The following is a 109,775-nucleotide window of genomic DNA, read 5'->3' as shown; positions in this document are numbered from 1 at the left end:
TAGCAGGCCGAGATGTTGAAGAAGCGCTCGCCGGAAGGCGCGGTGACGAAGGCCGCGTCCACGCTGAGCTCGTCCGCGGCATCGGCGCAGAAGTCATCGTAGAAACGCATCGCGTCCCGCGCGCGGGTGTAAGGGTGCAGCACGGAGCACACCAGCAGGTCCGGGCCCACCGGATGCAGCTGGTAGTGGAAAGCGGTGACGATGCCGAAGTTGCCGCCGCCACCGTGCAACCCCCAGAACAGGTCCTCGTTTTCCGTGGCGCTGGCCTGGAGCTGCCTGCCGTCGGCCAGCACGACCTCGGCGGCCAGGAGGTTGTCGCAGGCCAGGCCGTACTTGCGTCCGAGCTTGCCGAACCCGCCGCCCAGGGTCAGCCCGGCAATGCCGGTGTCGCTGTTGATCCCCATCGTGGTGGCCAGCCCATGGGCCTGCGTGGCGGCATCGAATTCGCCCAGGCTGAGGCCGGCTTCGGCCCGCGCCGTACGGCGGGCAGGATCGATGGCGACCTGCTTCATGCGGGACAGGTCGATCACGACGCCGTCGTCGCACACCGACAGGCCCGCCACGTTGTGCCCGCCGCTGCGGACGGCGACCAGGTGGTTGCCCGACCGCGCGAACTTCACGGCTTCCACGACGTCGCCGGCGTGGGCGCAATAGACGACCATGGCGGGCCGCTTGTCGACCGCGCCGTTCCAGACCTTCCGCGCTTCGTCGTAGCGGGCATCTCCCGGGACGATCACGTCACCGCGGAGCCGGCTCCGCAGCCGGGCGGCATCCGATGCTGATGGACCAGGGCTGTAGCGGTTGCCGGATTCCATGGTGTTCACTCCTGAAGCGAGCTGTCATCCTGTCCGGTCCCCGGCCGGGTGGCAAAATCAAAGAACTCAGTTTCAGGTGAGAAATACTCATCTCCCCCAATGAGAAAGCTGCCTCCACTGCGGTCGCTGCAAGCCTTCGAGGCGGCGGCCAGGCTCGGCAGCTTCAAGTCGGCAGCCGCCGAACTCCACGTGACGCCCACGGCCATCAGCCATCAGGTCCGGCTGCTGGAAAGGACGTATGGGCACCGCCTGTTCCAGCGCCGTCCCAAGCCGCTGGAGCTCACGGGCGCGGGCGCACGCCTGTATCCCGGGTTGCGCGACGGCTTCGACGCTCTCGCGAGCGCGGTCACCTCGATGGCCGGGGCCGCCCAGGCTGTTCCGCTGCGCGTGACCAGCCCCAACGCGTTCGCGAGCCGGTGGCTGGTTCCGCGCCTGTCGGATTGGCGGGAGCGCTACCCGGAGATCCCGCTGGAGATCATCGGAACGGATGCGGTGCTGGATCTCCGGTCCGGCGATGCCGACGTGGCGATCCGCTACGCGCGCACCATGCCGGCCGGGCGCGCCGTCCAGGAGATCTGCCGGGACACATTCTTCCCGGTGTGCAGCCCGGCGTTGCTGGCCAAGGATGGGCATCCCGTGGTGCGCGCCGAGGACCTGCTTCGGTTTCCGCTGATCCACTACGACTGGATGAACCGGGATCCGCAAGCGCCGACCTGGCGGCGATGGCTGGCGGCGGCCGGCCTGATCGATCCGGGCCTGCCGGCCACGGACAGGAGCTGGGCACTCAGCCTCAGCTTCAGGGAGGAGCCTCACGCCATCGATGCCGTGGTGGCGGGCCAAGGCATCGCCATCTGCAGCAGCGTGGTGGTGGGCCACGAGCTGAAATCCGGCGCGCTGGTGCAGGCGCACCCGCTATCGCTGCCGGGGTATGGCTTCTATCTGGTTGCGCTGGCCCAGCACGTCAGGCATGCGGACATCGAGGCTTTCGCGATCTGGATGAGGACACCAGGCTAGACAGCCAGGTCCTCGATGACGAAGTGCCGGTAGTGCACCGCGCACGACAGTTCGGCGTCCTTCAACGCATCCATCACCCGCTGGCACGCCTGCGGTCCCTTGGCCGGCACCAGCAGCGCATGGTGGCCCTGCCGCGCCAGCTCCGCGAAGTGCCGTGCCGTGTACTCCTCCGTGCCCACCGAAGGCAGCATCACGTCGTGGCCGTCGAACAGGTGGGCCAGGTCGTTCACGTCGCCCGGCGTCAGCAGCCGCACGTCGGCGTCGATGCCGGCTTGCGCCAGCAGTGCCGCCGCACGGTTCGCATGCTCGAGCGAGGGAAGCATCAGGAAACAGTGGCTGCTGGGAAAGAAACCGCCCAGGAACGAAACCATCCGCGGCTCTAGGTGAAAAGCTTGCATGTGGAAACCTCCGGACACCGAAGGTGCGCCGAGCGCGCAGGCGAGTCAACGGGGGAAGCATTGCCGTGGTAACTGGCGGTGACGATGGCTGGGCAGCCATCGCGGCCAACGCTACGGCAGCAGCAGCGGCGCCCACTCCGGTGGGGCGGGCGCCTCGATCGGCCTCATGCCCGGCAGTTCGACGCGCGCCGCGTGCAGCCACAGGCGCTGCGTGCCCAGCCACTGCGCCACCGCGCGGTTGTGCGCGCCCTTGCCGTGCGTGGTGTCGCCCACCAGCGGATGCGCGATGTGCTTGAAGTGCCGGCGGATCTGGTGGCGGCGGCCGGTCAGCGGCTCGGCTTCCACCAGCGCGTAGCGGCTGGTCGCGTGGCGCTGGTCGACGCTGAACGGCCACTCGAAGCAGCGCAGGCGCCGGTAGCGGGTGAGGGCCTCCACGCGCGGCTGGCCGGCGGAAGGCAGCTCAGGGTCGCGCGCGAGCGGGTAGTCGATCTCGCCGGCTTCCTCCGGCCAGCCGCGCACCAGCGCCAGATAGCGCTTGCGCACGGCGCCGGCCTCGAACGCCTGGCCCCATTCGCGCGCGGCCTCCTGCGTGCGCGCGAACAGCAGCACGCCGCTGGTGGCCTTGTCCAGGCGGTGCAGCGGGAACAGCTTCTGCCCGAGCTGCGCCTGCAGCAGGTCGAGTGCGGTGCGCTTCTCGTGCGCGTCGAGCGCGCTGGGATGCACCAGCAGGCCGGCCGGCTTGTCGATCGCGGCCAGGTTCGCGTCGAGGTGCAGGACGCGCAGTTCGTTCATCGCGCCAGCCAGTACCCGACGGCCGCGCAATGCAGAACGGCGGTGGCCCAGAACGCCGCGAGAAACCCAGGCTTGCTGGACTTGTGCCGCAGCACCTGCTGCGCGACCCAAGCGCCCGGCCAGCCGCCGGCCAGGCTCCAGAGATGCAGCGTGTTTTCGGGCGTGCGCCGGCGCCCCCGCTGGGCGGCGTGCTTGTCCTGCCGGTACGCGAAGAACGCGAGCAGGCTGACGCCGAAAGCGGCCGGCAGCACCCACCACGGCCACCGCTTCGTCACCACCGCCCACCCCAGCGCGGCGGCGTAAGCCAGCGTCAGCGGCAGCGCCAGCCACGCGCCGGAACCGATGCGGCGCCGCGCATGTCTGTTTCGCCCCTGTCTGCCCATGGGGCGATTTTCAGGGAACGCGGGCCGCGATTACTTCGGCTCGGGATCGCAGCCGATGCGCGGCCGCTGCTGAAGGAAATGGGGCTGGGCGGTCGGGGGCGACGGTGGACTTCGAAAGGCCGAGTGCGCTGTGGTGAACGCAGGTCAGAGCTTCGACGCCACCGCCTCCGCGGCCGCGATCAAATCCACGACGAACCTTTCGTCCACATCCAATACACCTTCATATTCCGCGAGATTGCGCATGCCATGCGCCTTGTCCAGAACACGCCAGATCTCCGCGCCCAATCCCAGTGTCAGCGGCAGCACCTGGAACACGATGTACCGCTGGTTGGACGGGCGGTAGCCTTTGCGTCGCAAGGCGGCCAGGCACAGCGCATGGGCGGCGTTGTAGGCCAGGTCGAAGCGGCTTTCGAGCGCCAGCGATGCATTGCCCGCGTCATGCAGCCGTGCCCGGCCTGTCCGGACCAGACCTTCGACCTCCTGCGCGTCCGGTGCTTCGGCGCGCAACGCCTTTCCAGGTCCTGCCAGGTTCGCCAGTTCATCATCCACGCAGTGCCTCCTCCGTTCCGATCAGCCACAGCTTGGGCTGCTTCAGCACTCTGGTGGCGAAAGCGTTTTTCTGCTGGCGCCGTTTGTGCCACTCCTCCGGCGTGTAGAGGGTGGGGTTGACCTTGCGGGCCAGCTGCTGCGCGGCGCCTTCCAGCGCGGCGAACGTCTCGCCGTAAGCGAGAGACGGACTGAGGATGAGGAGGTCGACGTCGCTGCCGGCGGTGTCCTCCTGCCGCGCGACCGAGCCGTAGACGAATGCGCAGGTGATCTGCCTGGCCAGCGGTGCCAGCGCGGCCCGCAACACGTCGACAGCCCCCGACGTCTTCAACACCAGCCCGCGCAGTTCGGTGAACACGGGCGCCTGGCTGTTGGCCTGGTAGTGCTTCTGGTTGCCCTGTGTCCAGGCATTCAGCAGGCCCGCGTCCGCCAGTGACGCCAGTTCCCGCTGCACGGCACCGCTCCCCGACTGCGCGAGCGCGACGACCTCGCTGAGGAAGAAGCTGCGGTCCGCGTTGCCGAACAGGATCGCGAGCACGCGCTGCCGTACTCGTGGAAACAGTGCGTCGGCCAGGCTGACGGGACTGGAGTTCATACCCAAATCGGGTTGGATGTTACCCAAAATGGGTTTTATCCTACCCAGATTGGGTTGACTGTCAAGACGACCCCAGGCCGCCCGTCATGCCGCCGACCGCATCGGCAGCGTGAACCGGCACCGCGGGTAGTCCGCGCAGCCCCAGAAAGGCTGGCCTTCCTTCTTGCGCGGGATGCGCTCGACCATCTTGATGCCGCAGCTGGCGCAGGTGGGGCGCCAGTACTCGCCTTCGTAAGCGTGGTCCAGCAGTGCGCGTTGCTGTTCGGGCGTGCGGGTGGCGATCAGCGCCAGCAGGCCGGCGCCGTCGAGCAGGTGGATGCCGTTCTCCGTCGCGAAGCGCCTGGCGTCTTCGGTGAAGGTGGACGTCGTCGCGTACGTGCCGCGCGCCACCTTGCGCGAAGCCATGACGCCGAAGAACTCGCGCATCTCCTTCACGCCCACCGGCTTGGCGTGCCAGTGCTTGCACTGCACCACCGCCACCGGGCCTTCGGCGTTGCGCGAATGCAGCCAGATGTCCACGCCGCCGTCGGCGCCGTGCGACTGGCTGCGCGGCTGGAAGCCGGCCTGCGCGAAGAGCTGGCCGCACAGCGATTCGAAGCGCCGCCATTCGATGTCGTCGAAGACTTGCGCGTTCCAGCTGCCCGCGGGCGGGCGGCGGCCGGTGCGCACGCGCTGTTCCAGCGAAGAGGGCATGGGCTCGGCGATGCTGCGGGCGAAGTCGGTGGAGTTGGGAAACCACTCGGGATCGGTTCGGCCCTTGGCCGGCGCGGCGCCGCGCGGCCGCAGAGTCCAGCCCAGGAAGGTGACCAGCGCGCCCACCGCCAGCAGGTAGGGCACCGGCATCCGAAAGCCGGCACTCGCGGCGCCCAGGGGTTTCGCCAGCATGAGCGACATCACCCAGAAGAGCGCGGCGACGCCCAGCAGCTTGACTCCCAACGCCAGCACCTGTCCCGACACGTGCCTGCTTCCCGGCTTCCGCGGCATCTTCGCGCCTCCTCCGAAGACGGCAGTCTAGGAGGCGCGCGCCGCCGCTCCAAGCGGCGCAAGGCAGTAGTGGGCCAGCCGCAACGCAGTAGTGCGTCAGTGCCTTAATCTCGCGGCATGCCGGAAGCTGCCTTCACCACGCCTGAGTACAAGCTCTTTCCCTCGCCGCGCAACCGGCACCGGGAAGTGTTCCTCCACGAAGTCTTCGTGGCGCACCCGTACGCCTTGATCGACCTGCCGAGTTTCGATTTCCAGGGTAAGTACAGCCTGTTCGCGGCGCACCGGCTCGCCGATGGCAAGAACGGGCAACTCGTGACGTTCGAGCTGGAAGCCGACGCGCGCAAGTTCGGCGAGAAGTTCATCCCGGACTGAACCGGCGTCCTCAGAACCGCTCGTTCCCCGCGAGGTAGCGCCACTGCCCCTGCGGCAGGCCGGCCAGCGGCACGCGGCCGATGCGCAGGCGCCTGAGCGCCGTCACCTGCAGCCCGACCTGCGAGCACATCCAGGGCACCCTGTCCGGCGGGATGCCCTTGACGGCAAACCGCAGGCGCGCCTCGCTCTGCCAGCTGACGCGTGCCGGCGGCAGGGCGCGGCCGGCATGCACCAGGCCTTCGCACAGGCGCTGCAGCCCGCCCGGCGCGATGGTGCCGGACACCTGCGCCAACAGTTCCTGCTCCAGCAGGTGGGCGTCCTCGCGCAGCTTGCGGACGATGCGCCCGTCCTGGCTGAAGACGCAGAGTCCCTCGGCCGCCGCCGGCAACTCCAGCAACGCCACAAGCCGGACGTGGTGACTCTTGAGCGGGCGCACGCCGGAGGCGTCGCCGGTCCAGTGTTGCGCGGCGCCCAACGAGGCCAGCGATCCGGCGATGTCCATTCCCGCCGGCTTGTGCAGCAGGAAAGTGGCCGGTGCCGGTGGCTGCAGGGTCGCGCGGGGATCGATGTCGATGCGTTCGCCGGCCACCCGGAACTGCGGCTCCAGCACCACCTGGCCGTCCACCCGCACCCAGCCTTCGGTGATGTACTGCTCCGCTTCGCGGCGCGAGCAGGGCACCCGCGCCGCGACCACTTTCGACAGGCGTGTCGGTTCTTCGGAAGGTTCGGGCACGGTCGGATTGTGCGGCTTGCAGGCGCGGCTACTTGCGGGTGCGCGTCTTGCGCGCCGCTTTGGCCTTCTCGCGCGGCAGCTGGTCGCGCGCCGTCTCCAGCCACTGCAGCGTCTCGGCGTAGGCGAGGAAATGGCGCAGGTAGTCGGTGGACAGTTCGCCCATCAGCGCGAGCGAACGCGCGACCAGGGCGTGCGAGTTCAGCGGGCCTGCGTTGGCGGGCGCGCGGGCGAGCGCATCGCGCAGGCGCTCCAGCGTGCGAGCGCTTTCCCAGGCCTGGCGGAAGCGGCGCGCGCTGGGCAGGGCGTGCGGGTCATCGCTCTCGCCGGTGTCTTGCGCCGGCCTTGCCGTGACCGAACGCAGGTAGGCATTCAGCTCGGCCAGGACTTCGTGTTGGTTGGACGATGCGGGTGCGGCAGGCGGAGTCTTCGGCTGCGCAGCGGCCCCTGCGAAAGCTTCCATCGCGGCTTGCAACTTGCGCTCGAGCAGCGCGCGCACGGGCTCGGGTTGATCGGCCATGCGATCCGCCAGCGATTCCATGAAGCGGAAGCGCACGGGGTCGGCGCGCCATTCGCCGCCGTCGCGCCAGGCGGCGAGTTGGTCGGGGAGGGGCTTCGACAAGCTCAGCCCGAACGGGAGGGGGGCGGGCCCGGATGGATGGGGGCTCACTTCTTCGCCGCCGTCAGCCGCGGCACCGGCGCCATTTCCACGCGGCGGTTCTGCGCGCGGCCTTCCTCGCTGGCGTTCGAGGCCACCGGCTGTTCCGGCCCGAAAGCCGCGGAGAACACCTGCGACGAGGGCATGCCTTCTTCCACCAGCGCGCGCGTCACGGTCAGCGCGCGCTGCGCCGACAGCTCCAGGTTGTCGGTGAACTGGCGGTTGTTCTCGCGCATGGGCCGGTCGTCGGTGAAGCCGCTGACCATCAGCAGTTCGTTGCGCTCGCCCAGGTACACGCGCAGCGGGTGCACCAGGCTCTTGAGCAACTGCCGGCCTTCGGGCCGCAGCTGGTCGCTGTTGACCGCGAACAGCACCTGCCCGCTGATGCCGATGCGCCCGTTGGCCACGGTGATGCGGCCCGAAGCCAGCGGCACGGCCAGCGCCTTCTCCAGCGCCATGCGGCGCTGCTCTTCCAGCCGGCGCTTCTCGATCTCGGACTGCAGGGTGGCCACCAGGTCCATCTGGCCGAGCAGCAGGCCCACCAGCACGAGCACGAAGGCGCCCACCAGTCCGGCCATCAGGTCCGCGAAGACCGTCCAGACCGGCGCCGTTTCCTGCGCGCCGGTGTCCAGCTCTTCCAGTTCCGTCATCACGCCACGCTCTCGGGCATCGGCGCGGGCTTGCCCTTGCCCTGCTGCAGCTGGCGCAGGCTGTCCATCAGCCCCTGCTGCGAAGCGATGGACAGGTCGATGACCTCGCGCGCCTGCGCCACGTAGTAGGCCAGCTGCTCGTCGCTGCGCGCGGTGCTCTTCTGCATCGTGGCTTCCACGCGCTGCAGCGTGTCGGTGAGCTTCTCGTGGCTGACCTGGAACAGGCGCACGCTTTCGCCGAACGAATCGGCCACGGCCGCCAGTTCGACGGCCGACGCGGTCGCTTGCGTGGACGCCTCGGCGGCCTGGGCTGCCTGCGCATCCAGCGCCTGCGTGAAGCGCTGCTGCGATTGCTCCAGCACCGACGTGGCCGACGCCACCATCGCCTCGATGGCCGTGCGCTGCTCGCCCGCGGCCTGCTCCAGCGAGCCGACCAGCGCGCCCAGCCGCTCCAGCAGCAGCGTGCGTTCCTGCAGCGCGAGGTTGTCGCGCTCGGTGACGCTGCTCATTTCTTCGCGCAACTGCGCGATGACGCCGGCCGCGGCCTGCGGCACTTCGCTGGCGGTGTGCAGCAGGCGCGTGATGGGCGCTTCCAGCGCGGCGCCCAGCGTGGCCAGGTGCTGCGCGACGGCGCCCTGCAGTTCCGAAAGACGCTGCACGGCCGCATCGCCGCGCTGGCTTTCTTCCTGGCGCAGCGAGCCCAGTTCCGAATGCCACAGCGCGGACAGTTCGCCCATGCGCTTGCGCTGCTCTTCCAGCCAGCGCGACTCGTTCTCGGCGCGCTCCCTGGCCTGCGTTTGCGCGATGTCGCCGATGCGCTGCTGCAAACGCTGCGATTCGCCCACCAGCTGCGCCATCGCCTGCTCGACGATGGGCTTCACGGTGTCGCCCGTGGCGCGCGCACTGGCGGCCAGGCTGTCGTTCAGGTGCGTGCCCACCTGGCGCGCCAGCTCGGTGTACGCGCCGGTCACTTCGCGCTGCAGTTGGGTGTGGCGTTCCAGCAGTTGCGCGTCCAGCTGCTCGCTGCGGCGCTCGATGCGGTCCATCACGCCCTGCAGCGCCAGCGCCACTTCGGGCAGCGTGCGGATCTGCGCCTGCATGGCGCGCAGCGTTTCCTGGCGGTGGTGCGCGAGGGAAAACGGCAGCAGCGCACCGGCGATGCGGCTGTCCAGCAGGCGCGCCGCGTCCACGCGTTCGCGCCGCGCGATGGTGGACATCAGCCCCAGCATCGCGGAAGCGGCCACGCCGGCGACCGAAGTGCCGAACGACAGGCCCAGGCCGCGGATCGGCTCGGCCAGCGCGGCGCGAATCGCCTGCAGGTCGGTGGAACCTTCCAGCGCGAACACCGCGCCCTTGAACGTCACCACCATGCCGAGGAAGGTGCCCAGCATGCCCAGCATCACCAGCAGGCCCACCAGGTAGGGCGTGAGCGAAGGGCCGGGCAGGGCGGCGCGCTCGCCTTCGATGCGCGCGCGCACAGTGGCGTGCAGCGGCGCGGGCACCTGCTCCAGCCATTCGGGCAGCGAAGCGGGCGTGGCGTTGACGTTGTCCAGCGCGGTGCGCAGCGTGCCGGTCGCCGCACGGAACTGGCGCAGCTCGTGCGCGCCGGCCAGGTACACGACCGCGATGACCACGGTCATCGCGAAAGCCAGCCAGCTGGTGCCGACGAAGCTGTAGCCCACCCACGCCAGCGCGAGCAGGCCGATGCAGAAGGCCAGGAAGAAAAAGCGTTTGGGATTCATGTCTCGAAGAGGGACGGCTGGCGCAGCGCTTCGGCCAGGCCTGTGACGGCTTCCAGCCGCAGGTCCAGTTCCGCCAGCAGCACCTGGCGCCAGTCGTCGGAGAAGGTGCGCAGCCAGCCGCCCGGCGCGCGCCAGCGCGCGGGGTCGTCGGGCTGGCCGGTGGCTTCGCAGGTGGCCCGGTGCGCGGCGCGCAGCGCCTTGTAGCGGCGTTCCAGGTGCGAAAGGGTCTGCGGCAGCAGCGCGGCTTCGCGGTCGGCCAGCAGCTGCTCGAAGGCGGCGTCCAGTGTGGCCAGCTGCCGCAGGCGCGGCGAAGCGCGCGAGACGGTTTGCCGCGCGTGGTCGCGCAGCGCGCCGCACATCTGGCCCATCTGCCGCTGCAGTTCGATGTGACGTTGCTGCCAGGGGCCGTAACCGTGGTCTTCGGTGTCACCCGGCTTGATGCCGGCCAGCGCGAGCGGATCCTTGGCGATGGCGCTGGCCAGCACGCCGCGCACGCGCTGCACGTCCCCGGTGAGGTCCGCCTTCGCGCCCGGCTTGCTACCGGCGGCCGGCGTGCCGACCGCCTGGTTCACCGCCTGCAGCTGGATGGCCTGCAGCGGCCCGACCCATGCGGCCAGGCGTTCGGCTACGCCAAGGCCGGGCTCCGCCTCGGTCGGTCCCCAGGGGGCCAGCCGGCGAACCAGGTTCGAAGAGCCGAAAGTGCTTTGCAAGGGAATGGATTCCAGTGGGCCGCCGCCGGGGGCGTACCTCAGGCGGGGGCCGTATTAGAAGCCATCCGGAGGGCTTGACGCCGGGCTGAAATCGGTGGTTGCACAACCGTGGCGCGGGCGTGCCCGGGATGTGCGGTTTTTCGCGGACGAGGCGGGAATGCGGGGTCCGCAACGCAGAGAACGCAGAGCGAGCGCAGAGGACGCAGAGAAGACCTTTTTTGATTTTTCCTCTGCGTTCTCTGCGCTCGCTCTGCGTTCTCTGCGCTGCGGACCCCGTATTCCTCAGGTCTTCAGCTTCCGCCCCAGCTGCTGCTCAACCGCTTCCACCTTGCTCTTCAGCCGCGATTCCGTCCCCGCGCGGTAGTCCATCTTCAGGTTCATGCCGATGCGCGGGCAGTCCTTCTCCAGCACCCGGAAGCAGTCGCCCACCACCTTCATCACCTCGTCGTAGCCGCCTTCCAGGATGGTGCCCATGGGCGTGAGCTGGTAATTCAGGCCGCTGCGGTCGATGACGTCCAGGATGCGGGCAACGTAAGGGGCGAGGCCCTGCCCACGGTCGGGCGGGTTCATGGCGAATTCGATCAGGACCATGATGGGAAGCATACGCGCTGACCTTGTCCGACAAGCGCAACCTTGCCGCGCTGACAGCGCGGGGCCGGGCCACCGCTCAGTATCGGCGGCTATGCCCACGCGCCCCATCGAAGATCACGCACTGCTGGGCGACGGCCGCACCGTGGCGCTGGTGGACCGCACCGGCGCCGTGGACTGGCTTTGCTGGCCGCGCGTGGACAGCGAAGCGGTGTTCTGCTCGCTGCTGGGCACCGAAGACCACGGCTTCTGGCGCCTGTCGCCGCTGGGCGATGGCGTGAGCATCTCGCGGCAGTACCGCGAAGGCACGCTGGTGCTGGAGACGCGCTTCGACACGCCCGAAGGCAGCATCGAGATCGTCGACGCGCTGCCCGTGGGCACCGACCGGCCGCACCTGGTGCGCCTGGTGCGCGGACTGGGCGGACGCGTCATGGTTCGCAGCGAATTCGTCGTGCGCCTGGCTTACGGCCTGACCGTGCCCTGGGTCACGCACCAGCAGAACCAGCTGTGCGCCACCGGCGGCGAGAACCGGCTGGTGCTGCGCACGCCCGTCACGCACGCGGGCCGCGATTTCCGCAGCTACGCCGACTTTGAAGTGGGCGAAGGCGACGAGGTGACGTTCGACCTGTGCCACGGCCTGTCGTACGAGGCCATGCCGGAAGCGCTGGACGTGCACCTTGCGCTGCAAACCACCACGGACTACTGGCGCGAGTGGATCGCCAAGGCGCAGGTGCAAGGCCCTTACGCGGCGATCGTGAAGCGCTCGCTGCTCACGCTGAAGGCGCTGACCAATTCGCAGACCGGCGGCATGGTGGCCGCGGCGACCACCTCGCTGCCCGAGCAGCCGGGCGGCACGCGCAACTGGGATTACCGCTACTGCTGGGTGCGCGACAGCACGCTGACGCTGCTGGCGCTGCTGCAGACCGGCTACGTGGACGAAGCGCGCGCGTGGCGCGACTGGCTGCTGCGCGCGTGCGCGGGCAGCCCGGCCGACATGCAGATCATGTACGGCGTGGGCGGCGAGCGGCTGCTGCCCGAGTGGGAAGCCGATTGGCTGCCCGGCCACGGCGGCGCGCGGCCGGTGCGTATCGGCAACCTGGCTTCGCGCCAGCGGCAGCTGGACATCTTCGGCGAGGTGGCCGACGTGATGTTCCAGAGCGTGGTGTACGGCCAGGTGCCCGACGCCGACGGCCTGCAGCGCGGCCTGTCGCTGATGAAGCACATCGCCCGCATCTGGCGCGAGCCCGACTACGGCATGTGGGAAGTGCGCGGCGAACCGCGCCACTTCACGCACAGCAAGGTGATGGCCTGGGTGGCCGTGGACCGCTTCGTGCGGCTGGTGGAGCAGCTGCGCGCCGACCGCGTTCAGCTCGACCCCTGGCGCGCGCTGCGGGCCGAGATGCACGACTGGATCTGCCGCGAGTGCCTGGACCCGCAAGGCGTGTACTTCGTGCAGCACCAGGGCGGCCGCGGCCTGGACGCCGCGCTGCTGATGCTGCCGCTGGTGGGTTTCCTGCCCGCGAGAGACCCGCGCATGGTGGCCACCGTGGCCGCGATCGAGAAGCACCTGCGGCAGGACGGCATGGTGTGCCGTTACGTCACCGATCCTTCATTGGACGGCCTGCCGCGCGGCGAGGGCGCTTTCGTCGCGTGCAGCTTCTGGCTGGTGGACAACATGGTGCTGCAGGGGCGCGTGGACGAAGCGCGTGCGCTGTACGAGCACCTGATCACGATGCGCAACGACGTGGGGCTGATGGCGGAGGAGTACGACCCGATGGCGCGCGTGATGCTGGGGAACTTCCCGCAGGCATTCAGCCACGTGGGGATCGTGAATTCGGCGTTGAACCTGCAGCGCGTGCAGGGGCCCGCCCGGGACCGGGCCGAGGGCAAGCCGGGCGGGTAGCGGCGGATCAGTCCGCGTCCTGTTCGTCCCCCAGCACCCGCACCTTCACGCTGCGCCCCTTCACCTTGCCCGCATTCAGCTTGAAAGCCACCTGTTTGGCGATGCCGCGCTCCACCGCGACGTAGGTGGAGAACTCGTTGACATCGATCTTGCCGACCTGCTCGCGCGTGTAGCCCAGGTCCTTGGTCAGCGCGCCCAGCACGTCGCCGGCGCGGATCTTTTCCTTGCGGCCGCCCTGCAGGTGCAGCGTGGCCATGGGCGGCACCAGCGGGCCGCCGCCGGCGTCCTTCAGTTCGGCCAGCGGGTGCCACACGCTTTCCTGCTTCTGCAGCAGTTCGATGCGGCCCACGGCGCCCATCTCGTCCAGGCTGGCCAGGTTGAGCGCCAGGCCGGCTTCGCCCGCGCGGCCGGTGCGGCCGATGCGGTGCACGTGCACTTCGGGGTCGGGCGTGACGTCGACGTTCAGCACGCAGGCCAGGCTGGCGATGTCCAGCCCGCGCGCGGCCACGTCGGTGGCCACCAGCACCGAGCAGCTGCGGTTGGCAAAGCGCACCAGCACCTGGTCGCGCTCGCGCTGTTCCAGCTCGCCGTACAGCGCCAGCGCCGAAATGCCCTGCGCCCGCAGCGCCGCGGCCACGTCGCGGCAGCGCGCCTTGGTGTTGCAGAACGCCAGCGTGCTGGCGGGGCGGAAGTGCGCCAGCAGGCGGCTGACGGCGGGCACGCGCTCCTTCTCGGTCACCTCGTACCAGCGCTGCTCGATGGCGGCGGCGTCGTGCTGCGCTTCCACCTTCACCGTGACCGGCTCGCGCAGGAAGCGCGCCGCCAGCTGCGCGATGCCTTCGGGGTACGTGGCCGAGAACAGCAGCGTCTGGCGCTGCGGCGGACAGCGGCCGGCGACCTTGGCGATGTCGTCGTGGAAGCCCATGTCCAGCATGCGGTCGGCTTCGTCCAGCACCAGCGTGTTGAGCGCGTCCAGCGGCAGGCTGCCGCGGTCCAGGTGGTCCAGCACGCGCCCCGGCGTGCCCACCACGATGTGCGCGCCGTGCTCCAGCGAAGCCAGCTGCCCGCGCAGCGGCACACCGCCGCACAGCGTGACCACCTTGATGTTGTCCTCGGCCCGCGCCAGCCGCCGCACCTCGGCCGTCACCTGGTCCGCCAGTTCACGCGTGGGGCACAGCACCAGCGACTGCACCGCGAAGCGGCGCGGGTTGAGGTTGGCCAGCAGCGTGAGCGCGAAGGCGGCCGTCTTGCCGCTGCCCGTCTTGGCCTGCGCGATGAGGTCCTTGCCCAGCAGCGCGGGCGGCAGCGCGGCCGCTTGGATGGCGGTCATCTCGGCATAGCCGAGACGGGTGAGGTTGGCGAGGGTTTGGGGGGAGAGGGGGAGGGTGGAGAAGGTGGTGGAGGCGGACATCGCACGGATTGTCCTCTGCGCCTCGCCCCGCGCATCCGCTTCGGTTGTCATCCCGGCGAACGCCGGGATCCACCCCCTGCACATGCCGCCAGCGCGCTGCCACGGGCGCGCCACCTCACTGCTTGTTCTTCAACTTCCCCTTCGGCATCACCGTCGTCACCGGCGGCATCGGCCGATCCGACCCGGTCGATTCCTTGGGCGGCGAAGTGTCCTTTTTGGGCTTCTTCGTCATCTTGTTGCTGCGTTGGTCGCGGTTGGCCATGGGGAGCTCCTCTGAAAGTATGGGTTTGGACTGTAGCGACGATTGAGCTATGAAGACCGGCTTCGTCCAGCCCAACCGGTCGCAGGACCCCTTTAGAGAAGCGTTCACGGCCAAAGCGTCAGTCGACAGCGTCATTGTTATTCGGTCGCTGCATCAGCCACGATTCTGCTCTAGTGCTGCATACCTTCAAACGCGAATCGCTATTTTGGCGCCGGCAAGGCTGGGCTTTGCGCCTTCAATCCGAGCTTCTGAAGCAGGCTTTCTGCTGGCATGACAGGCTCATCTTTGGCGCTGTCGTAGTAGCGAGTGGGATTTTCACCGAACGTCGTGATGGCATTATCAAGAAGCTTGTCCATCAGTGTCTTGCTCCCGCTCGACTCGATTTCCTGGCGGTAACTCTCGAAAGCGAGCGCGGTTGCCGACTTGTATTCGTAGTCGCTCACCATTCGGTTGAGCGCACTTAAACGTCTAGCAGACATCCAAGCGATCCATACGCCCGGAGCAGCTAGCACAAGTGTTCTGGCGCTTCTCAGCGCCCACTCGCTCAAATCCTTCGGCAAGCCGTGATAGACCTCTAGAAAGAGTCCGAGTAGTCCAATAAGTGCCAAATACAACAAGGCAGAATGGAACACCTTTTGTTCCGCGGCCCGTTGTGCAGCCGTTTCTTCGGCTTTCTCGAAGAATGCTCCCGATAGCCCCTGCCGACGCACATTCTTCAAAGCATCGCCTAAGGCTTGTTTGGCTTGATCGAGTTTAAGTAGCGACTCTCCGAGTTCGAGTTGAGTCTGAGCATGTTCTTTGACCGCCGCTTCTCTTGCGGCGATGGCGTCGGCAAGATGCTTCTGAATCTTAGCGAGAACTGTCGATGCGTCCTCCGCGCTTTTCTTGGAATTCTCTGCGGAAGTTCGGGACTCACTTACGAGTTCCTCAACTTCCTCTTTCTGAGCTTCTACTAATTCTTCAAGTTCGGTCTTGCGCGAAGCAAGCGCCTGCTCGAAGGCTTCTAAGTCATTCTCGGTCTTGGTAGTCGCGGCTTCGATCTGCTCACTAAGCTCCGCAGTCTGCTTCTCTACTGAGACCTTTTTCTTCTCGATCTCTTCCGCCTTCGCAGTAGCGTCGGCCGTGAGCCCTTTCAATGCTGCTGCTTGATCTCGAAGTTCGCGCGCATGCTCAGCTGCCGTCTGAATGACGGTCACGTCTTCAGCAAACTGCTCCTTCGCCGCCGCCGAAACAGCAACGGCTTCCTTCTCCGAGAATCGGCGAAGCTCATTCAGGCTGATGTCGATTTCATTGAGAAGCGAGAGAAATGACGTGTTCGCACAGATCCAAGCCAGACCGTTTCCATGAGAGTCCAAGCACCTTTTGAGCTGCGAGATTTGACCTCTGCAAATGGCAACCTCTGGCGCTAGGCTCTCACGTCGCCTTTTGCCCATGGAGCTCAGTCCATCCAGTGTTTTGCCCCAACGGTCGAATCTGCCAGTTATGTCAGCAAAAGATGCTGCCAGTCCGGAATATTGATTCAGGGCAGCTTCTTCTGGTGCCCTTGATTGCTTAACCGTATTCCAAGTTTGGCGCGCCGCGATGAGCGCCGTCTTCAAATCCTCCATTGCGCTGTCTCCTCCTCAAAGATTGTCTACATAGCGATTTCTCTGACTATTTTGCCCAACCGTCTTTAAGTCCGGCCACGCGATTGAAGATCCGGGAGGCACTTGGCAAATGCTCCTTCCGATCCGCCACAAAGTACCCATGCCGCTCAAACTGAAACTTCTCATCCGGCTTTGAGCTCGCCAGCGACGGCTCCAGATACGCCGTCACCACCTTCAGCGACTCCGGATTCAGTTCCTCCAGGAAGTCTTTCTCCCCCGTATCCGGCTGCGCCACCGAGAACAGCCGGTCATACAGCCGTACTTCCGCCTTCAATCCGTCGGCCACGCCCACCCAGGTGATGTTCCCCTTCACCTTGATCGCATCCGCGCCTGGCGTGCCACTCTTCGTGTCCGGCACCAGCTTCGCGCGCACCTGCGTGATCGCGCCGGAAGCATCGCGGTCGGCGCCGACGCACTCGATCACATGCCCGTACTTCAGGCGAACCTTGTTCCCGGGGAACAGGCGGAAGAAGCCCTTGGGCGGCGTCTCTTCGTAATCTGAACGCTCGATCCAGATCTCGCGCCCGAACTTGAACGACCGCCGGCCGCGCGACTCGTCGTGCGGGTGCACGGGCGCCGAGCACTCATCGAGCACGTCGTCGCCCCCCATCACCTCGCCCCAGTTCTCGATCACCAGCTTCACCGGGTCCAGCACCGCCATCGCGCGGGCGGCTTTGCCGTCCAGGTCGTCGCGCAGCGCGCCTTCCAGGATGCTGAAGTCGATCCACCCGTTGGCCTTGCTCACGCCGATGCGCTCGCTGAATAGCTGGATGCTTTCGGGCGTGTAGCCGCGCCGGCGCAGGCCCACGATGGTGGGCATGCGCGGGTCGTCCCAGCCGCTGACGTGGCCTTCGTCCACCAGCTGCTTCAGCTTGCGCTTGCTGGTGACCACGTAGGTGAGGTTCAGGCGCGCGAACTCGTACTGGCGCGGGTGCGGCGTGTTGATCAGGCCGCCTTCGCTCAATTTGTCCAGCAGCCAGTCGTAGAACGGCCGCTGGTCCTCGAATTCCAGCGTGCAGATGCTGTGGGTGATGTTCTCCAGCGCGTCCTCGATGGGATGCGCGTAGGTGTACATCGGGTAGATGCACCACTTGTTGCCGGTGTGGTGGTGCTCCGCGTGCTTGATGCGGTACAGGGCCGGGTCGCGCAGGTTGATGTTCGGGCTGGCCATGTCGATCTTGGCGCGCAGCACGGCGGCGCCGTCGGGCAGCTTGCCTTCCTTCATTTCGCGGAAGCGCCGCAGGTTCTCCTCGATGCTGCGGCTGCGGAAGGGGCTGTCCACGCCCGGGCGGCTGAAGTCGCCGCGGTTGGCGCGCATCTGCTCGGGCGACTGTTCGTCCACGTAGGCCAGGCCGGCTTCGATCAGGTATTCCGCCGCGCGGTACATGAAGTCGAAGTAGTCGCTGGCCTGGTACAGGTGGCGGGTGCCGTTGGCGTCCCAGCTGAACCCCAGCCACTGCACGGTGTCCTTGATGCCGTCGACGTACTCGGTCTCTTCCTTCTCGGGGTTGGTGTCGTCGAAGCGCAGGTGGCACACGCCGCCGTAGTCGCGCGCCAGGCCGAAGTTCAGGCAGATGCTCTTGGCGTGGCCCACGTGCAGGTAGCCGTTGGGCTCGGGCGGGAAACGGGTGCGGATGCGGGCAGGGTCCAGTGCCGCGGATTGGTGCGCCTTGGCGTCGGCGGGGTGGCCGGCCCAGTGCCGCTGCGCGTAAGTGCCCTGGTCCAGGTCGCGCTCGATGATCTGGCGCAGGAAATTGCTGGGCTTGACGCTGTCTTTCTCGGCGGGGGAGGTCATATTGAAAGGGATTCTAGGTGGCCCTCCGGGTTACCCCTGAGCCCCCCGGTTTACGTTCAGCAACGTTCTTGACCGTAGCGTCGTCGTCCGGAGCGGTCCGGCAGCGTTAAATACGCACGAGGACGGCCGTTCCCGCCGCCCCGCCCAACGAATCAGGAGATTTCAGATGCAGTTCAACCGTTCCCTGTTCGGCAAACTGGCCGCCGTCGCCGCGCTGGCGCTGGCCGCCGCCGGTTCCGCCCACGCGGGCGGTCATGTGTCGGTGGGCATCAACCTGGGCGGTCCCGGTTATGTTTCGGCGCCGCCGGTGGTGGTGGCCCAGCCGCAGCCGGTGTACGTGCAGCCGGCGCCTGTTTACTCGCAGCCGGTTTACGCGCAGCCCCAGGTGGTCTACACCCAGCCGCAAGTCGTCTACACGCAGCCGGTGTACCCGGCCGGCTACTACTACGCCCGTCCCGCCCCGGTGGTGGTGTTCGGCGCCAACTACGGTTATGGCTGGGGCCATGGCCACGGCCATCGCGGCCACTGGCGCTAAGCGCCTGACGGCGTAGCCCGGCGAGAGAGTTTCTCCAGGCTGCCCCCGGTGCCGAAAGGCCCGGGGGCTTTTTTCATTCGCCGCCGCCCTTGGTGCCGTCGTCGGGCGCTTCCGGCGGAAACGTCGGGTTCCACAGCTTCTGCATCTCGATCTGCGCCAGCAGGTGCGGGCGGATGCTTTCCAGGCCGTAGCCGCTGCGGCCGCGCCGCCCGGCCCAGGCGGCTGCCCGGCCGCCGGTGCGCTGCGCCTTGCGGCGCTCGCGGCCGTCCCAGCTGGGGCCGGTCTCTCGGTTGTGGTCGGAATCGTCGCGGGCCATCTCTTCTTGGGTTCCTCAAGTTCCCAAGTTAGTCGGTGCTGCGCATCCGGAATGCCCGAACGCTTCAAGAGCGCCGGTAGGAGGGAGATGACCCATGGCCGGGCTCCTACACCGCGCTGCCCGCGAGGAGGACAAACGGGTGAAAAGCGGCGGCACAAAAAAGAGCCCCCAAGCCTGGGGCTTGGGGGCAACATGCCAGTCGCGGGACGGAGGGCCGGACCAGCTCACCCCGGAGGAGGAGGGGACTCAGAGGAGTCGGGGTGATTGGCTGCTAGTAAACCGCACCCCCTCCTGCGAGCCTGTAGGACAGCGCCTCTTTTCCTGTCGGAGCGAGCCTCGACAGCACTGTGAAGGTGCATCGTTTCTGCAAACGAAAGCAGTGCACCGCCCGTGCGCGGATGGGCTCGGATGCCGCATGAAATCTCGACATCACGAAACGCGCCGCCGCGCTGCGCGAGGTGGGAGGTTTTCCTCCCTCGCCCTCCGGGGGGAGGGGGCAAGGCACGTCACATCGCCCTGAACAAATGCGCATACAGCCGGCTCACCGGCAGCTTCTCTTTCCGCCCGCGCACCTGCAGGTGCAGCTTCCCCGCCTCATCCCGCGTCACCGCCTCGATCGCCTCGGCGCGTACCACCGTGCCGCGGTGCACCTGCCAGAACTCGTCGGCATCCAGCTGCGGCAGCAGATCCTTCAGCGGCGTGCGGATCAGGTACTCGTGCCCGGTGGTCAGCACGCGCACGTACTTGTCCGCGGCTTCGAACACCAGCACCTCGGCGATGGGCACCATCTTCAGCGTGTTGCCCACGCCGGCCTGGATGACCTTCAGCGGCGCCGCGCTGCCACGCTGGCCGGCCAGCAGATGGCGCAGCTGTTCGACCGCGGTGTCGAGACCACCGCCCCCATTGCGCTGCGCCAGCGCCTCCTTCAGCTTCGCCACCGTCTTGGTCAGCCGCGCCGGCTGCACGGGCTTGAGCACGTAGTCCATCGCCTGCGCTTCGAAAGCCTCCACCGCGTACTGGTCGTACGCGGTGACGAACACCAGCGCGGGAAAGGGCTGGTCATCAGGCCACTCGTCGGCCAGTTGCGCGGCGGCTTCCAGCCCGCTGAGCCCCGGCATGCGGATGTCGAAGAACAGCACGGCGGGCCGGTGCTCCAGCGCTTCGCGGATGGCGGACTCGCCGTCGCCCGCGATGCCCACCACCTGCAGCTCGGGCCAGGCCTTGCGCAGCTCGGCCTGCAGCGCCTGCGCCAGCAGGTGCTCGTCCTCGGCGATCAGCGCGGTGGGGTTCAAGCGGTCCTCGCGGGGATGTGGATGGTGGCGCGCGTGCCCTTGGGCTGCGCGGCCGCCAGCTGCAGGCGAGCGGCGGCCCCATGCAGCGTGGCCAGGCGCTCGCGCACTTGCGTGAGCCCGAAGCCCGAACCCGGGGTCGTGCCGCCCGGCCCCACGCCCGTGTCGTCGACCGACAGCACCAGCTCGCCGTCTTCGCGTTTCGCGCAGATCGTCAGCCGCCCGCCGCCCACCTGCGGTTCCAGCCCGTGCTGGATGGCGTTCTCCACCAGCGGCTGCAGCAGCAGCGTGGGCACGGGGACCTGCGCGAGTTCCGGCGGCAATTGCAGCTCGTACGACAGCCGCGGCCCCATGCGGATGGCCATCAGTTCCAGGTAGTCGCGCAGGCGGTCGAATTCCGCCTGCAGCGGGTGCGTGGTGGCGCGCGAAGCGGACAGCGTGGCGCGCAGGTACGCGATCATGTGATCGAGCATCAGCTGCGCGCGCGAAGGGTCCACGCCGATCAGCGCGCGAAGGTTGGCCAGCGTGTTGAACAGCATGTGCGGTTCCAGCTGCGTTTCCAGCAGCTTGAGGCGCGCTTCGTCGGCGTGCCGCTGCGCCTCGGCCGCGCGGCGCTCGAAGTACTCGTTGCGGAAGCGGCTGTAGAACCAGTAGCTGCCCGCGATGCCCGCCATCAGCGTGATGAGCACCGAGTTGCGCAGGTCCTTCACGGGATCGCGCGGCAGCGTGCCCGGCGGGAACAGGCCCAGCGTGCGGCACGCGAAGTCGCCGATGGCGTTGCCCGCGAACCAGCCGGCCACGATGCCCACGGCCACCAGCAGGATGCCCTGGAAGCCCCGCGGCCAGCCCGTTTCGCGCGCGGAAGGGACGAGGTGCCGCCCGAAGTCGATGACGGCCCAGGTGGTCATGCCGATGGCCACCGAGTACGCGACCGGCGGCCCGTAAGGGCGCTCGGGTTCGAAGGCGTACTGGATGGTGGCGATGGCCAGCGTGAAGGCCGCCACCTGCAGGGCGTGCTGCAGCTTGGACAGGCCGTCGATCTTCATCGCGGGCCGCCGTGTTCGCGCTGGAGCCGCTCGCGCTCCTTGCGCACCAGGTGTTCGCGCAGCGCGCTGCCCTGGCCGATGACGAACACCGACAGGCCGTGCAGCGCGAGGCCCAGCCCCCAACCGAGCACCGGAAAGATGGACCACGGGCGGTTGCCCCAGCCGTAGCGCGACATCGCCAGCAGCGTGAGGTTCACCACCACGTACACGGCCGCGTGCAGGAACCAGCCCAGCTTGGCGCCGGCGCGCTTGCGGGCCAGGCGGTCGATTTCGTCGGGAGAGAGTGCGGGCATCGCGAAATTCTAGGGGGCCAGGCGGCGCTGGAAGAACGAAACGATGGCGCGGTCCACGGCGGGAACCGTGGCGCCGCGGTCGAAGCCGGGCGGGTCGCCCAGCAGCGCGAGCTCCTTCTCCGACAGCACGCGAGCGGGCGGCGGGGGCGACAGCAGGGCGCCATGGCCGCCATCGGGCAACGCGGCCACCAGCTCGCAGCGCGGTTGGCAGGCGGCGAGGATGCGGTCGCTGTGGAAACGCGGCGGCAGCCACGCGTCTTTCGCGGCGGTGACCAGGCCCAGCGGCACTGGCGGGTTGGCCAGCGATGGCGGATCGAAGTCCGCCGCGAAGGGCACGCCCGCCACGATGGCGGCGATGCGCGGGTCGGTGTGCGTGGCGCCCTCGGTGTCGCCGGCGAAGCGCGAGTGGATGACCGCCTTGGCGAAGAAGATCTTCACGTTGTCGAACCAGCTGCCGGTGCGGCGGGTGAGCAAGCCGACGCAGGCCGGGAAGTCGTCGGCGATGTCCTGCTCGCAGTGCGCGGCGAACGCCGCCGGCGAGGAGCGGCCGCCGGCGAGCGACAGCGCGGTGTGGCCGCCCGCCGACATGCCGTACATGCCCACCTTGTCCAGCGAGAGCAGGGGCGCCAGGCGCGCGTCGGCGGCGACGGCGTCGATGGCGCGCGAGACTTCCAGCGGACGGATCTTCCAGCTTTGCGGTCCGGGGTGGGACGGGTCGCTGGCGTTGTCGCCGCGGTGCTGCGGCATCGCGACGACGTAGCCCGCGTCCACCAGCGCATGCGCCAGGTCGGAGTGCACCCACGCATTGCCGCCGGAGCCGTGCGAGATGACCACCAGGCGGCCGTTGCCCTTCTGCAGCGGCGATTGCGGCGGCGCCAGCTTCAGCGTGAAGGGGCCGCGCTGCGTCTCCTCGTCCGGTGCGGCGGTGGGATAGAAGACCGTCACCGGTCCGTCGCCCGCCTGCCCCGGGAGCTGCATGACGCCCATGCCGGCCTGCGCGAAGGCCGCCGCGGCGGCCAGGATGGTGGCGATGAAGTAGCGCTTCATGGGGCTCACCACGGGTCGCGCTGCAGTTGCAGGCGGCTGCGTTCATGGTCCACCAGCTGGGCGTACACGCCGCCGCCGCCGGTGACGATGAACACCACGAAGCCGTGCACCAGCAGGCCCAGGCCCCAGCCCAGTGCCGGGTAGATGGCCCAGCCGCGGCCGGCGGCGAAAGCGATGCCGGCCAGCAGCAGGTTGACGCAGACGTACACCATCGCGTGCACGAGCCAGCCCAGCTTGGCGCCGGCGCGGCGGCGGGCAGTGCGTTCGAGGTCTTGCGAATCGTTCATGACGAGCTCCCAGGTTTTCAGTGCGGGTGGAAGGGGATCAGGCGGCGGCGCGGGCCGGCACCGGGGCGTTGAAAGCCAGGCGCCACAGGCGCGCGGCGCGGCCGGCGAACAGGCCGTTGAACACGCCGTAGACCAGCGCGATGGCGAGGCCGAAGCTGGTGTCCTGCGCAATCGGCGGCTGCAGCGCGAGTTCCACGCCGACCGACCACTTCACCAGGAAGATGCCGGCGATCATCAGCAAGGGCATGAAGCTGCCGGGCACGGCGTAGCTGCGGGTGGCGGCGTCGTAGGTGGCGTGGGAGCGGCCCATGCCGACCACGGCGGCGACGATCGCGGCCGTGGCGATCCACAGCCCGACGACCATCGCGCCGTGGGGCGCGTTGCCGAACGCGCTGAACATGCCCCAGGCGCCGAAGCCTGCCATCACGAAAGGCACGAGCGAGACGCGCAGCAGCGACATGGTGCGGCCGCGGACCTGGCTGAAGCCGAGCGCGAGCAGGCCGGCGAACAGGCCCCACACCCACGTCGGGGTGCTTTGCAGGATCCGGGGAAGGGCTTCGGGATGCTGGGTGACGAGCTGGATGAGCATGGCGATCTCCTTGGGTGAACGGTGGGGGACGGGATTCAGATCAGGCCGGCGCTGCTCCACAGCAGATGGCCGAGGTAGCGGCCGGGCAGCAGCGTGAAAACGCCGGCGACCAGGCACGCGCCGATGTAGAGCTTCTGCATCACGCTGCGGTGGACGGCGATGTTTCCGCGGGCCAGCGCGTAGAACGCGCCGAACAGGCCGATGAGCGTGACCGGCACCAGCAGGTGGATGGGCGTGTAGCCGGCCAGGTTGGGCATGTGGAAGTCGCGGATGAACAGGGCCGAGACGGCCGTGATGAGCATCAGCGTGACCCAGGCGTAGCCGAAGGCGCGGTGCAGCTTCGGGTGCTGCTGGCGGCCGCGGCGCGCCCACAGGGCGACGGGACCGGTGACGATGGCCGCGATGGCGGCGGTCATGTGGACGGCGATGACGGGTGTGAGCTGCATGGCGTACCTCGTTCTGCTTTCGATGGGGCGGACTTTGCCGCCGGCCCCCGCGCGGGGCGAGCGGCATGGGACGAAACGCGGGAAACGGGGAGCGAAATGCGGGCGGGCGGGGTGAAATGCGCGCCGCTGAAGCCGTCAGGGATAGCCCGCTCGGCCCGGTCTTGGTGCGTGCGGCACCATGGCGGCCGCAAAGGAGTCCCCATGCTGCACCCCCAGGCCCAGGCGCTGCTGCGCCTGATCGAGGAGAAGGGCATCCCGCCCACGCACACGCTGTCGCCCAGGGAAGCGCGCGAGTTCTACCGGGTGCGCCGCGCCGTCACGCAGCCCGAGCCGCCCGAAGTGACGCAGGTGAGCGAGCTGAAGGCTGGCGACATCCCGCTGCGCTACTACCGGCCGGCCGGCAGCGCGGCTGCGGATGTGTTGCCGGTGCTGGTGTATTACCACGGCGGCGGCTGGGTGATCGGCGACCTGGACACGCACGACACGCTGTGCCGCCAGCTGGCCAACGGCTCGGGATGCGCGGTGGTGGCCGTGGACTACCGGATGGGTCCGGAGCACCGCTACCCCGCGGCAGTGGACGATGCACTCGCCGCCGCGCGCTGGGTGCATGACAACGCGGCCGGACTCAAGCTGGATGCGAAGCGCATGGCCGTGGGCGGCGACAGCGCGGGCGGCAACCTGGCCGCGGTGACCGCGCTGGCTTTCCGCGAAGGCGGGCCCAAACTGGCGTTCCAGCTGCTCATCTACCCGGCCACCGACCAGCGCCGCGGCTGGCCTTCGCACCAGGCCAACGGCCAGGGCTACCTGCTGGAGAAGGCCACCATGGATTACTTCATCAGCCACTACATCGACGACCGGAAGCACTACCTGGACTGGCGCGCCTCACCGCTGCTGCACACGGACCACCGCAACCTGCCGCCCGCCTTCGTGCTGGTGGCCGGCTACGACCCGCTGCACGACGAGGGCGTGGCGTATGCGCAGAAGCTCAGCGAAGCCGGCAGCCGAGCCTCGCTGGTGAACTTCGACCGCCAGATCCACGGCTTCATCACCATGGGCAAGGTGATCGACGAGGCGAACACGGCCGTGCAGCTGTGCGCTTCGCAGCTGCGGCTGGCGCTGGCCTGACATCTGCAGGCCCGACCGGGCCATGTCAGGTTCCGTGCGGCTGGGCCAGCCGATAATCCGGCGTCTTTCTACTGAGGAGCGCGCGTGGATATCGTCCTGCTGGCCAAGGCCGCGGTCATGGGGGTGGTGGAGGGGCTCACCGAGTTCCTGCCGATCTCCAGCACCGGCCACCTGATCCTGGCGGGCGCGCTGCTCGGCTTCGACGACGAGAAGGCCAAGGTCTTCGACATCGCCATCCAGACCGGCGCCATCCTCGCGGTCATCATCGTCTACTGGCAGAAGATCCGCGCCACGCTGGTGCAGCTGCCGTCGCAGCGCCAGGCGCAGCGCTTCGCCACCAACGTCCTCGTCGCCTTCCTGCCCGCGGTGGTGCTGGGCCTGCTCTTCGGCAAGTACATCAAGGCGCACCTGTTCACGCCGTGGGTGGTGGCCACCACGTTCATCCTGGGCGGCTTCGTCATCCTCTGGGCCGAGCGCCGCCAGCACGCGGCGGTGCGCATCCACGACGTGGACCAGATGTCGCCGATGGACGCGCTGAAAGTCGGCCTGGTGCAGTGCCTGGCGATGATCCCCGGCACCAGCCGCAGCGGCGCCACCATCATCGGCGGCATGCTGCTCGGCCTGTCGCGCAAGGCGGCGACCGACTTCTCGTTCTACCTGGCCATCCCCACGCTCATCGGTGCGGGCGTGTACAGCCTCTACAAGGAGCGGGCGCTGCTGTCGATGCAGGACCTGCCTCTCTTCATGGTCGGGCTGGTGTTCTCGTTCCTGAGCGCCTGGGCCTGCGTGCGGTGGCTTCTGCGCTACATCTCCTCGCACAGCTTCACGCCTTTCGCCTGGTACCGCATCGCCTTCGGCATCGTCGTGCTCGTCACCGCCTCGATGGGCTGGGTGGACTGGCGCGACTGACCGCGCGCTGACGTACGGCAAGTCCTACTTGGTGCATCCGGCGCGCCCGACAGCCGAGTCGGCGCGCTTCGCCGAAGATGGAGTCCAGCGCGGCATCTCGCGCGGACGGCGGACAAAAGAAGATGGAACAGCAGGACAGCGGCAATCCGGAAACGCCGGTGGCGAACGAAGCCCCGGCCGACGCCGGCCACGCCGTGCCGGCAACACCGATGGAAGACAGCACCTGGGGCGTGGGCGCCGCCGCCGCGATGGACAACCTTCGCCGCCACCATTTCGGCGCGCGGCACCAGCCGCAGGACGAGCGGCCCGCTTCCGAATAGCCCTCAGTGCGGCAGCCGGCGGCGCCGGTACCGCTTCCACGTTCCCTCCGGCTGCGCCAGCCGGTTCACGATCACCCGCATCACTTCCGGATGGGTGACCATGCCCAGGTGGCTGGCCGCGACTTCCACGCTTTCGGAAGTGGCGCTTCGCTTTTCCAGGCAACCGCGCCAGCACACCACGCCGTCGGTGCGGCTGTAGACGGAAGTGGTGGGCACCGGCGGGCACTCGCGCAGGCGCGCCTCCAGCGCGGGCGTCAGCTGCGAGGTGTCGCCGTTCAGCAAGCGGTACACCGTCTCCGCATGCGTGGCGCCGCGCATCGATGCGAACGGCGTGCCCAGCGTGATCACCTGGCGCACGCACCCGGGGCAGCGCTTGGCCAGCTCGCGCGCGTAGATGCCGCCCAGGCTCCAGCCGAGGAGGCTGACCTTGCGGCCGCTGCGTTCGTGGTGCGCGCGCACGTCGGCTTCCAGGCCGGCCAGCCAGGCGTCGAAGTCGCCGTCCGGCCCGGTGTTGATGCCGCGCCCCCAGCAATGCGCGTCGAAGCCGCAATCCTTCAGGAAGCCGCGCAGGTGCGAGGTGGTGAAAGGGGCCCCGCCGAGGCCGGGGAACACGATGACCGCGTGGCCGTCACCCACCGGTTCGGCGCGGGAGCCCAGTTTGGCCGCGGCGAAGTCGAAGACCGCGCGCAGGGGTTCCATGGCCAGCAAGGACATGGGCGGCGCCTTGTACGGGCCCGCGAAGGATGCAGTACGCATGCCACCATGCTCCGCCCGCCACTGATCGGGGCTCGTCCGCCGTCACGGCGCCTGGCTGTAGGACGCGGGACGCTGCCGCTGGCGGCCGGCGTCCTGCGTGCTCACACGGATTGCAGCACCCGGTCCAGGATGCGGGCCACGGCCATCGCGTGGCTGCCCACCAGGTCCAGGTGGCCGGTCTCCAGCTCGAAGACCTGCAGCTCCTTCACCGCGGCCCGCCAGCCGGGCATCGGGTCCACGTAGCCCGGCAGCAGCTGCGTCGCGTGCACGAACGCCACCGTGCCGGGATAGTGCGGGGCGCGGTATTCGCTGAGGGCCTGCGTCAGTCCATCGCGCACGTCCGGCGCGGGCTCGTCCACGACGATGGGCAGCGGCGCGGGCTGGCGGTGCCGCCAGCGGCTCCACAAGGCCAGCAGGTAGTCGCGCCGCGCCGGCGGGGACATGCGAGCCAGGCGGTTCAGCGCCAGCCAGGCGCGTTCGCCGTGCTCGCGCCACCAGGGCAGATCGCGCTGCAGGTAAGGATCGAGCAGCACGACGGCGTCCACGCGTTCCTGCATCTGTTCCAGCTGCCGCGCGATCTCGAATGCGACCAGGCCGCCGAACGAGAAGCCGGACAGCGCATACGGCCCGCTGGGTTGCACGCGGCGGATCTCGGCCAGGTAGGTGGTGGCCATCTCGGTCACGGAACGCAGCGGCGCGTGGCGCCCGTCGAGCCCGACGGCCTGCACGCCCCACACCGGGCGCTCGGTGCGCAGGCCCTGCACCAGCGGCCAGCACTCCATCACCGTGCCGCTGAGGCCGTGCACCAGGAACAGCGGCCGGCCGATGCCCGCGCGCATCGGCGCCACGAGGGGCGAAGGCGGCGGCGAGCGCGATTCGGCCAGCGCGGCCAGCTCGCGCACGGTGGGCGCCTGCAGCAGCGCGGTCAGCGGCAGTTCGACGCCGGTGATGGCCTGCACGCCGCGCAGCACGCGCGCGGCCGCCAGCGAGTTGCCACCCAGCGCGAAGAAGTTGTCGTCGGGCCCGACGGAGGGCAGGCCCAGGCTGGTGGCCCAGCTGGCGCACAGCTTGTCGATCAGCGAGCTGTCTTCACCGGCTGCCGCGGCCTCGCCCGTGCGCAGCAGCGGATGCTTCGCGATGACGTCCAGGCACTGCGGGTTGCGCAGCGCCGCCAGGTTGGCGGCCTCGCGTCCATCCACGGCTGCGCGCGCGGCGGATTCCGAAGGCTTGCCGTTGTGCGTGACCGGCAGCGCGGGCACGTCCAGCAAGAGGTCGGGCACGTGCGCGGACGACAATGCGTCGCGGATGCCGGTGCGCACGCGCGCGGCCAGTTCGGTGTCGAGCTCGCGGCCCGGCGCCAGCACGAGCAGCGCCACCACCTGCTGCAGCCCGGCGGCCTGCCGCTGCACCAGCATCGCGTCGACGATGCCGGGGATGCCGGCCAGCACGCGGTACACCTCGCCGGGATGGAACTTGGTGCCGCGCACGTTGAGCACGCCGTCGCAGCGGCCGTGCATGCGCGCGCCGCCTTCGGGCGTGAGCTCGATCAGGTCGCCGTGCGTCCACACGCCCGGGTTCTGCGAGAAGTACGCGGCGTGGAAGCGCGATCCGTCGGCGTCGTCGTGGAAGCCGATCGGCCGCGAAGGGAAGGGCGTGGCGCACACGAGCTGGCCCATGCCGGTTTTCTCGGGGGCGGATGCCCCGTCGTGCCACGCCTGCACGTCCAGTCCCAGGCTGCGACATTGCGACTCGCCGGCGCGTACGGCGCGGTCGGGGTGGCCGAGCACGAAGCAGCCGATGATGTCGGTGCCGCCGGAGATGGACTGCACCGGCACTTCCTTGGCGTTCTGCGTCACCCAGTGGAACTGGCGGTCGTGCAGCACGGCGCCGGTGGACATCACGGCGTGCAGCGCGGACAGGTCCAGCGTGTGCGGCTCGAAGCCGGCTTCCTCGCACATCTTCAAATACCCGGGACTGGTGCCGAACGCGTTGACGTGCTCGCGCGCGACCAGCTGCCAAAGGCGGTCCACCGAATCGATGGGGCCGTCGTACGTGACAACCTCCACGCCGGAAGCCAGCGCCGACAGCTGCCAGTTCCACATCATCCAGCCGCAGCTGGTGTGGAAGTACAGGCGTTGCCCCGGGCGCAGGTCGCAATGCAGCCGGTGTTCCTTCACGTGCTCCAGCAGCGTGCCGCCCGCGCCATGCACGATGCATTTGGGCTTGCCGGTGGTGCCCGACGAGAACATCGCGAACAGCGGGTGGTTGAAGTGGAAGCGCGGCCAGGCGAATTCGATTTCCGGCTCGCGCGACAGCCATTCAGGTGCATTGAACAGCGGCAAGCCGGCGGGCAATGGCGGCGCGCCCGCGCCGTCCACCGAGAGCACGCCGACCAGGCCGGGCAGGTGAGGCAGCAGCTGCGCGACGCGCTCGGCCGGCGGCAGGTCGTCGAACGGCTGGGGTGCGAAGTGCGCGATCAGCAGCTTGGGCTTCAGCGGCGCGAAGCGGTCCTTCAGCGCCTGCACGCCCATGTCCGGCGCCGCGGTGGACAGCGTCGCGCCCATCGCGGTGACCGCCAGCGCGACGGCGATGGCCGACGCATCGTTGCGCAGCACCGCCACGACGCGGTCGCCTTCGACGATGCCCGCCGCGGCCAGGTGCGCGGCCAGGCGCGCGACGCGGTCGCGCAGCTCGCCGCGTGTGAGGCGGCTCACCGTGCCGTCGCCGTGGCATTCGGTGACCGCGGGCGCTTCCGCCGGCGCGATCGACAGATTGAGCAGGCTGTCCGCGTAGCTCACTTGCAGCAGCGGGAAGAAGCGGGCTTGCTCCACCTCGTCGCCGACGCACACCGGTTCCGCGTCGCCGGCCACGGCCAGCGGCGCGCGGCACCACTGGAGGAACAGCGACCAGAACTGGCGGAACTCGCGCACCGAGAACGCGTGCAGCGCCTCGTAGTCGTCGAAGCGAAGGCCGGTGGCCTTCTCCACGAAGCCGGTGAAAGCGGCCAGTTGCGAGCCGCCGGAAGGCAGTGTGTCCGCCGGCGCGGCAGGCGGATGCGGGCGATCCAGTGAAAGCCCGCTGTCCGTGACCGCGGTGGATAACGGAGGTGCGAGCGTTCCCATGGGCGAAGTCTAGGAAGCACATCGCCGGCGAGGAAGGTGGGTAGTCCCATTGGACTAACCCGTGAAACTTCAGCGGGACGGTTCGATCGCGCGCAGGGACGCCTCGACCGCAGCCGCGGTGGCCAGCGGCTTCTCCATCGGGTACAGGTGGGTACCGTCGATCATCATGCGGCGGCCGCGCGTGACCTCGTCGGTCAACGCGAGCCCGACCTGCTTCACCTCTTCGGATTGCAGGCCGCCGACGAACGCGACAGGGCAACGCGGCGGGTGCCGCTTGAGCAACGCGGACAGGTGGTGCGGCAGCGTGTTGTAGATCGCGGTCTCGACGTCGCGGTCGAAGCTGAGGACGCGTTCGCCGCCGTCGTCGTGCGTGCAGTGATTCACGTAGTCGCGCAGCACCTGCTCGTCCCAGCGCGCGAACGCGCGCTTGTGGCGGAAGTGCTCGAACGCTTCCTCGGTGCCGGCCCAGCGGTTCTTGCGGCGGCGGCTGATGCGGCCGGGCGAGACCGCACCGACGAGTTGCGTGCGCTTGGCCGCGTGCAGCGCCGTCGCCTTCCAGCCGCCCACGAGCGGCGAATCCAGCATCAGCACGCCGCGCGCCAGCGATGGGTGCTTTGCCGCACACATCACGCTGAGGAAGCCGCCGAGCGAATGGCCGACGAAGAAGGCGGGCTCGCCGGCCTTGTCGACTTCGCGCTGCGCGAAGTCGTGCAGCTGCTGCACGAGGTGCGGCCAGTTGCTGGTGACCGGGTAGCGCGGGTCATGCCCGAACTTGTCGACCGCCTTGACCGTGAAGCCGCGCGAGCGCAGGTGCCTGAAGAGCTGCGAGTAGGTGGCGGCGGGGAAGGAGTTGCCGTGGGAGAAGACGATGAGGGACATATTTGGCTGCCGAGCAGGCCTTGCCCGGCGTCATCCCCGCGGAGGCGGGGATCCATGGCTTCCATGCAGGCCGCGGAAGCGGACGCCATGGATTCCCGCCTTCGCGGGAATGACAAGGTTCCGGATCGCGTGAATGCGGCGGTTCAGATCAGCTTCTCTTCCGGCCGCGAGATCTTTTTCAGCGGCTTGTTCACGGCCGTGGGCACCTTCAGCGGGGTGTCGGTGTGGGTGTCGTCCCAGACCGGGTCTTCCAGGCTGTCGAACACCTCGCGCAGTTTCTGGCCCCAGCTGGAGTGCAACATGCGGTAGTACGGATTGGCCATGTCGATGCACACGATCTTGTCGCTCTGGAAGCGGTTGACCTCGTACTCCACCAGGTCCAGCGGCGGGCCGACCGACAGGTTGGATTTCATCGTCGAATCCATGGACACCAGCGCACACTTGGCCGCTTCGTCCAGCGGCGTGTCGGGCGTGATCACGCGGTCGAGTACCGGCTTGCCGTACTTCGACTCGCCGATCTGGAAGTAGGGCGTCTCGAGCGTGGCTTCGATGAAGTTGCCGGCCGAGTACACCTGGAAGAGCCGCATGCCTTCGCCCTTGATCTGCCCGCCGAAGACGAGCGAGATGTTGAACTCGACGCCGGCGTTCTTCAGCGCTTCGGCGTCGCGGTCGTACACGCGGCGCACGGCCTGGCCCAGCACGCGGGCCGCGTCGAACATGCTGCGCGCGTTCCAGATGGTGATGGGTTCGCCGTCGGGGTCCTTGAGCTGTTCCACCTGCAGGATCTCGCGCACCGACTGCGAGATGGACAGGTTGCCCGCGGTGAGCAGGACCATGAAGCGGTCGTTCGCCCGCTCGTACACGATCATCTTGCGGAAGGTGCTGATGTGGTCCACCCCCGCGTTGGTGCGGGAGTCGGACAGGAACACCAGCCCGGCGTTGAGCTTGATGCCGACGCAGTAGGTCATTTGGGGTCCAGTTTTTTCTTCAGCACGTAGAGCGCATCCAGCGCCTCGCGCGGACTCATGGTATCGGGGTCCAGCGCCGCCAGTGCCGCTTCCGCGGGGCTGGGGCCGGCCTGCACGGCTTCCGGTGGCGCGGCGAACAGGTCCACCTGCTCGCGCGCGGCTTCCTGCTGCCTTTCCAGCGAGGCCAGCGCGTGGCGCGCGTGGTTGACCACGGCAGCCGGCATGCCCGCCAGCCGGGCCACCTGGATGCCGTAGCTGCGGCTGGCCGGGCCGGGCTGGATCTCGTGCAGGAACACGATGTCGGCGCCCGATTCCGTGGCGCTGACGTGCACGTTCACCGCGGCGTGGTGCCGGGCGGGGAACTCGGTCAGCTCGAAGTAGTGGGTGGCGAACAAGGTGAAGGCCTGGGTCTTGTCGTGCAGGTGCGCGGCGATGCCGGATGCAAGAGCCAGGCCATCGAAGGTGCTGGTGCCGCGGCCGATCTCGTCCATCAGCACCAGGCTCTGCGGCGTGGCCGAATGCAGGATCTGCGCCGCCTCGGTCATCTCCAGCATGAACGTCGATTGCGCGTTGGCCAGGTCGTCGGCCGCGCCGATGCGCGTGTGGATGGCGTCCATCGGCCCCAACCGGCAGGCCGAGGCGGGCACGTACGAGCCCATCGCGGCCAGCAGGCAGACGATGGCCACCTGCCGCATGTAGGTGCTTTTGCCGCCCATGTTGGGGCCGGTGATCACCTGCATGCGCTGTTTGGGGCCCAGCCGGGTGTCGTTGGCGATGAACGAGCCGCCCGAAGTCTCGGCCAGCCGCGCTTCCACCACCGGGTGGCGGCCGCGCGTGATCTCGATGCCGGGTTCCTTCATGAACTGCGGACGGCACCAGCCCAGCGTGAGCGAGCGCTCGGCCAGGGCGCACAGCGCATCCAACGAAGCCAGCGCGCGCGCCAGGCGGGTGAGGGCGGGCACGTGCGGCTGCAGCTCGTCCAGCAGCTGCTCGTACAGGAACTTCTCGCGCGCCAGCGCGCGTTCCTGCGCCGACAGCGCCTTGTCCTCGAAGGTCTTGAGCTCCGGCGTGATGAAGCGCTCGGCGTTCTTCAGCGTCTGGCGGCGGCGGTAGTCGCCGGGCACCTTGTCCAGCTGGCCCTGCGACACCTCGATGTAGAAGCCGTGCACGCGGTTGAACTGCACCTTGAGGTTGGCGATGCCGGTGCGGGCGCGCTCGCGCTGCTCCAGTTCGATGAGGAAGCCGTCGGCGTTGTCCTGGATGGCGCGCAGCTCGTCGAGATCGGCGTCGTGGCCGGCGGCGATGACGCCGCCGTCGCGGACGAGGGCGGCGGGCTCCTCCATCAGCGCGCGCTGCAGCAGCGCATCGCAAGGCGGGGGCGCCAGGTCGGCTTGCAGCCGCGCGAGCAGCGCGGTGCTGCCGTCGCTGGCCAAAGCCAACTGGCGCGCCTTCTCCAGCGATTGCCGCAGCCCGACCAGTTCGCGCGGGCGCACCTGGCGCAGCGCGGTGCGGGCGGTGATGCGCTCGACGTCGGACAAGCCCTTGAGCTCGGCGCGCAGCCGCTGCCAGGTGCCGCCGCGCAGCGAGTCCACGGCATCGAGCCGTTCCTGGGCCTGCGTGCGGTCGCGACGCGGCTCCAGCAGCCAGCACTTGAGCAGGCGGCTGCCCATGCCGGTCATGCAGGTGTCCAGCAGCGAGAAGAGGGTGGGCGAGTCTTCGCCGCGCAGTGTCTGCACCAGTTCCAGGTTGCGCCGCGTGGTGACGGGCAGGTCGACCAGCTCGTCGTCGCGCTGCACCTGCAGGCTTTGCACGTGCGTGAGCGCGCGGCCCTGCGTGTGTTCGGCGTACGCCAGCAGCGCCGCGGACGCCGCGTGGGCGTGCACCAGCTCGTCGGCGCCCCAAGCGGTTAGCGTGGCCGTGTTGAGCTGTTCCAGCAGCTTGCGCAGGCCCAGGCCGGCGTCGAACTGGAAGGCGGGCCGCTCCGTCAGCGACAGGCCGCTGGAAAAGCGCAGCGCTTTCAGCCGCTGGCCGAACGCGGCGGTGGCGTCGGCGCTGTAGATCAGTTCGCTGGGCGCGATGCGGGCCACCCAGCTTTCGAGCTCGTCGCCGGCGCACTCGGCCAGCTGCAGCGCACCCTGCGTGACGCTGAGCCACGCCAGGCCGCAGCGGTGCCGCGAGCCCTGGTGCACGGCCAGCAGCATGGCTTCGGACTTGTCGGCCAGCAGTTCGGTGTCGGTCAGCGTGCCGGGCGTGACCACGCGCACGACCTTGCGCTCGACCGGGCCCTTGCTGGTGGCGACGTCGCCCACCTGTTCGCAGATGGCGACCGACTCGCCCAGCTTGATCAGCCTGGCGAGGTAGTTCTCGACCGAATGGAACGGCACGCCGGCCATGACGACCGGCTGGCCCGCGGAATTGCCGCGGCGGGTGAGGGTGATGTCCAGCAGGCGCGCGGCTTTCTCCGCGTCGCCGTAGAACAGCTCGTAGAAGTCCCCCATGCGGTAGAACACGAGGGTGCCGGGATGCTGCGCCTTCACCGAAAGGTACTGCTGCATCATCGGCGTGTGCGCCGCTGGCGGCACCGCGACGGCGGTCTCTGGCTCGTCCATTTCCTCGTCTCTGAATCCCTTGCCGCGCACCGGCTGGCACAGCGGTCGGCCATTATCGTTGCCCGGCGGTGGATGCTGCCCACAGTGCGCTCGGCGCGAGTCCTACAGGGGCGGCACGGCTGCCCGGCCACGATGCGTGCATCCAACGCCAAACGCAGCAGGGAGCGCGGTATGTCGGGCAAGAAGGCCGGATTCGTGGTGGTGCCGGAGCACCAGATGGGTTACCTCAAGGTGATCTGCGGCGCGGCCAGCCGCGCGGCGGCCAAGGCGCAGGAAAGCGCCAATGCCGCCCGGTCCGAGCTGGCCGAGGCCGTGGCCACCGGCCTGAAACCTTCCCAGCTGCAGCACGTGTGGCGCCTGCACCGCGAAGCGGTCCAGAAGATGAACATCGTGCTGTTCTTCGGCCAGCTGTACGTGGCCGCGTTCCGCCGGCATTCGCCGCAGGGGCCGTCGCTGGCCTGGGACGGCCGCTGATGAGTCAATGACGAATGACCAATGACAAATGACGGGGCGTCAGTCATTCGTCATTGAGGCGCGCAGCGCCGAGGTCATTCGTCATCGGCTGCCCTGTTGATCTGCCGCGTCGTCGGAAGGTACTGCGGGTAGTCGCGCGCCATCAGCGCGAACAGCGCTTCCCGCACCTTGCAGCCCAGGTCGAAGGCCGGGCCGGCCGCGCGGGCGGAGACCAGCACCCGCAGCTTCATCGCGCGTTCCGTCGCATCCGCCACCACCAGCGCCGCGGTGCGGCCGTCCCATTCCGGGGCCGCTTCCACCACGCGCCTGAGCTCTGCCCGCAGCGGCTCCAGCGGCGTGGCGAAGTCCACGAACAGGTAGACGGCCTGGTGCAGCTGCGAGCTGGTGCGCGTCCAGTTCTGGAACGGGTTCTCGATGAACCACTGCAACGGCACCACCATGCGCCGTTCGTCCCACAGCTTCAGCACCACGTAGGTACCGGTGATCTCCTCCACCCGGCCCCATTCGCCTTGCACGATCAGCACGTCGTCCAGCCGCAGCGGCTGCGCCAGCGCCAGCTGCAGGCCGGCGATGAGGTTGCTGAATACCGGCCGCGCGGCCAGGCCGCCGACGATGCCCAGCACGCCGGCGGACGCGAGCAGGCTGGCGCCGACCTGGCGCGCGCCCGGAAAAGTCATCAGCGCCATCGCCGCGCCGGCGAGCAGCGCGATGGTCATGGCGGTGCGCGCCAGCACCCGCGCCTGCGTCTGTACGCGGCGGGCCTGCATGTTGTCTTCCATGTCCACCGGGTGCTGCTCGATGACGCCGGCCGCGGTGCCGCGGATGGCGGCCATGGCCAGCCAGGTGAGGGCCGCGATGAACAGCAGGCCGTTGACGTGGCGGACGTTGTCGATGAAGCGCAGGTCGTTCGGCGCCAGCTGCCACACGACCTGCAGCGCCACCAGCGGCATGACGGCGCCGGCCGGGCGCTCGCCTGCCAGCAGCATGGCGTGGAGGATGGGCGCGCCGCGCGTGGCCCGGCGCAGCACGGTGCCGACCACGGCATGGACGATGATCGCGGCCACGACGGCCAGCAGCGCCAGCACCGCGGTGGCGGTCCACGGGTCCTGGCGCATCAGCTCGGGCAGCACCCCGTGCACGGGCTCACTCCCCGCTCTTGTCGTCCGGCGCTTCGGTGAAGTGGGTGGATGGCGTGGTGTCCGGCGCCACCAGCTGCTGGCCCTGGCGCACCTGCGCCTTCTCCCCGGCGGTGGCGAATTTGCTGTACTTGCGCAGCATCTGCACCAGCTGGCCGTACACGCGCGGGTTGCCCGCGACGCATTCCTTCTGGTCCATGAAGTCGGGCTCGCCGGTGAAATTGCCGATCAGGCCGCCGGCTTCGGTCACCAGCAGCGAGCCGGCCGCCACGTCCCAGGGCGACAGGCCGGTTTCGAAGAAGCCGTCGGTAAAACCCGCGGCCACGTAGGCCAGGTCCAGCGCGGCGGCGCCGGGGCGGCGCAGGCCCGCGGTGCGCTGCATCACCTCGGACATCGCGCGCAGGTACAGGTTGAAGTTGTCGCCGGGGCGGAACGGGAACCCGGTGGAGATCAGGCAACGCGACAGCTCGGTGCGCTTGGACACGCGGATGCGGCGTTCGTTGACATAGGCGCCGCGGCCGCGCGTGGCGGTGAAGAGGTCGTTGCGGGTGGGGTCGTAGATCACCGCCTGCTCCACGCGGCCCTTGACCGCCAGCGCGATGCTGACGCAGTAGACCGGGAAGCCGTGGATGAAGTTGGTGGTGCCGTCCAGCGGATCGATGATCCAGACGTGGTCGCTGCCTTGCTTGCCGTGCTGCTGGCCCGATTCCTCGGCCAGGATGGCGTGGTCGGGGTAGGCGCCCAGCAGGGTCTCGATGATGGCCTGCTCGCTGGCGTGGTCGACTTCGGTGACGAAGTCGTTCACCTGCTTCTGCGAGATGCGCACGGATTCGACGTCGAGCGCCGCGCGGTTGATGATGGCGCCGGCGGCGCGTGCGGCCTTGATGGCCACGTTGAGCATGGGGTGCAGGTTGGACGGCATGGATTGTCTGGTGCTGCCGCGCGGCGAAAAGGCGCCCCGCGGCTTGATCGAAGAACGGTAGGCCGCCACGGCGATGCGGGCGGCGACAATCCCCGATTTTACCGGCCCCACTTGAAAACACGATTCGTCCTGATCCAGACCAGCCATGCGGGCAATGTCGGCGCCGCCGCCCGCGCCCTGAAGGTCATGGGCTTCGATGAGCTCGTGCTGGTGGCGCCGCGCTGGCCCGACGTGCTGCAGCGGCAGGAGGCCATCGACCGGGCCAGCGGCGCCACCGACGTGCTGGCCTCGGCGCGCATCGTGGCCACGCTGGACGAGGCGCTGGAGGGCGTCGACACGCTGTGCGCCACCGCGATGACGCCGCGCGACTTCGGGCCGCCGACGTCCACGCCGCGCGAGCACCTGCCGGCGCTGGCCGGAAAAGCGGGCAGCGTCGCATTCCTCTTCGGCTCCGAGCGCTACGGCATGCGCAACGAGGACGTGTACCGCTGCCACGTGGCGCTGACCATCCCCACCGCGCCGGGCTACGGCTCGCTGAACCTGGCTTCGGCCATCCAGGTGATCGCGTACGAATGGCGGCTGGCGCTGGGCGGCTTCGAGGTGAAGCCGGCGGCGCCCGCGGCGGTGCCGGCGGATGCACAGGCGGTGGCCGGCATGCTGGAGCACTGGGAGCGCGCGCTGGTGGACATGGGTTTTCTCGACCCCGCCGCGCCCAAGAAGCTGATGCCGCGCTTGAACCAGTTGTTCAACCGCGCGCAACCCACCCCCGAGGAAATCCACATCCTGCGTGGTGTCGCCAAGGCCATGTCCGAAGCAGGGGGCCGGCGGAAAACCTAGACTGGCCGGCCCATGAGCTCATGACTGAAATTCATGTTCCGGCATCTGCGCTCCGACATCCAGTGCATCCTCGACCGTGACCCCGCCGCGCGCGGCGTGTGGGAGGTGGTCACGTGTTACCCGGGCCTGCACGCGCTGGTGATGCACCGGGCGGCGCACTGGTTCTGGACGCACCGCCTGCGCTGGCCGGCGCGGTTCCTGTCGCTGGTGTCGCGCTGGCTGACCGGTATCGAGATCCACCCGGCCGCGAAGATCGGCGACGGTGTGTTCATCGACCACGGCATGGGCGTCGTGATCGGCGAGACCGCCGAAGTGGGCGACGGCTGCACCATCTACCAGGGCGTGACGCTGGGCGGCACGTCGCTCACGCGAGGCGCCAAGCGGCATCCGACGCTGGGGAAGAACGTGGTGGTCAGCGCCGGGGCCAAGGTGCTGGGCGGGTTCACGGTCGGTGACGGTGCGCGCGTCGGTTCCAACGCCGTGGTGCTCAAGCCTGTTCCCGCAGGGGCGACCGCGGTGGGCATCCCCGCGCGGATCATCCGCCCCGAGCAACGCGACGAGCGCGGGCGCGCGCCGGGCTTCGCGGCCTACGGCATCACCGGCACCCAGGACCCCGTGTCGGAAGCCATGCGCAAGCTGATCGACCACGCCGCTTCGCAGGAACACCAGATCGCGCAGCTGTGGCAGGCGATCGAGAAGCTGACGGGCGTGCGGCATGACCTCGGCGCGAGCGCCACAGCCGTGCACGGCGATTGAGCGCTGTCATGCCGGGCTTGACCCGGCCTGGAAGCGACCGCATCCATGGGGAGGTGTGCCGCGGGCCTGCGGCATACTCGCCTTTGCATCGACCGATCACCATGTCAGACGTCAAGGCCATCGAAGACGCGGTCCGCGCGCTCCCCCCGGAAGACCTCGCGGAATTCCGGCGCTGGTTCGCCGAGTTCGACCATGCGGCATGGGACGCGCAGCTGCAGCAGGACGCGGCAGCGGGCAAGCTTGATGCTCTCGCCGCCGAGGCGCGGGCGGACTACCGTTCCGATCCGCGCAAGGCTCCTTGAAGCACACGGCCTCGGCCCGGTTCTGGGATGGCTTCGAGAAGCTGCCCGCCGATATCCAGAGGCTCGCGCGAAAGAACTACGCCCTGCTGAGGGCAAATCCCGCCCCCCCATCCCTGCATTTCAAGACGCTTGGCGGGAGTCCCTTTTACAGCGTGCGCATAGGGCTGCATCACCGCGCGCTGGGCATCCCCATGGATGGAGGCGTGCACTGGTTCTGGATCGGTACGCATGCCGAGTACGGCAGGCTGATGGGCTGAGCGCTCACCGCCACGCCTGCGCCAGCGTCCACGCCGCCATCGCGATCAGCAACAGTGCTACGCCGCGGCCCACGGCGTGCTGCAGGCGCTCGTTGCGCAGCAGCGCATCGCGCAATCCAGCGGCACCCAGTGCGACCGCGCCGTAGATGGTGAGCTGCGTGGCCGCGATGATGGCGCCCAGCGCCACGGCCTGCAGCGCCAGCGAACCCCGGTCGGGGTGCATGAACTGCGGGAACACGGCCACCATGAACAGGTAAGCCTTCGGGTTCAGCAGGCAGGTGACGGCCGCGCGGCCGAAAGTGCGGTCGAGGGCGCGCGGCGCGCCGCTGGCAGCGGGCATCGCCAAAGTGGCGGGTGACCGCCACAGCCCGACGCCCATCCAGGCGACGTACAGCGCGCCGGCCACCAGCACGGCGTTGAAGGCGGCCGGGAACAGCTGCAGCAGCAGTCCGACGCCGAGCGTGCCCATGATCACGTGCACCACGCCGCCGGCCACGATGCCGCCTACCGCGGCAAAGCCGCCGCGCCGGCCGGCGACCAGCGCGCTGGAGAGCACGAAGGCCATGTCCATGCCCGGCACGACGATGATGCCGACGGCCAGCAGGGTGAAAAGCCAGAGCGGATCCATGGTTCAGGCCCTGATCGCGGAACGCGAGGTGGGCGCCAGGCGGCGCAGTTCCGGCGCGCCTTGCAGCCAAGGCGCCAGCAGCGGCGCGGCTTCGCGGGACCAGCGGCCGCTGGCGGCGAAGGCGTCGAACGCCGCCGCGTCGGGGAACAGGGCGAACCCGGCCAGCACCTTCGTGCCCTCTCGCACCGGCAGGCGGGGGAAGTCGTTGGGCGTGGTGTCGGTGACGTACCAGGCGGTCCACAGCGCGCCGCCCGTTTCAAGACAGGCGCTGAGCGGGCCGCGCGCCAGTTGCAGCAAAGCTTCATCCGCGGGGCGCGCGAGGTGGAAGACCGCGGCGTCCAGTAGTCCCGTTGCCGGCGCGTTGCCGTCGCCTCGCGGTTCGCGCAAACGCAGCTCGGCGCCCGGCCAGGCAGGACGAAGCAGCAGCACGTCGTCCGAATCGATCATGGTGGCGTTGGCCGCGTCGCGGTGTTTCGCCCACACCGGTCCGCCGTAGAACGACTGCAGCCCGTGCAGCCGCGCTGCGCGATCGCGAAAGCCGCGCAGCCACACGAAGCGGTCGGGCGCGTCCAGGTCGCGGAACTGGCCCATCACCTTCATGCCCAACGCTTCCTGCGGCTCGACGAACTCGCGGTCGAACAGCGTGACCAGCTCGTCGCGCCGGCCGGGATGAAGCGTGTATTGCCGCAGTTCGACGATCGCGGCTTCGGCGGTGGTAGGAGCGGTGGCGGTCATTCGGGTCCCCTTGTTCTGGAATGGAAGGCGCGAAGTCTGCCGCAGGATACCTGCCAACGCGTGGCAGGTATTGCGCCTACACTGCCGCCACCATGCGTGCTTCCCGCCTGCTCAGCATCCAGATGCTGCTGGAAACCCGCGGCCGCATGAGCGCCGCGGCGCTGGCGGGCGCGCTGGAAGTGTCCGAGCGCACGCTGTACCGCGACATCGACGAGCTCACCGCCGCGGGCGTGCCGGTCTATGCGGAGCGAGGGCGCGGCGGCGGCTTCCAGCTGCTGCCCGGGTGGAAGACTTCGCTCACGGGGTTCACGCCCAAGGAAGCCGAGGCGGTGTTCCTGGGCGGCCTGGCCGGCCCGGCGGCGGAACTGGGGCTGGAAGACCAGGTGCGCAGCGCGCAACTGAAGCTGCTGGCGGCGCTGCCCAGCGCGTGGCGCGACCAGGCGCAGCGCGTCAGCGGGCGGCTGCACCTGGACCCGGTCGACTGGTACCGCGAGGCCGAGCCGCCGCGGCACCTGCCCACCGTGGCCACGGCCGTGTGGGACGGGCGCCAGCTCTCGATGCACTACGCCAGCTGGAAACGCTCCGCGCGCCAGGTGGTGCAGCCGCTGGGCCTGGTGCTGAAGGCCGGCATCTGGTACCTGGTGGCCGTGCGCGAGAAGGAGCCGCGCACCTTCCGCGTGTCCGGCATCGAGACGGCCGAAGTGCTGCCTGCGCCGGTGCGGCGGCCCAAGGCTTTCGACCTGGCCGCCTACTGGGATGCTTCGGTGAAGCGCTTCGAACGGGAGCTGTACGCCGGCACCGCGGACGTGGCGGCGACGGCCCGCGGCCTGGCGCACCTGCGGCAGCTGAGCGCGCTGGTGGCGCGGGCGCTGCGCGATGCGCCTTCGCCTGAAGAGGGTGCGCGGGTGGAGATCACGATCCCTGTCGAAGCCGACGACCAGGCCGCGGCGCAACTGCTGCGGCTGGCGCCGGACGTCGAAGTGCTCCGGCCGCGCGCTTTGCGCGAAGCCGTGTTGCGAAGGCTGGAAACGTCCGCCGCGCTCTACGGGCGGCAGGTGGTGCAGGGCGGCTAGATCTCGCGGCTCAGCGCGGTTTCCAGGGCGCGTGCGTTCATGCGGCCCGCGGCGGCCGCACCGCGGACTTGGGGCGGAAAGCCTTGCAGACCTCGTCGTTCGTCTCGAGGTAGGGTCCGCCGATCAGGTCGATGCAGTAAGGCACGGCGGCGAAGATGCCCGCGACCACCTGCTGGCCGTTCGCGTCCTTCAGTCCTTCCAGCGTTTCCTGGATCGACTTGGGCTGCCCCGGCAGGTTGATGACCAGGCTCTCGCCGCGGATCACCGCGACCTGCCGCGACAGGATGGCCGTGGGCACGAAGCGCAGGCTGATCTGGCGCATCTGCTCGCCGAAGCCGGGCATCTCCTTGTCGGCGATGGCCAGCGTGGCTTCGGGCGTGACGTCGCGCCGCGCGGGGCCGGTGCCGCCGGTGGTCAGCACCAGGCTGCAGCCGGCGTCCGCCAGCTCCACCAGCGCGGCGCTGATGCGGTCCTTCTCGTCGGCAATCAGGCGCGGCTCGAAGGTGATGGGGTTCTTCAGCGCGCGCTGCAGCCACTCGCGCAGCGCGGGCAGGCCCTTGTCTTCGTACACGCCGGCGGAGGCGCGGTCGCTGATGGAAACGATGCCGATGCGCACCGGGTCGAACGCTTCACTCATCCTGCAGCGCCTCCTTCACGAGCTGGAAGATCTCACGGTACGCGCGCCCGTGGCGCGGCACCAGCCCGCGCGAAACCTCGTCCTGGCTGGGCTGGCGGTCCTTGCGCGCCTGGCGGATGAGCGCGCGCAGTTGCTGGCTGTCGGTGTCCGGGTGCGCCTCGATCCATTCCTTGGCGGCGTCTTCGCGCTCGATGAGGTCGTCGCGCCAGCGCTCGGCCTCGTGCAGCGCCAGGCTGGCGGCGGCCGAGCCCTGCCGCTGCTCGTCCAGCGCCTCGCGCACGGCGGCCAGCTGCTCGTCGTCGAGCTGGCGCATGAGCTTGCCGATGAACTGCATCTGGCGGCGGCGGCCTTCGAAGTTGGTGATGCGCTTGACCTCTTCCAGCGCGTCCACCAGCTTCTCGGGCAGCTGCAGGCCCTCGAACAGGTCGGCGCGCAGCGTGATCAGCGATTCGCCCAGCTTCTGCAGCTCCGTGCTCTCGCGCTTGAGCTCGGTGCGGCTGTTCTCCTGGTAGTGCTTCTGTTCGGCCTTGAGCTGCAGGTCCAGTTCGCTGCCTTCGGCGACGAACTGGCCGCGCACGAAGTAGCCCTTTTTCGGTTTGCGTGACATGTCGGGGAGGGGAGATGCGCGCCCTGTTGCAGAGGCGGCCGCAAGTATCATAGCCCCCGCCATGACGAACCCCTCCCGCACAGACCAAGGCTTCTCGTACTCGCGCTCCACCTTCGAGCAACTCGTCGACAAGGCGCTGGCCCATGCGAAGAAGCTCGGCGCGACGGACGCGGCCGCGGAAGCGTCCGAAGGCTGCGGCCTCTCGGTCTCGGTGCGCAAGGGTGAGCTGGAGAACGTCGAACGCAACCGTGACAAGTCGCTGGGCGTCACCGTCTACATCGGCCAGCGCCGCGGCAACGCCAGCACGTCCGATTTCTCCGAAGCCGCCATCGCCCAGACCGTGCAGGCCGCCTACGACATCGCGCGCTTCACCGCCGAAGACCCGGTGGCGGGCCTGCCCGATGCAGGCGACATCGCGGGCGCGAAAGAGCAGCCCGACCTGGACCTGTTCCACCCCTGGTCCATCGACAGCGAGGAAGCGGCGCGCATCGCGCTGGCCTGCGAAGCCGCGGCCTTCGTCACCGACAAGCGCATCACCAACAGCGAAGGCGCCGGCGTGTCGGCGCAGCAAAGCCATTTCTTCAGCGCGCACACGCGCGGGTTCCGCGGCGGCTACGCCAGCTCGCGCCACTCGGTGTCGGTCGCGCCCATCGCGGGCAAGGGCGACGACATGCAGCGCGACGCCTGGTACACGTCCATGCGCTCGCCGCAAGAGCTGGCCGCGGCCGAAGCCGTGGGCCGCTATGCCGCCGAGCGCGCGCTGGCGCGCCTGAAGTCGCGCAAGATCAGCACGCGCGAATGTCCCGTGCTGTTCGAATCGCCCCTGGCCGCGGGCCTGCTGGGCGCGTACGTGCAGGCCACCAGCGGCGGCTCGCTGTACCGGCGCAGCAGCTTCCTGCTGGATTCGCTGGGCAAGCAGGTCTTCCCGGGCCACATCGAGGTGCTGGAAGACCCGCACCAGAAGCGCGGCAAGGGCAGCGCGCCTTTCGACGAGGAAGGCGTGCGCACCACGGCGCGCAAGGTGGTGGATGCGGGCCGCGTGGGCGGCTACTTCCTGTCCAGCTATTCGGCGCGCAAGCTGGGCATGAAGACCACCGGCAACGCGGGCGGCTCGCACAACCTGTCGCTGGCGTCGAAACTCACGCGCAAGGGCGACAACCTGCCCGAGATGATCCGCAAGCTGGGCACGGGCCTGTTCGTCATCGAACTGATGGGGCAGGGCGTGAACTACGTCACCGGCGACTATTCGCGCGGCGCGAGCGGCTTCTGGGTGGAGAACGGCGAGATCGCCTTCCCGGTGCAGGAGATCACCATCGCCGGCAACCTGAAAGAGATGTTCATGGGCATCCAGGCGGTGGGCGCGGACACCTACAACTACGGTGCGAAGACCGTGGGGTCGGTGCTGATCGACCGGATGAAGGTGGCGGGGTCGTGAGCTGATGAATGCGGGGTCCGCAGCGCAGAGGACGCAGAGTTAGCGCAGAGGACGCAGAGAAGAACAATACGGAAAGTATTCCTCTGCGTTCTCTGCGCTAGCTCTGCGCTCTCTGCGTTGCGGACCCCGTATTGATCAACCCGCCAGCGCGGCCTTCACGGCAGCGGACACCTGGCCCATCTCGGCCTTGCCCGCCAGGCGCTGCTTCACGGCGCCCATGACCTTGCCCATGTCGCCGGGGCCCTTGGCGCCCAGCTCGGCGACGATGGCTTTCACCTCGGCGGCGATCTCGTCCTGCGACAGGCGCGCGGGCAGGTAGGCCTGCAGCACGGTGACTTCGGCGGCTTCCTTGTCGGCCAGGTCCTGGCGGCCGGCCTTGGTGAAGGCGTCGATGCTGTCCTTGCGCTGCTTGATCAGCTTGTCCACGATGCCCACGACGGCGGCGTCGTCCAGCTCGACCCGCTCGTCCACTTCCTTCTGCTTCATCGCGGCCGTGAGCAGGCGGATGGTGCCCAGGCGCTCGGTTTCCTTGGCGCGCATGGCGGCCTTCATGTCTTCGGTGATGCGTTCTTTGAGGGACATGGTCGAACTCCGGAAAAAAGTGGATCGGAAAAAGAAAAAGCCTGCCGCGAGCGTCCCCGGGGCAGGCTGGCGGGCGGCCGCTCAGCGCGGCGCCACGGGATCAGTACAGCTTCTTGGGCAGCTGCATGCTGCGAACGCGCTTGTAGTGGCGCTTCACGGCGGCCGCCTTCTTGCGCTTGCGCTCGGCGGTGGGCTTTTCGTAGAACTCGCGGGCGCGCAGTTCCGTCAGCAGGCCCAGCTTCTCGATGGTGCGCTTGAAGCGGCGCAGGGCCACGTCGAAGGGCTCGTTTTCCTTAACACGAATGGTCGTCATGAATCTCTGACTTGGGTGCCGCAGGAAGATCGAGGGCCTGCAGCTGGGGTTCCCGACTGATGTCGATCGTGGCCGTCGGGGTTTGCCGGCAAAGCCAGAGATTATAGCTGCCCCGGTGGAGGGGGCAACCTTGATCCCCGGACTGGCTCGTCGGGAAGGGGATTCGGCCAGAATTCCGAAGTGGAAAGCGCTTTTCCCCCCACTGGCGGCACGCCGCCGCCCCAGGACGAGCGGCACCTGCTGGCCGAAAAGGCTCGCCTGCTGGCCGAGGAGGCCGCCGCTGCCCGCCGGCGCATGGAAATGCTGGTGTCGGCCGGTGACAGCCTGGCCCGGTCCCTGGACCCCGACGAGACACTGCAGGCCATCGCCCGCACCCTGGTGCCCGGCGTGGCCGACTGGTGCCGCATCGACCTGCTGGACGAGGCCGGCGTCCTGCAGCGCAAGCTGGCCTATCACAGCGACCCGGAGCGCTCGCGCGTCGCGCTGGAGATGGCGCGGCGGCTGCACGCCCAGCCCGAGACCCTGGGCGGCATGGCATGGCTGATGCGCACCGGCCAGACGCACCATGGCGACTTCTCCCAGATCGGCGAGCCCACCGACCCCGCCACCACCGAGTACACGCGCACCTTCGGCATGCGCTCCTATTTCGCCCTGCCGCTCATCGCGCGCGGCCGCACCATCGGCGCGATGGCCGTGCTGCAGGCCGAATCGGGCCGGGTGCTCAGCCACGACGACCGCGCGCTGGTGCTGGAACTGTCGCGCCGCGCGGCCGTGGCCCTGGACAACGCCCGCCTGTTCGCCGAAGCCGAGGCCGCGCGCCGGCAGGCCGAGAAAGCCAACCGCATCAAGGACGAATTCCTGGCCGTGCTGGGCCACGAGCTGCGCAACCCGCTGGCGCCCATCGGCACCGCGCTGGAGCTGATGGCGCGCCGCGTGCCCGACGTGGCGGTGCAGGAACGCGCGGTCATCGGCCGCCAGGTGCGCCACCTCACCCGCCTGATCGACGACCTGCTGGACGTTTCGCGCATCACGCAGGGCAAGGTGCAGCTGCGGCGCGAACCGGTCGAGCTGCAGGCCGTGGCCGCCAACGCCATCGAGCTGACCCGGCCGCTGTACGGGAAGCATCGCCACCCCGTGGCACTGGAATTGCCTACCGAGCCTGCCATGGTCCAGGGTGATTTCATCCGGCTGTCGCAGGTGCTGGGCAACCTGCTGGTGAACAGCGCCAAGTTCACGCCCGCCGACGGGCGCGTGACGCTGGGCGTGCGCGCCGTCGGGGCCGAGTACGAGCTGCGGGTGACCGACACCGGCTGCGGCATCGCGCCCGAGCTGCTGCCGCGCGTGTTCGAGCTGTTCGTGCAGGGCCGCCAGGCCAGCAACCGCGAAGCGGGTGGCCTGGGCCTGGGGCTGCCCATCGTGCGCAGCCTGGTGGAGCTGCACGGCGGCACGGTGCAGGCGGCCAGCGAAGGCGAGGGCCGTGGCGCCACGTTCAGCGTGCGCCTGCCCGCCGCCGCGCCGGCGCCGGCCTCGGAGCCTGAGCCGACCACGGCGGCGCCGCAGGGGCGCACGGCCGCGCGCATCCTGGTGGTGGACGACAACCGCGACGCGGCCCTGACGCTGGCCGAGCTGCTGGAGGTGGAAGGCTACGAAACGCGCACCGCGGCCGATGCGCCGTCGGCCTTGCGCGAACTGGAGTCGTTCCGTCCCAGGCTGGCGCTGCTGGACATCGGCCTGCCGCAGGTCGACGGCTACGAGCTGGCGGGGATGATCCGTGCGCGGCCGGAAGGGCAGGACCTGAAGCTGGTGGCGCTGACCGGCTACGGCCAGGACCAGGACCGCGAACGCGCTCAGGGCGCGGGTTTCGACGAGCACCTGGTCAAGCCGGTGCCCATCGACCAGCTGCTGGAGACGCTGGAAAGGCTGCTGGGCGACGCCTAGCTTTTCGCGGCGGCCAGCGCCTGCGCGCAGGCCCACGCGCTGGACCAGGCCCACTGGAAGTTGTAGCCGCCCAGCCAGCCGGTGACGTCGGCCACCTCGCCGATGAAGTACAGGCCGGGCTGGCGCGAAGACTCCATGGTCTGCGACGACAGCTCGCGCGTGTCCACGCCGCCCGCCGTGACTTCCGCCTTCTTGTAGCCCTCGGTGCCGGTGGGCACCAGCTCCCAGTTCGACAGCGCCTGCGCCAGTGCGGCCAGGGCCTTGTCCGATGCCTCGTTCACGGGACGCTGCCACGCCGCATCGCGCTGCGACCAGGCTTCGGCCAGCCGCGAAGGCACGAACGCCGCCAGCTCGTTCGCCAGCAGCTTGCGCGAACGGCGCTTGGCATCGGCCAGCGCCGCGGGCACGTCCTGGCCCGGCGCCAGGTCCACCCGCAGCGGCGTGCCCGGCTGCCAGTAGCTGGAGATCTGCAGCACCGCCGGACCCGACAGGCCGCGGTGCGTGAAGAGCAGGTCTTCGTCGAAAGCCATCTCACCCGATCGGCCTGGGCCCGTCGAAGGCTTCGAACCCGTGGCGATGCGCACCGGCAGCGCCAGGCCGGCCAGCTGCGCGAACGGCGTCCATTGCTCGCCATCGAACGTCAGCGGCACCAGCGCGGGCCGCGGTTCCACGACGCGCAAGCCGAACTGCTGCGCGAGCCGGTGGCCGAAATCGCTCGCGCCGATCTTCGGGATGGAGAGGCCGCCGGTGGCCACCACAACGTGCGGCGCCGTGACCGTACCCCGGTCGGTGTCCACCTCGTAGCCTTGCGCGCCGTGCCGCACCGCCTGCACGCGGCAAGGCTGCCAATGCTGCACGCCGCCTGCGCCGCACTCGGCCTGCAGCAGGCGGATGAAGTCTTCCGAGCTGCGGTCGCCGAACAGCTGGCCCTTGTGCTTCTCGTGGAAAGGGATGCCGTGCCGCTGCACCAGCGCGATGAAGTCGGCGGCCGTGTAGCGCGACAGCGCGCTGCGGCAGAAGTGCGGATTGCCGCCCAGGAAGTGGCGGTGCGGCTGGCGCGGGTCGAGGTCGCGGTTGGTGAAGTTGCAGCGTCCGCCACCGGAGATGCGGATCTTCTCGCCGACCTTGTCGGCGTGGTCCACCAGCAGCACCTTCACGCCCAGCTGGCCGGCGACCCCCGCGCAGAACAGGCCGGCGGCGCCGGCACCGATCACGATGGCATCGAAAGTCTGGGTGTCACCGGCGGGCATGGGCGCGCATTGTGCGCGAGGAATGCCTCAGGCCGCGCGAGCGCGGCCTGAGGCTTGGGAAGACACGGCCGCCACGCCGCGCACCACGTCGCCGACGACGATGACGGAGGGGCTGGCCAGTTGCTCGGATTCGATGGTGTCCGCCAGGCCGCTGAGCGTGGTGACGGCATGGCGCTGGTCGGGCAGGGTGGCGCGCTGGATCACGGCGACGGGCGTGTCTGCCGCCAGGCCGGTGAGCAGCTGCTGCTGGATCTGGGCCGCGCCGCTCACGCCCATGTAGATGACCAGGGTCAGGCGCAGGTCGTGCGCCGCCTGCGCCAGCGCGCGCCAGTCGGGCGGCTCGCCGCCTTTCTGCGCATGGCCGGTGACGAACACCACGCCCTGCGCGTGCTCGCGGTGGGTGAGGGGCACGCCCAGCGAAGTAGCGGCGGCCAGGCCCGAGGTGATGCCGTTCACCACCTCGACCTGCACGCCGGCTTCGCGCAGGTGCTCCACCTCTTCGCCGCCGCGGCCGAAGATGAACGGGTCGCCGCCCTTCAGGCGCACCACGTTCTCGCCTTCGCGCGCGGCCATCACCATCAGCCGTTCGATGAAAGCCTGTGGCGTGCTCTTGCAGCCGCCTCGCTTGCCAACGTGCACGATGCGCGCGCCTTCGCGCGCGAGCGCCACGATGTCCGGGCTGACCAGGTCGTCCACCAGCACCACGGTGGCGGCCTGGAGCGCCTTCACCGCCTTGAGGGTCAGCAGTTCCGGGTCGCCCGGGCCTGCGCCCACCAGCGTCACCTTGCCTGTCGTGTCGTGCCGGTTCATGTCGTGCTCCCCGTTGTTGGCGCTTGCGAGGCGAGACGCAAGATGTGTTCCACCTGCAGCGCGATCGACTCCGGCAGCGGCTGCCTGTCTTCGAGCACTTCGCGGATGTACGCGGCCGTGCGCGCGGGGTCGGTGCCTTCGGGCCAGCCGGGCAGGTCTTTCAGCGTGCCGCGGCGGCCGTCTTCCAGCGGGATGCGGCGGCCCGCGGCGAAGCCTTCCATCTGCGGCAGGCGGCGCGCGTCGGCCACCACTTCGCCCTCGGTGCCGCGCAGCAACAAGGCCGTGCTGCCCATCAGCTCGAACACCGCGCCCATGGACACGGCGTACTCGGGGTGCGTGTAGCTGCTGACGATGACGGCCGGACCCGCGACGGGGTTCATCAGCTTCACCAGGCTGTGCGCGGAATTGCGCAGGCCCACGGAGCGGCGCACGTCCAGCAGGCGCTTCAGGCCCGCGTGCAGCAGTTCGGTGGGCGCGTACGCCGTTTCACCGGGCGCGATGGCGCGCGGGGCGGCCAGCACTTCGATGCCGGCCTCGCCCAGCACTTCGGTGATGAAGACGCGGCTGCTTTCGGTGGCCGTGCCGTGCACCAGCACCGGCAGGCCGCGCCTGGCCAGCAGCAACGCGAGCAGCGGCGTCAGCACCGGCAGGCGGCGCGCACCGTTGTAGCTCGGCAGCACGACCGCGGGCCGTCCCGAAGCCGGGACCGAGTGCAAGCGCTCGTACGTCGCGTCGAGGAAGCCGGCCATCTCTTCCGGCGTCTCGCCCTTGATGCGCATGGCGATGCAGAAGGCGCCGATCTCCAGGTCGGTCACGGTGCCGTCCAGCACCTGGCCGAACAGGTCCTTGGCCTGCGCACGGTCGAGCGGCCGCGCGCCCTGCTTGCCGCGGCCGATCTCCTTGAGGTACTGGCTGATGCCCACGCTGCGATTGTCCCAAAGCGCTTAGCACGCCCGGCTATATGCCGAATGAAGCCTGCCCGTGCGTCGTTCGGGGGCGCCGCGCACGCTTTTCGTGCGCCGTCCCGCGGACATGTCAGCGCTGCGCAGCGGGCAGCACGTCCGCCAGCGACAGCACGGCCTGGGCGACGTCCACGAGCCGCTTGCCCTGGTTCATCGCCATCTGCCGCAGCGCCTTGTACGCGTCGTCCTCGCTCATGTGCCGGTGCGCCATCAGCAGGCCCTTGGCGCGCTCGACCACCTTGCGCTCGTTGAGCGTGGCGCGCACGGCGTCCAGTTCGCCGGCCATGGCCTGCAGGCGGCGCGACTGCTCCTGCACCATCGCGAACAGCGAGCGTTCCAGGTGCGGCCCGAAGCTGGGATGCGGGACGCCTGATGCAAGGGCGGGGCGTGCCAGTGCGTCGAGGGTGGCGCGCTGGTCCTGAAGCTCCGTTCGCGCCTGGTCGATGCGCCGGCGGCAAAGCTGCGCGAGGTTGCGCTCCAGCAGGTCCTCCACGGTTTTCATCGAGTCGATGCGGCGGGTGCAGCAGCGGTACCAGTCGTGGCTGAGGTTGGGGTCCAGTTCGCCGCCCACCGTGCAGCCCAGGCGCCGCAGGCGCTCCACTTCGCCCAGCACCGCGGCGTCCTGGACGGCCTGGTCGGCCAGGCGCACGTCGGCGGACGAGAAATCGGCGAACACCTGGAAGCAGCCTTGCTGCGATTCGACCAGGTGGCGCCAGTGCTGCTGGCCAGCCAGGTCGACGTAACCCGCGGCGAACACTCGCGCGCCCAGCGCACGTTCCTGGCCGGCGAACTCCTTGCCCTGCATGAAGTTGAACATCGCCACCAGCGCCCGCGACACCTCGGGGTCCGTCGCGGTGTCGGCGGCTTCGAACACCACCGACAGCAGCCCGGAGACCAGCTTGACGAAAGCCGCCGTGGCTTCGCCGGCCGTCAGCGCCTGCAGCCGGATGCGCTCGCGCAGCAGGGGCAGGCCGTCCAGCGCGTGCAGCACCACCGCCACCCGGCTGAAGAGGCGTGCGCCGTTGCGGGCATGGGTGGACTCGGTGTCCAGCGTCGCCAGGTGCGACCGCATTTCGCCTTCGGCCGCGGCGCACTCGGCGACCTGCCGCTGCCGTTCGGACGCGTAACGGCTTCCCAGCGAGCCGAGGTAGATGTTGGAGATGCCGCGCTCACGCTGAAGCGCGTGGATGAAGCGCGCGATGATCGCGACCAGGTCCGCGGTGCGGGCCAGCTGCTCGAGATCGGCGATCTCGCACAGGCGCGCGGCCAGCAGGAAGTCGGAGCCGGATTTCATGTTCCCGGCCCAGCAGCAAGAGGCGTGCCGCTTACACTTTCGCCATGCTGGTGCTGGGCATCGAATCCTCCTGCGACGAAACCGGTGTCGCGCTTGTCGACGCGGGCGGGCCGGGCGTACCGAAACTGCTGGGCCATGCATTGCACAGCCAGGTGCGCATGCACGAGGCCTACGGCGGTGTGGTGCCGGAACTGGCCAGCCGCGACCACATCCGCCGCGTTTTGCCGCTGACGCACGAAGTGCTGCGGCAGGCGGGGCGCTCGCTGCCCGAGATCGAAACCGTCGCCTATACGCGCGGCCCCGGCTTGGCCGGCGCGCTCTTGGTGGGCGCGGGCGTGGCATGCGCGCTGGGCGCGTCGCTGGGCAAGCCGGTACTGGGCGTGCACCACCTCGAAGGCCACCTGCTGTCGCCGTTCCTGGGCGCCGATCCGCCGCAATTCCCGTTCGTCGCGCTGCTCGTGTCGGGCGGCCACACGCAGCTGATGCGCGTGGAAGGCGTGGGCGATTACGAACTTCTGGGCGAAACCATCGACGATGCGGCGGGCGAGGCTTTCGACAAGAGCGCCAAGCTGATGGGCCTGGGCTACCCGGGGGGGCCGGCGCTGTCGAAACTGGCGCAACAGGGCGACGCGAAGGCTTTCGCGCTGCCGCGGCCGTTGCTGCACAGCGGCGACCTGGACTTCTCGTTCGCCGGGCTGAAGACGGCGGTGCTGACGCAGGCGCGCAAGCTGGGCGACCAGCTGGAGCCGCGCAAGGCGGACCTGGCCGCGTCGACGGAGGCGGCGATCGTGGAGGTGTTGCTGAAGAAATCGCTCGCGGCGCTGAAGCAGACCGGTTTGAAGCGGCTCGTCGTCGCCGGTGGCGTCGGTGCCAACCAGTTGCTGCGCGAGCAATTGAACGCGGCCTGCGCCAAGCGCGGCGTGCGCGTGCACTACCCGGAGCTGGACCTGTGCACCGACAACGGCGCGATGATCGCGATGGCGGCAGCGATGCGATTGGCCGCCGGCGTGCAGGAAGCGAACCGCGACTACGCGTTCGACGTGAAGCCGCGCTGGCCGCTGGATGAATTGAGCGCCGCGCCCTGATCCGCCACCGATCGCGCCATCCCCGCGAAGGCGGGAATGACGAAAGAAGAACGCCCCGAGCCGTGTGACCGGCCCGGGGCGTTCGCACTCCAGGAGGCTGCGCTTACTTCACTTCGATCGAGCGCGCGTTGCTCACCGGCTGCTTCTTGGCGAGCGTCAGCGTCAGCACGCCGTTCTCCAGCGTGGCCGTGGTGGCTTCGGCGTCGATGTCCTGCGGCAGCTCGTAGGCGGCCTTGAACGGGCGCTTGGCTTCGGCCTTGGTCTCGATGCGCACCACGGCGCCTTCGATGTCGATGGCCAGGTCCTCGCGCGCCACGCCGGGCAGGTCGAGGGTCACGGTCCAGGCCTTGTCATCCTGCTCGAGGCGAAGGCCGGAAAAGCCGGAGCCGTAGAACGCGTCGTTGACGAAGCGCTCGAAGCTGCGGTCGAAGGTGCGGAAGGCCGGCGCGGTGGCGCGGCTGCGGACGACGGGGGCGAAAAACATGGGGACTCTCCTTTGAACCTAAACTCCGCGGCTCTCGCAAAACCATCCAAGCGCCGCCTGCATCCAACGTGCGAACGCGCGGCGCGATTTCAAGAGAAAAGGCGCATGAAAATCCATCGACGCGGGGCCTTGAAAACCCTGGCCGCGCCGCTATTTCTTCCCGCCTTCGCGCGGGCCCAGGCCCCCGGCGCGCCGGTGAAGCTGGCGATGATCGAGTCGCTGTCCGGCGCGTTCGCCAACACCGGTGAAGCCGTGTTCCGCAACCTGCTGTGGGCGGTCGAACGCGTCAACCAGCGCGGCGGCGTGAAGCTTCCCGGCGGCGCGCGCCCGCTGGCCCTGGAGCGGTACGACAACAAGGGCCAGGCGGAGGAATCGATCGCCGCGCTGCGGTCGGCCATCGACGACGGCGCGCAGTACGTGCTGCAGGGCAACTCTTCGGCCGTGGCCGCGGCGCTGGTGGATGCGGTGGGCAAGCACAACGAGCGCGATCCCTCGCGGCGCGTGCTGTACCTCAACTATTCGGCGGTGGACCCGGCGCTCACCAACGAGCGCTGCAGCTTCTGGCATTTCCGCTTCGACGCGCACGCCGACATGCGGCTGGCGGCGCTGATGCAGGTGCTGCGCGAGGACCGCGCGCTGAAGAGCTGCTACCTCATCGGGCAGGACTACAGCTTCGGCCAGTCGGTGCTGAAGGAGGCGCGGCGGCAGCTGGCTCAGCAGCGGCCGGACGTGCAGATCGTGGGTGACGAGCTGCATCCGCTGGGCCGGGTGAAGGACTTTCTGCCGTACGCCGCCAAGATCAAGGCCAGCGGCGCGCACGCGGTGATCACCGGCAACTGGGGCAACGACCTCACGCTGCTGGTGAAGGCCGCGCGCGAGGTGGGCTTCGACGGCAAGTTCTACACCTTCTACGGCAACGCGCTGGGCGCGCCGGCGGCCATCGGCGAAGCCGGCGTGGGCCGCGTGGTGGCGGTGGCCGACTGGCTGCCCAACGTGCCGACGGCGGAAAGCGAGCGCTTCTACGCCGCGTTCCGCCAGCGCTTCCCGCGGCCGCAGGACGACTACGTGCACATGCGCATGCAGCTGATGATCGAGGCGCTGGCGCAGTCCATCGAGCAGGCCGGCACGGCCGCCGTGCTGCCCGTGGCGCAAGCGCTGGAACGCGCGAGCGTGTCGCTGGCCGGGCAATCGGGCGCGATGCGCGCGGCCGACCACCAGTTCCAGCAGACCCTCGTCGTCGGCGTGATGGACCGCCAGGGCGCGCCGGGCGTGAAGTTCGACGTCGAAGGCTCGGGCTACGGCTTCCGCGTCGTGCGCGTGCTGGCGCTCTCGCAGGCCGAGCTGCCGACCACTTGCAAAATGGTGCGGCCGGCAGTGTGAAAAAATTCGGGGTCCGCAACGCAGAGAACGCAGAGCGAGCGCAGAGAACGCAGAGCAGACCTTCTTGAGTTTCCTCTGCGTCCTCTGCGTTAACTCTGCGATCTCTGCGCTGCGGACCCCGTATTCCCTTCCGAATCCCAATGCGCACCGACATCCTCAACCTCGAAGAATCCAAGATCCGTGAAGTGGCCAATGCCGGCATGGGACGCAGCGACGTGCTGGCGTTCTGGTTCGGCGAAAGCGACGAGGTCACGCCGGACTTCATCCGTGAAGCGGCCATCGAGTCGCTGCGCGCGGGCGAGACTTTCTACGCCCACAACCTGGGCCTGCCGGAACTGCGCCAGGCCATCGCGGCCTACACGTCGAAGCTGCACGGGCCGGTGAGCGACAAGCGCATCGCCGTCACCTCCGGTGGCGTCAACGCGCTGATGCTGGCGGTGCAGATGCTGGTGGATGCCGGCGACGACGTCGTGGCGGTCACGCCGGTGTGGCCCAACCTCACGGCACAGCCGGTGATCATGGGCGGCAAGTTGCGCCGCGTGTCGCTGAAGCCGCAAGGCGGCGCGTGGAAGCTCGACCTGGCGCAGCTGTTCGACGCCGTGCGGCCTGGCACCAAGCTGCTGGTCGTCAACGCGCCGAACAACCCGACGGGCTGGACGCTGACCCGCGAAGAGCAGAAAGCCATCCTGGAACACTGCCGCAAGACCGGCACCTGGATCCTGGCGGACGAGGTGTACGAGCGGCTGTATTTCGAGCCGACGGACACCGGCGCGGCACCCAGCTTCCTGGACGTCGCCACGCCGGACGACCGGCTGGTGGTGACGCACAGCTTCTCCAAGAGCTTCCTGATGACCGGCTGGCGGCTGGGCTGGCTGGTGATGCCCGAGGCGATGACGCACCCCATGGGCAAGCTGATCGAGTTCAACACCTCCTGCGCCAGCGTGTTCACCCAGCGCGCGGCCATGGCCGCCATCGCGCGCACGGACGAGGTCACGCCGCGGGTGGTGGCGCACCTCAAGCGCTGCCGCGACGAGCTGGTGCCGCGGCTGCAGAAGCTTCCGGGCGTGGAGGTGGCGATGCCCTCGGGTGGCATGTACGCGTTCTTCCGGATGGCCGGCTTCGGCGACTCGTTGGAGGTGGCCAAGCGGCTGGTGGCCGAGGCTGGCCTGGGCATCGCCCCGGGCAGCGCTTTCGCGCCCGAGGCCCAGGGCTGGTTCCGCTGGTGCTTCGCGTCCAAGGACATGGCGCGGCTGGGGCAGGGCGTGGAGCGGCTGCAGGGCTGGCTGGCGCGGCAGCGCTGAGCCGCCATCCCCGCGCCATTCCCGTGAAGGCGGGAATCCATGGCTCCCGAGTGGAAGTCATGGGTCCCCGCCTTCGCGGGGACGACGCAGATTCGCTATAATTCCACGGTTCTGCATCCGAGAGGACGTAGAGCGCACGTTGGAGCCCTTCCAGCCCCAACGCAAGTCAAACCAACCACTCAAGGAAAAACGATGGCCGCCATCAACAAGGCCGAGATCGTCGCCGCGCACGCGCGTGGCACCAACGATACCGGCAGCCCCGAAGTCCAGGTCGCCCTGCTGACCGCCCGGATCAACGAGCTCACCCCGCACTTCAAGACGCACGCCAAGGACCACCACGGCCGCCGCGGCCTGCTGCGCATGGTGAACCGCCGCAAGAACCTGCTGGCCTACCTGAAGGCCAGCGACGCCGACCGCTACACGGCGCTGATCGGCAAGCTGGGCCTGCGCAAGTAAGCAGGCCTCGCACGACGAGCACCGCGACGGCGCCTGGGTTGGCAACAAGCTGGCTCAGGCGCTTCGCACATCGGAGACACCCTCACGGATACGCGCTGTGTCATTCCACCAACGGCCCCGCCGGCCGCTGATGGAATGGCATCGTGTCCGGCGAACGTCTCCTCCAACCCAGAGGAAAAACGAGACATGAGCATCTTCAACAAGATCACCAAGACCTTCCAGTGGGGCCAGCACACGGTCACCCTGGAAACCGGCGAGATCGCCCGCCAGGCCACCGGCGCCGTGCTGGTGAACATCGACGACACCGTCGTGCTGGCCACGGTGGTGGGCTCCAAGTCCGCCAAGCCGGGCCAGGACTTCTTCCCGCTGACGGTCGACTACATCGAGAAGACCTACGCCGCCGGCAAGATTCCCGGCAGCTTCTTCAAGCGCGAAGCCAAGCCTTCCGAGCTGGAGACGCTGACCAGCCGCCTGATCGACCGCCCGATCCGCCCGCTGTTCCCCGAAGGCTTCCTGAACGAAGTGCACGTGGTGATCCACACCGTGTCGCTCAACCCCGAGGTCGATGCCGACATCGCCGCCATGATCGGCACCAGCGCGGCGCTGGCCATCAGCGGCATCCCGTTCGCCGGCCCCATCGGCGCGGCGCGCGTGGGCTACATCAACGGCGAGTACGTGCTGAACCCCGGCCAGACCCAGCGCAAGGACTCGCTGATGGACCTGGTGGTGGCGGGCACCGAGGCGGCCGTGCTGATGGTGGAATCCGAAGCGCAGCAGCTGCCCGAAGAGGTGATGCTGGGCGCCGTGGTGTTCGGCCACGAGCAGGGCAAGATCGCCATCAACGCCATCCATGAACTGGTGCGCGAGGCCGGCAAGCCGGTATGGGACTGGCAGGCCCCGGCGGAAGACGAGGCTTTCGTCGCCAAGGTCAAGGGCCTGGCCGAAGACAAGCTGCGCGCCGTCTACCAGATCCGCAGCAAGCAGGCCCGCACCCAGGCCCTGCGCGAAGCCAATGCCGGCGTGATGGCCGCGCTGAAGGAAGGCGGCGAGCCGTTCGACGCCGGCAAGGTCAACGACCTGCTGTTCGCCATCGAGTCGAAGATCGTGCGCGGCCAGATCCTGGAAGGCGAGCCGCGCATCGACGGCCGCGACACGCGCACCGTGCGCCCCATCGAGATCCGCAACGGCGTGCTGCCGCGCACCCACGGTTCCGCGCTGTTCACGCGCGGCGAGACCCAGGCGCTGGTGGTCACCACCCTCGGCACCGAGCGCGACGCGCAGCGCATCGACGCGCTGGCCGGCGAGTTCGAGGACCGCTTCCTGTTCCACTACAACATGCCTCCCTTCGCCACCGGCGAAGTGGGCCGCATGGGCAGCACCAAGCGCCGCGAAGTCGGCCACGGCCGCCTGGCCAAGCGCGCGCTGGTCGCGTGCCTGCCGAGCAAGGACGAGTTCCCCTACACCATCCGCGTGGTGTCGGAGATCACCGAGTCCAACGGTTCTTCCTCGATGGCTTCCGTCTGCGGCGGTTGCCTGTCGATGATGGACGCCGGCGTGCCGATGAAGGCCCACGTGGCCGGCATCGCCATGGGCCTGATCAAGGAAGGCAACCGCTTCGCGGTGCTGACCGACATCCTGGGCGACGAGGACCACCTGGGCGACATGGACTTCAAGGTGGCCGGCACGACCAACGGCATCACCGCCCTGCAGATGGACATCAAGATCCAGGGCATCACCAAGGAAATCATGCAGGTCGCCCTGGCGCAGGCCAAGGAAGCGCGCATGCACATCCTGGGCAAGATGCAGGAAGCGATGGGCGCGGCCAAGACCGAGGTCAGCACCTTCGCCCCGCGCCTGTACACGATGAAGATCAACCCGGAGAAGATCCGCGACGTGATCGGCAAGGGCGGCGCCACCATCCGCGCGCTGACCGACGAGACCGGCACCACGATCGACATCGCCGAGGACGGCACCATCACCATCGCCTCCACCGACGCCGCCAAGGCGGAAGAGGCGAAGAAGCGCATCGAGCAGATCACCGCGGAAGTGGAGATCGGCAAGGTCTACGAAGGCCCGATCACCAAGATCCTGGACTTCGGCGCGCTGGTGAACCTGCTGCCCGGCAAGGACGGCCTGCTGCACATCAGCCAGATCGCGCACGAGCGCGTGGAGAAGGTCACCGACTACCTGAGCGAAGGCCAGGTCGTGAAGGTCAAGGTCCTCGAGACCGACGACAAGGGCCGCGTGAAGCTGTCCATGAAGGCGCTGCTGGACCGCCCCGAGGGCATGCCCGAGCAGGCCCCGCGCGAACGCCGTGAGCGTGGCGACCGCCCGCCGCGCGGCGAGTACCGTGGTGATCGCGGCGACCGCGGCGACCGCGGCGACCGCGGCGATCGCGGTGACCGTGGCGATCGCAACGCCGAAGCGGGCGAGCAGCCCGCGGGCGAAGCGCAGCCGCAGCAAGGCTCGCAGGACAACCCGCAGCAGTAAGCGCTTGTCATGCCGGGCTTGACCCGGCATCCATCCCCCGGCGCGCCGATGAACCACGGACCGGAGGTGGATGGCGGGTCAAGCCCGCCATGACAAGGTGCAAGGACCGACAGGAGTCCATGCCATGAAAGCCGTCGAGATCACCCAGTACGGTGCGCCCGAGGTGCTGCGCCTCGGCCAGCGCCCCGACCCGCAGCCCGGCGCCGGGGAAGTGCTGATCCGCGTGGCCGCCAGCGGCGTGAACCGCCCCGACGTGCTGCAGCGAACCGGCAACTACCCGGTGCCGCCCGGCGCTTCGGACATCCCCGGCCTGGAAGTCGCGGGCGAGATCGTCGCCGGCGACGTGCAGGCCATGGCCGCGGCCGGCCTCAAGGTCGGCCAGCCGGTCTGCGCGCTCGTCGCGGGCGGCGGCTACGCGCAGCTGTGCGTGGCGCCCATGGGCCAGGTGCTGCCGGTGCCACAGGGCCTGACGTACGTGGAGGCGGCCTCGCTGCCCGAGACGTTCTTCACCGTGTGGAGCAACGTGTTCGACCGCGCTCGCCTGCAGCCCGGCGAAAGCCTGCTCGTGCAGGGCGGCACCAGCGGCATCGGCGTCACCGCCATCCAGCTGGCCAAGGCGCTGGGCTCGACCGTCATCGCCACCGCGGGCAGCGACGAGAAGTGCGCCGCCTGCGTGAAGCTGGGCGCCGACCACGCCATCAACTACCGCACCCAGGACTTCGCCGAAGAGGCGAAGAAGCTCACCGGCGGCGCCGGCGTGAACGTGGTGCTGGACATGGTGGCGGGCTTGTACGTCGCGCGCGAAGTCGAATGCCTGGCCGAGGAAGGCCGGCTGGTGATCATCGCGGTGCAGGGCGGCCTCAAGGCGGAGTTCAACGCCGGCCTGGTGCTGCGGCGCCGGCTGGTCATCACCGGCTCCACGCTGCGGCCGCGGCCGGTGGCCTTCAAGGCCGCCATCGCCGCGGGGCTGCGCGAGAAGGTGTGGCCGCTGCTGGCCGCGAAGACCGTGAAGCCCGTGGTCCACAAGACGTTCGCCGCGGCGCAGGCCGCCGAGGCGCACGCGCTGATGGAATCCAACCTTCACATCGGCAAGATCGTCCTCACCTGGTGAACATGACGAACAAGAAGAAGCTGGTTGCCGGCAACTGGAAGATGAACGGCAACGTCGCCGCCAACGACGCGCTCGTGCGCGCCCTGGTGGCGGGCATGAAGGACGCGAAGTGCCAGGTGGCCCTCTGCGTGCCCGCGCCTTACCTGGCGCAGGTGCAGATGCTGCGCCACGGCTCGCCGCTGGAACTGGGCGCGCAGGACGTGTCGAAGCACGAGCAGGGCGCCTACACCGGCGAACACTCGGCCGCCATGCTGAAGGAATTCGGCGTGCGCTACGCCATCGTCGGCCACTCGGAGCGCCGCCAGTACCACGGCGAGGGCGACCAGCTGGTGGCCGACAAGGCGAAGGCCGCGCTCGCGCACGGCATCACGCCCATCGTGTGCGTGGGCGAAACGCTCGAAGAGCGCGAAGCCGGCCGCACGGAAGAAGTCGTCAAGCGGCAGCTGGCCGCGGTGATCCACACCAACGGCCACTGCATCAGCGAGATCGTGGTGGCGTACGAACCCGTGTGGGCCATCGGCACCGGCCGCACCGCCACGCCCGAACAGGCGCAGCAGGTGCATGCCGTGCTGCGCGCGCAGCTGCACGCGGCGACGGAACATCCGGATCGCGTCCTGATCCTCTACGGCGGCAGCATGAACGCCGCCAATGCCGCCAGCCTGCTGGCGCAGCCGGACATCGACGGCGGGCTGATCGGCGGCGCCTCGCTGAAGGCGCCCGACTTCCTGCAGATCATCGCGGCGGCCGGCTGACGGCCCGCCCACGTACCCCATCGGAGTGACAAAACAATGAACGTGCTTCTCACCATCGTCCTGGCCGTGCAGATCCTGTCGGCGCTGGGCATGATCGGCCTCATCCTCCTGCAGCACGGCAAGGGCGCCGACATGGGCGCGGCCTTCGGCAGCGGCGCTTCCGGCAGCCTGTTCGGCGCCACCGGCAGCGCGAACTTCCTCTCGCGCACCACGGCCGTCCTGGCCACCGTGTTCTTCGTCTGCACGCTGGGCCTGGCTTACCTGGGCGGCGCGTACCGCACGCCGGATTCGGGCAGCGTGCTCGACCGCGCCGCGGTGCCGGCCACTTCGCCCGCGGCACCGGCCGCTTCGGGCCCCGCCAACCAGATCCCCGGCACTTCGGCGCCGGCTCCGGCGGCCAGCTCTGCGGCGGTGCCCGCCGCGCCGGCCGCGCCCGCTTCGGGCGCCGCGCAGATCCCGAGCAAGTAGGACTGCGTACCGCCGTGCTGTCAGCCGAACAGCAGGCGATTCGGAGTAAACTCCAAGGCTGCCCGGAAAGCCAGCGTACCAGCAAGCTCCTCATGCCTGTCCGGGCAGCAAAAGACGGCCGTCGTGGTGAAATTGGTAGACACGCTATCTTGAGGGGGTAGTGGCGAAAGCTGTGCGAGTTCGAGTCTCGCCGACGGCACCAGACACAAGAAGGCCGCGGGTCCATCCCGCGGCCTGATGCGCCGACCAGAGCCCTCAATGCAACTCGAACAGTACCTCCCGGTCCTCCTCTTCATCCTGGTGGGCATCGCAGTCGGGGTGCTGCCGCAGGTGCTGGGCTGGGTCTTCGCCGGCGCGGCGGGTTTCCACAAGCCGGACGCCGCCAAGAACTCCCCCTACGAATGCGGCTTCGAGGCCTTCGAGGACGCGCGCATGAAGTTCGACGTGCGCTACTACCTCGTGGCCATCCTGTTCATCCTGTTCGACCTGGAGATCGCCTTCCTCTTCCCCTGGGCCGTCGCGCTCAAGGAGATCGGGGCGGTGGGCTTCTGGGCGATGATGGTTTTCCTCGGCATCCTCGTGGTGGGCTTCGCCTACGAGTGGAAGAAGGGCGCGCTGGACTGGGAATGAACCCGCCGCGCGACCAGGGACTCAAAGATCACATGGCTAACGAAGGCATCCTCGACAAGGGCGTCGTGACGACGACCGTGGACAGCGTCATCAACTGGGCCAAGACCGGCTCGCTCTGGCCGATGACGTTCGGCCTGGCGTGCTGCGCCGTGGAGATGATGCATGCGGGCGCGGCCCGCTACGACATCGACCGCTTCGGCATGCTGTTCCGCCCCAGCCCCCGCCAGTCCGACCTGATGATCGTGGCCGGCACGCTGTGCAACAAGATGGCGCCCGCGCTGCGCAAGGTGTACGACCAGATGCCCGAGCCGCGCTGGGTGCTCTCCATGGGCACCTGCGCCAACGGCGGCGGCTACTACCACTACAGCTACTCGGTGGTGCGCGGCTGCGACCGCATCGTGCCGGTGGACGTGTACGTGCCGGGCTGCCCGCCCACGGCCGAAGCGCTGCTCTACGGGATCATCCAGCTGCAGCAGAAGATCCGCCGCACCCAGACCATCGCCCGCGCCTGATCCATGACCGCACCGAACAATTTCGCGGTCGATCCCGCGGCCCTGCAAGCGACGATCACCGAAGCCCTCGGCGACCTGGCCAGGCGCGTGGACTTGCGCCTGGGCGAAGTCACCGTCACCGTCACGCCCGACAACTACCTGCGGGCCGCGCAGATGCTGCGCGACGATCCGCGCTGCAGGTTCGAGCAACTGCTGGACCTGTGCGGCCTGGACTACGCCGACTACCGCAACGGCGGCTGGGACGGCCCGCGCTACGCCGTGGTGTCGCACCTGCTGTCGGTCAGCCTCAACCAGCGCGTGCGCCTGCGCGTGTTCGCGGCCGACGACGAACTGCCCGAAGTGGAATCGCTCAACGGCCTGTGGAACAGCGCCAACTGGTTCGAGCGCGAGGCTTTCGACCTGTTCGGCATCATCTTCCTGAACCACCCCGACCTGCGCCGCCTGCTGACGGACTACGGCTTCATCGGCCACCCGTTCCGCAAGGACTTCCCGGTGTCCGGCCACGTGGAAATGCGCTACGACCCCGAGCGCCAGCGCGTCATCTACCAGCCGGTGACCATCGAGCCGCGCGAGATCACGCCGCGCATCATCCGCGAAGACAACTACGGCGGCATCCAGCCCGGCCGCGGCATGGACAACCATGGCTGAAATCAAGAACTACACGCTCAACTTCGGCCCCCAGCACCCGGCCGCGCACGGCGTGCTGCGCCTGGTGCTGGAACTGGACGGCGAAGTCATCCAGCGCGCCGACCCGCACATCGGCCTCCTGCACCGCGCCACCGAGAAGCTGGCCGAGACGCGCACCTTCATCCAGAACCTGCCGTACATGGACCGCCTCGACTACGTGTCGATGATGTCCAACGAGCATGCCTACTGCCTGGCCATCGAGAAGCTGATGGGCATCGAGGTGCCTGTCCGCGCGCAGTACATCCGCGTCATGTTCAGCGAGCTCACGCGCCTGCTCAACCACCTGCTGTGGCTGGGCGCGCACGGGCTGGACTGCGGCGCGATGAACATGCTGATCTACTGCTTCCGCGAGCGGGAAGACATCTTCGACATGTACGAAGCGGTCTCGGGCGCGCGCATGCATGCGGCTTACTTCCGCCCGGGCGGCGTGTACCGCGACCTGCCCGACAGCATGCCGCTGTACAAGGCCAGCAAGGTCCGCAACGAGCGCGAGATCAAGCGCATGAACGAGGACCGCTCGGGCACGCTGCTGGACTTCATCGACAGCTTCACCCAGCGCTTCCCCGGCTACGTCGACGAGTACGAGACGCTGCTGACCGACAACCGCATCTGGAAGCAGCGCACCGTGGGCATCGGCGTCGTCACGCCGGAGCGCGCGCTGAACCTGGGCTTCACCGGCCCCATGCTGCGCGGCAGCGGCATCGCCTGGGACCTGCGCAAGACACAGCCGTACGAGGTCTACGGGAAGATGGACTTCGACATCCCGCTGGGCAAGGAAGGCGACTGCTACGACCGCTACCTGGTGCGCGTGCAGGAGATGCGCGAGTCCAACCGCATCATCCAGCAGTGCGTGCAGTGGCTGCGCGCCAACCCGGGCCCGGTGATCACCGACAACCACAAGGTGGCGCCGCCCGACCGCGAGAGCATGAAGAGCAACATGGAGGAGCTGATCCACCACTTCAAGCTCTTCTCCGAAGGCTTCCGCGTGCCCGAAGGCGAGGCCTACGCCGCGGTGGAACACCCCAAGGGCGAGTTCGGCATCTACATCGTGAGCGACGGCGCCAACAAGCCGTACCGCCTGAAGATCCGCGCGCCGGGCTTCCCGCACCTGGCGGCGCTGGACGAGATGGGCCGCGGCCACATGATCGCCGACGCCGTGGCCATCATCGGCACGATGGACATCGTGTTCGGCGAAATCGACCGGTAAGACGCATGACCGTCATCAACGATTCCAACCGCGCCCGCTTCGACCGCGAAGTGGCCAAGTACCCGGCCGAGCAGAAGCAGTCGGCCGTGATGGCGTGCCTGTCCATCGTGCAGCAGGAGCAGGGCTTCGTCAGCCAGGACGCCGAGAAGGAAGTGGCGGCCTACCTGGGCATGCCCGCGATCGCGGTGCACGAGGTCACCACCTTCTACAACATGTACAACCAGCAGCCGGTCGGCAAGTTCAAGCTGAACGTCTGCACCAACCTGCCTTGCCAGCTGCGCGACGGCGCCAAGGCGCTGCACCACCTGGAAAAGAAGCTGGGCATCCGCATGGGCGAGACCACGGCCGACGGCCTGTTCACGCTGCAGCAGAGCGAGTGCCTGGGCGCGTGCGCCGACTCGCCGGTGATGCTGGTGAACGACCGCACCATGTGCAGCTTCATGAGCAACGACAAGCTCGACCAGCTGGTGGACGGCCTCAAGGCTTCGGAGGGCAAGTGATGAACGCCCAGCAAGTGCTCCAGCAGTTCGCCGCCACCGGCGTGCAGACCTGCTTCCACGGCCGCCACATCAACCCGCAGATCTACAAGGACCTGGACGGCACCAACTGGCGCCTGAAGGACTACGAGGCGCGCGAAGGCTATGCCGCGCTGAAGAAGATCATCAGCGAAGGCCTCACGCAGGACCAGGTGATCGCCACGATGAAGGAATCGGCGCTGCGTGGTCGCGGCGGCGCGGGCTTTCCCACCGGCCTGAAGTGGTCCTTCATGCCGCGCCAGTTCCCCGGCCAGAAGTACCTGGTGTGCAACTCCGACGAGGGCGAGCCGGGCACCTGCAAGGACCGCGACCTGCTGGCGTACAACCCGCACATGGTCATCGAAGGCATGATCATCGCGGCCTACGCCATGGGCATCACCGTGGGCTACAACTACATCCACGGCGAGATCTTCCAGGTGTACGAACGCTTCGAAGAGGCGCTGGAAGAAGCCCGCGCGGCCGGCTACCTGGGCAACAACATCCTGGGCAGCAGCTTCAGCTTCCAGCTGCACGCGTCGCACGGCTTCGGCGCGTACATCTGCGGCGAAGAGACGGCGCTGCTGGAATCACTGGAAGGCAAGAAGGGCCAGCCGCGCTTCAAGCCGCCTTTCCCGGCCAGCTTCGGCCTGTACGGCAAGCCCACCACGATCAACAACACCGAGACGTTCGCGGCGGTGCCCTGGATCATCCGCAACGGCGGCCAGGCCTACCTCGAATGCGGCAAGCCGAACAACGGCGGCACCAAGATCTTCTCGGTGTCCGGCGACGTCGAGCTGCCCGGCAACTACGAGATTCCGCTGGGCACGCCCTTCAGCAAGCTGCTGGAACTGTGCGGTGGCGTGCGCGGTGGCCGCCAGCTGAAGGCGGTGATCCCGGGCGGTTCCTCCGCGCCGGTGCTGCCCGCCGACATCATGATGAACTGCACGATGGACTACGACTCCATCGCCAAGGCGGGCTCCATGCTGGGCTCCGGCGCGGTCATCGTGATGGACGAGACGCGCGACATGGTGGAAAGCCTGCTGCGCCTGTCGTACTTCTACATGCACGAGTCCTGCGGCCAGTGCACGCCCTGCCGTGAAGGCACGGGCTGGCTGTGGCGCGTGGTCGACCGCATCCACAACGGCCACGGCAAGCCGGCCGACCTGGACTTGCTGAACTCGGTGGCCGACAACATCCAGGGCCGCACCATCTGCGCGCTCGGCGACGCGGCGGCGATGCCGGTGCGCGCCATGATCAAGCACTTCCGGCACGAGTTCGCCGCCAAGATCAAGCGGACCGATCCGCAGCCCGACCCGTCGCAGCCGGTGCCTGCCGGCGCGAGGGCCTGAGAACACCTATGGCTGAAATCACTCTCGACGGACAAAAGGTCGAAATCGCCGACGGCAGCATGGTCATGCATGCGGCCGAGAAGGCGGGGACCTACATCCCGCATTTCTGCTACCACAAGAAGCTCTCCATCGCCGCCAACTGCCGCATGTGCCTGGTGGACGTGGAGAAGGCGCCCAAGCCGATGCCGGCGTGCGCCACGCCGGTGACCAACGGCATGGTGGTCCACACCCGCAGCGACAAGGCCATCAAGGCCCAGCAGTCGGTGATGGAGTTCCTGCTGATCAACCACCCGCTGGACTGCCCCATCTGCGACCAGGGCGGCGAATGCCAGCTGCAGGACCTGGCCGTGGGCTACGGCGGCTCCTCTTCGCGCTATGAAGAAGAGAAGCGCGTCGTGCTGCACAAGGACGTGGGCCCGCTCATCTCGATGGAGGAGATGAGCCGCTGCATCCACTGCACCCGTTGCGTGCGCTTCGGCCAGGAAGTGGCCGGCGTGATGGAGCTGGGCATGATCCACCGCGGCGAGCATTCCGAGATCACCACGGTGCTGGGCGACACGGTCGATTCCGAAGTCTCCGGCAACATGATCGACCTGTGCCCGGTGGGCGCGCTCACCAGCAAGCCTTTCCGCTACACCGCCCGCAACTGGGAGCTGTCGCGCCGCAAGTCGGTCGCGCCGCACGATGCTTCTGGCGCCAACCTCATCGTGCAGGTGAAGAACAACCGCGTGATGCGGGTGCTGCCGCTGGAGAACGAGGCCGTCAACGAGTGCTGGCTGGCCGACCGCGACCGCTTCTCGTACGAGGCGCTCAACAGCGACCAGCGTCTCACCGCGCCCATGCTCAAGCAGGGCGGCGAGTGGAAGCAGGTCGACTGGCAGACCGCGCTGGAGTACGTGGCCAACGGCCTGAAGCAGATCAGGGGCGACCACGGCGCCGGCGCCATCGGCCTGCTGGCCAGCCCGCATTCGACCGTCGAGGAACTGTTCTTGGCCGGCCAGCTGGTGCGCGGCCTGGGCTCCGAGAACATCGATTACCGCCTGCGCAACGCCCAGTTCACCGCTTCGGAAGGTGTTCGCTGGCTGGGTACCAGCATCGCTTCGCTGTCAGAGCTGCAGCGCGTGCTGGTCGTCGGCTCCAACCTGCGCAAGGACCATCCGCTGTTCGCTCTGCGCGTGCGCGCGGCCCAGCGCAAGGGTGCGCAGGTGTCGCGCATCCATGACGTGGACCACGACTGGGCCATGCCCATCGCTTCGTCGGTCACCGTGCCCGCTGGCCAATGGGCTCAGGCGCTGGCCGACGTGGCCGTCGCCGTCGCGCAGGCGCAAGGCAAGTCCGCGCCCGCGCAAGGCAACGCCACCGATGCCGCCAAGACCATCGCCGCTTCGCTGGCTTCCGGCGAACGCAAGGCCATCCTGCTGGGCAACGCCGCCACGCACCACGCCAATGCCGCTTCGCTGCTCGCGCTGGCGCAATGGATCGGCGAAGCCACCGGCGCGTCCGTCGGCTTCCTCACCGAAGCCGCCAACACGGTCGGCGCGCAGCTGGTGAACGCGCTGCCGGGGCAGGACGGCCTGAACGCCGCGCAGATGCTGTCCGGCGGGCTCAAGGCCGCCATCCTGCTGAACACCGAGCCCGAGTTCGATTCCGCCGCAGGCGCCGCTGCGAAGGAAGCCCTGGGCAAGGCCGACATGGTGGTCACGCTCAGCCCGTTCGTCTCGAACCTCGAGTTCAGCGACGTGCTGCTGCCCATCGCGCCCTGGACCGAAACGCCCGGCACCTTCGTCAACGCCGAAGGCCGCGTGCAGTCGTTCCACGCCGTCGTGAAGCCGCTGGGCGATACCCGTCCCGCGTGGAAGGTGCTGCGCGTGCTGGGCAACCTGCTGGGCCTGCAGGGCTTCGACTTCGAGTCGTCCAACGAGGTGCTGGCCGCCGCGCGCGGCGCGGACGGCAAGGACCAGGCGATGGTGCAGGGCGGCAAGCTGTCCAACCGCACGTCGGCCTCCATCGACTTGTCGGCCGGTGCCGGCACGCCGGCGGCCGCGGCCATCTACCAGCTGGACCCCATCGTCCGCCGCGCCGAATCGCTGCAGCTCACCGCTGACGGCCAGGCCGGCCTGACCGAGGCGCAGCGCGCCATGCGCGCGGCCCGCCGCGAGGAGGTGCCGGCATGATCGACACGATCTACGGCTTCGGCAACGGGCTGATCGCCGCCCCGTGGTGGACCGCCGCCGGCTGGCCGGTGGTGTGGACCCTGATCAAGATCGTGCTGGTGGTCGCGCCCCTGATGGGCGCCGTGGCCTACCTCACGCTGTGGGAACGCAAGGCCATCGGCTTCACGCAGCTGCGCCCGGGTCCCAACCGCATCGGCCCCTTCGGCCTGCTGACGCCCATCGCCGACGCGCTGAAGCTGCTGACCAAGGAGATCATCCTCCCGACGGTGGCCAACAAGGGCCTGTTCGTGCTCGGCCCCATCATGACCATCATGCCGGCGCTGGCCGCGTGGGCAGTCATCCCGTTCGGCCCCGACGTCGCGCTGTCCAACATCAACGCCGGCCTGCTGTTCCTGATGGCCATCACCTCGATGGAGGTGTACGGCGTCATCATCGCGGGCTGGGCCTCCAACTCGAAGTACGCCTTCCTGGGCGCGCTTCGCGCGTCGGCCCAGATGGTCAGCTACGAGATCGCCATGGGCTTCGCGCTGGTGGTGGTGCTGATGGTCACCGGCAGCCTGAACATGACCGACGTGGTGATGTCGCAGGCCAAGGGCCACTTCGCATCGAACGGCATCAACTTCCTGTCGTGGAACTGGCTGCCGCTGCTGCCCATCTTCGCCGTCTACTTCATCTCGGGCCTGGCCGAAACCAACCGCCACCCGTTCGACGTGGTGGAAGGCGAGTCGGAGATCGTCGCCGGCCACATGATCGAGTACTCGGGCATGAGCTTCGCCATGTTCTTCCTGGCTGAGTACGCCAACATGTGGCTGGTCTCCATCCTGGCCGTCACCATGTTCCTGGGCGGCTGGCTGCCCCCGTTCGGCTTCCTCTCGTTCATCCCCGGCTGGATCTGGCTGTTCGCCAAGACTGGCGTGGTGGTCACCCTGTTCCTGTGGGTGCGCTCCACCTTCCCGCGCTACCGCTATGACCAGATCATGCGCCTGGGCTGGAAGATCTTCATCCCGGTCACGCTGGTCTGGCTGATCGTGGTGGGCGCCTGGATGCAGACCCCCTGGAACATCTGGAAATAACGCGATGTCCACCCAAACCCTCCAACGCGAGCCCTCGGCCTTCTCGCTGAAGGACTTCCTCTCCAGCTTCCTGCTGGTGGAGCTGTTCAAGGGCCTGCGCATCACGGGCAAGTACTTCTTCGCCCGCAAGATCACGGTGCAGTTCCCGGAAGAGAAGACGCCGCTCAGCCCGCGCTTCCGCGGCCTGCACGCGCTGCGCCGCTACCCCAATGGCGAAGAGCGCTGCATCGCCTGCAAGCTGTGCGAAGCCGTGTGCCCGGCGCTGGCCATCACCATCGAGAGCGACCAGCGCACCGACGGCACGCGCCGCACCACGCGCTACGACATCGACCTGACCAAGTGCATCTTCTGCGGCTTCTGCGAGGAAAGCTGCCCGGTCGATTCCATCGTCGAGACCCACATCCTGGAATACCACGGCGAGAAGCGCGGCGACCTGTACTACACCAAGGACATGCTGCTGGCGGTGGGCGACCGCTACGAGGCGGAGATCGCCGAGCGCAAGGCCGCGGACGCCAAGTACCGCTGAACGGCCCGGGACGACAACGACATGGACATCAAGACGGGCTTCTTCTACCTGTTCTCGGCGGTGCTGCTGTTCGCGGCCTTCCGGGTGATCACGGCGCGCAACCCGGTGTACGCGGCGCTGTACCTGGTGCTGGCCTTCTTCCAGGCCGCCGCCGTGTGGATCCTGCTGAAGGCCGAGTTCCTGGCCATCTCCCTCGTGCTGGTGTACGTGGGGGCGGTGATGGTGCTGTTCCTCTTCGTGGTGATGATGCTGGACATCGACACCGCGGCGCTGCGGGCGGGCTTCTGGAAACACTTCCCGCTGGCCGCGCTGGTCGGCGTGGTCATCGCGCTGGAAATGGCGGCGGTGCTGATGGGCGGCTTCCGTCCGGCGATCGAACCCAAGGTGGGGCCGGCTGTGGCGCAGGTGGCGCAGACCACCGGCCAGGCGGTGGCCCAGGTGTCCAACACCAAGGAACTGGGCAAGCTGCTGTACTCCGAATACCTGTACCCGCTGGAGATCGCGGCCGTGCTGCTGCTGGTGGCCATCGTCGCCGCCATCGCGCTGACGCTGCGCCAGCGCAAGGACAGCAAGCACATGGACCCGGGCCTGCAGGTGAAGGTGCGCAAGGCCGACCGCCTGCGCATCGTGCAGATGCCGCCGGTGGTCGCGGCGCCGCAACCCGAGCCGGCCGCCGCCGCTGAAGGAGCCAAGGCATGAGCCTCACCCTGGGCCACTTCCTGTCGCTCGGCGCGATCCTGTTCGCGCTGTCGGTGGTGGGCATCTTCCTGAACCGCCGCAACCTCATCGTGCTGCTGATGGCCATCGAGCTGATGCTGCTGGCGGTCAACATGAATTTCGTCGCCTTCTCCTACTACCTGGGCGACATGCATGGGCAGGTGTTCGTGTTCTTCATCCTCACGGTGGCGGCCGCGGAATCCGCCATCGGCCTGGCCATCCTCGTGCTGCTGTTCCGCAACAAGTCGAGCATCAACGTCGAAGAACTGAACGAGCTCAAGGGCTGAGCCGCAGAAGAACAAGCCCGGAAGAAACATGAGTCAGACACTCAACGCATCGACCCTGCTCGCCGTTCCGCTGGCCCCCCTGGCCGGCGCGGTGATCGCGGGCATCTTCGGCACCACGTTCGGCGGCAACTGGATCGGCCGGCGCCTGTCACACACGTTCACCATCCTGGGCGTGCTGGTGGCCTTCGTCATCTCCGCCATGACGCTCAAGAGCGTGGCGCTGGACGGCGCGCGCTTCAACGCCACCATCTACGAGTGGATGGTGGTCGGCGGCCTGAAGATGGAAGTCGGCTTCCTCATCGATGGCCTCACGGCCATGATGATGTGCGTGGTGACCTTCGTGTCGCTGATGGTGCACATCTACACCATCGGGTACATGGAAGAGGACGACGGCTACAACCGCTTCTTCGCCTACATCTCGCTCTTCACCTTCTCGATGCTCATGCTGGTCATGAGCAACAACTTCCTGCAGCTGTTCTTCGGCTGGGAAGCGGTGGGCCTGGTGTCCTACCTGCTGATCGGCTTCTGGTTCACCAAGCCCAGCGCCATCTTCGCCAACATGAAGGCCTTCCTGGTCAACCGGGTCGGCGACTTCGGCTTCATCCTGGGCATCGGCCTGATCGCCGCCTACGCGGGCACGCTGAATTACGCCGAGACCTTCGCCAAGGCCGAGGAGTTCGCCAAGCTGACGTTCCCCGGCACCGACTGGATGCTGGTCACCGTCACCTGCATCTGCCTGTTCATCGGCGCCATGGGCAAGAGCGCGCAGTTCCCGCTGCACGTGTGGCTGCCCGATTCCATGGAAGGCCCCACGCCCATCTCCGCGCTGATCCACGCGGCGACGATGGTGACCGCGGGCATCTTCATGGTGGCCCGCATGTCGCCGCTGTTCGAGCTGTCGGACACCGCGCTGTCGTTCATCCTGGTCATCGGCGCCATCACGGCGCTGTTCATGGGCTTCCTGGGCATCATCCAGAACGACATCAAGCGCGTGGTGGCGTACTCCACGCTGTCGCAGCTGGGGTACATGACCGTGGCGCTGGGCGCTTCGGCCTACTCGGTGGCGGTGTTCCACCTGATGACGCACGCATTCTTCAAGGCGCTGCTGTTCCTGGCCGCCGGCTCCGTCATCATCGGCATGCACCACAACCAGGACATCCGCTGGATGGGCGGCGTGCGCAAGTACATGCCGGTGACCTGGATCACCTCGCTGCTGGGGTCGCTGGCCCTGATCGGCACGCCGCTGTTCGCGGGCTTTTATTCCAAGGACTCGATCATCGAGGCGGTGCACCTGTCCAAGCTGCCCGGCGCCGGTTTCGCGTACTTCGCTGTCATGGCGGGCGTGTTCGTCACCGCGTTCTATTCGTTCCGCATGTACTTCCTGGTCTTCCACGGCAAGGAGCGCTACGACCAGAATCCCCACGTGCACCACAGCGACGAGGAGCCCGACCACGGGCACCACGACGACCACCAAGAGCCGCACGAGTCGCCCTGGGTGGTGACGGCGCCGCTGGTGCTGCTGGCGTTCCCCTCGGTGGTCATCGGCTACCTGGCCATCGGCCCGATGCTGTACGGCGACTTCTTCAAGGATTCCATCTTCGTCAACCTCGAGCGCCATCCCGGCCTGGAGGAAATGGCCAAGGAATTCCACGGCGCCGCCGCCATGGCGCTGCACGGCCTGACGTCGCCGGTGTTCTGGCTGGCCGCCGCCGGCGTCGCGCTGGCGTACTACCTGTACATGGTCAACACCGCGCTGCCCGCGAAGATCGCCGGCGCGCTGAAGCCGGTCTACAAGCTGCTGGACAACAAGTACTACATGGACTGGATCAACGAGAACGTCGTCGCCCGCGCGGCACGCGGCCTTGGCCTGGGGCTGTGGAAGGGCGGCGACCAGGCGGTGATCGACGGCGCCGTGGTGAACGGCAGCGCGCGCCTGGTGGGCGTGTTCGCCGGCGTCGTGCGCCGCTTCCAGTCCGGCTATCTGTACAACTACGCGCTGGCCATGATCGTCGGCGTGTTTGTCCTCATGACCGGCTTCGTCTGGCGTGACCAGTTGCTGGCGCTGATCCGATAAGAACGAGGGGAAGAACAAGAATGGGTGTTTTGAGCCTTTCGATCTGGACGCCGGTGCTGTTCGGCATCGTGCTGCTCGCGCTGGGGCGCGACGAGCACGCCCGCGCCGTGCGCTGGATCGCCCTCATCGGGTCCGTGGTGAGTTTCCTGGTCACGCTGCCGCTGCTGGCCGGCTTCCGCACCGGCACCGCGAACATGCAGTTCGTCGAGAAGGCGCCGTGGATCGAGCGCTTCAACGTCCAGTACCACCTGGGCGTGGACGGCCTGTCGTTCTGGTTCGTGCTGCTGACGGCGTTCATCACGATCGTCGTCGTCATCTCCGCGTGGGAGGCGATCACCGAACGCGTCAACCAGTACATGGGCGCGTTCCTGATCCTCTCGGGCCTGATGATCGGCGTGTTCACCGCGCTGGACGCGATGCTGTTCTACGTGTTCTTCGAGGCCACGCTGATCCCGATGTACCTGATCATCGGCATCTGGGGCGGCCCGAGGAAGATCTACGCGGCGTTCAAGTTCTTCCTGTACACGCTGCTCGGCTCGCTGCTGATGCTGGTGGCGCTGGTGTACCTGTACTCCAAGTCCAACACTTTCGACATCCTGGCGTGGCACCAGCTGCCGCTGGCCGGCAACGTGCAGACGCTCCTGTTCTTCGCGTTCTTCGCCGCTTTCGCGGTGAAGGTGCCGATGTGGCCGGTGCACACCTGGCTGCCCGACGTGCACGTGGAAGCGCCCACCGGCGGCTCCGCGGTGCTGGCGGCCATCATGCTGAAGCTGGGTGCCTACGGTTTCCTGCGCTTTTCCATGCCCATCGCACCGGACGCCTCGCGCGAATGGGCCTGGCTGATCATCGCGCTGTCGCTCATCGCCGTGATCTACGTGGGCCTGGTGGCGATGGTGCAGCAGGACATGAAGAAGCTGGTGGCCTATTCGTCGGTGGCGCACATGGGCTTCGTCACGCTGGGCTTCTTCATCTTCAGCCCGCTGGGCGTCGCCGGCGGCCTGGTGCAGATGATCGCGCACGGCTTCGTGTCGGGCGCCATGTTCCTGTGCATCGGCGTGCTGTACGACCGCGTGCACTCGCGCGAGATCGCCAGCTACGGCGGCGTGATCAACACCATGCCCAACTTCGCCGCGTTCGCGCTGCTGTTCTCCATGGCCAACTGCGGCCTGCCCGCCACCGCCGGTTTCGTCGGCGAATGGATGGTCATCCTGGGCGCCGTGAAGGCCAACTTCTGGCTGGGCCTGGGCGCCGCCACCGCGCTGATCTTCGGCGCCGCCTACACGCTGTGGATGTTCAAGCGCGTGTACCTGGGCCCCGTCGCCAACGACGACGTGCGCCAGCTCACCGACATCAACGCGCGCGAATTCCTCATGCTGGGCCTGCTGGCCATCGCGGTGCTGTTCATGGGCCTGTACCCGAAGCCCTTCACCGACGTCATGGACGCGTCCGTCGCCAACTTCCTGAAGCAAGTGTCTGCTTCCAAACTGAACTGACGCCATGGTCGATACCCTGAGCCTGCTCGTCGTTTCGCCCGAGATCCTGCTGCTGGTGATGGCCTGCGTCATCGCCCTGGTGGACCTGGGCGTCACCTCCCGCCTGCGCGGCCTGACCTACTGGCTGACGCTGGCCACCCTGGCCGCCGTCGCCGTCCTCACCGCCGACGCCGCCATCGCCGGCGGCACCTTCTACGCGTTCGGCAAGATGGTCGTCGCCGACCCGATGGCCAACTGGCTGAAGTGCTTCTCGGCCATCGCGCTGATGGTCACGCTGGTGTACGGCCGCCCGTACGCGGCCGACCGCGACATGCTGCGCGGCGGCGAGATGTTCACGCTGGCGCTGTTCGCCCTGCTGGGCATGTTCGTGATGATCTCGGGCAGCAACTTCCTGCTGATCTACCTGGGCCTGGAGCTGATGACGCTGTGCAGCTACGCCCTGGTGGCGCTGCGCCGCGATCACGAAGTGGCCACCGAGGCGGCGATGAAGTACTTCGTGCTCGGCGCCATGGCCAGCGGCTTCCTGCTGTACGGCATCTCCATGCTCTACGGCGCCACCGGCTCGCTGGACATCAACGAGGTGTTCCGCGCCATCGGCAGCGGCCACATCAACCACCAGGTGCTGGTGTTCGGCCTGGTGTTCATCGTCGCCGGCCTGGCGTTCAAGCTGGGCGCCGCGCCGTTCCACATGTGGATCCCGGACGTGTACCAGGGCGCGCCCACCGCCATCACGCTGATGATCGGCTCGGCGCCGGAACTGGCCGCCTTCGGCATCGCCATCCGCCTGCTGGTGGAAGGCATGATCCCGCTGGCGCCCGACTGGCAGCAGATGCTGGTGCTGCTGGCGGTGGCTTCGCTGCTGGTGGGCAACCTGGCCGCCATCGCGCAGAGCAACCTCAAGCGGATGCTGGCCTACTCCACCATCGCGCAGATGGGCTTCGTGGTGCTGGGCCTGACGGCGGGTGTCATCGGCGGTGATACCCACAACGCGCAGTACGCGTACAGCGCGTCGATGTTCTACATCGTGACCTACGTGCTCACCACGCTGGGCTCGTTCGGCATCATCCTGCTGCTGGCGCGCGAAGGCTTCGAAAGCGACGAGATCGCCGACCTGGCCGGCCTCAACCAGCGCAGCCCGCTGTACGCCGGCATCATGGCCGTGTGCATGTTCTCGCTGGCCGGCGTGCCGCCGCTGGTGGGCTTCTACGGCAAGCTGGTCGTGCTGCAGGCTCTGGTGGCTTCGGGCCAGCCGCTGTACATCAGCCTGGCCGTGTTCGCGGTCGTGATGTCGCTGGTCGGCGCCTTCTACTACCTGCGCGTGGTGAAGGTGATGTACTTCGACTCGCCCATCACCGCCACCACCGTCTCAGCGCCTGCCGACGTGCGCGCGGTGCTGTCGATCAACGGCGCGCTGGTGCTGGTGCTCGGCATCCTGCCCGGCGGCCTGATGGCCCTGTGCGCCGACGCCATCGTCAAGACGCTGGCGACGTAGCCCTCCCGTGTCCCAGACAGCTTCCGTCTGGCTGGTGATCGTGGCGGGCTTCGTCGCGGCCAACCTGCCATTCGTGCTCGACCGCCTCGTCATGGCGGTCTACCCGCTCAAGACGTCCAAGCCGCTGCCCGTGCGGCTGGCAGAGCTGGTGGCGTGGTACTTCCTCGTGGGCGCGCTGGGCCTGGCGCTGGAGCACCGCGCCAGCCAGATCGCGCCGCAGGGCTGGGAGTTCTACGCCGTCACCGGCGCGCTGTTCCTCACGTTCGCCTTCCCCGGCTTCGTCTGGCGTTACCTGTTCAAGCGCCGCCGTGGCTGACGGCAAGCATCCTCACCTGGTCGAGAAGACCGAGAAGCGCGAAGAGCTGCTGCGCGGCAACTTCTTGCACGTGGTGCGTGACCACGTGCGCCTGCCCGACGGTGGCGAGGCGACGCGCGAGTTCGTGCTGCATCCCGGCGCGGTGATGGTGGTGCCCCTGCTCGACGACGGCCGTGTGGTGCTGGAAAAGCAGTACCGCCACCCGGTCGGGCGGGTGATGATCGAATTTCCCGCCGGCAAGATCGACCCGGGCGAGGACCACCTCGCGTGCGCGAAGCGCGAGCTGCTGGAAGAAACCGGCTACAGCGCTCGTGAGTGGGCCTGTGCCGGCGAGCTGCACCCCGTCATTTCCTACGCCACCGAATTCATCGGCATCTGGTTCGCGCGCGGCCTGACGCCGGGCGAGCGGCGGCTGGACCATGGCGAATTCCTGGACGTCTTCACGGCGACGCCGCAAGAGCTGTCCGAGTGGTGCCGCACGGGCGAGGTCACCGACGCCAAGACGCTGGTCGCGGCGCTGTGGCTGCAGAACGTCCTTTCCGGCGCTTGGAAATTGGACTGGCGCTCATAATTTGTTCCCATGAAGGTCCTGAACCTCCAGTGCTCCCACCAGCACGTGTTCGAAGGCTGGTTCGGCTCCGAGGATGAATTCCAGGGGCAGCTTCAGCGCGGCCTGGTGGAGTGCCCGATGTGCGGCGACACCGGCGTCGCCAAGCTGCCTTCCGCGCCCCGCCTGAACCTTGGTGCCCAACCCGCATCGCCGCAAGCCAAGCAGGAAGTCGCCGCGATGCCCAACGCCGACATGCAGGCCGCATGGCTGAAGATGGTGCGGCACGTCATGGCCAACACCGAAGACGTCGGCCAGCGCTTCGCCGAGGAGGCGCGGCGCATCCACTACGGCGAAACCGAGGAGCGCGGCATTCGCGGCCAGGCATCGCGCGAGGAGACCGAGGCGCTGCTGGAAGAAGGCATCGGTGTGCTGCCTCTGCCCGTGCCGAAGGCGCTCAAGGGGCCGGTGCAGTAAAGGCGGACTGCCTTACGCAGAGGTCGCAGAGATTGCGCCGAGGACGCTGAGAAGATCCCTGTGAGATTTCCTTGTGATCTCTGCGACCTCTGCGTAAGGGAGTCCGCTTTCCGTCCCTCTTGCCGGAAATCTCAGGCGAGGGTGTCGGCCCACAGGTTGCGGGCCCAGTCCCAGGCGTAGGTGCCTTCCAGTTCGCTCGCGGCGGGCGACAGGCCGCTGGTGCCGTGCACGACCCCTGCCAAGTCTTCTCGGCGTACTCGTGGACACTGGCGACGTGCGCCGCGCGCCTGTCGTCGACGAAGCTGTAGCAAGTGCTGGCCAGCATGGGCGCGGCGGGCACTTCCTGCCCGAGCAGGTGCGCGACGATGGCGGCCGCGAAGGCGAGGCGGCGAGCCAGGGGTGGACAATGGGGCGCATGGGTGGGGCCGGCGGCGCACTATAGGCCGCGGCATCGGTGGTGCAACCGGCCTCATGCGGCCCGCGACGGCGGGCGTGGGTTGTTCGCGGTCCTGCCTCAATCCAGCAGCTGCAGCGCCGCCAGGCGGGCGTACACGCCGCCCGCGGCCACCAGCTGCTCGTGGCGGCCCTGTTCCACGATGCGGCCGTGGTCCAGCACCACGATGCGGTCGGCCTGCTGCACCGTCGCCAGCCGGTGCGCGATGACCAGCGTCGTGCGGTGCTGCATCGCGGCCGCCAGCGCCAGTTGCACGGCGCGTTCGCTTTCGGCGTCGAGCGCGCTGGTGGCTTCGTCCAGCAGCAAAAGCGGCGGGTTCTTCAGGATGGCGCGCGCGATGGCGATGCGCTGGCGCTGGCCGCCGGACAGGCGCACGCCGCGTTCGCCCAGGAAGGTGCCGTAGCCTTCGGGCAGGGCGCTGATGAACTCATGCGCGTGCGCGGCTCGCGCGGCGGCCACCACCTCGTCGTCGCTGGCGCCGGGACGCCCGTAGCGGATGTTCTCCATCGCGCTGGCGGAGAACACCACGGGTTCCTGCGCCACCAGCCCGATGCGCGATCGCAGGTCGTGCAGCGACAGCTGCCGCACCGGCACGCCATCCAGGCGCACTTCGCCCGCTTGCGGGTCGTAGAAGCGCAGCAGCAGCGAGAACACGGTGCTCTTGCCCGCGCCGCTGGGGCCGACCAGCGCCACCGTTTCGCCTGGCGACACCGATAACCCGATGTCCTGCAACGCCGCGGTGGCCGGGCGCGACGGGTAGTGGAATCGCACCGCGCGCAGTTCCACCGAGCTGCCGCCGCTGGCGGCCGGCGCCGGCATCGGTTGCTCCGGCGAGGCCACGGGGGATCGGCTCGCCAGCAGTTCCATCAGCCTTTCCGTTGCGCCCGCCGCCCTCAGCAAATCGCCATACACCTCACCCAGCACCGCCACCGCGCCCGCGAAGATGGCGACGTACAGCGCCGCCTGCCCCAGCTGGCCCGCGGTGAGGTTGCCGGCCATCACCGCCTGCGCGCCGCGGTACAGGCCCCACAGCATGAGCGCCGCGTTGGCGATGATGACGAAGGCCACCAGCACGGCACGGGCGCGTGTGCGGCGCACACCGGTGTTGAACGCGTTGTCGGTGGCGTCGGCGAACCGCTTCGCCTCGCGCGCCTCGCCGGTGTAGCTCTGCACCACGGGCACGGCGTTCAGCACCTCCGCCGCGATGGCGCTGGAATCGGCCACGCGGTCCTGGCTGGCGCGCGACAGCTTGCGAACGCGGCGGCCGAAGGCCATCGCCGGCAGCACCACCAGCAGCACCGCCGTGAACACCAGCGACATCACGTACGGATGCGTCCACACCAGCATGCCCAGCGCGCCCAGGCCCATCACCACGTTGCGCAGGCCCAGCGAGAAGGACGAGCCCACCACCGTCTGCACGAGCGTGGTGTCCGTGGTCAGGCGCGACAGCACCTCGCCGGTCTGGGTCGTCTCGAAGAACTCCGGGCTCTGTTCGATGACGTGGGCGTACACGGCGCTGCGAAGGTCGGCGGTGACGCGTTCGCCCAGCCAGCTGACCTGGTAGAAGCGCGCCGCCGAAAAGATGCCCAGCGCGACGGCCACGCCGAACAGCTCCAGGAAATGGCCGCGCAACGCCATCAGGCGCTCGCCTTGCCCTGAAGGGGCGAGCCCCTGGTCGATGAGCCCTCGCAACGCGATCGGGAACACCAACGTGGCGGCGGAGGCCAGCACCAGCAGCGCGAAGGCCAGCGCGATGCGGCCGCGGTAGGGCCGCAGGAAAGGAAGCAGGCCCGACAGTGAGCGGGGCGTGCCGGTCGCGGACGGTCGGTCGGTCATCGGGGCAGTTTACTGAGCCTTTGCCCGGTCAAAGACAGCCGCGTCAAAGACAGCCTTGACAATGATTGCATAGGCAATTATTATCCCGGACCCATGGAAACGAGCATCCCGACCAAGCCCGCCGCGCGCCGCCCAGGCCGCCGCGCGGACGCGAGCTTCTATACCCCCCAGGCCTACCGTCCGGAAGACAGCGTGGCCTACCTGATGAAGCGGCTGCTCAACAGCTTCGCCACGCAGGTGGAGCACGAACTGGAACCGCGCGGCCTGACCAATGCGCAGTGGGTGCCGCTCTACAAGCTCTTCGTCGGCCACGGCACGACGGCGGCCGAGCTGGCGCGCGAATGCCAGCTGGACGCGGGCGCGATGACGCGCACGCTCGACCGGCTGGAAGCCAAGGGGCTGGTGCGCCGCGCCCGTTCCTCCGAAGACCGCCGCGTGGTGAAGCTGGAGCTCACCCCCGAAGGCGACGCGGCCGCCGGCCGCATCCCCGAAGTGCTCAGCAAGGTGCTCAACGCGCACCTGCGAGGCTTCAGCCGCGAAGAGTGGCTGACGCTCAAGGGCATGCTGGGCCGGATGCTGGACAACGGCGCCGAGCTGCAACTCGAACAAGACCAGGGAACGAATGAAGAAAACTGAAACCCGCGTGACCGCCCTGGTGGCGGCCCTGCTGCTGGCCGGCTGCGCCAGCTATTCCGGCATCGAGCCGCAATCCACCGCGCGCAGCGCCGAGTCCATCGGCCTGCCGCAACAGCAGGCGCAGACCGCCCCGCCCGTGATCGCCATCGCGCCCGACTGGTGGAAGCAGTTCAACGACCCGCAGCTGAACGCGCTGGTCGACCGCGCCGTGCAGGGCAGCCCGTCGCTGAAGGTGGCGCAGGCGCGCCTGTCCAAGGCCAACTCGGTGATGGAAGTGGCCCGCTCCGCCACGCTGCCGCAGGCCCAGGGCTCGCTGGAGATCCAGCGCCAGCGCTTCAACGAGAACGGCCTGTACCCGCCGCCGCTGGCCGGCTCCGTCCAGGACACCGGCACGCTCCAGGTGGGCGCCAGCTGGGAGATCGATTTCTTCGGCAAGTACCGCCAGGCGCTGGAAGCCGCGCTGGGGGCTTCGCGCGCCGCGCAGGCCGACGTGGACGCCGCCCGCACGCTGCTCGCGGCCCAGGTCGCGCGCGGCTGGTTCCAGCTCGCGCGCCTGAACGACCAGCTGGCGGTGGCCCAGCGCACGCTGGCGCAGCGCGAGGAATCGCACCGCCTGGTGGCCGACCGAGTGCAGGCCGGCCTGGACACCACGCTGGAGCTGCGCCAGAGCGAAGGCTCGCTGCCCGACTCGCGCCAGCAGATCGAGGCGCTGCAGGAACAGGTGCAGCTGCAACGCAACGCGCTGGCCGCGCTGGTGGGCCAGCCCGACCTGAAGATCGAGCCGCGTTCGCTGGCCGGCCTGCAGGCGCTGGCGGTGCCCGACGCGATTCCCGCCGACCTGCTGGCCCGCCGCCCCGACGTCACGGCCGCGCGCTGGCGCATCGAAGCCGCCACGCACGACGTGGCGAGCGCGAAGGCGCAGTTCTATCCCAACGTCAACCTCAGCGCCTTCATCGGCCTCTCCAGCATCGGCCTGGGCAACCTGCTGGATTCCGGCAGCCTCACCTGGGGCGCCGGCCCCGCCATCCACCTGCCGATCTTCGACGCCGGCCGCTTGCGCGCCAACCTGCGCGGCAAGACCGCCGACCTGGACCTGGCGGTGGAAAGCTACAACGGCGCCATCCTCGACGCGGTGCGCGACGTGGCCGACCAGCTGGCTTCCGCGCGCTCCATCACGCGCCAGCAGGCCGAGCAGCGGCAGGCGCAGCAGGCCGCCGAAGGCGCCTACCAGATCGCGGTGCAGCGCTACCAGGCGGGCCTGGGCACGTACCTGAACGTGCTGACGGCCGAAACCTCGGTGCTGCAGCAGCGCCGGCTGGCCGTGGACCTGTCGGCCCGCGCCCTCGACACCCAGGTGCAGCTGATGCGCGCGTTGGGCGGCGGCTTCCAGGCCGACCCCGAATCGCAGCGGCTGGCCTCCCAAACCCCGAATCACTGAAGAAGAAACCGTCATGAGCGAAGCAGAGAACACCAACCCCAACGCCGTGGCCGCGCGCCAGGGCAAGCGCCGCAAGGGCCTGCTGGCCCTGGCGTCCGTCGTGGTCGTCGCCGGCCTCGGCTGGGGCGCGTACGAGTGGCTGGTGGCCAGCCACTACGAGTCCACCGACAACGCCTACGTGCAGGGCAACGTGGTGCAGATCACGCCGCAGATCGGCGGCACGGTGCTGGCCATCTACGCCGACGACACCGACTTCGTGAAGGCCGGCCAGCCGCTGGTGAAGCTGGACCCCGCCGACGTGCAGGTCGGGCTGCAGCAGGCCGAAGCCAACCTGGCGCAGACCGTGCGCCAGGTGCGCACGCTGTTCGCCAACAACGGCTCGCTGGCGGCGCAGATCGACCTGCGCCAGGCCGATGTCGTCAAGGCGCAAGCCGAACTCAAGCGGGCCGAAGACGACCTGGCCCGCCGCCAGTCGCTGTCCGGCAACGGCGCCGTTTCCAAGGAAGAGCTGAACCACGCGCAGACGCAGGCGGCGAACGCGCGCAGCGCCGTCGCCGCCGCCCAGGCCGCCGTGGCTTCCGCGAAGGAGCAGCTCGCCAGCAACCAGGCGCAGACCGAAGGCACCACGGTGGAACAGCATCCCAGCGTGCAGGCCGCCGCCGCCAAGGTGCGCGAAGCCTGGCTGGCCACGCAGCGTGCCGCACTGCCGGCGCCGGTGGACGGCTACGTGGCCAAGCGCACCGTGCAACTCGGCCAGCGCGTGGCCGCCGGCGCGCCGCTGATGTCGGTGGTGCCGCTGCAGCAGGTGTGGGTCGACGCCAACTTCAAGGAAGTGCAGCTGCGCAAGATCCGCATCGGCCAGCCGGTGAAGCTGACGGCCGACGTGTACGGCAAGCACGTGGAGTACGAAGGCAAGGTGGCCGGCCTGGGCGTGGGCACGGGCGCCGCGTTCTCGCTGCTGCCGGCGCAGAACGCCACCGGCAACTGGATCAAGGTCGTGCAGCGCGTGCCCGTGCGCGTGGCGCTGAACCCCGAGCAGGTGGCCAAGAACCCGCTGCGCGTGGGCCTGTCGATGGACGCCGAAGTCGACGTTCACCAGCAGGACGGCAAGACGCTGGCCGACGCGCCGCGTGACGCCGCCGTCGCGCAGACGCCGGTGTTCAACACCCAGGACGCCGCCGCCGATGCCGAGGTGCGCCGCATCATCGTCGCCAACCTGGGCCGCGGCTCCAACACCGCCGTGTCCGGCGCCGCGCCCGTGGCGCGAGCCGCCCATGTGGCGAGCAAGGCCGCCAGCGCCGGAGCCGACTGATGGCGGGTCCCTCCGGGCACGTCGCCCATCCGCCGCTCGAGGGGGCCGCGCGCACCTGGGGCACGATCGCGCTGTCCGCCGCCACGTTCATGAACGTGCTGGACACCTCGATCGCCAACGTGTCGCTGCCGGCCATCGCCGGCGACCTGGGCGTCAGCCCCAACCAGGGCACCTGGGTCATCACCAGCTTCGCGGTGGCCAACGCCATCGCGGTGCCGCTGACGGGCTGGCTGTCGCAGCGCTTCGGCCAGGTGCGCCTGTTCATCGCCAGCGTGCTGATGTTCGTGGCCGCGTCGTGGTTGTGCGGCCTGGCCATCAACATGCCGATGCTGATCGCCTTCCGCGCGCTGCAGGGCTTCGTGGCGGGTCCGATGATTCCGCTGTCGCAGACGCTGCTGCTCGCCAGCTACCCGCGCGCGATGGCCGGCCTGGCGATGGCGATGTGGGCCATGACCACGCTCATCGCGCCCGTGATGGGGCCGCTGCTGGGCGGCTGGATCACCGACAACATCAGCTGGCCGTGGATCTTCTTCATCAACATCCCGGTCGGCCTGCTGGCCGCTTCGGCGGCGTGGGGCATCTACCACAAGCGCGAAAGCGTGGTGCACAAGCTGCCCATCGACGGCGTGGGGCTGGGGCTGCTGGTCACCTGGATCGCGGCGCTGCAGATGATGCTGGACCTGGGCAAGGAGAACGACTGGTTCCACTCGCCGCTGATCGTCACGCTGGCGATCGTGGCCGTGGTCGGGTTCGCGTTCTTCCTGGTGTGGGAGCTCACGGATGAGCACCCGGTGGTGGACCTGCGCCTGTTCGCGCGGCGCAACTTCTGGTCCGGCACGCTGGCCGTCTCGGTCGCCTACGGGCTGTTCTTCGGCAATGTGGTGCTGCTGCCCCTGTGGCTGCAGCAGTTCATGGGCTACACCGCGACGGATGCCGGCATGGTGATGGCGCCGGTGGGCCTGCTGGCCATGGTGCTGTCGCCGGTGGTCGGCCGGACGGTGGCCAAGGTGGACCCGCGCAAGTACGTCACCTTCGCGTTCATCGTGTTCGCGCTGGTGCTGTGGATGCGCTCGCACTTCAACACCTCGGCCGATTTCCGCACCATCCTGATCCCCACGGTCGTGCAGGGCGTGGCGATGGCGTTCTTCTTCATCCCGCTGTCGACCATCACGCTGTCCGGATTGGGGCCTGAACGCATGGCCGCGGCGTCCGGCCTCACCAATTTCGTGCGCATCACCGCCGGCGCGGTGGGCACCTCGCTGTTCACCACTTTGTGGGAGAACCGTGCGGCGCTTCACCATGCGCAGCTGGCCGAAGCGGTGAACCCGGGCAGCCCGGCGACGCAGTCGGCCATCGCGGGTCTCTCGGCCAGCGGGCTGGCGCCGGATCAGGTCATGGCGCAGATCAACCGGCTGGCCGACCAGCAGTCGTTCACCATGGCCGCCACCGACCTGTTCTGGCTTTCCGCGGCCCTGTTCTTGCTTCTGATCCCGCTCGTCTGGCTTAGCCGCCCGCAGCGGATGGGTGCGGGGGCGGCCGATGCGGCGGGGGCGCACTGAGGTTGTGACAGAGGTCTTTACAAAAACGACGTGCTGCGTTGACGGTGGCGTGGAAAACTAGCGCCAGATCACGGGAGATCGCCATGCGGAAGATCTGGACTCCGGTGTTGGGATGGGTGGCTGCGGTGGGCGCGGCCGTGGGGTTGTCCCTGTACGCACCGCACGAAGCCGGCGTGCTGGGCAAGGTGCCCACCGTTTCCGCCAAACGCCTGGACCAGACGCAGATGGTGCTGCCGCAGCAGCTGCCTTCGGGCCGCACGCTGGCCCTGGTGGTCTTCAACCGCAGCCAGCGCGAGGAAGTCCAGAGCTGGATCGACGGCCTGGGGCTGCAGCGCGATTCCTCCATCGTCTGGGTGAAGCTGCCCGTGATGAACGATCCCGGCGACGACAAGGAGCGCCGCGGCATCGAACAGCGCCTGCTGGAGCGCCACCCCGACCAGGTGGACCGCGCCCGCCTGGTGCCTCTCTTCACCGACCGCGAAGCCTTCGTCCGCGCCGCGGGCCTGACCAACACCGACCACGCTTCGGTGCTGGTGATCGACCGCGACGGCAATGTGCTGGCGCGCGCCGAAGGCCCCTTCGACCAGAAGAAGGGCCAGGCGTTGCGCGAGACCATCCTCGCCCAGAACTACTGATCACCTCTGCACTACAGTGAGGCGTCGCGGCGGCCTTTCGCCGCCGCGGCGACCGCACATGCAGGCAGACCTCGAACGCGCGCTGATCCGGCGCGCCCTCGCGCTCATCGACAGCGGCGGCACCGAAGCCGGTGAGCCCGCGCGCAGCCCCGTCGAGCGCTACCTGGACCCGGACCGCCACCGGCGCGAGGTCGAGCGCATCTTCCGCCGCTACCCGCTGGCGGTGTGCCCCTCCGGCGCGTTGACGCAGGCAGGCGACACGCACGCGCTGGACGTGGCCGGCATGCCGCTACTGCTGGCGCGCGGTGAAGACGGCGAGGTGCGTGCCTTCCTCAATGCCTGCCGCCACCGCGGCGCGCGCCTGCAGGCGCCCGGCGCCGGGCAGCAGCGCACCTTCGTCTGCCCGTACCACAGCTGGAGCTACCGCCTGGACGGCACGCTGCGCGGCCGGCCGCATGCGAACGGCTTCCCGCATGCGCCCGCGCACGAATGCTCGCTGGTGCGCGTGCCCGCGAGCGAGGCGCTGGGGTTGATCTGGGTGATCCCGCGCGGGGTGGAAGAGGGCGAATCGCCCGAACTTGACCTGAGCCGCTGGCTGGGTGCGTTCGCGAACGATCTTCGCGGCTGGGGCTACGACCGCTGGTTGCCCTTCCACCGCCGCGAGTTCGCCAACGCCGCCAACTGGAAGATCCCGTTCGAAGGCAACCTGGAAACCTACCACTTCCAGTACGCGCACCGCGATTCCATCGCCGGCCTGTTCCACGACAACCTGCTGATCGCCGACCAGGACGGCCTGCATCACCGCCTGGTGCTGCCCAAGCGCAGCATGGCGTCGCTGCGCGAGCTGCCCGAATCCGAATGGCGCATCGGGCCGCACGCCAACATCATCTACTGCTTCTTTCCCGCCACGCTCATCCTGCACGAAGGCGACCACGCGAACGCGTTCACCGTCTTGCCGGAAGCGGTGGACCGCTCGCGCGTGCTGGGCACCACGCTGATCCCCGAGCTGCCTGCGACGGAGAAGTCGCGCGGCTACTGGGAGAAGAACGTGGCTTCGTTCTGGGGCGCGTTGGACGAGGATTTCGCGCTGGGTGTGTCGCAGCAGTCGACGATGGCCAGCGGCGCGAACCGCGAGTTGCTGTTCGGGCGGACCGAGTGGTGCTCGGCGAAGTTCCACGAGGATGTGGAGAGGTTGATCGGCGTGGGGCTCGGCTAAGCGCTCGACTGCCGCGCGGCGCGCCAGGCGGTGCCCGGCCTGGCGCGTGGAATCAGCGTGCGGGTTCCAAATGGCGTCATTCCCGCGAAGGCGGAATCCATGGCTTGCAGTTTCCGCAGGGTGGACGCGGGACCTAGAGCCTCAGTGGGTTTGCGTACCCCGTCATCTCCAGGTAGCCGCGCCCCACGCGCTTGCCGTTGCTGTCCAGCAGGTCGGACAGTCCTTCCCAATAAATGGCGCCGGTGGACCCGCGGCTGTCCAGTTCCTGCGCATCGACGACGGCGCGCACCGTGTAGAAATCCGCCGGCGTCTGCACGATCCATTCGACAGGGTAGGTCGCACGCGACGAGGGACTGGTCCAGCGCCGCTGCACGCTGAAGCGGTTCTCGCCGTGGCTGGCGATGTAGGTGGTGCCGTTGGCCGTGCGGAACGACCCGCCGTCCCACAGCGCGCTGCCGTCTTGGCGCCGCAGCTGGAATGCCGTCAGCGCGCTGCCGTCGTCGAGGTTCATGCCGATCCAGTCCCAGCCCACCGCGTCGGGGTGCAGCAGCGCTTCGCTCCATTCGTGGTCCAGCCACGCCTTGCCGCGCACGTCGAACCGCTTGCCCTGCAGCGTGATCGCGCCGGCGGCCGCCAGCTGCGGCACGCTGTAGTAGTAGCTGGCCTGTTCGGGATCGGGGCCCTTGCGCGACAGGCCTTGCGTGCCTTGCAGCAGCGGCGGCTGCGTGGGCGTGAAGCGCAGGTCCAGCGTGAACTCGCCCGCCGGCAGGCGCGCGGCGTAGCTGCCGTCGGCGGCGCGTACCAAGGTCCAGTCGCGCAGGCGCAGGTCGGTGTCCTTCTCGGAAACGCGCGCGATGTCGAAGCCTTCACGCGCCATTCGCTGGTCGTGCCACAGGCGCTTGCCTTCGACGTCCGTGACCGCGGCATGCGCGAACACCAGTTGCCTGGCGGCGAATTTCGACGACATCGATTGCGCCGCATCCACCCGCGACCGGAAGAAGGTGAGCTGAAAGCCGAACTCGCGCCCGCCGGCCTGGCCGTATCCGGTGACGTACCACCACTCGGTGCGCAAGTCCGGATGAGCGCCGTAGTCGCGCGGAAAGACGAGGGGGCGGGGCGCCAGCGCGGCGCGCAGTCCCGGGGACAGCGTGGCGAGCAGGGGGGCAGCGAGGAAGGGCCGGCGGCGCATGGGAATGCGGATCGTACGGGGTCGCCGAAACGGACGGGCGTCCGCCCTGCCTATGATCGGCGTTTTCGAAAGACTGAAGGGCCAACACATGGGACGTCCCGCGGGCGTCAGCGGCGCCGAGACCATGCGCGCGGTGCGCAAGGCGGCCATCGAGCGCATCTGGCGCCACGGCTTCGAGGCGATGAACCTGCGCGACCTGGCCGCCGACGTGAACCTGCGGCTGGGCTCGCTCTACAACCACGTGCCGCAGAAGCAGGAATTCCTGGGCAACCTGCTCGAGGACATCATGCTGGAGCTGCTGCAGGACTTCGCGCTGCGCATGGAAGGGCTGGAAGAGCCGATGGCGCGCCTGTCGGCCTTCGTGCGCTTCCACATCGAGTGGCACACGGCGCGCAAGCAGGAAACCTTCATCGGCAACATGGAGCTGCGCAGCCTGACCGCCGAGCAGCACGGCCGCATCATCGGCCTGCGCAAGGACTACGAGGCGCAGGTGCGCGCCATCGTCGCCGATGGGCAGAAGGCCGGGCTGTGGCAGGTGGACGACCTGCGCGTGACCACGCTCGCGCTGCTGTCGCTGCTGACGGGCATCAGCGACTGGTACCGCGAGGACGGCCGCCTGGGGCAGGAGAGGCTGATCCGCATCTACCAGCGGCTGGCGGTGCGGCTGCTGGGCGCGAAGTCTTCCTAGAGCCGCTTTTCCAGCTCGTGCCGCAGGATCTTGCCCGTGCTGTTGCGCGGCAGGTCTTTCGCGGCGATGACACGGAACTCGCGCGGCAGCTTGTAGCTGGCCAGCCGCTCGCGGCAGAACGCCAGCATCGCATCCGCATCGAGCGCCGTGCCGTCGCGCATCACGATGAAAGCGACCGGGATTTCGCCCCAGCGCGCGTCGGCGCGCCTGACGATGGCGGCGTCGTGCACCGAAGGGTGCGACAGCAGCACGCGCTCGATCTCGGCGGGGTAGATGTTCTCGCCGCCGGACTTGATCAGGTACTTCAGCCGGTCCACGAAATCCAGCCGGCCGTCGGGGCGGCGCACGAACACGTCGCCCATGTGGAACCAGCCGCCGCGGAAGGCCTGCGCGTTGGCGGCGTCGTTGCCCCAGTAGCCGGAGAACAGCGTGGGCCCGCGCATGGCCATCTCGCCGGGCCGGCCGTCTTCCACCTCGCGGTCCTGGTCGTCGACCAGCTTGAGCAGGCACCACGAGGATTGGCGCTTGGACATCGAGGTGGGCCGCTCGCCGGCGGGCAGCAGCGAACCGGACGCAGGCGGCAAACCGGTCTCCGTCGAACCGAACGTGTTGAGGTAGGGCGCCTTCACCAGGCCTGACAACCGCGCGATCTCCGTCGGCGGGACCAGGTCGGCCATCGCGCCCACCATGCGCACCCGTTGCAGCGGGCCGCCGGCGTTCTCCAGGGCATGCGCCAGCGTGTCCACCATGCCGGGCATGGCGAGCAGCCAGCCGACCGGCCGGCGCCGCAGCGTCTCGCAGATGCGCGGCAGGTCCAGGCCGTCGCACACCACGACCTCGCCGCCGAGCAGCAACGTCGCCAGTGAATGGTCGGTGGCGGCCATGTGGAACAGCGGCGACCAGGCGATGAATGCGTCTTCGCCGCCGATGCCGTAGTCGGCGGCGAACACCATGGCGCGCGCCAGCATCGCGCGCTGGCTGACCAGCGCGCCTTTCGGCAATCCGGTCGTGCCGCTGGTGTAGAGGATGACGAGGCCGTCTTCCGGCTGCACCTTCGCATCGGGCTCGATGGGCGCGGCGGCATCGCGCCAGCCGTCGAAGTCCGCGCCGAAGGTTCGCACGTTCGGCAGCTGCATTTCGAGCGCCGCCAGCGCGGCCGCGTACCTGGGCGAGACGAAGCAGGCGCTGGGCGACACCAGCTGGATGCAGTGCCGCTGCTCCTGCGCCGACAGCCGCCAGTTCAGGCAGGCGACGATCAGCCCCAGCCATGCGGCGGCGAGTTCCAGTTCGACGTATTCCAGCCGGTTCTCGGACCAGGCGGCGATGCGGTCGCCACGTTTCAATCCCATGGCCCGCAACGCACCGGCCAGGCGCGACACGCGGTGCGCCAGCTGCGAGTAGGTCAGCGTCTCCTGCGGCCCGCGCAAGGCGACGGCTTCGGGCTGGCCGCGCGCGCGCTGAAGGAAGACTTCGGGCAGCGTCAGCGCGCCGCCCACGTTCATGCCGTCACCCCTTCGCGCACGGTGAGTGGCAGTCCACTGTGCATCAGCTTGCCTTCCAGGCGGCGGCCGATGATGCGTTCGGCCAGGCGCGCGGCGTCCAGCAATTTCGGCAGGTCCAGGCCTGTTTCGATGCCCAGCTGTTCGCACAGGAACACCAGGTCCTCGGTGCAGATGTTGCCCGCGGCGCCGCCGTGCTCGCTGCCGCAGAACGGGCAGCCGCCCAGCCCCGCGACCGATGCATCGAACAGATCCACGCCCATCTCCAGCGCCGCGAACGCGTTGGCCATGCCCAGCCCGCGCGTGTCGTGCAGGTGCAGCCCGATGCGCGCATGCGGCAGGATCTCGCGCGCCAAGTCGATGCGGCGGCGCACCGACCGCGGGTTGGCGTGTCCCACCGTGTCGGCCAGGTACAGCGCCGGCAGCCTGAAGCTTTCCTCGCGCTGCAATGCGGCGATGAAGCGCAGCGCTTCGGCGAGCCGCTCCTCGCTGATCTCGCCTTCGTAGTTGCAGCCGAACGCCGTCATCACATAAGCCGATTCGATCTGCAGCCCATGCTCGCGGTAGCGGCGCACCCAGCCACGCTGCGATTCCGCCAGTTCGCGCATGCCTTTGCCGTTGTTCTGGCGGCTGAACGCATCCGATGCATAGAAGAACAGCGTGCCGGTCAGGTCCACCGGCGCGGTGGCGCTGGCGCGCTCGAAGCCCTGCTCGTTCAGCCACAGGCCGGTGTAGCGCACGCCGGGCCGCTTGCGGATGGCCGCGAACAGCTCCGCGGCGTCGGCCATCTGAGGCACGCGCTTCGGATTGACGAAGGATGCGACCTGGATGTGGCGCAGCCCGGCGTCTGCCAGCGCTTCGACCAGCGACGCGCGGTCGGCGATGGAGAAGCCGGGGCGCTCGATCTGGAACCCCTCGCGGGGGCCTTCCTCGTGGATCTCGACGCGGGCGGGCAGGGCCATGGCGCTCTCCTTCAGGTGACGGCTTCGATGCGGAACAGGTCCTGGTGGCGTTCGACTTTGGAGCGGGCCTCGCAGCCCACCCAGGCGACCACCCCCGCCACCGGCGCGGTGATGGCCATCTCCATCTTCATCGATTCCAGCGTCGCCAGGCGGTCGCCGGCGGCAACTTGCTGGCCGGGCGTGACTTCCACACCCGTCATGATGCCCATCATGGGCGCCCGTACGGCGCCCTGGCCCTTGGCGGCGCCCCCGGACAGCGCGTCGTGCAGCGGGCGAAACTCCAGCGTGAGGTCATGGCCACCGATGGCGGCATGGAAACCGGCGCCATCGCCACCGCAGCGCAGCGTCCTGGCGACGCCGTCCACCACTACCGGCGGTGCACCCGCTTCGCGGGGAGCGATGCGGAAGATGTCGTCGTCCACGCGGACGAGCAGCTGGTCGCCGTCCCGGCCGAAGCCGACCTGCCAGTGGGCGGTCGCGCTGCCGACTTGCCACGACGCGGTGACCGCCGGCTCCGCAGCACGCTTCAGGTGCCATCCCGTCAACGCGCTGTCTGCCCAGGCGCCCTTCACGGCGCCCGCCTGCTGCGCCCGCCGCCGATCCAGCCACGCGGCCGCGCAGGCGGCCACCTGTTCACGCGTGACTTCCGCCGGTGGATGCGCCGCCAGCCACTGGTCGAGGAATTCGGTGTTGATGGCGTTGCGCTGCACCTGCGGGTCGGCCAGCAGCTCGACCAGGAACTCGCGGTTGCTTTGCACGCCGAGCACGGTGGTCTCCGCCAGCGCGCCGGCGAGCCGCGACAGCGCTTCTTGGCGGGTGGGCGCCTGCGCGATGAGCTTGGCGACCATGGGGTCGTAGTGCGGCGTGATCTCGCTGCCGGAAGCGACACCGGCATCGACGCGCACGTTGCTGGGCGCGCGGAACACCGACAGCCGTCCCGTGGACGGCAGGAAGCCGCGCGCGGGGTCTTCCGCGTACAGCCGCGCCTGCACGGCCACGCCCTCGGGCGCCGGCGCGTCTTCCTGCGTGAAGGGCAGGGCGCCTCGCGCGACGGTTTCGATCTGCAGCGCGACGAGGTCGAGCCCCAGCACCGCTTCGGTCACCGGATGCTCCACCTGAAGGCGCGGATTCACTTCCAGGAAGACGGCGCCGTCGGGCGTGACCGCGAACTCCACCGTGCCCAAGCCCAGGTAACGCGCTTCGCGGCCGATGGCGACCGCGTGCTTCCACAGTTCCTCGCGCACGCGCTGCGGCAGGCTGAGCACCGGGGCTTCCTCCACCACCTTCTGGTGCCGCCGCTGCAGGCTGCATTCGCGGTCGAACAGGTGCAGCACGCCGCCCTGGCCGTCGCCCAGGATCTGCACCTCGATGTGCCGGGCCTGAGGCAGGTAGCGTTCGGCGATCAGGCGGCCGTCGCCGAAGGAAGAACGTCCTTCGCGGATGGCGGCTTCGACGGCTGCGCGCGTCTCGCCGCGCTGGCGCACCACGCGCATGCCCTTGCCACCACCGCCGGCCGCGGCCTTCAGGATGAAGGGCAGCGGCATGTTGTCGGTCGCGGCGAGCAACGCGTCCACGTCCTCGGTGGGTTCGGGTAGTCCCCCGGCGGTGGGGACGCCGAGCGATTGCGCCAGCTTCTTCGCCGCGGCCTTGTCGCCGAACAGCTCCAGCGCCTGTGGCGCCGGGCCGATGAAGGTGATGCCCGCTTCCGCGCAGGCGCGCGCGAACGCCGCGTTCTCCGACAGGAAGCCGAAGCCCGGATGGACGGCATCGGCGCCCACGCGCCTGGCCGCGGCGATCACCTTGTCGATGTCGAGGTAGCTTTCCCGCGCGGGCGCGGGTCCCAGCAACACGGATTCGCCGATCTCGCGCACGTGCAGCGCGCCGGCGTCGGCTTCCGAGTGCACGGTGGCGGCGGCGATGCGCATGCGGCCCAGGGTGCGGGCGATGCGGCAGGCGATCTCGCCGCGGTTGGCGATCAGGACTTTCTTGAACATCGCGGCCTCACATGCGGAACACGCCGAAGCGCGTGGGTTCGGCCGGCACGCGCGCGGCCAGGTCGAGCAGCAGGCTGAGCACCGGCCTGGTCTCGGCCGGGTCCAGGATGCCGTCCACCCACAGGTGGCGCGCGAAGTTGCGCGCCGCGGCGAAGTCTTCGTACTGACGGCGGATGGGCGCCTTGAACGCTTCCTCGTCCTCGGGCGTCCACGTCTCGCCCGCCTTCAGGTTCTGCCGCTTCACCAGCGCGAGCGTGGTCGCCGCCTGGTCGGGCCCCATGATGGCCGCGCGGCCGTTGGGCCACATGAACATCGCGTTGGGCTTGAAAGCGCGGCCGCACATGGCCAGGTAGCCCGCGCCGTACGCGCCGCCGGTGATGATGGTGAACTTGGGCACCGACGCCGAGCTCATCGCGGTGATGAAGCGCGCGCCCGCTTTGGCGATGCCGTCTTCCTCGGCCTGCCGGCCTACCATGAAGCCGGTGACGTCGGCCAGGAACAGCAGCGGGATGTTGCGCTTGCAGCACAGGTCGATGAAGTGCGTGGCCTTCACCGCGCTGTCGACGAACAGCACGCCTTCGTTGGCCAGCACGCCCACCTGCCATCCGCCGATGCGCGCGAAACCGGTGATCAGCGTGTCGCCATACGCGGCCTTGAACTCGCTGAGCTCGCCGCCGTCCAGCAGGCAGCGCAGCACTTCGCGCGTGGGCGTGGGCTTGCGCGCGTCGCGCTGCACCAGGCCGTAGATGTCGGTGACGGGGCGCGCCGGCTCCTGCGCAGGCAAGCGATCGCGCAGGGGCGCGGGCATGGGCGGCAACTGCGACACCAGCTGGCGCGCGATGGCCAGCGCATGGCCGTCGTCCTCGGCCAGGTGGTCGGTCACGCCGCTCTTGCGCGAGTGCATGTCGGCGCCTCCCAGCAGCTCGGCATCCACCGTCTCGCCCGTGGCGGCCTGCACCAGTTGCGGGCCGCCCAGGAACATGAAGCCTTTGCCGCGCACGATGACCACTTCGTCGCACAGCGCGGGGATGTACGCGCCGCCGGCCGTGCAGGCACCCAGCACCACCGCGATCTGCGCGATGCCATCGGCGGACATGCCCACCTGCTGCTGGAAGATGCTGCCGAACAGGCCTTCGTCGGGAAAGATGTTGGCCTGGTCCGGAAGGAACGCGCCGCCGCTGTCCACCAGCGTGACGCAGGGCAGGCGGTGCTGCCAGGCGAAGCGCTGCGCGCGCACGTGCTTGCGGCAGGTCATGCCGAAGTAGGTGCCGCCTTTCACCGTGGCGTCGTTGGCGATGACCATGCAGGCGCGGCCTTCGATCAGGCCCACGCCGGTGACGATGCCGGCGCCGGGCGCCACGCCCTCGTACAGGCCTTCGCCCGCCAGCTCGCCCAGCTCGATGAAGGGCGAGCCGGGGTCCAGCAGCAGGTCGATGCGCTCGCGCACCAGCAGGCGGCCGCGCTGCCGGTGTTTCTGGCGAATGGGTTCGGGGCCGCCCAGCCAGGCCTGCTGGCGTGCCTGCGCGAGGGAGGACAGCAGCTCGCGGTAAGCCGCTTCGTTCTGCTCGTGTTCGGTGGTGGCGTTCATCGGGTGAGGTCCGGTGCCTTGCGCAGGGTGAGCGCGACTTTCTGCGCGCCGGGCGCGTCGAAGAAGCCGTGGCGCACCATCGTCACCTCGGCTTTCACGGCCAGCGCGTTGCGCACGCGCGTTTCCACTTGAGCTGCCGTCGCGGCATCGTTGTGTGGTGCGGCGCCGGGCGCGCGTTCCACCAGAAGCTTCAGGTTCTGCTGTGTCGTGTGGCCTTCGAAGTCGGCCAGCACGCGCATCACGCCGCCCACCAGCGGCTTCATCGACGACACCACGTCCTGCACGGCGGAGGGGAAGAGGTTGACGCCGCGCACGATCAGCATGTCGTCGGTGCGGCCGAAGCAGCGGATGGCCGGCGTGGTGCGGCCGCCCGGCCCGCCCATGGCGGTGACGGTGACGTGGTCGCCGGAGCGGAAGCGAAGCACGGGCGAGGCTTGCCGCTGCAGCGAGCTGTAGACGAGCTCGCCGGTGGCGCCTTCCTTCCACGGGATCGGCTCGCCGCTGGCCGGGTCGATCAGCTCGGCCAGGATGAACTCCGGCGCGACGAAGTACATGCCGCGCTGGTCGGGCGCTTCCGCCCAGTAGACGCAACCCAGGTCGGTGCCGCCCATCACCTCGCAGCATGTCGCCCCCCAGTGCGATTGCAGGCCTTCGCGGATGGCGGGGATGCCGCCGCCGGGCTCGCCGCCGACGATCAGGCGCTGCACGCCGAGGTCGGTGGCTGCGCAGCCGGCCAGGTCGCGCGCGACGGTCGCCAGGTACAGCAGGAAGTTGGGCGTGCCGACGATGCAGCGCGGGCGGGCGTCGCGCGCGGCGATCAGCAGCCGGTCGACGCCGCCGTCGGCGCCGATGGGGATGTCCACCGCGCCGATGCGCTCGATGCCCTGCCAGATCGGGATGCCGCCGACGAACCCCTTGCTCATGGAAAAGCCGTGCAGCACTCGGTCGCCGCGCCGGATGCCGCTGGCATACAGGCCGCGCGCGGTCATCTCGGCCCAGTTCTCGCAATCCTGCCGAGTGAGGCCGATGTACGCCGGGCTGCCCGTCGTGCCGGACGAAGCCTGCACCTGCACCACGTCCGCCCACTCGGCGGCCTGGTGTTCGCCGAGCAGCGGCGCGGCCTTCAGGCTGTCGCGCAGTTCCTGCTTGGTGGTGAAGGGGATGGCGCGCAGGTCGTCCAGCGAGCGCACGTCGTCGGCCCCGATGCGGGCCGCACCCAGCTTGCGCTGGTAGAAGGGAGAGTGCGCCTGCAGATAAGCCAGCTGCCTGCGCAGCTCGTGGAGCTGTTGCGCCTGCAGGTCCGCCCAGGGCCTTGTCTCGGCCTGGCTGAAGGGAACGTCGGCCGCGGAAGTGTTCGTCATGGTCTCCTCGCACCAATAAACGGTCGCCTGTCCGTTTTATCGATGCTAGCATGGGACCATGGAATCCGTGCTCATCACCCGCCCGCGAGCCGGCGTCGCCGTGCTCACCATCCAGCGGCCCCAGCGGTACAACGCGCTGGATCCGCAGACCAACGAGGCGATGGCGAAAGCCTTCGGGGAACTGGATGCCGACGAAACCGTGCGCTGCATCGTGCTCACCGGCGCGGGGGACCGAGCCTTCTGCACCGGCGCGGACATCCCCACCATGCTTCCCTGGATTCGCGCCAACGTGGTGAATGGCGCGGACGACCCGCAACTGGGCGGCATCACGCACCGGCCGGGCACGCGCAAGCCGCTGGTGGCCGCGGTGAATGGGCTGGCGTTGGGCGGCGGGCTGGAACTGGCGCTGGCCTGCGACCTGCGCATCGCGTCGGAGCACGCGCGCTTCGGGTTGCCGGAGATCAAGCTGGGCGTACTGGCGGGCGCCGGCGGCTGCACGCGGCTGCCGCGCATGCTGCCCGAGGCGCTGGCCGCGGAGATGATCCTCACCGGCGAACCCATCGATGCTGCACGCGCATTGCAGGCCGGGCTTGTCAGCCGCGTGGTGGCGGCCGGGCAGCTGATGGAGCAGGCGCTCGACCTGGCCGAAACCATCGCTTCACGCGCGCCTTTGTCGGTGCTGGCGTGCACGCGCGTGCTGCGCCGCCGCAAATTTGCCGAACTGCAGGCACCGCTGGCCGAGGAGCGCGCCGAATTCGCCAAGCTGTTGCTCAGTGCGGATGCGGACGAAGGCATCCGCGCCTTCGGAGAAGGCTCCCAGCCGACATGGCAAGGCCTCTGAATTAGGCAGCACATTGCCTAAAGTGCGCAGTAGACACTAGCGTAATCCACTAGGTGTTCCCTGTTGTGCGGCCAACAAGCCGGCCCTAGCATTGGCCGCATGTTGTCCTATCCCGATGCCGCCGCACTGGAGGAGCTGCGAGCGGCCGTGCACCGGTTCGCGCAGGCGGAGATCGCGCCGCTGGCGCGCCGCATCGACCAGGAAGACTGGTTTCCGCGCGAGCTGTGGCCCCGGCTGGGCGAGCTGGGCGTGCTCGGTCCCACGGTGCCGCAGGAAGACGGTGGGCCGGGCCTCGGGTACCGCGCGCATGCCGTGATCTCGGAGGAGATTTCGCGCGCTTCGGGTTCGGTGGGCATCGCGTACGTCGCGCATTCGAACCTTTGCGTCAACCAGATCCGGCTGCACGGCACGGCGGAGCAGAAGCGCCGCTACCTGCCGGCGCTGCTCAGCGGCCAGGCGGTCGGCGCGCTCGCGATGAGCGAGGAGGGCGCGGGTTCCGACGTGGTGTCGATGAAGCTGCGCGCCACGCCGGTGCAGGGCGGATTTCGCCTGACGGGCACCAAGCTGTGGACCACCAACGGCTGGTACGCCGACACCTTCGTCGTGTACGCCAAGACCAACCCCGAAGCGGGCAAGGCGGGCATCACCACCTTCATCGTCGAGCGCGGCACGGCGGGGTTCCAGACGCGCCAGCGCATCGACAAGTTGGGCATGCGCGGCTCGGGCACCTGCGAGCTGGTGTTCGAGGATTGCTTCGTGCCCGCCGACAACGTGCTGGGCCAGCTGGACGGCGGCGTGCGCGTGCTCATGAGTGGGCTCGACTACGAGCGCCTGGTGGCCGCGTCCGCGTGCGTTGGATTGCAGCAGGCCGCGATGGACGTCGTGCTGCCCTACGTGGCGCAGCGCAAGCAGTTCGGCCGGGCCATCGGTGAATTCCAGCTGGTGCAGGCGAAGCTGGCCGACATGTACACGCGACTGGGCGCGAGCCGCGCCTACCTGGACACGATGGCCCTGCGCGCCGATGCCGGCGAGGCGCTGCGCAAGGAATCGGCCAGCGTCATCCTGTTCGCCGCCGAAGCCGCCACGCAATCGGCGCTGGACGCTATCCAGTGCCTGGGCGGCAACGGCTACACCAATGACTATGCGGCCGGGCGCCTGCTGCGCGATGCCAAGCTGTACGAGATCGGCGCCGGCACATCGGAGATCCGGCGCATGCTGATCGGGCGGGAGTTGATGCGCTGATGGACACGCGAACGATAGCTCCCGAATTGAAGGTGGCTGCAAGCGCTGCGGCCGCGACGCGCGTCCTGGAATGCCGCGACGTCGAACGCCGCTTCGGCGGCCTGGTGGCCGTCACCGGCGTGAACCTGCACGTGGACCGCGGCGAGATCTTCGGCCTGGTGGGCCCCAACGGCAGCGGCAAGACCACCATGACCAACGCCATCACCGGCTTCTTCCCGCCGCAGAAAGGCAGCATCCTGCTCAACGGCGAGGACATCACCGGGCTGGCGCCGCACAAGGTGGCGCGCCGGGGCGTGGCGCGCACTTTCCAGAACCTGGCGCTGTTCAACGGCATGAGCGTGCTGGACAACATCCTGCTCGGCCGCCACGTGCACATGCACCCGAGCATCTGGCGCACCGCGCTCTATCCCTGGTTCGCCAAGCCGGAAGAGGTGCGCAACCGCGAAGTGGTCGAGGAGATCATCGATTTCATGCAGCTGGAGAACGTGCGCGACGAGCACGTGGACTCGCTGCCTCTCGGCCTGAAGAAGCGCGTGGAACTGGCGCGCGCGCTGGCGGCGCGACCCAGCTTCCTGATCCTGGACGAGCCCATGGCCGGCATGAACCAGGAAGAGAAGGCCTACATGGCGCGCTTCATCCTGGACGCGCGCGACGAGCGCGGCGTGACGGTGCTGATCATCGAACACCACATGGACATCATCACCGGCATCTGCGACCGCATGCTGGTGCTCAGCTACGGCGAAGTCATCGGCACCGGCATCCCGCGCGAGGTCATCGCCGACCCGCGCGTGGTCAAGGCCTACATCGGGGGCAGCCATGCCGCGCAGTGACGCCGCCCGCTGGGACTTCGACCCGCGCACCACGCTGCCGCGGCTGCTGGCCGCCAACGCGCAGGCCGTGCCCGATGGGGTCGCGTTCCGCGAGAAGGACCGCGGCATCTGGCAGGAATCCACCTGGGCGCAGGTCTGGACCACGGTCTGCGCCGTCACGGCGGGACTGCAGGCGCGCGGCCTGTCGCGGCACCAGGGTGTGCTGGTGCTGGGCGACAACCGCCCGCGGCTGTACCTGGGCATGGTGTGCGCCGGCATGCTGGGCGCGTACGCGATGCCGGTGTACCCGGACGCCACGCCCGAAGAAGTGCTGCACGTGGCCAACGAAGTGACCGTCGCGGTCGCCTTCGCCGAAGACCAGGAGCAGGTGGACAAGGCGCTGGACCTGCGCGAGCGCGGCGCCCACATCGGCCTGATCGTGTACGACAACCCGCGCGGGCTGGCCGGCTACACGGCGCCCGGCCTGGTGTCGTGGACTGAACTCGAGGCGCAGGGACGCGAGCGGCTGGGGCGTGAGCCCGAGTTGCGCGAGCAGTTGCTGTCGTTGGCGGGCTCCGACGACCCGGCGGTGTTCATCCATTCTTCCGGCACCACGGGCAAGCCCAAGGGCGTGGTCCTCAGCCACTTCAACATCCTGTCCGGCGTGCGCAACGCGCACCGCAGCGGCGCGTTCGACTTCGGCGAAAGCGTGCTGGCCTACCTGCCCATGGCGTGGATCGGCGACTTCGCCTTCACCATCGGCGCCGGCTTCGCGCTGCGCTTTTCCATCAACGTGCCAGAGCGCCAGGAAACGGTGTTGCACGATCTGCGCGAGATCGCGCCCACCTTCTACCTGGCCGCGCCGCGCAGCTGGGACAACATGCTCACCACGGTGCAGGTGCGCATGGAGGATTCCACGCGGCTGAAGAAGGCGCTGTACGGCCTGTTCATGGACTCGGCGGTGGCAGCGGAGCGCCGCAAGCTGGAAGGCAAGGCGCCCACGCTGTCGCAGCGCCTGCTGCGCCCGTTCGGCGAGTTCGCGATCATGGGCCCCATCAAGGACCAGCTGGGCCTCACGCGCCTGCGCCACGCCTTCACCGGCGGCGAGGCCATCGGCGAGGACACTTTCGTCTTCTACCGCGCGCTGGGCGTGAAGTTGCGCCAGCTGTACGGCCAGACCGAGAGCAGCGCCTACAACGCGATGCAGTCGCCGGAAGAGGTGCGGCTGCACACCGTGGGCCGGCCGTTGCCCGGCGTGGAGGTGCAGATCAGCCCGGCGGGCGAGATCCTCATCAAGTCCGGCAGCGTCTTCAACGGCTACTTCCAGAACGAGGAAGCCACGCGCGACACGCTGCGCGAAGGCTGGCTGCACACCGGCGACGCCGGCTACGTGGAAAAAGACGGCCACCTGGTGGTGCTGGGCCGGCTGGCGGAAGTGGTGCACACCGCCGCGGGCGAGCGCTACATCCCGAACTACATCGAGAACCGGCTGAAGTTCAGTCCCTTCATCAAGGACGTGGCCGTGCTCGGCAAGGGCCGCGACCGGCTGGCCGCCATGGTGTGCATCGACAAGGAAACGGTCGGCCACTGGGCCGAACTGCGCGGCATCTCGTACATGTCATACGCCGACTTGTCGCAAAAGCCCGAGGTGGTGAAGCTGCTGGCCGACGCGGTGCGACGCGTGAACGCCAACCTGCCCGAGCCGCTGCGGCTGCGCCACTTCGTCAGCCTGCACAAGGAATTCGACGCCGACGACGGCGAGATCACGCGCACCCGCAAGCTGCGGCGCAACGTGGTGGAAGACCGCTACTCGCCGGTGATCGAAGCCATCTACGCGGGCGCGAAGTCGGTGCCGGTGCGCGCGCAGGTGGTGTACGAGAACGGCGAGGTGGGCACGATGGAACGCGAGCTCGCGGTGGCGGAGGTCTGACGATGGACTGGATGTACTTCCTGGAACTGGCCGTCAACGGCGCCCTGGCGGGCCTGATGTACGCGCTGGTGGCCATCGGCATCGTGCTGATCTACAAATCGTCGTCGGTGCCCAACCTGGCGCAGGGCGCGCTGACGATGCTGGGCCCGTACCTGGTGCTGGCGTTCGCGGTGCAGGCCAAGCTGTCGATGTGGCTGGCCATTCCGCTGGCGATGGTGTCCATGTTCGCGGTGGGCCTGGTGATCGAGCGCGTGGCGCTGCGCCGCCTGGCCGGCCAGCCCGTCGTGATGATCCTGATGATGACGCTGGGCATCGACATCTTCCTGCGCGCCACGGCGCTCACGGTGTGGGGCGGCAGCGGGCGCAACATGCCGCTGGGCATCAGCGACGCACCGTTGTTCCTGGGGCCGCTGCTGGTGAACCGCGCCTACGCCATCGGCGCGGGTGTCACGCTGGTGATGTTCGCGCTGTCGATCTTCTTCTTCCGCACGCGCATGGGCACGGTGCTGCGCGCCATCGCCGATGACTACACCGCGTCGTGGTCGGTGGGCATCTCGGTGGAGCGCGGCGTGGCCCTGTCGTGGGCGCTGTCGTCGGTGTGCGCCACCGCCGCGGGCGTGCTGTGGGGATCGGTGCAGACGGTGGACCAGTCGCTGTCGCTGCTGCTGCTCAAGGGCATCACGGTGGGCGTGCTGGGCGGGCTGGACAGCATCGGCGGCGCGCTGCTCGCGGGGCTGCTGCTGGGCATCCTGGAGAACGTCGCTTCCGGTTACCTGGATCCGCTGCTGGGCGGCGGCACGCGCGAGCTGGTGGTGGCCGCGGTGCTGATCCTCACCATCATGGTCCGGCCGCATGGGCTGTTCGGCCGCCAGGACATCGAGAGGATCTGACCGATGCTTTACCGGCGCGCCGGCATCTTCCACACCAGCTACGCGGACGACCGCCGGCTGTTCCCCATCCCGTTCGAGCGCTGGGCGATGCTGGCGTTGCTGGCCATCGCGCTGGCGGCGCCGTTCATGTTCAGCTCGCTCGCGTTGACCAGCTACATCCGTCCGTGGCTGATCTGGTCGGCCGCGGTGCTGGGGCTCAACCTGGTGCTGGGCTGGGCGGGCCAGTTCCACTTCGGCTACGCGGCCATCATGGGCATCGGCGCGTACGCCTCGGTGCACGCCGCGCGTCACGGCGTGCCGTGGGAAATCGCGGTGGTGCTGGGCGGGCTGATGGCCACGGCCGTTGGCGTGGTGTTCGCGTTCGCCGCGCTGCGGGTGAAGGGCCTGTACCTGGCGCTGTCCACGCTGGCGATGCAGTTCGTCATGGACTGGGTCATCTCGCACGTGCCCGCCATCAGCGGCGGCGTGGCGGCCACGCTGCAGGCGCCGCCGATGCGGCTGCTGGGGCAGGTGGTGAAGTCCGAGGCGGGCACCTACTACGTGGTGCTGGCGTGGACGGTGGCGGTGACGCTGTTCATGCTGAACCTGCGCCGCAGCGCGCTGGGCCGCGCGCTGGTGGCCGTGCGCGAGAAGGACTACGCGGCCGCCGTGATCGGCGTGCAGGCGTTCCGCTACAAGCTGGTGGCCTTCGCCGCGTCGGCCTTCATCGGCGGCGTGAGCGGCTCGATGCTGATCTACGGCTTCTACCACGCGGTGACCGCGGAGCAGTTCGCGGTGAACGTGTCCATCGAGGTGCTGGCGATGGTGATCGTCGGCGGCCTGGGCAGCATCATCGGCAGCTTCTTCGGCACCGCGTTCATCCTGCTGCTGCCGGGGCAGATGAACGCGTTCATCGCGTGGGCGGCGCGGTCGATCGGTTTGGACGTCGGCGTGGAAGCATTGGCCCACATCCCGTACATGGTTTACGGCGCCACCATCATCCTGGTGCTGCTGCTGGAGCCCATGGGGCTGGGCAAGCTGTACGGCAACGTGCGCAACTACCTGATGGTCTGGCCGTTCGGCTACGTGAGGAAATAGCCATGGAAGCGACCACCGCCAACGGCAACCTGCTCACGCTGAACAACGTCGAGGTCATCTACGACGGCGTGGCGCTCGCCATCAAGGGCGTTTCGCTGGCCGTGCCTTCGGGCGGCATGGTGGCGCTGCTGGGCGCCAACGGCGCGGGCAAGAGCACCACGCTGAAGGCGATCAGCGGCCTGCTCAAGCCCGAGCGCGGCGAGATCACGCGCGGCGAGCTGCACTTCGACGGCCAGGACATCGAAAGGCTGATGCCGCAGCAGCGCGTGCGCCGCGGCATCGTGCAGGTGCTGGAAGGCCGCCGCGTGTTCGAGCACCTGACGCCCGACGAGAACCTGGTGGCCGCTTCCGCGGTCACGGGCTGCAACCGCGCGGAGGTGGTGCGCCGCCGCGACCGCGTGTACGAGTACTTTCCGCGCCTGCACCAGCGGCGCAGCTCGCAGGCGGGCTTTCTCTCCGGCGGCGAGCAGCAGATGCTGGCCATCGGCCGCGCGCTGATGACGCAGCCGCGCCTCTTGATGCTGGACGAGCCCAGCCTGGGCCTGGCGCCTTTCCTGGTGGCCGAGATCTTCCAGATCGTGCGGCGCATCAACCAGAAAGAAGGCCTGTCGGTGCTGCTGGTGGAACAGAACGCGATGGCGGCGCTGGAGGTGGTGTCGCACGGCTACCTGATGGAGAACGGGCGTGTCGTGATGCACGAAACCGCCGAAGCGATGAAGCGCAACCCCGACATCCAGGAGTTCTACCTCGGTGGCAAGGAAGGCAGGGACTTTCACCAGGTGAAGCACTACAGCAGGCGCAAGCGCTGGCTGAGTTGAACGAGTTCACTACCGCGCGGACGCGAGCGTACTTGGCGACCGGGCGGCACCAACCAGCGTACGCAGGAGACATGCCATGAAGAGAACAGTGCTATCCGTCCTGGCCGGGCTTGCCCTGCTGGCCGGCGGGGCGGCCCACGCACAGGCGCAGAACAGCATCAAGTTCGGCTTGTGCTACGACCTGAGCAAGGCCTACACCTTCGTCACGCCGCAGATCGTGCAGGCGGCCAAGGACTACGCGACGCTGCTGAACGCCAAGGGCGGCATCGAAGGCCACCCGATCGAGATCCTGGTGCAGGACCACGGCAACGAGCCGCAGCGCGGCATCGAGTGCTACGAGAAGCTGAAGCGCGAAGGCGTGATGATGTTCGACTACCTGTCGACGCCCGTCTCGCGCGCCGTGCTGCCGCGCCACATGCAGGACGGCAACGTGATGCTGCAGTCGTTCGTCGGCCGCGGCGACGCGGTGGACGGCGACGTGTTCAAGTGGATCTTCCCCATCGGCCCGACCTACTGGGGCCAGATGGCCAACGACGTGGCCTACATCAAGTCGCAGCACAAGGGCAACCTGAAGGGCGTGAAGGTCGGGTTCATCTATCCCGACTACGCGTTCGGGCAGGAACCCATCCCGGTGCTGAAGACGCTGGCCGCCAAGGAAGGCTTCGACCTGCAGCTGTTCCCCAACCCGATGCCGGGCCGCGACCAGGCCGCGGTGTGGACGCAGATCCGCCGCTTCAACCCCGACTGGGTGATCAGCTGGAACCTGTCGGCCATGCACGTCGTCGCCGCCAAGGAGATGAAGCGCAACGGCATCCCGATGGAAAAGCTCATCGTGGTGAACTGGCTCAACGAGGTGGACATCAACAACATCGGCGCCGCCGAAGCCAAGGGCCTGAAGCGCGGCACCAACGTGGTGGGCGGCAAGGACCACCCGCTGATGCAGCAGATCATCAAGGAGGTCTACGGCGCGGGCAAGGGCGCCGGCGACGCCAAGAACCTGGACGACATCTACTACAACACCGGCCTCGCGATGTATTCGTCGATGTTCGAAGGCGTGCGCCAGGCCATCAAGAAGGGCGGCTGGCCGCTCACGCCGGCCAAGATCAAGGACGGCCTGGAAAGCCTGCGCAACTTCGACGCCAACGGCTTCATCGCGCCGGTGACCGTGACCGCCAAGGACCACGGCGGCGGCGGCAAGACCCGCATCGACATGTGGGACGGCAGCAAGTGGGTCCCGCAGTCCGACTGGACCGCCGCGTACACCGACGTGGTGGACCAGGTGGTGAAGGAGCAGTCGGCGGAGTTCGTGAAGTCCGGGAAGTGACGGATGACGGGCCGCTGCGCGGCCGGATGACACGCCGCTGCGCGGCTCGATGACGGATGAAAGATGTCATTCGTCATCGACGCGGCACAGCCGCGAGGTCATCCGTCATTCGTCATCGTCGTCCCCCTCCGCCCCGTCGATCTTCTGCATGTTCTCCAGCATCTTCAGCAGGTAGTGCACGGCATGGACCATGTCGTTGGTGGAAAAGCCGTCCAGCGCCTGCTCGTAGAAGCCGTGGATCTTGGGCAGCGCCTTGCGCTGCCACACCTGCCGCCCCGCGGTGGTCATGCGGATGAGCCGTGAGCGCCCATCCATCGGGTCGGCCGCGCTTTCCACGCGGCCGTCGCGTTCCAGCCGGCCCACCACGCCGGCCAGGTTCTGGCGGCTGACCATCAGGTAACGGGCCAGCTCGCCCAGCTTCATGCCGGCTCCGGCCTGGGGCCGCGACAGCGCGCCCAGCACCGCCCACTGCTGCGTCGTGAGGCCTTCCTCCTCGATCGCCCGGGTGCCGGTTTTATGCAGCATATTGGCACACTGGTAGAGCCGGAAGAACAGCCGGTTGGCCAGTGCCGCGCGTGCTTCGTCGTTCATCTTTTCCATGGAAGAAACCCTGGTTTCCCGTGTGCCTCCAGCGCTTGCGCGGGTTGCGCTTCGCGTCTAGGATATGTCCACATGTTGTCATATTGACCGCCACGGCGGCAAGGGGTGAAACGATGGGCAGGCTGCGGGGAAAGGTGGCGATTGTCACGGGTGGCGGCGGCGGGATCGGCGGCGCCACGTCGGCGCGGTTCGCGCGCGAAGGCGCGAAGGTCGCGGTGCTGGACCGTAACCTGCAGGCAGCGGAGGCGGTGGCTGCGCGCATCCGCGAAGCCGGGGGCGAAGCGCTGGCACTGGCTTGCGACATCACCGATCGCAAGAGTGTCGATGCGGCGGTGGCCGAAGTGGGCGCCAAGCTCGGTCCCATCGACGTGCTGGTGAACAACGCCGGTTGGGACGTGTTCCTGCCTTTCACCAAGACGCAGCCCGAGCAGTGGGACAAGCTCATCGCCATCAACCTGGTCGGCGCGCTGCACATGCACCACGCCGTCCTGCCGTCGATGGTGGAGCGGCGCGGTGGCCGCATCGTCAACATCGCTTCGGATGCGGCGCGCGTGGGCTCGTCAGGCGAAGCGGTCTACGCGGCTTGCAAGGGCGGCCTGGTCGCTTTCTCCAAGACGCTGGCGCGCGAACACTCGCGGCACGGCATCACCGTCAACGTCGTGTGCCCCGGCCCCACGGACACGGCGCTGTTCGCCGACTACAAGCAGGGGGCGGGCAACCCGGAAAAGCTGGAAGAGGCATTCCGCCGTTCCATTCCGCTAGGCCGCATCGGCCAGCCCGACGACCTGCCGGGCGCCATCCTCTTTTTCGCCAGCGACGATGCCGCCTTCGTGACCGGGCAGGTGCTCAGCGTCTCGGGCGGCCTGACGATGGCCGGCTGACACCCAGACAAGGAGACCAACGAATGGAATTCCAGGACCTGCTCTACGAAGTGCGCAACCGTGTGGCGTGGATCACCATCAACCGCCCGGACAAGATGAACGCTTTCCGCGGCACGACTTGCGACGAGCTGATCCGCGCGCTGAACAAGGCGGGCTACGACCGCGAAGTGGGCTGCATCGTGCTGGCCGGCGCCGGCGACCGCGCGTTCTGCACCGGCGGCGACCAGTCGGCGCACGACGGCAACTACGACGGCCGCGGCACCATCGGCCTGCCGATGGAGGAGCTGCACACCGCCATCCGCGACGTGCCCAAGCCGGTGATCGCGCGCGTGCAGGGCTTCGCCATCGGCGGCGGCAACGTGCTGTGCACGATCTGCGACCTGACCATCTGCTCCGAGAAGGCCATCTTCGGCCAGGTCGGCCCGAAGATGGGCTCGGTCGACCCGGGCTACGGCACCGCCTTCCTGGCGCGCGTCGTGGGCGAGAAGAAGGCGCGCGAGATCTGGTACCTGAACAAGCGCTACTCGGGCCAGGAGGCCGTGGCGATGGGGCTTGCCAACGTCTGCGTGCCGCACGAACAGCTCGATGCGACGGTGCAGGAATGGGCCGAGACGATCTGCGAGCGCAGCCCCACGGCCATCGCCATCGCCAAGCGCAGCTTCAACATGGACACCGCGCACCAGGCGGGCATCGCCGGCATGGGCATGTACGCGCTGAAGCTGTACTACGACACCGAGGAGTCGCGCGAAGGCGTGAAGGCGCTGCAGGAAAAGCGCAAGCCCGACTTCCGCAAGTTCGCGAAGTAAGGCCGTGCGCACTCCTTACCTCGACTCGGCGCTGGAAGCGCTGGGCGACCAGGCCCGGCGCTTCGCCACGGAGCGCGTGGCGCCTGGTTACCAAGAGCGCGATCGCACGCGCGTGCTCGATCGCGGCCTGATGCGCGAGATGGGCGCGCTGGGTTTCATCGCGCCCGAGCTGCCGGAAAGCGTGGGCGGGCAGGGCGCCGGCTGCCTGGCGGCGGGCGTCATCCACGAAGAGATCGCGGCCGCCGACCTGAGCCTGTCGTACGTCAACCTGCTCGCTTCGCTGAATGGGCAGATCCTGGCGGAGCACGGGCAGCCGGAAGTGGCCAAGCCTTGGCTGGACCGGTTGACCAAGGGCGAGGCGCTGTTCGCCATCGCTTTGACGGAGCCGCGCGGCGGGTCCGATGCCGCCAACCTGCGGCTGCGCGTGGAGAAGCAGGGCGACGCCTATGTGATCAATGGCGAGAAGACGTCCATCTCGGCGGCCGACCAGGCCGACGCCATCATCGTGTTCGGACGCACCGGCACGGTGGAAGCGGGTGCGCACGGCGTCACGGCGCTGCTGGTGCCCGGCGACGCGAAAGGCCTGACGCGCAGCCGCTTCGACTGCCATGGCCAGCGCGCCATCGGCCGCGGGTCGCTCTTCTTCGACAACGTGCGCGTGCCCCTCGACCACCGCCTGGGCGAGGAGAACAAGGGCTTCGTGCAGGTGATGCAGGGGTTCGATTTCTCGCGCGCGCTGATCGGGCTGCAGGTGCTGGCGGTGGCGCGCGCCGCGCTGGCGGAAACCTGGAAGTACGTGGCGCAGCGCGAAGCTTTCGGCAAGCCGCTGTCGGCTTTCCAGGGCGTGTCGCATCCGCTGGCGGACCTGGAAACGCAGGTGGAGGCCGCACGCCTGCTTTGCCTGCAGGCGCTGTGGCTGAAGGACCAGGGCCTGCCGCACAGCGCGGAAGCGGCGATGTGCAAGTGGTGGGCGCCCAAGCTGGCGTACGAGACGGTGCACCAGTGCCTGCTGAGCCACGGCCACGGCGGCTACGACCGCGGCGTGATGGAGCAGCGGCTGCGCGACGTGCTGGGCTTCCAGATCGGCGACGGCACGGCGCAGATCATGAAGACCATCGTGGCCCGCGCGCGCGCCGGGCGCAACGCGGTGCCGAACTGATCACCAGTCTTCCTTGACGGCCAGCACCGCGTCGCGCCCCGCGGCGGCGCGGCCCGACAGCCACGCGGTGAGCGTGCCGGCGGCCACCACCGCTGCGCACAATGCGGCCAGCCGCGTCCAGGGCACGAGCAGGTCCATGGTCCAGTGGAAGCTCTGCGGGTTGACCACGTGCACCAGCACCAGGGAAACGGCGAGCCCCAGCCCGAGCCCGGCGAGCGAGCCGACCAACGTCCACGCTGCGCCTTCCGCGGCCACCACGCCGAGGATCTGCCGGCGCGTGAGCCCCAGGTGCGCGAGCAGCCCGAATTCCTTGCGGCGCGCGAGCACTTGCGCGCTGAAGCTCGCCGCCACGCCGAACAGGCCGATGGCGATGGCCACCGCCTGCAGCCAGTAGGTGACGGCGAAGCTGCGGTCGAAGATGCGAAGGGACACCGCGCGGATCTCGCGCGCGGAAGCGAAGTCCAGCAGCGGCGCGGCGGGGCCCGCGGCTTCGCGCAGCGACTGTTGCACGCGCAGCGGATCGGTGCCGGGTGCCAGCCAGAGCTGCAGGTCGTTCATGCGCATGTCGCCGGTCAGGCGCCGGTAGTCGGCCTGGTTCAGGATGACCGCGCCGTTCTGGCGAACGTAGTCGCGCCACACGCCGGCGACGACGAAGCGGCTTTCGGGCTGCTTCGGCAGGCCGAGCGCATCGTCGAGCAGCGGCAGGGCGGCACCGCGGCGCGCGCCGTGCAGGTCCACCATCGCTTCGCTGACGTACACGGGGATGCGGTCCGCGGGAACCGGGGCGAGGGCGCCTACCAGCGGCAATTCGCGCGCGGGGTCGTTGATGGCGCGTGCCAGCAGCGCTATGGAGGGCCGCGCGGGATCGGGCAGCAGCGCGCGCACGCGCTGCGTGGCCGAGCGCCGGATGCCGGGCAGGCGCGAGGCGGCTTCGACGAACGCAGGTTCGAGGAACGCGGTGTCGCCGGCGGCGGTTCCGGCGGCGGCGCGCACGTACAGGTCGGCGGGCAGCAGCACGTCGAGCCAGCGGTCCACCGAGTCGCGGAAGCTGGCGACCATCACCGTGAGCGCGACCGCCAGGCTGAGCGCCGCCACCACGCCGCTGACCGCGACGGCGGCCGTCTCGCGCAGGCGGCGCGCGCGTTCCACCGCCAGCAGCGGCAGCACGCGTGTCGCGGTCCACGGCGCGAGGCGGTCGTACAGCGCGCCGATCACCGGCGGCAACGCCGCCATGCCGCCGACCAGCAGCAAGCCGATGGAAACGTACGCCGCGATCGGCAAACCGAAGATGGGCGGCAATGCAGCCAGCGCACCGGCCGCGACGAGCAGGCCCACCGCCAGCTGCCAGCGCCGGTGGCCGGGCCGCTCGGCACGCAAGCCTTTCAGTGCCTGCGCTGGCGGCAGCCGCTCGGCCTGCTTCGCCGGCACCCAGCCGCCCGCCGCCGAAGCGAAGACGCCCAGCAGGCCATAGCCGATGGCCGCCGGCGCGCTCCACTGCAGCTGCGGCGACACGCCCTCGAAGTAGCCGCCGCCCAGGTCGCCGCGCAGCAGCACCAGGGCGAGTTGCGCGAACGCCGTGCCCAGCGCCACGCCGGCCGCGCTGCCCGCGGCGCCGAGCAGCGCCGATTCGGCGAGCACCAGTTGCCGGCGGCGCGCGGCGTCGAGACCCAGCACGCCGAGCAGCGCGAACTGCTGCGAACGCCGCGCGACGCTCAGCGACAGCACGGAGAACACCAGGAACGCGCCGGTGAACAGCGCGACCAATGCGAGCACCGTGAGATTGACGCGGTAGGCGCGCGAAAGCTGGTTGACGCGCGAGCCCGTGTCCGAAGGATCGGCAGCGACCACGCCGGCGGGCAGGGCGAGCTGGCGCAGCCATTGGGCACGGTCCACGCCGGGCCGCAGCTTGACGTCGATGCGCGAGAGTTCGCCGTCACGGCCGAAGAGGTC

111 protein-coding genes and 1 tRNA gene (2 of these 112 only partly in view) are annotated in these 109,775 nt (G+C 68.8%); 59 read left to right on the top strand and 53 right to left on the bottom strand.

Annotated elements, in window-relative coordinates; translation table 11 throughout:
- A protein-coding gene (locus tag EZ216_RS07120) for an FAD-binding oxidoreductase (protein ID WP_135248992.1) crosses the window boundary here: on the bottom strand, window positions 1-815 show its 5' portion. Its footprint begins 568 nt before the window's first position; only the first 815 of its 1,383 coding nucleotides appear in the window; it begins with the start codon at window positions 813-815; its stop codon lies off the left edge, out of view.
- Window positions 816-914: 99 nt separating this feature from the next.
- Between EZ216_RS07120 and EZ216_RS07115 the strand changes: the two genes are divergently transcribed.
- The gene (locus EZ216_RS07115; protein WP_135248991.1) at window positions 915-1,829 is read left to right on the top strand and encodes a LysR substrate-binding domain-containing protein; all 915 of its coding nucleotides are present in this window, start codon (window positions 915-917) and stop codon (window positions 1,827-1,829) included.
- On the opposite strand, the gene EZ216_RS07110 is transcribed toward EZ216_RS07115, so the two are convergent.
- The 6 genes from EZ216_RS07110 to EZ216_RS07085 form a co-directional block, all read right to left on the bottom strand.
- On the bottom strand, window positions 1,826-2,152 hold the full coding sequence (locus tag EZ216_RS07110) for an RNA-binding protein (RefSeq protein WP_135248990.1): 327 nt from the start codon (window positions 2,150-2,152) through the stop codon (window positions 1,826-1,828). The two genes, EZ216_RS07115 and EZ216_RS07110, sit on opposite strands and share 4 nt — an antisense overlap.
- 186 nt (window positions 2,153-2,338) lie before the next feature.
- Window positions 2,339-3,019, bottom strand: coding sequence for a pseudouridine synthase (locus EZ216_RS07105; RefSeq protein WP_135248989.1), 681 nt, complete (start codon window positions 3,017-3,019; stop codon window positions 2,339-2,341).
- On the bottom strand, window positions 3,016-3,402 hold the full coding sequence (locus tag EZ216_RS07100; RefSeq protein ID WP_135248988.1) for a DUF1294 domain-containing protein: 387 nt from the start codon (window positions 3,400-3,402) through the stop codon (window positions 3,016-3,018). Before EZ216_RS07100 ends, EZ216_RS07105 begins: the two co-directional genes overlap by 4 nt.
- Before the next feature lie 144 nt (window positions 3,403-3,546).
- Window positions 3,547-3,951: a hypothetical protein gene (locus tag EZ216_RS07095; RefSeq protein ID WP_135248987.1), complete on the bottom strand. Its 405-nt coding sequence runs from the start codon at window positions 3,949-3,951 to the stop codon at window positions 3,547-3,549.
- Window positions 3,944-4,543 carry a nucleotidyltransferase domain-containing protein gene (locus tag EZ216_RS07090; protein ID WP_135248986.1) on the bottom strand — a complete coding sequence of 200 codons (600 nt, stop codon included), beginning with the start codon at window positions 4,541-4,543 and terminating at the stop codon, window positions 3,944-3,946. Before EZ216_RS07090 ends, EZ216_RS07095 begins: the two co-directional genes overlap by 8 nt.
- Before the next feature lie 84 nt (window positions 4,544-4,627).
- A complete protein-coding gene (locus EZ216_RS07085; protein WP_135248985.1) occupies window positions 4,628-5,527 on the bottom strand; it encodes a restriction endonuclease in 900 nt (299 codons plus the stop codon).
- Between the two features lie 117 nt (window positions 5,528-5,644).
- Here EZ216_RS07085 and EZ216_RS07080 point away from each other — a divergent pair, with 117 nt between their 5' ends.
- Window positions 5,645-5,899 (top strand): hypothetical protein, encoded by a 255-nt coding sequence (locus tag EZ216_RS07080; protein WP_135248984.1) that lies wholly within the window; start codon window positions 5,645-5,647, stop codon window positions 5,897-5,899.
- A gap of 10 nt (window positions 5,900-5,909) precedes the next feature.
- Here the strand turns inward: EZ216_RS07080 and EZ216_RS07075 are convergent, their stop codons facing one another.
- The 6 genes from EZ216_RS07075 to EZ216_RS07050 form a co-directional block, all read right to left on the bottom strand.
- A complete protein-coding gene (locus EZ216_RS07075; RefSeq protein WP_135248983.1) occupies window positions 5,910-6,632 on the bottom strand; it encodes an RNA pseudouridine synthase in 723 nt (240 codons plus the stop codon).
- A gap of 28 nt (window positions 6,633-6,660) precedes the next feature.
- A complete protein-coding gene (locus tag EZ216_RS07070; RefSeq protein WP_167772842.1) occupies window positions 6,661-7,251 on the bottom strand; it encodes a DUF2894 domain-containing protein in 591 nt (196 codons plus the stop codon).
- 44 nt (window positions 7,252-7,295) lie between these two features.
- Window positions 7,296-7,937 carry an OmpA family protein gene (locus tag EZ216_RS07065; RefSeq protein WP_135248981.1) on the bottom strand — a complete coding sequence of 214 codons (642 nt, stop codon included), beginning with the start codon at window positions 7,935-7,937 and terminating at the stop codon, window positions 7,296-7,298.
- Window positions 7,937-9,679, bottom strand: a complete 1,743-nt coding sequence (locus tag EZ216_RS07060; RefSeq protein ID WP_135248980.1) for a hypothetical protein — start codon at window positions 9,677-9,679, stop codon at window positions 7,937-7,939. Before EZ216_RS07060 ends, EZ216_RS07065 begins: the two co-directional genes overlap by 1 nt.
- Window positions 9,676-10,389, bottom strand: a complete 714-nt coding sequence (locus EZ216_RS07055; protein WP_167772841.1) for a DUF3348 family protein — start codon at window positions 10,387-10,389, stop codon at window positions 9,676-9,678. The genes EZ216_RS07060 and EZ216_RS07055 overlap by 4 nt, the downstream gene beginning before the upstream one ends.
- Before the next feature lie 282 nt (window positions 10,390-10,671).
- The gene (locus EZ216_RS07050) at window positions 10,672-10,980 is read right to left on the bottom strand and encodes an MTH1187 family thiamine-binding protein (RefSeq protein ID WP_135248978.1); all 309 of its coding nucleotides are present in this window, start codon (window positions 10,978-10,980) and stop codon (window positions 10,672-10,674) included.
- A 91-nt stretch (window positions 10,981-11,071) separates the two neighbouring features.
- Here EZ216_RS07050 and EZ216_RS07045 point away from each other — a divergent pair, with 91 nt between their 5' ends.
- The gene (locus EZ216_RS07045) at window positions 11,072-12,880 is read left to right on the top strand and encodes a glycoside hydrolase family 15 protein (RefSeq protein WP_135248977.1); all 1,809 of its coding nucleotides are present in this window, start codon (window positions 11,072-11,074) and stop codon (window positions 12,878-12,880) included.
- A 7-nt stretch (window positions 12,881-12,887) separates the two neighbouring features.
- Here the strand turns inward: EZ216_RS07045 and dbpA are convergent, their stop codons facing one another.
- The 4 genes from dbpA to EZ216_RS07030 all read right to left on the bottom strand — a co-directional run bounded on the left by dbpA (window position 12,888) and on the right by EZ216_RS07030 (window position 17,994).
- On the bottom strand, window positions 12,888-14,291 hold the full coding sequence (gene dbpA / locus EZ216_RS07040; RefSeq protein ID WP_135248976.1) for an ATP-dependent RNA helicase DbpA: 1,404 nt from the start codon (window positions 14,289-14,291) through the stop codon (window positions 12,888-12,890).
- A gap of 115 nt (window positions 14,292-14,406) precedes the next feature.
- On the bottom strand, window positions 14,407-14,553 hold the full coding sequence (locus EZ216_RS21285) for a hypothetical protein (RefSeq protein WP_167772840.1): 147 nt from the start codon (window positions 14,551-14,553) through the stop codon (window positions 14,407-14,409).
- Between the two features lie 200 nt (window positions 14,554-14,753).
- Window positions 14,754-16,160: a coiled-coil domain-containing protein gene (locus EZ216_RS07035; protein ID WP_135248975.1), complete on the bottom strand. Its 1,407-nt coding sequence runs from the start codon at window positions 16,158-16,160 to the stop codon at window positions 14,754-14,756.
- 46 nt (window positions 16,161-16,206) lie between these two features.
- Window positions 16,207-17,994, bottom strand: a complete 1,788-nt coding sequence (locus EZ216_RS07030) for a glutamine--tRNA ligase/YqeY domain fusion protein (RefSeq protein WP_135248974.1) — start codon at window positions 17,992-17,994, stop codon at window positions 16,207-16,209.
- Between the two features lie 166 nt (window positions 17,995-18,160).
- Here EZ216_RS07030 and EZ216_RS07025 point away from each other — a divergent pair, with 166 nt between their 5' ends.
- Window positions 18,161-18,529, top strand: a complete 369-nt coding sequence (locus tag EZ216_RS07025; protein WP_135248973.1) for a hypothetical protein — start codon at window positions 18,161-18,163, stop codon at window positions 18,527-18,529.
- A gap of 73 nt (window positions 18,530-18,602) precedes the next feature.
- On the opposite strand, the gene EZ216_RS07020 is transcribed toward EZ216_RS07025, so the two are convergent.
- The 8 genes from EZ216_RS07020 to EZ216_RS06985 form a co-directional block, all read right to left on the bottom strand.
- Window positions 18,603-18,845 carry a hypothetical protein gene (locus tag EZ216_RS07020; RefSeq protein ID WP_135248972.1) on the bottom strand — a complete coding sequence of 81 codons (243 nt, stop codon included), beginning with the start codon at window positions 18,843-18,845 and terminating at the stop codon, window positions 18,603-18,605.
- Window positions 18,846-19,351: 506 nt separating this feature from the next.
- Window positions 19,352-20,137, bottom strand: a complete 786-nt coding sequence (locus EZ216_RS07015) for a LytR/AlgR family response regulator transcription factor (RefSeq protein ID WP_135248971.1) — start codon at window positions 20,135-20,137, stop codon at window positions 19,352-19,354.
- Window positions 20,134-21,180, bottom strand: coding sequence for a sensor histidine kinase (locus EZ216_RS07010; RefSeq protein WP_135248970.1), 1,047 nt, complete (start codon window positions 21,178-21,180; stop codon window positions 20,134-20,136). Before EZ216_RS07010 ends, EZ216_RS07015 begins: the two co-directional genes overlap by 4 nt.
- Entirely contained in the window at window positions 21,177-21,473 is a 297-nt protein-coding gene (locus tag EZ216_RS07005; RefSeq protein WP_135248969.1) for a 2TM domain-containing protein, read from the bottom strand. The genes EZ216_RS07010 and EZ216_RS07005 overlap by 4 nt, the downstream gene beginning before the upstream one ends.
- Before the next feature lie 9 nt (window positions 21,474-21,482).
- Entirely contained in the window at window positions 21,483-22,520 is a 1,038-nt protein-coding gene (locus EZ216_RS07000; RefSeq protein ID WP_135248968.1) for an alpha/beta hydrolase family protein, read from the bottom strand.
- A gap of 5 nt (window positions 22,521-22,525) precedes the next feature.
- A complete protein-coding gene (locus EZ216_RS06995) occupies window positions 22,526-22,807 on the bottom strand; it encodes a 2TM domain-containing protein (protein ID WP_135248967.1) in 282 nt (93 codons plus the stop codon).
- Window positions 22,808-22,844: 37 nt separating this feature from the next.
- Window positions 22,845-23,396: a DUF6622 family protein gene (locus tag EZ216_RS06990; protein ID WP_135248966.1), complete on the bottom strand. Its 552-nt coding sequence runs from the start codon at window positions 23,394-23,396 to the stop codon at window positions 22,845-22,847.
- Window positions 23,397-23,431: 35 nt separating this feature from the next.
- On the bottom strand, window positions 23,432-23,842 hold the full coding sequence (locus tag EZ216_RS06985; RefSeq protein ID WP_135248965.1) for a DUF2306 domain-containing protein: 411 nt from the start codon (window positions 23,840-23,842) through the stop codon (window positions 23,432-23,434).
- 201 nt (window positions 23,843-24,043) lie between these two features.
- On the opposite strand from EZ216_RS06985, the gene lipP1 reads away from it, so the two are divergent.
- From lipP1 to EZ216_RS06970, 3 genes are all read left to right on the top strand, one after another.
- Window positions 24,044-24,967, top strand: coding sequence for a LipP1 family hormone-sensitive lipase (lipP1, locus tag EZ216_RS06980; RefSeq protein WP_135248964.1), 924 nt, complete (start codon window positions 24,044-24,046; stop codon window positions 24,965-24,967).
- 84 nt (window positions 24,968-25,051) lie between these two features.
- Window positions 25,052-25,876 (top strand): undecaprenyl-diphosphate phosphatase, encoded by an 825-nt coding sequence (locus EZ216_RS06975; RefSeq protein WP_135248963.1) that lies wholly within the window; start codon window positions 25,052-25,054, stop codon window positions 25,874-25,876.
- A gap of 122 nt (window positions 25,877-25,998) precedes the next feature.
- On the top strand, window positions 25,999-26,196 hold the full coding sequence (locus EZ216_RS06970) for a hypothetical protein (protein ID WP_135248962.1): 198 nt from the start codon (window positions 25,999-26,001) through the stop codon (window positions 26,194-26,196).
- Window positions 26,197-26,199: 3 nt separating this feature from the next.
- Here the strand turns inward: EZ216_RS06970 and EZ216_RS06965 are convergent, their stop codons facing one another.
- The 5 genes from EZ216_RS06965 to mutS form a co-directional block, all read right to left on the bottom strand.
- On the bottom strand, window positions 26,200-26,952 hold the full coding sequence (locus EZ216_RS06965) for a lipase family alpha/beta hydrolase (protein ID WP_135248961.1): 753 nt from the start codon (window positions 26,950-26,952) through the stop codon (window positions 26,200-26,202).
- Between the two features lie 101 nt (window positions 26,953-27,053).
- Window positions 27,054-30,074, bottom strand: a complete 3,021-nt coding sequence (locus EZ216_RS06960) for an acetoacetate--CoA ligase (RefSeq protein ID WP_239024285.1) — start codon at window positions 30,072-30,074, stop codon at window positions 27,054-27,056.
- 69 nt (window positions 30,075-30,143) lie between these two features.
- Window positions 30,144-30,953 (bottom strand): alpha/beta hydrolase, encoded by an 810-nt coding sequence (locus EZ216_RS06955; protein WP_135248960.1) that lies wholly within the window; start codon window positions 30,951-30,953, stop codon window positions 30,144-30,146.
- Between the two features lie 143 nt (window positions 30,954-31,096).
- Window positions 31,097-31,921 carry a proteasome-type protease gene (locus EZ216_RS06950; protein ID WP_135248959.1) on the bottom strand — a complete coding sequence of 275 codons (825 nt, stop codon included), beginning with the start codon at window positions 31,919-31,921 and terminating at the stop codon, window positions 31,097-31,099.
- Window positions 31,918-34,530, bottom strand: coding sequence for a DNA mismatch repair protein MutS (mutS, locus tag EZ216_RS06945; protein WP_135248958.1), 2,613 nt, complete (start codon window positions 34,528-34,530; stop codon window positions 31,918-31,920). Before mutS ends, EZ216_RS06950 begins: the two co-directional genes overlap by 4 nt.
- A 171-nt stretch (window positions 34,531-34,701) precedes the next feature.
- On the opposite strand from mutS, the gene EZ216_RS06940 reads away from it, so the two are divergent.
- Complete coding sequence (locus EZ216_RS06940) at window positions 34,702-35,004, top strand: hypothetical protein (protein ID WP_135248957.1); 303 nt, start codon at window positions 34,702-34,704, stop codon at window positions 35,002-35,004.
- Between the two features lie 74 nt (window positions 35,005-35,078).
- Here EZ216_RS06940 and EZ216_RS06935 read toward each other — a convergent pair whose 3' ends face one another.
- On the bottom strand, window positions 35,079-36,119 hold the full coding sequence (locus tag EZ216_RS06935; RefSeq protein WP_135249139.1) for a mechanosensitive ion channel family protein: 1,041 nt from the start codon (window positions 36,117-36,119) through the stop codon (window positions 35,079-35,081).
- Between the two features lie 28 nt (window positions 36,120-36,147).
- Window positions 36,148-37,062, bottom strand: coding sequence for an inositol monophosphatase family protein (locus tag EZ216_RS06930; RefSeq protein WP_135248956.1), 915 nt, complete (start codon window positions 37,060-37,062; stop codon window positions 36,148-36,150).
- Window positions 37,063-37,173: 111 nt separating this feature from the next.
- Between EZ216_RS06930 and EZ216_RS06925 the strand changes: the two genes are divergently transcribed.
- The 4 genes from EZ216_RS06925 to EZ216_RS06910 all read left to right on the top strand — a co-directional run bounded on the left by EZ216_RS06925 (window position 37,174) and on the right by EZ216_RS06910 (window position 39,214).
- Window positions 37,174-37,899 (top strand): RNA methyltransferase, encoded by a 726-nt coding sequence (locus tag EZ216_RS06925; RefSeq protein ID WP_135248955.1) that lies wholly within the window; start codon window positions 37,174-37,176, stop codon window positions 37,897-37,899.
- Between the two features lie 33 nt (window positions 37,900-37,932).
- A complete protein-coding gene (gene cysE / locus EZ216_RS06920; RefSeq protein ID WP_135248954.1) occupies window positions 37,933-38,655 on the top strand; it encodes a serine O-acetyltransferase in 723 nt (240 codons plus the stop codon).
- Window positions 38,656-38,756: 101 nt separating this feature from the next.
- On the top strand, window positions 38,757-38,957 hold the full coding sequence (locus tag EZ216_RS06915) for a hypothetical protein (RefSeq protein ID WP_135248953.1): 201 nt from the start codon (window positions 38,757-38,759) through the stop codon (window positions 38,955-38,957).
- Complete coding sequence (locus EZ216_RS06910) at window positions 38,954-39,214, top strand: type II toxin-antitoxin system RelE family toxin (RefSeq protein WP_135248952.1); 261 nt, start codon at window positions 38,954-38,956, stop codon at window positions 39,212-39,214. The genes EZ216_RS06915 and EZ216_RS06910 overlap by 4 nt, the downstream gene beginning before the upstream one ends.
- Window positions 39,215-39,218: 4 nt before the next feature.
- On the opposite strand, the gene EZ216_RS06905 is transcribed toward EZ216_RS06910, so the two are convergent.
- Both EZ216_RS06905 and EZ216_RS06900 read right to left on the bottom strand, forming a co-directional pair.
- Entirely contained in the window at window positions 39,219-39,842 is a 624-nt protein-coding gene (locus tag EZ216_RS06905; RefSeq protein ID WP_135248951.1) for a LysE family translocator, read from the bottom strand.
- 3 nt (window positions 39,843-39,845) lie between these two features.
- Window positions 39,846-40,577, bottom strand: a complete 732-nt coding sequence (locus EZ216_RS06900; protein ID WP_135248950.1) for an NIPSNAP family protein — start codon at window positions 40,575-40,577, stop codon at window positions 39,846-39,848.
- Window positions 40,578-40,669: 92 nt separating this feature from the next.
- On the opposite strand from EZ216_RS06900, the gene EZ216_RS06895 reads away from it, so the two are divergent.
- A complete protein-coding gene (locus tag EZ216_RS06895; protein WP_135248949.1) occupies window positions 40,670-41,650 on the top strand; it encodes a helix-turn-helix transcriptional regulator in 981 nt (326 codons plus the stop codon).
- Window positions 41,651-41,687: 37 nt separating this feature from the next.
- Here EZ216_RS06895 and mog read toward each other — a convergent pair whose 3' ends face one another.
- Complete coding sequence (gene mog / locus EZ216_RS06890; protein ID WP_439126720.1) at window positions 41,688-42,266, bottom strand: molybdopterin adenylyltransferase; 579 nt, start codon at window positions 42,264-42,266, stop codon at window positions 41,688-41,690.
- Window positions 42,267-42,279: 13 nt separating this feature from the next.
- The gene (gene yjgA, locus EZ216_RS06885; RefSeq protein WP_135248947.1) at window positions 42,280-42,894 is read right to left on the bottom strand and encodes a ribosome biogenesis factor YjgA; all 615 of its coding nucleotides are present in this window, start codon (window positions 42,892-42,894) and stop codon (window positions 42,280-42,282) included.
- Window positions 42,895-42,955: 61 nt separating this feature from the next.
- Here yjgA and pmbA point away from each other — a divergent pair, with 61 nt between their 5' ends.
- A complete protein-coding gene (gene pmbA, locus EZ216_RS06880) occupies window positions 42,956-44,329 on the top strand; it encodes a metalloprotease PmbA (RefSeq protein ID WP_135248946.1) in 1,374 nt (457 codons plus the stop codon).
- A gap of 135 nt (window positions 44,330-44,464) precedes the next feature.
- Here pmbA and EZ216_RS06875 read toward each other — a convergent pair whose 3' ends face one another.
- Together EZ216_RS06875 and rpsU are read right to left on the bottom strand one after the other, a co-directional pair.
- The gene (locus tag EZ216_RS06875) at window positions 44,465-44,911 is read right to left on the bottom strand and encodes a GatB/YqeY domain-containing protein (protein ID WP_135248945.1); all 447 of its coding nucleotides are present in this window, start codon (window positions 44,909-44,911) and stop codon (window positions 44,465-44,467) included.
- Window positions 44,912-45,011: 100 nt separating this feature from the next.
- A complete protein-coding gene (rpsU, locus tag EZ216_RS06870; RefSeq protein WP_012346814.1) occupies window positions 45,012-45,224 on the bottom strand; it encodes a 30S ribosomal protein S21 in 213 nt (70 codons plus the stop codon).
- 180 nt (window positions 45,225-45,404) lie between these two features.
- Between rpsU and EZ216_RS06865 the strand changes: the two genes are divergently transcribed.
- Window positions 45,405-47,162, top strand: coding sequence for a GAF domain-containing hybrid sensor histidine kinase/response regulator (locus EZ216_RS06865; RefSeq protein ID WP_135248944.1), 1,758 nt, complete (start codon window positions 45,405-45,407; stop codon window positions 47,160-47,162).
- Here the strand turns inward: EZ216_RS06865 and EZ216_RS06860 are convergent.
- The 4 genes from EZ216_RS06860 to EZ216_RS06845 form a co-directional block, all read right to left on the bottom strand.
- Window positions 47,159-48,412 carry a BaiN/RdsA family NAD(P)/FAD-dependent oxidoreductase gene (locus EZ216_RS06860; protein WP_135248943.1) on the bottom strand — a complete coding sequence of 418 codons (1,254 nt, stop codon included), beginning with the start codon at window positions 48,410-48,412 and terminating at the stop codon, window positions 47,159-47,161. The genes EZ216_RS06865 and EZ216_RS06860 overlap by 4 nt on opposite strands.
- 27 nt (window positions 48,413-48,439) lie before the next feature.
- A complete protein-coding gene (cobA, locus tag EZ216_RS06855; RefSeq protein WP_135248942.1) occupies window positions 48,440-49,222 on the bottom strand; it encodes a uroporphyrinogen-III C-methyltransferase in 783 nt (260 codons plus the stop codon).
- Window positions 49,219-50,145 carry a DNA-binding protein YbiB gene (ybiB, locus tag EZ216_RS06850; protein WP_135248941.1) on the bottom strand — a complete coding sequence of 309 codons (927 nt, stop codon included), beginning with the start codon at window positions 50,143-50,145 and terminating at the stop codon, window positions 49,219-49,221. Before ybiB ends, cobA begins: the two co-directional genes overlap by 4 nt.
- 112 nt (window positions 50,146-50,257) lie before the next feature.
- Complete coding sequence (locus tag EZ216_RS06845; RefSeq protein ID WP_135248940.1) at window positions 50,258-51,478, bottom strand: nitrate regulatory protein; 1,221 nt, start codon at window positions 51,476-51,478, stop codon at window positions 50,258-50,260.
- A 44-nt stretch (window positions 51,479-51,522) separates the two neighbouring features.
- Here EZ216_RS06845 and tsaD point away from each other — a divergent pair, with 44 nt between their 5' ends.
- Entirely contained in the window at window positions 51,523-52,563 is a 1,041-nt protein-coding gene (tsaD, locus tag EZ216_RS06840; RefSeq protein WP_135248939.1) for a tRNA (adenosine(37)-N6)-threonylcarbamoyltransferase complex transferase subunit TsaD, read from the top strand.
- A gap of 103 nt (window positions 52,564-52,666) precedes the next feature.
- Here the strand turns inward: tsaD and EZ216_RS06835 are convergent, their stop codons facing one another.
- Window positions 52,667-53,047 (bottom strand): Hsp20 family protein, encoded by a 381-nt coding sequence (locus EZ216_RS06835; protein WP_135248938.1) that lies wholly within the window; start codon window positions 53,045-53,047, stop codon window positions 52,667-52,669.
- A gap of 105 nt (window positions 53,048-53,152) precedes the next feature.
- Here EZ216_RS06835 and EZ216_RS06830 point away from each other — a divergent pair, with 105 nt between their 5' ends.
- The 25 genes from EZ216_RS06830 (at window position 53,153) to EZ216_RS06710 (ending at window position 77,081) form a co-directional block, all read left to right on the top strand.
- Window positions 53,153-54,427: a branched-chain amino acid ABC transporter substrate-binding protein gene (locus EZ216_RS06830; protein ID WP_135248937.1), complete on the top strand. Its 1,275-nt coding sequence runs from the start codon at window positions 53,153-53,155 to the stop codon at window positions 54,425-54,427.
- A 140-nt stretch (window positions 54,428-54,567) separates the two neighbouring features.
- Window positions 54,568-55,728: a pyridoxal phosphate-dependent aminotransferase gene (locus EZ216_RS06825; RefSeq protein ID WP_135248936.1), complete on the top strand. Its 1,161-nt coding sequence runs from the start codon at window positions 54,568-54,570 to the stop codon at window positions 55,726-55,728.
- 192 nt (window positions 55,729-55,920) lie between these two features.
- Entirely contained in the window at window positions 55,921-56,184 is a 264-nt protein-coding gene (rpsO, locus tag EZ216_RS06820; RefSeq protein ID WP_135248935.1) for a 30S ribosomal protein S15, read from the top strand.
- Window positions 56,185-56,370: 186 nt separating this feature from the next.
- The gene (gene pnp, locus EZ216_RS06815) at window positions 56,371-58,674 is read left to right on the top strand and encodes a polyribonucleotide nucleotidyltransferase (RefSeq protein ID WP_135248934.1); all 2,304 of its coding nucleotides are present in this window, start codon (window positions 56,371-56,373) and stop codon (window positions 58,672-58,674) included.
- 124 nt (window positions 58,675-58,798) lie between these two features.
- Window positions 58,799-59,785, top strand: a complete 987-nt coding sequence (locus EZ216_RS06810) for an NAD(P)H-quinone oxidoreductase (protein WP_135248933.1) — start codon at window positions 58,799-58,801, stop codon at window positions 59,783-59,785.
- Between the two features lie 2 nt (window positions 59,786-59,787).
- Entirely contained in the window at window positions 59,788-60,537 is a 750-nt protein-coding gene (tpiA, locus tag EZ216_RS06805) for a triose-phosphate isomerase (protein WP_135248932.1), read from the top strand.
- Window positions 60,538-60,573: 36 nt separating this feature from the next.
- Window positions 60,574-61,005: a preprotein translocase subunit SecG gene (gene secG, locus EZ216_RS06800; protein WP_135248931.1), complete on the top strand. Its 432-nt coding sequence runs from the start codon at window positions 60,574-60,576 to the stop codon at window positions 61,003-61,005.
- 117 nt (window positions 61,006-61,122) lie between these two features.
- Window positions 61,123-61,207, top strand: a tRNA-Leu gene (locus EZ216_RS06795).
- A 56-nt stretch (window positions 61,208-61,263) separates the two neighbouring features.
- Window positions 61,264-61,635, top strand: a complete 372-nt coding sequence (locus EZ216_RS06790; RefSeq protein WP_135248930.1) for an NADH-quinone oxidoreductase subunit A — start codon at window positions 61,264-61,266, stop codon at window positions 61,633-61,635.
- Between the two features lie 32 nt (window positions 61,636-61,667).
- A complete protein-coding gene (locus tag EZ216_RS06785; RefSeq protein ID WP_027102937.1) occupies window positions 61,668-62,147 on the top strand; it encodes a NuoB/complex I 20 kDa subunit family protein in 480 nt (159 codons plus the stop codon).
- Window positions 62,148-62,150: 3 nt separating this feature from the next.
- Window positions 62,151-62,795: an NADH-quinone oxidoreductase subunit C gene (locus EZ216_RS06780; protein WP_135248929.1), complete on the top strand. Its 645-nt coding sequence runs from the start codon at window positions 62,151-62,153 to the stop codon at window positions 62,793-62,795.
- Complete coding sequence (locus EZ216_RS06775) at window positions 62,788-64,041, top strand: NADH-quinone oxidoreductase subunit D (RefSeq protein ID WP_135248928.1); 1,254 nt, start codon at window positions 62,788-62,790, stop codon at window positions 64,039-64,041. Before EZ216_RS06780 ends, EZ216_RS06775 begins: the two co-directional genes overlap by 8 nt.
- A gap of 5 nt (window positions 64,042-64,046) precedes the next feature.
- Window positions 64,047-64,541 carry an NADH-quinone oxidoreductase subunit NuoE gene (gene nuoE, locus EZ216_RS06770; RefSeq protein ID WP_135248927.1) on the top strand — a complete coding sequence of 165 codons (495 nt, stop codon included), beginning with the start codon at window positions 64,047-64,049 and terminating at the stop codon, window positions 64,539-64,541.
- On the top strand, window positions 64,541-65,905 hold the full coding sequence (nuoF, locus tag EZ216_RS06765; protein ID WP_205959623.1) for an NADH-quinone oxidoreductase subunit NuoF: 1,365 nt from the start codon (window positions 64,541-64,543) through the stop codon (window positions 65,903-65,905). Before nuoE ends, nuoF begins: the two co-directional genes overlap by 1 nt.
- A gap of 8 nt (window positions 65,906-65,913) precedes the next feature.
- Window positions 65,914-68,079: an NADH-quinone oxidoreductase subunit NuoG gene (nuoG, locus tag EZ216_RS06760; protein WP_135248925.1), complete on the top strand. Its 2,166-nt coding sequence runs from the start codon at window positions 65,914-65,916 to the stop codon at window positions 68,077-68,079.
- Entirely contained in the window at window positions 68,076-69,152 is a 1,077-nt protein-coding gene (gene nuoH, locus EZ216_RS06755) for an NADH-quinone oxidoreductase subunit NuoH (protein WP_135248924.1), read from the top strand. The genes nuoG and nuoH overlap by 4 nt, the downstream gene beginning before the upstream one ends.
- Window positions 69,153-69,156: 4 nt before the next feature.
- Window positions 69,157-69,678 carry an NADH-quinone oxidoreductase subunit NuoI gene (nuoI, locus tag EZ216_RS06750; RefSeq protein ID WP_135248923.1) on the top strand — a complete coding sequence of 174 codons (522 nt, stop codon included), beginning with the start codon at window positions 69,157-69,159 and terminating at the stop codon, window positions 69,676-69,678.
- 21 nt (window positions 69,679-69,699) lie between these two features.
- Window positions 69,700-70,377: an NADH-quinone oxidoreductase subunit J gene (locus EZ216_RS06745; protein ID WP_135248922.1), complete on the top strand. Its 678-nt coding sequence runs from the start codon at window positions 69,700-69,702 to the stop codon at window positions 70,375-70,377.
- The gene (gene nuoK / locus EZ216_RS06740) at window positions 70,374-70,682 is read left to right on the top strand and encodes an NADH-quinone oxidoreductase subunit NuoK (RefSeq protein WP_135248921.1); all 309 of its coding nucleotides are present in this window, start codon (window positions 70,374-70,376) and stop codon (window positions 70,680-70,682) included. Before EZ216_RS06745 ends, nuoK begins: the two co-directional genes overlap by 4 nt.
- Before the next feature lie 28 nt (window positions 70,683-70,710).
- On the top strand, window positions 70,711-72,756 hold the full coding sequence (gene nuoL / locus EZ216_RS06735) for an NADH-quinone oxidoreductase subunit L (RefSeq protein ID WP_135248920.1): 2,046 nt from the start codon (window positions 70,711-70,713) through the stop codon (window positions 72,754-72,756).
- 20 nt (window positions 72,757-72,776) lie between these two features.
- Window positions 72,777-74,249 carry an NADH-quinone oxidoreductase subunit M gene (locus tag EZ216_RS06730; RefSeq protein WP_135248919.1) on the top strand — a complete coding sequence of 491 codons (1,473 nt, stop codon included), beginning with the start codon at window positions 72,777-72,779 and terminating at the stop codon, window positions 74,247-74,249.
- 4 nt (window positions 74,250-74,253) lie between these two features.
- On the top strand, window positions 74,254-75,741 hold the full coding sequence (gene nuoN / locus EZ216_RS06725) for an NADH-quinone oxidoreductase subunit NuoN (protein ID WP_135248918.1): 1,488 nt from the start codon (window positions 74,254-74,256) through the stop codon (window positions 75,739-75,741).
- A 7-nt stretch (window positions 75,742-75,748) separates the two neighbouring features.
- Window positions 75,749-76,057, top strand: a complete 309-nt coding sequence (locus tag EZ216_RS06720) for a DUF2818 family protein (RefSeq protein ID WP_135248917.1) — start codon at window positions 75,749-75,751, stop codon at window positions 76,055-76,057.
- Window positions 76,050-76,628, top strand: a complete 579-nt coding sequence (locus EZ216_RS06715) for an NUDIX domain-containing protein (RefSeq protein ID WP_135248916.1) — start codon at window positions 76,050-76,052, stop codon at window positions 76,626-76,628. The genes EZ216_RS06720 and EZ216_RS06715 overlap by 8 nt, the downstream gene beginning before the upstream one ends.
- A 9-nt stretch (window positions 76,629-76,637) precedes the next feature.
- A complete protein-coding gene (locus EZ216_RS06710; protein WP_135248915.1) occupies window positions 76,638-77,081 on the top strand; it encodes a DUF1178 family protein in 444 nt (147 codons plus the stop codon).
- Window positions 77,082-77,212: 131 nt separating this feature from the next.
- On the opposite strand, the gene EZ216_RS21970 is transcribed toward EZ216_RS06710, so the two are convergent.
- Together EZ216_RS21970 and EZ216_RS06700 are read right to left on the bottom strand one after the other, a co-directional pair.
- Window positions 77,213-77,323: an FCSD flavin-binding domain-containing protein gene (locus EZ216_RS21970; protein WP_275405136.1), complete on the bottom strand. Its 111-nt coding sequence runs from the start codon at window positions 77,321-77,323 to the stop codon at window positions 77,213-77,215.
- Window positions 77,324-77,595: 272 nt separating this feature from the next.
- On the bottom strand, window positions 77,596-79,371 hold the full coding sequence (locus tag EZ216_RS06700) for an ABC transporter transmembrane domain-containing protein (protein WP_135248914.1): 1,776 nt from the start codon (window positions 79,369-79,371) through the stop codon (window positions 77,596-77,598).
- 93 nt (window positions 79,372-79,464) lie between these two features.
- Here EZ216_RS06700 and EZ216_RS06695 point away from each other — a divergent pair, with 93 nt between their 5' ends.
- The 6 genes from EZ216_RS06695 (at window position 79,465) to EZ216_RS06670 (ending at window position 86,167) form a co-directional block, all read left to right on the top strand.
- Window positions 79,465-80,007: a MarR family winged helix-turn-helix transcriptional regulator gene (locus tag EZ216_RS06695; protein ID WP_135248913.1), complete on the top strand. Its 543-nt coding sequence runs from the start codon at window positions 79,465-79,467 to the stop codon at window positions 80,005-80,007.
- Window positions 79,994-81,445, top strand: coding sequence for an efflux transporter outer membrane subunit (locus tag EZ216_RS06690; RefSeq protein WP_135248912.1), 1,452 nt, complete (start codon window positions 79,994-79,996; stop codon window positions 81,443-81,445). The genes EZ216_RS06695 and EZ216_RS06690 overlap by 14 nt, the downstream gene beginning before the upstream one ends.
- A gap of 13 nt (window positions 81,446-81,458) precedes the next feature.
- Window positions 81,459-82,757 carry an HlyD family secretion protein gene (locus EZ216_RS06685; RefSeq protein ID WP_135248911.1) on the top strand — a complete coding sequence of 433 codons (1,299 nt, stop codon included), beginning with the start codon at window positions 81,459-81,461 and terminating at the stop codon, window positions 82,755-82,757.
- Window positions 82,757-84,316, top strand: a complete 1,560-nt coding sequence (locus EZ216_RS06680) for a DHA2 family efflux MFS transporter permease subunit (protein WP_135248910.1) — start codon at window positions 82,757-82,759, stop codon at window positions 84,314-84,316. The genes EZ216_RS06685 and EZ216_RS06680 overlap by 1 nt, the downstream gene beginning before the upstream one ends.
- Window positions 84,317-84,399: 83 nt before the next feature.
- Window positions 84,400-84,951, top strand: a complete 552-nt coding sequence (locus EZ216_RS06675) for a hypothetical protein (protein WP_135248909.1) — start codon at window positions 84,400-84,402, stop codon at window positions 84,949-84,951.
- Window positions 84,952-85,009: 58 nt separating this feature from the next.
- Window positions 85,010-86,167: an aromatic ring-hydroxylating oxygenase subunit alpha gene (locus EZ216_RS06670; protein ID WP_167772839.1), complete on the top strand. Its 1,158-nt coding sequence runs from the start codon at window positions 85,010-85,012 to the stop codon at window positions 86,165-86,167.
- 133 nt (window positions 86,168-86,300) lie between these two features.
- On the opposite strand, the gene EZ216_RS06665 is transcribed toward EZ216_RS06670, so the two are convergent.
- Window positions 86,301-87,356, bottom strand: a complete 1,056-nt coding sequence (locus EZ216_RS06665) for a lipocalin-like domain-containing protein (protein WP_135248907.1) — start codon at window positions 87,354-87,356, stop codon at window positions 86,301-86,303.
- Window positions 87,357-87,444: 88 nt separating this feature from the next.
- On the opposite strand from EZ216_RS06665, the gene EZ216_RS06660 reads away from it, so the two are divergent.
- Window positions 87,445-88,044 carry a TetR/AcrR family transcriptional regulator gene (locus EZ216_RS06660; RefSeq protein ID WP_135248906.1) on the top strand — a complete coding sequence of 200 codons (600 nt, stop codon included), beginning with the start codon at window positions 87,445-87,447 and terminating at the stop codon, window positions 88,042-88,044.
- On the opposite strand, the gene EZ216_RS06655 is transcribed toward EZ216_RS06660, so the two are convergent.
- Genes EZ216_RS06655 through EZ216_RS06635 form a run of 5 tightly spaced genes read right to left on the bottom strand, consistent with a single transcriptional unit; the run spans window position 88,041 to window position 95,448 of the window.
- Window positions 88,041-89,546, bottom strand: coding sequence for a class I adenylate-forming enzyme family protein (locus EZ216_RS06655; protein WP_135248905.1), 1,506 nt, complete (start codon window positions 89,544-89,546; stop codon window positions 88,041-88,043). The two genes, EZ216_RS06660 and EZ216_RS06655, sit on opposite strands and share 4 nt — an antisense overlap.
- Window positions 89,543-90,505 carry a hydroxymethylglutaryl-CoA lyase gene (locus EZ216_RS06650; protein ID WP_135248904.1) on the bottom strand — a complete coding sequence of 321 codons (963 nt, stop codon included), beginning with the start codon at window positions 90,503-90,505 and terminating at the stop codon, window positions 89,543-89,545. The genes EZ216_RS06655 and EZ216_RS06650 overlap by 4 nt, the downstream gene beginning before the upstream one ends.
- An 11-nt stretch (window positions 90,506-90,516) precedes the next feature.
- Window positions 90,517-92,499, bottom strand: coding sequence for an acetyl/propionyl/methylcrotonyl-CoA carboxylase subunit alpha (locus EZ216_RS06645; RefSeq protein WP_135248903.1), 1,983 nt, complete (start codon window positions 92,497-92,499; stop codon window positions 90,517-90,519).
- 7 nt (window positions 92,500-92,506) lie between these two features.
- Window positions 92,507-94,087, bottom strand: coding sequence for an acyl-CoA carboxylase subunit beta (locus EZ216_RS06640; RefSeq protein WP_135248902.1), 1,581 nt, complete (start codon window positions 94,085-94,087; stop codon window positions 92,507-92,509).
- The gene (locus EZ216_RS06635) at window positions 94,084-95,448 is read right to left on the bottom strand and encodes a phenylacetate--CoA ligase family protein (RefSeq protein ID WP_135248901.1); all 1,365 of its coding nucleotides are present in this window, start codon (window positions 95,446-95,448) and stop codon (window positions 94,084-94,086) included. Before EZ216_RS06635 ends, EZ216_RS06640 begins: the two co-directional genes overlap by 4 nt.
- Window positions 95,449-95,506: 58 nt before the next feature.
- On the opposite strand from EZ216_RS06635, the gene EZ216_RS06630 reads away from it, so the two are divergent.
- The 8 genes from EZ216_RS06630 (at window position 95,507) to EZ216_RS06595 (ending at window position 104,379) form a co-directional block, all read left to right on the top strand.
- On the top strand, window positions 95,507-96,289 hold the full coding sequence (locus EZ216_RS06630; RefSeq protein ID WP_135248900.1) for an enoyl-CoA hydratase/isomerase family protein: 783 nt from the start codon (window positions 95,507-95,509) through the stop codon (window positions 96,287-96,289).
- A gap of 99 nt (window positions 96,290-96,388) precedes the next feature.
- Window positions 96,389-97,531: an acyl-CoA dehydrogenase family protein gene (locus tag EZ216_RS06625; protein ID WP_135248899.1), complete on the top strand. Its 1,143-nt coding sequence runs from the start codon at window positions 96,389-96,391 to the stop codon at window positions 97,529-97,531.
- Window positions 97,531-98,361 (top strand): ABC transporter ATP-binding protein, encoded by an 831-nt coding sequence (locus tag EZ216_RS06620; RefSeq protein WP_135248898.1) that lies wholly within the window; start codon window positions 97,531-97,533, stop codon window positions 98,359-98,361. The genes EZ216_RS06625 and EZ216_RS06620 overlap by 1 nt, the downstream gene beginning before the upstream one ends.
- Window positions 98,348-100,270, top strand: a complete 1,923-nt coding sequence (locus EZ216_RS06615) for an AMP-dependent synthetase/ligase (protein WP_135248897.1) — start codon at window positions 98,348-98,350, stop codon at window positions 100,268-100,270. The genes EZ216_RS06620 and EZ216_RS06615 overlap by 14 nt, the downstream gene beginning before the upstream one ends.
- 2 nt (window positions 100,271-100,272) lie before the next feature.
- Window positions 100,273-101,160, top strand: a complete 888-nt coding sequence (locus tag EZ216_RS06610; RefSeq protein WP_135248896.1) for a branched-chain amino acid ABC transporter permease — start codon at window positions 100,273-100,275, stop codon at window positions 101,158-101,160.
- Window positions 101,161-101,163: 3 nt separating this feature from the next.
- Window positions 101,164-102,237 (top strand): branched-chain amino acid ABC transporter permease, encoded by a 1,074-nt coding sequence (locus EZ216_RS06605; protein WP_135248895.1) that lies wholly within the window; start codon window positions 101,164-101,166, stop codon window positions 102,235-102,237.
- A 2-nt stretch (window positions 102,238-102,239) separates the two neighbouring features.
- The gene (locus EZ216_RS06600) at window positions 102,240-103,055 is read left to right on the top strand and encodes an ABC transporter ATP-binding protein (RefSeq protein ID WP_135248894.1); all 816 of its coding nucleotides are present in this window, start codon (window positions 102,240-102,242) and stop codon (window positions 103,053-103,055) included.
- Between the two features lie 76 nt (window positions 103,056-103,131).
- Window positions 103,132-104,379 carry an ABC transporter substrate-binding protein gene (locus EZ216_RS06595; RefSeq protein ID WP_135248893.1) on the top strand — a complete coding sequence of 416 codons (1,248 nt, stop codon included), beginning with the start codon at window positions 103,132-103,134 and terminating at the stop codon, window positions 104,377-104,379.
- Between the two features lie 105 nt (window positions 104,380-104,484).
- On the opposite strand, the gene EZ216_RS06590 is transcribed toward EZ216_RS06595, so the two are convergent.
- On the bottom strand, window positions 104,485-104,970 hold the full coding sequence (locus EZ216_RS06590) for a MarR family winged helix-turn-helix transcriptional regulator (protein WP_239024284.1): 486 nt from the start codon (window positions 104,968-104,970) through the stop codon (window positions 104,485-104,487).
- Window positions 104,971-105,092: 122 nt separating this feature from the next.
- Here EZ216_RS06590 and badH point away from each other — a divergent pair, with 122 nt between their 5' ends.
- From badH to aliB, 3 genes are read left to right on the top strand one after another with little or no spacing between them, the layout of a single operon-like run.
- Window positions 105,093-105,860, top strand: coding sequence for a 2-hydroxycyclohexanecarboxyl-CoA dehydrogenase (gene badH, locus EZ216_RS06585; protein ID WP_135248891.1), 768 nt, complete (start codon window positions 105,093-105,095; stop codon window positions 105,858-105,860).
- 23 nt (window positions 105,861-105,883) lie between these two features.
- Window positions 105,884-106,666 (top strand): 2-ketocyclohexanecarboxyl-CoA hydrolase, encoded by a 783-nt coding sequence (badI, locus tag EZ216_RS06580; protein ID WP_135248890.1) that lies wholly within the window; start codon window positions 105,884-105,886, stop codon window positions 106,664-106,666.
- Window positions 106,667-106,670: 4 nt separating this feature from the next.
- Window positions 106,671-107,825, top strand: coding sequence for a cyclohexanecarboxyl-CoA dehydrogenase (gene aliB, locus EZ216_RS06575; RefSeq protein WP_135248889.1), 1,155 nt, complete (start codon window positions 106,671-106,673; stop codon window positions 107,823-107,825).
- Here the strand turns inward: aliB and EZ216_RS06570 are convergent, their stop codons facing one another.
- Window positions 107,826-109,775, bottom strand: the 3' portion of a protein-coding gene (locus EZ216_RS06570; protein ID WP_135248888.1) for an FtsX-like permease family protein. The gene runs 576 nt beyond the window's last position; only the last 1,950 of its 2,526 coding nucleotides appear in the window; its start codon lies beyond the right edge, outside the window; the stop codon is at window positions 107,826-107,828.

It is taken from the genome of Ramlibacter humi, from assembly GCF_004681975.1.
Lineage (GTDB): Bacteria > Pseudomonadota > Gammaproteobacteria > Burkholderiales > Burkholderiaceae_C > Ramlibacter > Ramlibacter humi.
Note: the sequence above shows the minus strand (reverse complement) of the source record. Positions and strands in the feature narration are given on the sequence as shown.

Excerpts from the sequence above, each read along its gene's own strand:
- EZ216_RS07115 (WP_135248991.1), top strand. The coding sequence starts at position 915 with ATGAGAAAGCTGCCTCCACTGCGGTCGCTGCAAGCCTTCGAGGCGGCG.
- EZ216_RS07110 (WP_135248990.1), bottom strand. The coding sequence starts at position 2,152 with ATGCTTCCCTCGCTCGAGCATGCGAACCGTGCGGCGGCACTGCTGGCG.
- EZ216_RS07105 (WP_135248989.1), bottom strand. The coding sequence starts at position 3,019 with ATGAACGAACTGCGCGTCCTGCACCTCGACGCGAACCTGGCCGCGATC.
- EZ216_RS07100 (WP_135248988.1), bottom strand. The coding sequence starts at position 3,402 with ATGGGCAGACAGGGGCGAAACAGACATGCGCGGCGCCGCATCGGTTCC.
- EZ216_RS07090 (WP_135248986.1), bottom strand. The coding sequence starts at position 4,543 with ATGAACTCCAGTCCCGTCAGCCTGGCCGACGCACTGTTTCCACGAGTA.
- EZ216_RS07085 (WP_135248985.1), bottom strand. The coding sequence starts at position 5,527 with ATGCCGCGGAAGCCGGGAAGCAGGCACGTGTCGGGACAGGTGCTGGCG.
- EZ216_RS07080 (WP_135248984.1), top strand. The coding sequence starts at position 5,645 with ATGCCGGAAGCTGCCTTCACCACGCCTGAGTACAAGCTCTTTCCCTCG.
- EZ216_RS07065 (WP_135248981.1), bottom strand. The coding sequence starts at position 7,937 with ATGACGGAACTGGAAGAGCTGGACACCGGCGCGCAGGAAACGGCGCCG.
- EZ216_RS07060 (WP_135248980.1), bottom strand. The coding sequence starts at position 9,679 with ATGAATCCCAAACGCTTTTTCTTCCTGGCCTTCTGCATCGGCCTGCTC.
- EZ216_RS07050 (WP_135248978.1), bottom strand. The coding sequence starts at position 10,980 with ATGGTCCTGATCGAATTCGCCATGAACCCGCCCGACCGTGGGCAGGGC.
- EZ216_RS07045 (WP_135248977.1), top strand. The coding sequence starts at position 11,072 with ATGCCCACGCGCCCCATCGAAGATCACGCACTGCTGGGCGACGGCCGC.
- dbpA (WP_135248976.1), bottom strand. The coding sequence starts at position 14,291 with ATGTCCGCCTCCACCACCTTCTCCACCCTCCCCCTCTCCCCCCAAACC.
- EZ216_RS21285 (WP_167772840.1), bottom strand. The coding sequence starts at position 14,553 with ATGGCCAACCGCGACCAACGCAGCAACAAGATGACGAAGAAGCCCAAA.
- EZ216_RS07035 (WP_135248975.1), bottom strand. The coding sequence starts at position 16,160 with ATGGAGGATTTGAAGACGGCGCTCATCGCGGCGCGCCAAACTTGGAAT.
- EZ216_RS07030 (WP_135248974.1), bottom strand. The coding sequence starts at position 17,994 with ATGACCTCCCCCGCCGAGAAAGACAGCGTCAAGCCCAGCAATTTCCTG.
- EZ216_RS07025 (WP_135248973.1), top strand. The coding sequence starts at position 18,161 with ATGCAGTTCAACCGTTCCCTGTTCGGCAAACTGGCCGCCGTCGCCGCG.
- EZ216_RS07020 (WP_135248972.1), bottom strand. The coding sequence starts at position 18,845 with ATGGCCCGCGACGATTCCGACCACAACCGAGAGACCGGCCCCAGCTGG.
- EZ216_RS07010 (WP_135248970.1), bottom strand. The coding sequence starts at position 21,180 with ATGAAGATCGACGGCCTGTCCAAGCTGCAGCACGCCCTGCAGGTGGCG.
- EZ216_RS07005 (WP_135248969.1), bottom strand. The coding sequence starts at position 21,473 with ATGCCCGCACTCTCTCCCGACGAAATCGACCGCCTGGCCCGCAAGCGC.
- EZ216_RS07000 (WP_135248968.1), bottom strand. The coding sequence starts at position 22,520 with ATGAAGCGCTACTTCATCGCCACCATCCTGGCCGCCGCGGCGGCCTTC.
- EZ216_RS06995 (WP_135248967.1), bottom strand. The coding sequence starts at position 22,807 with ATGAACGATTCGCAAGACCTCGAACGCACTGCCCGCCGCCGCGCCGGC.
- EZ216_RS06990 (WP_135248966.1), bottom strand. The coding sequence starts at position 23,396 with ATGCTCATCCAGCTCGTCACCCAGCATCCCGAAGCCCTTCCCCGGATC.
- EZ216_RS06985 (WP_135248965.1), bottom strand. The coding sequence starts at position 23,842 with ATGCAGCTCACACCCGTCATCGCCGTCCACATGACCGCCGCCATCGCG.
- lipP1 (WP_135248964.1), top strand. The coding sequence starts at position 24,044 with ATGCTGCACCCCCAGGCCCAGGCGCTGCTGCGCCTGATCGAGGAGAAG.
- EZ216_RS06970 (WP_135248962.1), top strand. The coding sequence starts at position 25,999 with ATGGAACAGCAGGACAGCGGCAATCCGGAAACGCCGGTGGCGAACGAA.
- EZ216_RS06965 (WP_135248961.1), bottom strand. The coding sequence starts at position 26,952 with ATGCGTACTGCATCCTTCGCGGGCCCGTACAAGGCGCCGCCCATGTCC.
- EZ216_RS06960 (WP_239024285.1), bottom strand. The coding sequence starts at position 30,074 with ATGGGAACGCTCGCACCTCCGTTATCCACCGCGGTCACGGACAGCGGG.
- EZ216_RS06955 (WP_135248960.1), bottom strand. The coding sequence starts at position 30,953 with ATGTCCCTCATCGTCTTCTCCCACGGCAACTCCTTCCCCGCCGCCACC.
- EZ216_RS06950 (WP_135248959.1), bottom strand. The coding sequence starts at position 31,921 with ATGACCTACTGCGTCGGCATCAAGCTCAACGCCGGGCTGGTGTTCCTG.
- mutS (WP_135248958.1), bottom strand. The coding sequence starts at position 34,530 with ATGGACGAGCCAGAGACCGCCGTCGCGGTGCCGCCAGCGGCGCACACG.
- EZ216_RS06940 (WP_135248957.1), top strand. The coding sequence starts at position 34,702 with ATGTCGGGCAAGAAGGCCGGATTCGTGGTGGTGCCGGAGCACCAGATG.
- EZ216_RS06935 (WP_135249139.1), bottom strand. The coding sequence starts at position 36,119 with ATGCGCCAGGACCCGTGGACCGCCACCGCGGTGCTGGCGCTGCTGGCC.
- EZ216_RS06930 (WP_135248956.1), bottom strand. The coding sequence starts at position 37,062 with ATGCCGTCCAACCTGCACCCCATGCTCAACGTGGCCATCAAGGCCGCA.
- cysE (WP_135248954.1), top strand. The coding sequence starts at position 37,933 with ATGTTCCGGCATCTGCGCTCCGACATCCAGTGCATCCTCGACCGTGAC.
- EZ216_RS06915 (WP_135248953.1), top strand. The coding sequence starts at position 38,757 with ATGTCAGACGTCAAGGCCATCGAAGACGCGGTCCGCGCGCTCCCCCCG.
- EZ216_RS06905 (WP_135248951.1), bottom strand. The coding sequence starts at position 39,842 with ATGGATCCGCTCTGGCTTTTCACCCTGCTGGCCGTCGGCATCATCGTC.
- EZ216_RS06900 (WP_135248950.1), bottom strand. The coding sequence starts at position 40,577 with ATGACCGCCACCGCTCCTACCACCGCCGAAGCCGCGATCGTCGAACTG.
- EZ216_RS06895 (WP_135248949.1), top strand. The coding sequence starts at position 40,670 with ATGCGTGCTTCCCGCCTGCTCAGCATCCAGATGCTGCTGGAAACCCGC.
- yjgA (WP_135248947.1), bottom strand. The coding sequence starts at position 42,894 with ATGTCACGCAAACCGAAAAAGGGCTACTTCGTGCGCGGCCAGTTCGTC.
- pmbA (WP_135248946.1), top strand. The coding sequence starts at position 42,956 with ATGACGAACCCCTCCCGCACAGACCAAGGCTTCTCGTACTCGCGCTCC.
- EZ216_RS06875 (WP_135248945.1), bottom strand. The coding sequence starts at position 44,911 with ATGTCCCTCAAAGAACGCATCACCGAAGACATGAAGGCCGCCATGCGC.
- rpsU (WP_012346814.1), bottom strand. The coding sequence starts at position 45,224 with ATGACGACCATTCGTGTTAAGGAAAACGAGCCCTTCGACGTGGCCCTG.
- EZ216_RS06860 (WP_135248943.1), bottom strand. The coding sequence starts at position 48,412 with ATGCCCGCCGGTGACACCCAGACTTTCGATGCCATCGTGATCGGTGCC.
- cobA (WP_135248942.1), bottom strand. The coding sequence starts at position 49,222 with ATGAACCGGCACGACACGACAGGCAAGGTGACGCTGGTGGGCGCAGGC.
- EZ216_RS06845 (WP_135248940.1), bottom strand. The coding sequence starts at position 51,478 with ATGAAATCCGGCTCCGACTTCCTGCTGGCCGCGCGCCTGTGCGAGATC.
- tsaD (WP_135248939.1), top strand. The coding sequence starts at position 51,523 with ATGCTGGTGCTGGGCATCGAATCCTCCTGCGACGAAACCGGTGTCGCG.
- EZ216_RS06835 (WP_135248938.1), bottom strand. The coding sequence starts at position 53,047 with ATGTTTTTCGCCCCCGTCGTCCGCAGCCGCGCCACCGCGCCGGCCTTC.
- EZ216_RS06830 (WP_135248937.1), top strand. The coding sequence starts at position 53,153 with ATGAAAATCCATCGACGCGGGGCCTTGAAAACCCTGGCCGCGCCGCTA.
- EZ216_RS06825 (WP_135248936.1), top strand. The coding sequence starts at position 54,568 with ATGCGCACCGACATCCTCAACCTCGAAGAATCCAAGATCCGTGAAGTG.
- rpsO (WP_135248935.1), top strand. The coding sequence starts at position 55,921 with ATGGCCGCCATCAACAAGGCCGAGATCGTCGCCGCGCACGCGCGTGGC.
- pnp (WP_135248934.1), top strand. The coding sequence starts at position 56,371 with ATGAGCATCTTCAACAAGATCACCAAGACCTTCCAGTGGGGCCAGCAC.
- EZ216_RS06810 (WP_135248933.1), top strand. The coding sequence starts at position 58,799 with ATGAAAGCCGTCGAGATCACCCAGTACGGTGCGCCCGAGGTGCTGCGC.
- tpiA (WP_135248932.1), top strand. The coding sequence starts at position 59,788 with ATGACGAACAAGAAGAAGCTGGTTGCCGGCAACTGGAAGATGAACGGC.
- secG (WP_135248931.1), top strand. The coding sequence starts at position 60,574 with ATGAACGTGCTTCTCACCATCGTCCTGGCCGTGCAGATCCTGTCGGCG.
- EZ216_RS06790 (WP_135248930.1), top strand. The coding sequence starts at position 61,264 with ATGCAACTCGAACAGTACCTCCCGGTCCTCCTCTTCATCCTGGTGGGC.
- EZ216_RS06785 (WP_027102937.1), top strand. The coding sequence starts at position 61,668 with ATGGCTAACGAAGGCATCCTCGACAAGGGCGTCGTGACGACGACCGTG.
- EZ216_RS06780 (WP_135248929.1), top strand. The coding sequence starts at position 62,151 with ATGACCGCACCGAACAATTTCGCGGTCGATCCCGCGGCCCTGCAAGCG.
- EZ216_RS06775 (WP_135248928.1), top strand. The coding sequence starts at position 62,788 with ATGGCTGAAATCAAGAACTACACGCTCAACTTCGGCCCCCAGCACCCG.
- nuoE (WP_135248927.1), top strand. The coding sequence starts at position 64,047 with ATGACCGTCATCAACGATTCCAACCGCGCCCGCTTCGACCGCGAAGTG.
- nuoF (WP_205959623.1), top strand. The coding sequence starts at position 64,541 with ATGAACGCCCAGCAAGTGCTCCAGCAGTTCGCCGCCACCGGCGTGCAG.
- nuoG (WP_135248925.1), top strand. The coding sequence starts at position 65,914 with ATGGCTGAAATCACTCTCGACGGACAAAAGGTCGAAATCGCCGACGGC.
- nuoH (WP_135248924.1), top strand. The coding sequence starts at position 68,076 with ATGATCGACACGATCTACGGCTTCGGCAACGGGCTGATCGCCGCCCCG.
- nuoI (WP_135248923.1), top strand. The coding sequence starts at position 69,157 with ATGTCCACCCAAACCCTCCAACGCGAGCCCTCGGCCTTCTCGCTGAAG.
- EZ216_RS06745 (WP_135248922.1), top strand. The coding sequence starts at position 69,700 with ATGGACATCAAGACGGGCTTCTTCTACCTGTTCTCGGCGGTGCTGCTG.
- nuoK (WP_135248921.1), top strand. The coding sequence starts at position 70,374 with ATGAGCCTCACCCTGGGCCACTTCCTGTCGCTCGGCGCGATCCTGTTC.
- nuoL (WP_135248920.1), top strand. The coding sequence starts at position 70,711 with ATGAGTCAGACACTCAACGCATCGACCCTGCTCGCCGTTCCGCTGGCC.
- EZ216_RS06730 (WP_135248919.1), top strand. The coding sequence starts at position 72,777 with ATGGGTGTTTTGAGCCTTTCGATCTGGACGCCGGTGCTGTTCGGCATC.
- nuoN (WP_135248918.1), top strand. The coding sequence starts at position 74,254 with ATGGTCGATACCCTGAGCCTGCTCGTCGTTTCGCCCGAGATCCTGCTG.
- EZ216_RS06710 (WP_135248915.1), top strand. The coding sequence starts at position 76,638 with ATGAAGGTCCTGAACCTCCAGTGCTCCCACCAGCACGTGTTCGAAGGC.
- EZ216_RS06700 (WP_135248914.1), bottom strand. The coding sequence starts at position 79,371 with ATGACCGACCGACCGTCCGCGACCGGCACGCCCCGCTCACTGTCGGGC.
- EZ216_RS06695 (WP_135248913.1), top strand. The coding sequence starts at position 79,465 with ATGGAAACGAGCATCCCGACCAAGCCCGCCGCGCGCCGCCCAGGCCGC.
- EZ216_RS06690 (WP_135248912.1), top strand. The coding sequence starts at position 79,994 with ATGAAGAAAACTGAAACCCGCGTGACCGCCCTGGTGGCGGCCCTGCTG.
- EZ216_RS06685 (WP_135248911.1), top strand. The coding sequence starts at position 81,459 with ATGAGCGAAGCAGAGAACACCAACCCCAACGCCGTGGCCGCGCGCCAG.
- EZ216_RS06680 (WP_135248910.1), top strand. The coding sequence starts at position 82,757 with ATGGCGGGTCCCTCCGGGCACGTCGCCCATCCGCCGCTCGAGGGGGCC.
- EZ216_RS06675 (WP_135248909.1), top strand. The coding sequence starts at position 84,400 with ATGCGGAAGATCTGGACTCCGGTGTTGGGATGGGTGGCTGCGGTGGGC.
- EZ216_RS06670 (WP_167772839.1), top strand. The coding sequence starts at position 85,010 with ATGCAGGCAGACCTCGAACGCGCGCTGATCCGGCGCGCCCTCGCGCTC.
- EZ216_RS06665 (WP_135248907.1), bottom strand. The coding sequence starts at position 87,356 with ATGCGCCGCCGGCCCTTCCTCGCTGCCCCCCTGCTCGCCACGCTGTCC.
- EZ216_RS06660 (WP_135248906.1), top strand. The coding sequence starts at position 87,445 with ATGGGACGTCCCGCGGGCGTCAGCGGCGCCGAGACCATGCGCGCGGTG.
- EZ216_RS06655 (WP_135248905.1), bottom strand. The coding sequence starts at position 89,546 with ATGAACGTGGGCGGCGCGCTGACGCTGCCCGAAGTCTTCCTTCAGCGC.
- EZ216_RS06650 (WP_135248904.1), bottom strand. The coding sequence starts at position 90,505 with ATGGCCCTGCCCGCCCGCGTCGAGATCCACGAGGAAGGCCCCCGCGAG.
- EZ216_RS06645 (WP_135248903.1), bottom strand. The coding sequence starts at position 92,499 with ATGTTCAAGAAAGTCCTGATCGCCAACCGCGGCGAGATCGCCTGCCGC.
- EZ216_RS06640 (WP_135248902.1), bottom strand. The coding sequence starts at position 94,087 with ATGAACGCCACCACCGAACACGAGCAGAACGAAGCGGCTTACCGCGAG.
- EZ216_RS06635 (WP_135248901.1), bottom strand. The coding sequence starts at position 95,448 with ATGACGAACACTTCCGCGGCCGACGTTCCCTTCAGCCAGGCCGAGACA.
- EZ216_RS06630 (WP_135248900.1), top strand. The coding sequence starts at position 95,507 with ATGGAATCCGTGCTCATCACCCGCCCGCGAGCCGGCGTCGCCGTGCTC.
- EZ216_RS06625 (WP_135248899.1), top strand. The coding sequence starts at position 96,389 with ATGTTGTCCTATCCCGATGCCGCCGCACTGGAGGAGCTGCGAGCGGCC.
- EZ216_RS06620 (WP_135248898.1), top strand. The coding sequence starts at position 97,531 with ATGGACACGCGAACGATAGCTCCCGAATTGAAGGTGGCTGCAAGCGCT.
- EZ216_RS06615 (WP_135248897.1), top strand. The coding sequence starts at position 98,348 with ATGCCGCGCAGTGACGCCGCCCGCTGGGACTTCGACCCGCGCACCACG.
- EZ216_RS06610 (WP_135248896.1), top strand. The coding sequence starts at position 100,273 with ATGGACTGGATGTACTTCCTGGAACTGGCCGTCAACGGCGCCCTGGCG.
- EZ216_RS06605 (WP_135248895.1), top strand. The coding sequence starts at position 101,164 with ATGCTTTACCGGCGCGCCGGCATCTTCCACACCAGCTACGCGGACGAC.
- EZ216_RS06600 (WP_135248894.1), top strand. The coding sequence starts at position 102,240 with ATGGAAGCGACCACCGCCAACGGCAACCTGCTCACGCTGAACAACGTC.
- EZ216_RS06595 (WP_135248893.1), top strand. The coding sequence starts at position 103,132 with ATGAAGAGAACAGTGCTATCCGTCCTGGCCGGGCTTGCCCTGCTGGCC.
- EZ216_RS06590 (WP_239024284.1), bottom strand. The coding sequence starts at position 104,970 with ATGAACGACGAAGCACGCGCGGCACTGGCCAACCGGCTGTTCTTCCGG.
- badH (WP_135248891.1), top strand. The coding sequence starts at position 105,093 with ATGGGCAGGCTGCGGGGAAAGGTGGCGATTGTCACGGGTGGCGGCGGC.
- badI (WP_135248890.1), top strand. The coding sequence starts at position 105,884 with ATGGAATTCCAGGACCTGCTCTACGAAGTGCGCAACCGTGTGGCGTGG.